Source organism: Streptomyces sp. NPDC002092 (assembly GCF_053593775.1).
The window spans coordinates 574,199-688,112 of record NZ_JBSFDG010000002.1; the positions used below are offsets into that span (position 1 = coordinate 574,199).

The window sequence follows — 113,914 nt, forward strand, 5'->3', positions numbered from 1 at the left end:
GGTGAGGTGCTTGAGGCGCTGCAGGAGCTCACGCGCCTGGCCGTGCACCGGGAGACCGGGGACCGCAGCCGGCTGATGCTGGACATCGGCGGCTACCGTGCAAAGAAGCGCGCCGAGCTTTCCGAGCTGGGTGCGAAGGCGGCCGCCGAGGTCAGGAGCACCGGCGAGCCCGTGAAGATGAAGCCGATGACGCCGTTCGAGCGCAAGGTCGTGCACGACGCCGTCAAGGCCGCGGGCCTGCGCAGCGAGTCCGAGGGCGAGGAGCCGCAGCGCTTCGTCGTTGTGCTCCCGGCCTGATCGGTCCGTACGTTCCTCCGGCCCCGTCTGTAGCGCAGGCGGGGCCGAGCTTTGTCAGCCTGATAGTTCTGGTGGTCTCGGCGCTCGGTGCGCTGATGCGGTACGGAAGGACGGTCCCCGTGACGGAGGCAGTAGAGCTTCCCCCTGCGCCCGAGCAGGCGCGCGCGGTGTTCGGCGATCGCTTCGCGGACGCGGTCCGCTATGCGGAGCTGCTCGCTGAGGCGGGTGTGCAGCGCGGTCTGATCGGCCCGCGCGAGGTGCCTCGTCTGTGGGAGCGGCATCTGCTGAACTGCGCGGTGCTCTCCGAGGTCGTGCCTGAGGGCGTGACGGTCTGCGATGTCGGCTCGGGTGCCGGCCTGCCGGGCATTCCCCTGGCGCTGGTCCGTGAGGACCTGAAGATCACGCTGCTGGAACCGCTGCTGCGGCGTACGAACTTTCTCACCGAGGTCGTTGAGTTGCTCGGGCTGGACCATGTGACGGTCGTCCGCGGCCGTGCCGAGGAGGTCATGGGCAAGGTGCCGTCGGTGCATGTGGTGACGGCGCGGGCCGTGGCTCCGCTGGACCGGCTGGCCACGTGGGGCATTCCGTTGCTGCGGCCGTACGGGGAGATGCTTGCGCTGAAGGGCGACACCGCTGAGGAGGAGCTCAAGAGCGCGGCCACGGCGCTCAGCAAGCTGGGTGCGGTGGAGACGTCCATCCTGCATGTGGGTGAAGGGGTGGTGGACCCTCCGTCCACGGTCGTGCGGGTCGAGGTCGGGGAGAGCCCCGGCGGTGTCCGCTTCGCCGCGAAGAAGGCCAAGGCCGCACGGGCGGGGCGGGCACGTCGGCGCCGCTGATCCGGCCTGACGACGAGACGTACTCCACACAAGCTGCCAAACCTACGCACGCCGGAGTGTCGCGACAGTTCGGCGTCCGCTGCTGTGCATCGTGTTTCACGTGAAACGTCGCTCACTGCTCCACGGCATCATCAGCCGCGGCCGCGCCGCTGCCGAACCCCGCGACCGTAAGCCTCTCGGTTCACTCGGAGAGGCACCCGTATCCGACGACATCAGCTCCCCCGTGAGGGGGGCCGAGTTGTCCACAGAGGTGGATTTCTCCACAGAACAACAGGCCTCACTGGTTCACGACCCCGAAGACATGGGAGGCTCTGTTCATTGCGAGCCTGAAGTCGAGGAGAGTGAATCCTTGCGGTCCGACGCCAACATCGCGGGACCGATGACCGATCCGGTCCCCGGTCCCCGTACCGAGTCGATGGGGGAGGATGTTTCACGTGAAACACCGCCTCCGATGGACGACACTCCGATCGGTCGTGCTGCCCAACTGGCGGTGGAAGCTCTGGGTCGCGCAGGCGAGGGCCTGCCACGGCCCGAGCAGACACGCGTCATGGTGGTCGCCAACCAGAAGGGCGGTGTCGGCAAGACGACGACCACCGTCAATCTTGCCGCCTCCCTGGCCCTGCACGGCGGCCGCGTCCTGGTGATCGACCTCGACCCTCAGGGCAACGCATCCACTGCGCTGGGGATCGACCATCACGCCGAAGTCCCGTCCATCTATGACGTCCTGGTCGAAAGCAAGCCCCTCGCAGAGGTCGTCCAGCCGGTTCCCGATGTCGAGGGTCTCTTCTGTGCCCCCGCCACGATCGATCTCGCCGGTGCGGAGATCGAGCTGGTGTCCCTGGTGGCACGGGAGAGCCGACTGCAGCGAGCCATCCAGGCCTATGAGCAGCCGCTGGACTACATCCTGATTGACTGTCCCCCTTCGCTCGGCCTGTTGACGGTCAACGCGCTGGTGGCCGGTGCGGAGGTCCTCATCCCCATCCAGTGCGAGTACTACGCGCTGGAGGGGCTGGGCCAGCTGTTGCGCAACGTCGACCTGGTGCGGGGGCACCTCAACCCCACGCTGCATGTGTCGACGATCCTGCTCACCATGTACGACGGCCGGACGCGCCTCGCGTCCCAGGTCGCGGACGAGGTGCGCAGCCACTTCGGTGACGAGGTGCTGCGGACGAGCATCCCCCGCTCGGTCCGTATCTCCGAGGCGCCGAGTTATGGGCAGACGGTGCTGACCTACGATCCGGGATCGAGCGGTGCCCTGTCTTATCTTGAGGCGGCACGAGAAATCGCGCTGAAGGGTGTGGGTGTGTCCTACGACGCGCCGCATGCCCATATCGGCGCCCAGAGTGATCGAAGCATGGTGGAGGGGATTCAGTGAGCGAGCGACGGAGGGGTTTGGGCCGTGGTCTCGGCGCGCTGATCCCTGCTGCCCCGACGGAGAAGACGCCGGCTCCGGCCGCGATGGGGGGCGCAGGTTCTGCGTCGCCGTCGGCGGTCCCGGTGCTGACCACTGACCGGGGCGTGGCCGCGGCGAAGGTGACAACGCTGCCGCCTGTTTCACATGAAACGGAGGAGCTGTCGCTGAACGGCGTCGCGGAGGCGCCCGCGTCTCCTGTGGGCGCCCACTTCGCGGAGCTTCCTCTCGATGCGATCACGCCGAACCCGCGCCAGCCGCGTGAGGTCTTCGACGAGGACGCGCTGCAGGAACTCGTCACCTCCATCAAGGAGGTGGGTCTCCTCCAGCCGGTTGTCGTACGGCAATTGGGTCCCGCCCGCTACGAGCTCATCATGGGCGAGCGCCGCTGGCGGGCCTGCCGTGAGGCCGGCCTGGACGCGATCCCGGCGATCGTGCGGGCCACGGAGGACGAGAAGCTCCTCCTGGATGCCCTGCTGGAGAACCTGCACCGGGCCCAGCTGAACCCGTTGGAAGAGGCTGCTGCCTACGACCAGCTTCTGAAGGACTTCAACTGCACGCACGACCAGCTGGCCGACCGGATCGGTCGGTCCCGTCCCCAGGTCTCCAACACGCTGCGGCTGCTGAAGCTCTCGCCGGCGGTTCAGCGCCGGGTGGCTGCCGGGGTCCTGTCCGCCGGTCATGCGCGGGCGCTGCTCTCCGTCGAGGACTCGGAGGAGCAGGACCGGCTGGCTCACCGGATCGTGGCCGAGGGACTGTCCGTGCGAGCCGTCGAGGAGATCGTGACCTTGATGGGGTCGCGGCCGCAGACGGCCCAGCGGTCCAAGGGTCCTCGGGCCGGCGCGCGAGTCTCTCCGGCGCTGACCGACCTCGCGTCCCGTCTCTCGGACCGTTTCGAGACACGCGTGAAGGTCGACCTGGGGCAGAAGAAGGGCAAGATCACCGTCGAGTTCGCCTCCATGGAGGACCTCGAGCGGATCCTCAGCAGCCTTGCTCCCGGCGAGGGACCGGTCCTGCAGAAGAGCCTCCTGGAGGACGATTCCGAGGATCTCGAGGCCTAGACAACTGTGGTCGACGGGCGGTTTCGCTCGCTGGGCCGAAAGAGTGGGCCGTGTCCGGTGTGTACCGGAACACGGCCCGCTCTTTGCTTTCAGGCAGTATCGATGGAATCGCTTCGTGGATACGATGCGTTCGGATATGGCGCATCCACCTGGCAGTACCTCTGAGAGGGAGACAGGGGCCATGCGAACGATGACCCGCACCGAACTGGTGAGCGCAGGTCTCGGACTGGGCGCGGTCGGCGGCTTCGTCGGCAGCCTGCTGAGGGAACGGAGCGCTCTGACAGCCGCCCGCGACGCTGCGGGCGAAGGAAGCGAGGAACAGGCTTCATGGGGCGTCGGCTCGTACCGCTCACGCTGGACAACCTTCAGGACCTTCCCAACCGCTGTCGCGCGTGTGTCTTCTGGGAGTTGGACCCAGTCAGCGGTGAGGCCGCGGTAAAAGCGGGCACGTCCGCCCTGGAGAAGGAGGCGTGGATTTCCGCGGTCCTGCTGGACTGGGGGTCCTGCGGCCGGGTCGTCTACGTCGACGATGTACCGGTGGGCTTCGTCCTGTACGCCCCTTCGGCCTACGTTCCGCGCTCCACGGCCTTCCCCACGAGTCCCGTTTCGTCCGACGCAGTGCAGCTGATGACCGCGTTCATCATGCCGGGCTATCAGGGGCAGGGACTGGGGCGGGTCATAGTCCAGACGGTCGCCAAGGATCTACTGCGGCGGGGCTTCAAGGCAATCGAGGCGTTCGGGGACGCACGGTGGAAGGAGCCCGCGTGCGTCCTGCCGGCCGACCATCTTCTGGCCGTGGGCTTCAAGACGGTCCGCCCTCACCCGACTTACCCGCGTCTGAGGCTGGAGCTGCGGACGACGTTGTCCTGGAAGGAAGACGTGGAGATGGCGCTCGACCGGCTGCTGGGAGCTGTGCAGAAGGAGCCGGTGCTGAGGCCGCTGTGAAGGGCGTCCGGACAAGCGAATGGGCCGACCCTTCCGGGTTGGCCCATTCGTGTTTCACGTGAAACATCCACCGCCGACTCGACGGCTTTGCCGACTACTCGGCGATGAAGTCCTCGAGGTCGCGGACGATCGCGGCCTTCGGCTTCGCACCGACGATGGTCTTGGCGACCTCGCCAGCCTGGTAGACGTTCAGCGTCGGGATGGACATGACGCCGTACTTGGCGGCCGTACCCGGGTTCTCATCGATGTTGAGCTTGACGACCTCGATCTTGTCGCCGTACTCGGCGGCAATCGCCTCGAGGGACGGTGCGATCTGGCGGCACGGTCCGCACCAGGCGGCCCAGAAGTCCACCAGTACGGGCTTGTCGCTCTTGAGGACGTCCTGCTCGAAGGAGTCGTCGGTCACATTCTTCAGGGTGCCGGCCACGGCGGGCTCCTTAACTGGTTGGTGCGTGGGGCGGATGGAGGTCAGACAGAGGTCTTCTCGGGCTCGGCCTGCTCCTCGTCCGCAAGGGCGGCGAGGAAGCGCTCGGCGTCGAGCGCGGCGGAGCAGCCGGTACCGGCGGCGGTGATCGCCTGGCGGTAGGTGTGGTCGACCACGTCACCGGCGGCAAAGACACCGGTCAGGTTGGTGCGGGTGGAAGGAGCGGCGACCTTGAGGTAGCCCTCCTCGTCGAGGTCGAGCTGGCCCTTGAAGAGTTCGGTGCGCGGGTCGTGGCCGATCGCGATGAACAGGCCGGTGACTGCCAGGTCCGAGAGCTCGCCGGTCTTGATGTTGCGCAGCTTCAGACCCGAGAGCTTCTGCTCGCCCTGGACTTCGGCGACTTCGCTGTCCCATACGAACTTGACCTTCGGGTCGGCGAAGGCGCGCTCCTGCATCGCCTTGGAAGCGCGCAGGGTGTCCCGGCGGTGGACGATCGTCACGGACTTGGCGAAGCGGGAGAGGAAGGTCGCCTCCTCCATCGCGGTGTCGCCGCCGCCGATCACGGCGATGTCCTGGTCCTTGAAGAAGAAGCCGTCACAGGTGGCACACCAGGAGACACCGCGGCCGGAGAGGGCGTCCTCGTTCGGCAGGCCGAGCTTGCGGTGCTGGGAGCCGGTGGTGACGATGACGGCCTTTGCCCTGTGCACGGTGCCGGCGGTGTCGGTGACGGTCTTGATCTCCCCGGTCAGGTCGACGGAGACGACGTCGTCCGGGACGAGCTCGGCACCGAAGCGTTCGGCCTGGGCGCGCATGTTGTCCATGAGCTCGGGGCCCATGATGCCGTCCCGGAAGCCGGGGAAGTTCTCCACGTCGGTGGTGTTCATCAGCGCGCCACCGGCGGTGACAGCGCCCTCGAACACGAGCGGCTTCAGCGACGCGCGCGCGGTGTAGAGCGCCGCCGTGTAGCCGGCGGGCCCGGAGCCGATGATGATCACGTTACGGACGTCGCTCACGGCTTGTTTCCTCGTCTCTGGACTGCGTCGTCGGACCGGGGGAGCCTCTCTCGGAGCTCTCACCCCACCCAACGGATCCTAAGGGGCGCGCATTCCCGCTGTGTCCGGGCACACGAAGACGCGACACCGTACGGGATACCACGCATGACGGAGACGAAGCTTGTGCGTTCAGGGACGGGTGTAGGAGTGCGTCAGGAGAACCTTCGCCTTGGCGGCGGACGCATGACTCACACAGCTCGCGTCCACGATGTATGCGGTGACCTTGTTGCCGGCGGAGGCGTCGGACATGACCACGAGCAGGACGTCCGTTCCCTTGTAGGTCCCTTCCTTCGCCGCGAGCGCCGGGTCGGTGCGCCCGATGCCGTTACGGACGCAGTCCGGGACCGTGGGCTCCTTGAAGATCTTGGGCTGGTTGCTCCCGCCCTCCACGCCAAGACTGTGCGGAGCATGGGAGCTGCTGCCCGAACCCTGGCTCTTGAGGAGACCGGTGACCTGGGCCTCCAGCTTGGCCTCCGAGAACGTGTCCGCGGTGGTGGGCTTCTGGCCCTGGGCGGAAGCGGGCGGTTTCCCGTCGTTCAGCGATGTCAGCAGGACCGAACCGAAGCCCAGTGCGGCGACTGTGAAAACGGTGCCCAGGATGGCGATCCTGCGGCGGCCGCCCCGGTTGCGCTGCTTGCGACCCGGCCCGGTGGTGGAGGCACGGGAATGCCCCGCAGGACGGTCTGCCGTTGCCGATGTTTCACGTGAAACACGCGCGCTGTCACCGGCGTCGTCCGCGACACGGGACGCACCGACGACCGCCGGGGCGTCCGTGACAGCGGGGGCCGTCGCGTTGAGCAGTGCCTCGGCCGCGAGAGCGGCATCGATCCGGCCTGCGACATCGGCGGGCATGCGGGTCGGACCCGGCACCGAACCGAGTAGTCCTCGGATCTCCTCCAGCGACACGTAGACGTCCGCGCACAGCTCGCACTCGTCCAGGTGCCGTCGTACGTCGGCAGTCCGGGACGGCGGAAGCAGACCCTCGGTGAGGTCGGAGATTTCGGCGACGTCCGGGTGTCCGGCCATATCCGTCGTGGATGTCACGCTCGCCCACCTCCGCCCTTCACAGCAGCTGAATCGCTTGGCCCTGTATCCGGCCCTCTGTGGCGTGGACCGGCAGTCGGCGGTCCCGCTGCCGGTGGGACGGATGTCCCCTGGGTCCGGTTCCGCCCCTCGCCCTGTTCGTTGGGGCCACCGGCGTTTTCCGGCCGGAGATGGGTGAGGAGCGGCAGAAGTCTGGCTCTGCCTCGGGCGCAGCGGCTCTTCACCGTGCCGGTGGGGACCTCGAGCACGCGGGCGGCTTCGGCGACGGGGTATCCCTGCATGTCCACCAGGACGAGGGCGGCGCGCTGGTCGGGCGGCAAGGTGCCGAGTGCCTCCAGCAGCTGCCGGTGCAGATCATTGCGCTCTGCGGGAGCCGATGCCTCCTCGTGCGGCTCCAGCAGTTGCTCCAGCCGCTCGGTGTCGTCGACCGGGGAGGTCTTGCGTGAGGCGGCCTTGCGGGCGCGGTCGAGGCAGGCGTTCACCGTGATCCGGTGCAGCCACGTCGTGACGGCCGACTGCCCCCGGAAGGTGTGGGCGGCCCGGTAGGCGGACACCAGGGCGTCCTGAACGGCGTCAGCGGCCTCCTCCCGGTCCCCCAGCGTCCGCAGGGCCACGGCCCACAGCCGGTCACGATGACGCCGCACAAGCTCGCCGAAGGCGTCGGGGTCGCCCTCTACATGGCAGGCCAGGAGGTCCTGATCGCTTGCGTCGCCGTATGCGGTGTCATCTGCCATCGGACCCCCTCCCCTGGGATGCGGTGAGCTTTCAGCTGTTGAACTTCACGTCAGTGATGGCCTGCTTGTAACCGGCGGTGCTGTAGTCATCCTGTGGCGCATCCGGCACGTCCGTGATCCACAGCAACACGTACTGGGTCTTCACCTTCTTGGAGGCTCTCACCGTGAGAGAGGTGCCCCTGGTGGTCGCGGTTCCGATCTCCTCCATGCCGTCGACCGATGTCGAAGGGGACAGCGAGTCGGTGGCGTACAAGTGGACCGTCGTGTGGTTGCCGCTGTACCGGAGCCCTATCGTCGCTTCCGAGATCGCCTGGGCCGAGCTCAGCTCGTAGATGATTCCCACGCCGGGCTTGTAGGGCGCGAGCTTGGGCCCGTCGTTGTAGCGCTTGGTCCGCCAGTAGGTCGAGCTACTGCCGTCGTACGTCTTCTTGACGTCCGCGGGTGCCTGGAGGGAACCCTCGACCGAGTACTCCTGGGCGTTTTCGATCGTGATCTGCTTGGTTGGCTTGTGGTTGCCGCTGTTCTTGTCGCCGCCGTCCGTCGTCTGCGTCTTGTTGGTGTCGTCGGACTTGTTGCTGTCCATGAGCGCATCGGCGAGTTGCCAGCTGCCCAGGCCCAGGGCCGCGATCAGGAGAGCCGAGACGGCCCACTTCAGGGCCTTGCCGGTGCGGCTCTGGAGCGGGGCCGGAGGCGTCGGCACCGGCTGGGTGGCGCCGGGGTGCGGTGCGGGGCGGCCATACGTGCCCTGCTGGTACGTGGTGCGCTGATACTCCGGCGGCGCGGTGAACGCGGGCTCCGGCGGGCGGATGCGGGGCATATCGCCGATCGCCTTCACCAGTTCCTCCGGCGTGGTGCACGGGGATTCGTGGCGGGAGGCGGTCGCCCCGTCGTTGGCGAGTGCGCGCATGGCCAGCTCGGACAGGCCGCGGTGGACACCGGCCCGCACCTGGTCGGGTGCGATCAGACCGACGTCCTTGGGCAGCCCCGCCAGACCGTACGCGTCGTTCTCGTACGGCCAGCGCTGGGTGAGCCCCGCGTACAGGAGCGCGCCGACGGACTCCGTGTCGGTGCGCTGCGGGGTGTCCGAACTGATGCCGCGCAGCGCGGCGTTCACGGCGAGGCCGCGGATGCGCCACTGGCCGCTGGAGGTACGCAGCACGGCGTTGGGGTTCAGCCGCAGATGGGCCAGGCCCTCGCGGTGGGCTGCCGCCATCGCGGAGGCGATCTGACTGACCATCTGGTAGGCGTCGTGCGGCTCCAGCGGACCGGAGGCGAGCAGGGTGGTCAGCTCGGCGGCGTCGGGCAGCCACTCGTGGACGACGTAGACGAGGTCGTTCTCCTCGACCGCGTCCAGCACCTGGACAAAGCGAGGGTCACCGAGCAGCGCCGAGGAGCGGGCCGCGGCCAGCACCGAACGTGCCCGTGAATGGTCCGCGGGCAGGATGTGGACGCCGACGGCCCGGCGAAGCTTCTCGTCCACGGCACGCCAACTGCTGAATCCGTCCAGACGGGTGACGCACTCCTCGAGCCGGTACCGTCTGGCGAGCTTGTGGCCGCTGTGCAGCTCGGGTGGTGAGGCCTTCCCGGGACCTTCTGTCCCGCCACTCCCCTGTGCCTCGTCGATCTCCGTGTCCCGCTCCCGGTTCTGGGCCACCCCGTCGGCCGTGGACTGGTCCGCCTCTGCGGTCAGCGGTTGGTCGCCGCTGGTGTCTGCCACGTCGACGGCAGCCGTGCTCCGTTCCGCCACCGTCGTTCCTGCCTCCCCATTCAATGCGCGCCGGCCAACACCCGTGCGCGCTGTCCGACGCCGAAACCAATTGTGCCCACAGTCCGCCGCTATGCACGACACACGGTGGCGGACGATGGTTGTGCGCGTACCCCCGCGTCAGCGCCCCAGACGCCCGCGGACCATGCCGACCAGTGAGTTCAGCTCCTCGATGCGCATCTTCCGGGCGGCCAGGAAGAAGATCCCGAGCAGCACCGCGCCGCCCGCCACCAGGGCCGCGAGGGATCCGACGACGCCCTGGCCGAGCGTGTGGCCGATCTCGTAGCAGGCGGCGCCGCTGAGGGCCGCTGCGGGCACCGAGGCGATGCAGAGCCTGGCGTACGTGCGCAGGACGCGGGCGCCGTCCAGGTCGCCGCCGAGCCGCTTGCGCAGCCGGTTCCAGGCGACGCCGACGCCGATCGCGTAGGCGAGGCCGTACGAGGCGGCCATGCCGGCCACGGCCCAGCGGGGCGGCAGGGCGACGTAACACAGCGCGGAGGCACCTGCGTTGACCGCGGCCACGATGACCGTGTTGTAGAAGGGGGTCCGGGTGTCCTCGTAGGCGTAGAACGCGCGCAGGACGACGTACTGCACGGAGTACGGGATCAGGCCGAGGGCGAACGCCATCAGCATGAAGCCCATGTTGGTGGCCTCGCTGACCCCGGAGGAGCCGAAGATCAGCGTGCACATCGGGATGCCGAGGGCGAGGAAGCCGAAGGCGATCGGCACGATGGCGACGGCCGTGGTGCGCAGGCCCTGGGAGATGTCGTCGCGGACGGCGCCGCTGTCGTCCTCCGCCGCCGAGCGCGAGATGCGCGGCAGCAGTGCGGCCATCAGGGAGACGGTGATGATGGCCTGCGGCAGGCCCCAGATCAGCTGGGCGTTGGCGTAGGCGGCGAAGCCGGTGCCGTCGACGGGTGAGGCCTTGCCGGCCGAGGTGGACAGCTGGGAGACGACGATCGCGCCGGCCTGGTTGGCGAGGACGAACAGGACGGTCCACTTGGCGAGTGTCACGGCCTTGCCGAGGCCGTGGCCCCTCCAGTCGAACCGCAGCCGCAGCCGGAACCCGGTCTCGTGCAGGTACGGGATCATCGCCAGCGCCTGGACGACGAGGCCGAGCAGCACGCCGATGCCGAGGAGCCGCTGGCCCTCCGGCGGGATGGTGGTGACCTTCATCCCGGAGTCGGCCGCTGTGCCGTACACCCACATGAACATGCCGAGCGTCACGATGATGACGATGTTGTTCAGGACCGGCGTCCACATCATGGCGCCGAACTTCCCGCGGGCGTTGAGGATCTGACCCATCACCACATGGACGCCCATGAAGAAGATCGAGGGCAGGAAGTAGCGGACGAAGGTGACGCCCACCTCGTTGGCCGCCGGGTCGCTGGCCACCGAGTCCGACAGCAGGCGGATCAGGAGCGGCGCGCCGAGGACAGCGAGGACAGTGAGGGCACCCAGCGCCACCATGACCAGGGTCAGCAGACGGTTGGCGTAGGCCTCGCCGCCGTCCTCGTCCTCCTTCATGGCCCGCACGAGCTGTGGCACGAACACCGAGTTGAGGCCGCCGCCGACGGTCAGGATGTAGATCATCGTGGGCAGCTGGTAGGCGACCTGGAAGGTGTCACCGAGCAGACCGACACCCAGCGCCGAGACGATCAGTGCGGAGCGGATGAAGCCGGTGAGGCGGGAGACCATCGTGCCCGCGGCCATCACGGCGCTCGACTTGAGCAGGCCCCCGCCCTTCTTCGCCGGGGCCACAGGAGCTGCCGGGGGCACCGGAGCCGCGGGCGGCGTGGTGCCGAGGTTCATGGTCTGGTCGGTCGCGGGCGTGGGCGCCGCCGGAGCCTGGTACTGCGGGGGCGGGGAGGACGCACCCGGCGCGGCCGCCGGGCCGGGCACGGACGGGGGATCCGAAGGGGGGTATCCGCCGTTCTGCTGGTCCCGGAAGAGATGCGCGAAGGCGTCCGGCTCGTGACGCTCCTCGCCCGCCCGGGTGACCAGGTCGTCGACGCCCACATACTGCGTCGTACGGGGATCGTCGCCGTACGGCAGGTACTGGCTCGGGCCGTCCGGCTCCGGCGCCGGTGTCTGGGCCCAGACACGGGAGTCGGGGGCGTACGGGGACTGAGGTGGCTGGGAGTACAGCGGTTGCTGCGGCTGGTAGGTACCCGGGGGCGGCGGGGGATGCGCGGCACGGTCGTAGAGGGCCTCGGCGACCGGGTCCTGCGCGGAGAGGTCCTGTTCCCGGTAGGGGTCCTGGTCGTAGGCGTCCTGGAGGTACATGTCCGCGGGGGGCTGCGGCGGTACCTGGCCGTGCTCGGGCAGCGGGCCCTCGGGGGGGCCCGAGCTGCCCGCGGCCTGGCCGCGGTCACCGTCGTACGGCGCGTTCATGGTTACCCCACCTCATCGTCCCGGGCCCACCGGCCACGACATCCTCAACGGTCCACTCTCTCACCCGTGCCGGACGGGTCGGTGCTTTCCGGTGCGGTGTCCGGTGTCGGGTCACTCGGCTGCTCAGGGTCGTCTGCCCGGGCGTCGGTGCCGGACTCCTCCTTGAGACGGCCTTCGGGGCCGTCGGGGTTCTCCGGCCCCTCGGCGGGTTCGCCGGCCTCGTCGGGACCGCCCTCCTCGGCCTCACGGGCGGCCGCGCGCTTGCGCTGCGTGTACATCCGGAAGCCGGCGAGGACGAGCAGGAGGAAGCCGCCGCCGATGACCAGCATCACGGTGGCCGTGAACTCGGTGACCTTGACGTCGAAGGTGACGGCGTGGCCGTATTCCTGGCCGTCCTCCGTGTACAGCTGGGCGACCACCGTGGCCTGGCCGTTGGCCTTGGCCGTCGTGGTGAACTTCACCGTCTGGCTGTGCCCGCCGGAGACCGTGACTGCCTGCTCCTGGTAGGCATGGCCGCCGATCTGGAGGCGGGTGGGGCTCGTCGAGGTGAGGCGCAGCGTCAGGTGCTGGACACCCTGTACCAGATTGTTCTGGACGGTCACGGGGATGGTGGCGCTGCGTCCGGAGAGCTTGGTGTCGGACTTGTCGATCAGCTTGACCTGGCCGGTCAGATCGGTGAGGTGGCTGTCGACGTCGTTGCGGAAGCTCGCCGCGGCGGCCGCGCTGCCCCGCCAGGACGTGGACATCCCGCGGTTCATGGCGCGCCCGAAGGGGGTCACCACGCGGGATTCGTCGCTGAGGATCACCTTGAAGTTGTCGAGTTCGTCCTGTGTGGTCGCGATCTCCTCGAAGGCCGAGCGCGGCAGCTCCTGCTTGCGCAGCGAGGACGGATACGCGGACGTCGACGGCACCGTCGTCGTGGCACCCGGGTCCGGCTTGGCCTTGGCGGCCGATGTGAGCTTCTGGACCTCGGACCAGTTGCCGTCCTGGAGGGCCGACAGCGCGTCGGCCATGGCCTGGGCCTGGTGGGTCGTGGGCATGCGCTGCGGAGCGACGACGATGCTGCGCTGCTGGTTCGTCTGCAGGTTGAGCGCCAGGCTCTGGGCAAGGAACTGCTGCACGGCGAGGGTGCTGTCAGAGGCCGACGTGAGGTCTCCTTCGAACGCCTCCGACAGGCGGGCGTCCGCGACCACCGCCGTGGTGCCGCCGCCGATCGGGCGTGCTGCGGAGGGGGTGTAGGACAGGCCGCCGGTCTCCTGGAGGCTGTCGCTGCGCGCGATGACCTGGTCGGCGCCGGCGGAGGTGGCGACCTTCACGATCGACGGATCGACGGCGCCGTCCACGGGCCAGGCGAAGTCCGTGGTCGGTTTCACATGAAGGATCGGCTCCACCGTGTTGGCGACGACGTCGGTGGCCTCCTTGAGGTGGCTCAGAGAACCGGTCACGCTCGTGCCGTTGTGGGCGAGTGAGGCGAGGTCCGGGTCGGCGAAGGGGAGCGCGACGACCTCCTTGTCGGCCACCGCCTTCTGCAGCTCGGCGAGCCACTGCTTGGCGACCGCCTGGTGCGTGCCCGCCGTGGTGGTGTTGCCGGCGGCCCGGACCCGATAGCTGCGGGTCATCGCATCGACCGAGGCCAGCAGATCCGGGTCGATCACCCACGTGACGTCGAGGCTCTCGCCCAAGGACAGCATCTCGTCCAGGCGGCCGCCCGGAGAGATCTCCTTGGCGAGATCGTCATTGAGGAAGACCGGTGTCTGCTGCTCGTTCGATCCCGTCTCCGCCGTCATGTGGACGGTGGACACAAGCGGCCACAGAAAGGTCGTCTTCGTCTTGGTGCCGGCCTCGTCGGGCTGCCAGGGCAGGAGGGTCCGCTGGATTCCGAGGACCTGGTCCCACGGCTGTGCGGCAGTCTGGCCGGACAGCGAGACGGCGAACTGGTAGACCCCGTCGTCACCGAGGTTCAGCTTGTCGACCGGCACGGAGATGCTGAAGGGTTCGGCGACGCCCGGAGTGAGCTGGGAGAACTTCTCGACGTACTTGCCGCCGATCTCCGAGCCGGTCGCGCCCTGGAGGCTGCCACTGTCCTGGGCGACGTCCGCCACGGCCGAGCGCGTGTTCAGCTCAGGGCCCACGCGCAGTCCCACATGGGCGCCGGTGACCGCCTGCTTGCCGTTGTTGGTCACGGTGCCTGACACGGTCAGGGTGTCCCCGTCCGTGGGGACCTCGGGGCTGAGGGAGTCGAGGGCGACGGCCACCGAACCCGAACCTGAGGCGTCCTGCGCGGCGGTCTGACCAGCCGCGTTCGCGGAAGCCGCGGCGGGCAGCTGGAGGAGACCGGCCAGCAGAGGCGCTCCTGCGAGCAGTGCTCCGGTGCGCCGCAGCCACCGGCGGGCAGGTGAGGGATTCGTCCCCTGGAAGTCTGCCGCCTCGGCCACGCGCTCGTCCGTCCCTCGTCGTCGTCAGTGGTCGTCGGAATGTGCGTCCACGCATGGTAACGATGCGCGCTGAGGGGAAGTGCCGCGGACTGCCGCACAAGATCGGGAGCCAGGGCCGACCTGTCCTTTATCTGCATGTATAGAGAGAAGCGCGACCTGTACGCCGCAAGAGCAGTGCTTGTGCGCGTATCTCCTGAGGTGTCCGTGGAGGTTTAATGGAGGCGCTTGCGGTCGCCCGGGCCACGTACCCTCTTCTGTTGTGCCGAACGCCAACGAAGCCAATCTCAGCGCCCCGAGCCAGGAGCCGCACCGCGTGCCGAGTGAACCGCTGCGGGTGGATCCTGTCGCCGACGACCTCGCCCGCCGTTTCCAGAAGGCCGGGTTCTCGCTCGCCCTGGTCGGCGGCTCGGTCAGGGACGCGCTGCTGGGCCGGCTCGGCAACGACCTCGACTTCACGACCGACGCCCGCCCCGAGGACGTCCTCAAGATCGTCCGCCCGTGGGCGGATGCAGTGTGGGAGGTGGGCATCGCCTTCGGTACCGTCGGGGCGCAGAAGGACGGCTTCCAGATCGAGGTGACGACCTACAGGTCGGAGGCCTACGACCGGACGTCGCGCAAGCCCGAGGTGTCGTACGGAGACTCCATCGACGAAGACCTCGTCCGGCGCGACTTCACCGTCAACGCGATGGCCCTCGCGCTTCCGGAGAAGAAGTTCATCGACCCGCACGGCGGACGGGACGACCTCGCTGCACGGGTCCTGCGCACCCCCGGGACTCCTGAGGCGTCCTTCTCCGATGATCCGCTGCGGATGATGCGGGCCGCGCGCTTCGCCGCGCAGCTCGACTTCGAAGTGGCCCCTGAGGTCGTGACGGCCATGAAGGAGATGGCCGGCCGCGTCGAGATCGTCTCGGCCGAGCGGGTACGGGACGAGCTGAACAAGCTGATTCTGTCCGCGAACCCGCGCGAGGGCCTGACGCTGCTGGTCGAGACCGGTCTCGCGGACCATGTGCTGCCTGAGCTGCCGGCCCTGCGGCTGGAGCGTGACGAGCACCATCGGCACAAGGACGTCTACGAGCACACGCTGATCGTCCTGGAACAGGCGATCGCGCTGGAGGAGAACGGGCCGGACCTGACTCTCCGCCTGTCCGCGCTGTTGCACGACATCGGCAAGCCGCGCACCCGCCGCTTCGAGCAGGACGGCCGGGTCTCGTTCCACCACCACGAGGTGGTCGGTGCGAAGATGACCAAGAAGCGTATGACGGCTCTCAAGTACTCCAACGAGCTGGTGAAGGACGTCTCGCGTCTGGTCGAACTCCACCTGCGTTTCCATGGCTACGGCACCGGAGAGTGGACGGACTCGGCGGTCCGCCGCTACGTCCGTGACGCGGGTCCTCTCCTCGACCGCCTCCACAAGCTGACCCGCTCGGACTGCACGACGCGGAACAAGCGCAAGGCGGCGGCGCTGTCGCGGGCGTACGACGGTCTGGAGGAGCGCATCGCTCAGCTCCAGGAGCAGGAGGAACTGGACGCGATCCGTCCCGACCTCGACGGCAACCAGATCATGGAGATCCTGGGAATCGGCCCGGGGCCGGCCATCGGCCAGGCGTACAAGTTCCTGCTGGAGCTGCGGCTGGAGAACGGGCCGATGGAGCATGGTGTGGCGGTTGCGGCGCTCATGGAATGGTGGGCTGAGCGCAGCTGAGGCTGTGAAACGGGGTCATGTTTCACGTGAAACATGACCCCGGATGCGCGGTGGGGCGGTGTTTCACGTGAAACACCGCCCCACGCGTATGGGTAAGCCCTTAGTTGGCGGAGTACGGGGTGAGGCAGAGGGTCAAGTCACTCCTGCCGGTCTCCGTGTACTGGGCGTACTTGGTGCGGTCGCAGCCGGAGTCGTCGCTCTTCTTCTGGGCGACCTTGTACTTGGCCTCCGAGCTGCTGCAGTCCACGACCTTCAGGCCCGGGTCGGTGGTGCTCTCCGGGTTGCTGATGCTCATGCAGTCGCCGACCTTGGCGGTGTCGGGGTCGTGACGGCTCGCGAACCAGCCGACTCCCGCGGCTATGAGAGCGGCGATGACGACCCCAACGCGCAGGTACTGCTTGACGCCCCGCTTCGGCCGCTGCGGCGGAACCGGCGCATACGGCATCGCCCCCGGCAGCGGGAACCCGGGCTGACCCGGCTGCTGCGGGTAGCTGCCCTGGGGCGGATACGGCGCGGAGCCCTGCGGCGGGTACGGTGCCTGGTCCTGGGGCTGGCCGTAGGGCTGCTGGCCCTGTGCGAACGGGTTCTGGCCCTGGGGCGGAGTGGTCACTTGTGGGTCCCCCTGAAGAGTTGGTGAGCGGCCGGCATAAGAGCCGCGTAAGACCCCGGTAAGTTATCGGCCGCCACTGACACTTCTGTAACCCGGAGGGACTCTGTGGCCTTGATGTGACACTCACCCGCGCTCAAAGCGGGCCATAGCTCCAGCAACCATCCCATAGACAACGGCGACGGTGACCACGAGTGGGACGGAGCGGCCGTCCGGTGGCAGCATCAGCGCTGCTACAGCTGCGGCGCCGACGAAGGCGACGTTGAACAGGACGTCGTAGACGGAGAAGATCCGGCCCCGGAAGCCGTCGTCCACGCAAGACTGCACGAGCGTGTCTGTCGCGATCTTCGCGCCCTGGGTGGTGAGGCCGAGGACGAACGTGGCGACCAGCATCGGAGCGGCGGAGAAGGGAAGACCGAGGGCAGGCTCCAGGACGGCGGCCGCCGTGGCGCACACCACGATCCAGCGGCCCGGCCCGAGGCGTCCCGCACCCCAGGGCGTCACCACGGCCGCCGCGAAGAAGCCGGCGGCAGAAGTCCCCAACGCCAGCCCCAGCAGACGCAGTCCGTCGTCCGTGGTCGAGGCGAAGGTGTACCGGCACAGCATCAACAGCATGACCAGCAGCGCGCCGTAGCAGAACCGCATCAGGGTCATCGTGACGAGTGCCCAGGCGGCCTCCCGGCGCGGCGGTGCGGCGAGGTGTCGTACACCTGCCGTCAGGCCGCGGGCCGTGCCGGTGAGTGCCGTGGCCAGTCTCGGCCGCACCAACTCGGCTTCCGGACCGAGCAGTTCCGGTGCCAGGCGCAGCGACGCGAGCGCCGCGCACAGGTACAGGAAGGCGCCCAGCAGGACCACGGCGGCGTCGGAGTCCGCCACCACCAGCCGTACGACGAAGGCGAGACCGCCGCCCGCGGTCGCGGCGAGCGTACCCGCGGTCGGGGAAAGGGAGTTGGCCATCACCAGCCGCTCGGCATCGACGACGCGCGGCAGTGCGGCGGACAGCCCCGCGAGGACGAAGCGGTTGACCGCGGTCACGCACAGCGCCGAGGCGTAGAAGAGCCAGTCCGGGGCGTGACTGAGGATCAGGACGGCCGTCGCCGACGCCAGCAGGGCGCGCAGCAGGTTGCCGTAGAGGAAGACCTGGCGGCGGCGCCAGCGGTCCAGGAGGACGCCTGCGAAGGGGCCCACCAGGGAGTACGGGAGCAGCAGGACCGCCATGGCGGAGGCGATCGAGGTGGCCGAGGTCTGTTTCTCCGGCGAGAAGACGACGTAGGCGGCGAGTGCGACCTGGTAGACGCCGTCGGCGCCCTGGGAGAGCAGGCGTATGGCGAGCAGGCGCCGGAAGTTCGCGAAGCGCAGAAGAGCGCGCAGATCACGGACGACGGCCATGGGGCACAGCCTCACATACGGGGAGGATCCCCGGGCGGGCAACCCGGGGACCCTCTATGCCCTGGCAGGAGCAGTTGTGTCAGCGCTTAGCGCTCGACCTCACCCTTGATGAACTTCTCGACGTTCTCGCGGGCCTCGTCGTCGAAGTACTGGACCGGCGGGGACTTCATGAAGTAGCTGGAGGCCGACAGGATCGGGCCGCCGATGCCCCGGTCCTTGGCGATCTTCGCGGCGCGCAGGGCGTCGATGATGACACCCGCGGAGTTCGGGGAGTCCCAGACCTCGAGCTTGTACTCCAGGTTCAGCGGGACGTCACCGAAGGCGCGGCCCTCGAGGCGGACGTAGGCCCACTTGCGGTCGTCCAGCCAGGCGACGTAGTCGGACGGGCCGATGTGGACGTTCTTCTCGCCGAGGTCCCGGTCGGGGATCTGGGAGGTGACGGCCTGCGTCTTGGAGATCTTCTTGGACTCGAGGCGGTCGCGCTCGAGCATGTTCTTGAAGTCCATGTTGCCGCCGACGTTCAGCTGCATCGTGCGGTCCAGGACGACGCCCCGGTCCTCGAACAGCTTCGCCATGACGCGGTGCGTGATGGTGGCGCCGACCTGCGACTTGATGTCGTCACCGACGATCGGGACGCCAGCCTCGGTGAACTTGTCCGCCCACTCCTTGGTGCCGGCGATGAAGACCGGAAGGGCGTTGACGAAGGCGACCTTGGCGTCGATGGCGCACTGGGCGTAGAACTTCGCCGCGTCCTCGGAGCCGACGGGCAGGTAGCAGACGAGGACGTCGACCTGCTTGTCCTTGAGGACCTGGACGACGTCGACGGGATCGGCGTCGGACTCCTCGATGGTTTGGCGGTAGTACTTGCCGAGACCGTCGAGGGTGTGGCCGCGCTGGACGGTGACACCGGAGGTGGGCACATCGCAGATCTTGATGGTGTTGTTCTCGGAGGCGCCGATGGCGTCCGCGAGGTCGAGGCCGACCTTCTTCGCGTCGACGTCGAAGGCGGCGACGAACTCGACGTCACGGACGTGGTAGTCGCCGAACTGGACGTGCATCAGGCCGGGGACCTTGGACGCCGGGTCGGCGTCCTTGTAGTACTCGACTCCCTGAACCAGCGACGCGGCGCAGTTGCCCACACCGACGATGGCTACGCGAACCGAACCCATTCCGGTTGCTCCCTGTGTGTACGAGTGAGGCCCTGACTGGACTCTCACGTGGCGGTGTCGCCGGGCGTATCCGTCCCGGGGGTGTCCCCGGGACGGGGCAGGACGCCCCGCGCTCCAGATGTGTTGTTCTGCTGAGCGGACCCCCCGGAGGCGGGTCCCTTCAGGTCCCGTCCGGCCCGCTCGCTCTCGATGAGCTCGTTCAGCCAGCGCACTTCGCGCTCCACGGACTCCATCCCGTGGCGCTGGAGCTCAAGCGTGTAGTCGTCGAGGCGCTCCCGGGTGCGCGCGAGGGAGGCGCGCATCTTCTCCAGGCGTTCCTCCAGCCGGCTGCGGCGGCCCTCCAGCACGCGCATGCGTACGTCGCGCGACGTCTGCCCGAAGAAGGCGAAACGGGCGGCGAAGTGTTCGTCCTCGTACGCGTCGGGGCCCGTCTGCGAGAGCAGCTCCTCGAAGTGCTCCTTACCTTCCGCCGTCAACCGGTAGACGATCTTGGCGCGACGCCCGGCGAGCGGCGCCGCGAGGGCGTCCTCGGCGGTGTGCCCCGGCTCTTCGATCAACCAGCCGTTGGCGACCAGCGTCTTGAGGCAGGGATAGAGCGTTCCGTAGCTGAACGCACGGAACACACCCAGTGATGTATTGAGTCGTTTCCGCAGCTCATAGCCGTGCATCGGGGACTCGCGGAGCAGGCCGAGTACGGCGAACTCAAGGATCCCGGAACGCCGGCTCATCCGCTCGCCTCCTTGCCGTATCTCGCTCCGATGTATCGACTCGATACATCATGACGATAGAACGGCCTTCCGGATGCGACAAGTGGGGAGACGGTGAACGGGATCACATCACTTATTCATCCGAGGCAAGTTGCCTGATTTGGGGTGAACTCTGGGGCTCAGTGGGTTTTGGCGGTGCGTAGTCTGTGCGGCATGCAAAGCACCGGGAGCCGAGTGACGCCAGGGGGTGTCAAGGCTCCCGGCGCGGTACGGGTGAATGCGGGATCGACCACATCCGTACTTCGGGGGGACCGGAAACCAGCCGCCGTTTCCAGGCGCGCAAAGGTGCGCCTGCCCGAGGAGTAGTCGTTCGATGAGCGAGCACCGTCGCAAACCGCCGCAGCCGCAGGGAGGCGGACGTGCCGCGGCCCGACGCGGCCAGTCCGGCTCGTCCTCCGGCCGCCGCGCGGCACCGCGAGGCGCAACCGGGTCCCCCTCCGATTACGGACTGGGCCAGGGGTCGACTGACGAGGAGCGGTCGTACGGCGGCCGCGCCGAAGCCCGCCGCGCGGCACAGAGAAGTGGAGGCGGCCGTCGCAGAGCGGCCGAGCCCGGCCGCGGAGGTCGACGCGGCGCACCGGGCGGCCCGGACGGGCCCGGGGGCGGAAGGGGGCGCGCGGCTCCCCCCGGCAAGAAGCGGATCATCGACTATCCACGGGCGGGCAAGTACGGTGTCGCGCGCTGGGTGCCGTCGTGGAAGCTGGTGACGGGCCTGTTCATCGGCTTCATCGCCGGCCTGGTGGCAGTGGCGGGCATCGGGTACGCCATGGTGAGCGTCCCGAATGTCGCCGACACTGCGACAGCGCAGAACAACGTCTTCTACTGGTCGGACGGCAGCCAGATGGTCGCCACGGGTGGTGAGACGAACCGCCAGATCGTCAACCTCTCGCAGATCCCCAAGGCGATGCAGTTCGCCGTGGTCTCGCAGGAGAACAAGACCTTCTACACCGACAGCGGCATCGACCCGAAGGGCATCGCCCGCGCCGTGTTCAACATGGCCCGGGGTGGCCAGACGCAGGGTGGCTCCACCATCACCCAGCAGTACGTGAAGAACGCGCGGCTGGACGACCAGTCGCAGACGATCACGCGTAAGTTCAAAGAGATCTTCATCTCGATAAAGGTGGGCGCCACGGTCTCGAAGGACGAGATCATGGCCGGCTACCTGAACTCCGCTTACTACGGGCGCGGCGCCTACGGCATCCAGGCGGCCGCTCGCGCGTACTTCAACAAGGACTCCGTCGACCTGAACCCGGGCGAGTGCGCGTTCCTGGCGGCGATGCTCAAGGGCGCCACCTACTACGACCCGGCGGGCGCGACCTCCATCGATCCGGCGGCCACGCAGGAGGCCAACAGCAAGCGTGCGCTGCGCCAGATGCAGAACACGCTCGACAAGATGGTCCAGTACCACCACCTGGACGCGGCGACCCGGGCGAAATACACCACGCTTCCCGACGTGAAGAACCCACGGTCGAACACCCAGCTCGCCGGCCAGGTCGGCTACCTCGTGGACCTGGCCAAGGCGTATCTGATCAACAACACGAATATCACCGCCAACGACCTGCAGCGGGGCGGCTACTCGATCTACACGACCTTCGACAAGAAGAAGGTCAACGAACTCGAGGCCTCGGTCAAGAACGTTCAGAAGGCCAACATCAAGCCCAAGGAACGCCCCAAGACGGACACACACGTCCAGTTCGGCGGCGCTTCCGTGGATCCGACGACCGGCGCCATCAAGGCCATCTACGGCGGTGAGGACGCGACCAAACACTTCACCAACAACGCCGACGTCACCGGCGCCCAGGTCGGTTCGACGTTCAAGCCGTTCGTGCTGGCGGCGGCGATGAAGTGGGGTGTGCGGGACAAGAGCCTCGGCCCGGAGCAGGCGCAGGACGAACGCACCCAGGTCTCCCCGAAGAGCCTGTACAGCGGTGAGAACAAGCTCAAGATCAAGGAATACGACGGCAACCTCTGGAAGGACCACAAGGGGAATATCTGGCGCCAGAACAACGACGGCAACGAGTCGTACGGCAGCCCACCCAAGTACCAGATCGACTTGCGTGAGGCGATGCGGGAGTCTGTGAACTCCGCTTATGTGCAGCTCGGCATGGATGTCGGGCTGGACAAGGTGAAGGAGGCGGCCATGGACGCCGGCCTCAAGGAGAACAGCCTGGCCGGTACCAGCTATCCGTCGTTCTCGATCGGTATCTCCGACCCGAGTGCGATCCGTATGGCGGGTGCTTACGCCACCTTCGCGGCCAGCGGTCAGCAGCGTGAGCCGTTCTCCGTCACGAAGGTCACGAGCCAGGACGGCACGGTCTACACCCACACGGACAAGCCCAACGACGCGTTCACCGCGAAGGTCGCCGACAACGTCACCGACGTGCTCAAGACCGTGGTCGACAAGGGTACGGGTACCGCCGCCCAACTGCCCGGCCGACAGGTGGCCGGCAAGACGGGTACCACCGACGGCAACAAGTCCGCCTGGTTCGTGGGCTACACCCCGCAGCTGTCCACGTCAATCACGATGTTCCGCTACAACGACGACGAGTCGGAGAAGAACCGCACCTTCCTGGAGATGTACGGAACGGGCGGTCAGAAGAAGATCCACGGTGCCTCGTTCCCGGCCGAAATCTGGCACGACTACATGGCGGAGGCCTTGAATGGGGAGCCGGCGAAGGACTTCCCGACCCCGGAACCCATCGGTGAAGTCATCAACGACGTGCCGAGCACGTCCCCCGTTCCGACGCCCAGCCAGACACTGACCAGCCCGAGTCCCAGCCCGTCCCCCAGCACGACGCTGACCAGCCCGTCGCCCTCGGCGAGCGAGTCGTGCAGGTTCGCCTGGCAGTGCACGAACACCGGAGGTACGGACACCGGCGGCACCGACGGAGGTGTGACCTCGTCGCCGACGGCCACGGACACATCCGGGACCGGAAACAACAGAGGCAACGGCAACGGAGGGCTCTTCGGAGGGCCGGCCGGCTAGTCGTCGTAGCACCCGACACGGGCGTTTCACGTGAAACATGTCGATGTTTCACGTGAAACAGGGGCCGCCGCAGCTGAGTGGTTGCGGCGGCCCTCGGGGTATTCCTAGACGCGTACGGCAGGATGTGCGGCATGGCCAGCGCAGAATCGACGCAAGCGAGCGTGCACGACCAGGACCCGGTGCGGCCGACCAAGGAGGACGAGGTCGCCGCGTCCGGCAGCGAGCTGATCGGCGGCCCCCTCGGGCGGCGTGCCCTGCTCGGGACGTCCTGGTGGACTCCGGTGCGGGTCGTCGCGCTCGTGGCGATCGGCATGTTCGCCCTCGGACTGATCCAGAAGGCGCCCTGCTACAACGGCGCCTGGTTCTTCGGCGCCAGCTCGCAGTACACGAAGGCGTGCTACTCGGATATTCCGCATCTCTATCAGGGACGCGGTTTCGCCGACGGGCTTGTGCCGTACTTCGACAAGCTTTCCGGCGACATGCCATACCTCGAGTACCCCGTGCTGACCGGCGTGTTCATGGAAGTCGCCTCCTGGCTCACGCCGGGCAGCGGCAGCATCCAGGACCAGGAGCAGTGGTACTGGATGGTCAACGCCGGGATGCTGATGGTGTGCGCGGCCGTGATCGCGGTCTGCGTGACCCGTACGCACGCCCGGCGCCCCTGGGACGGTCTGCTGGTCGCCCTGGCGCCCGCCTTCGCGTTGACCGCCACCATCAACTGGGACCTGCTGGCGGTCGCTCTGACGGCCGCGGCGATGCTGATGTGGTCCCGGAGCCGCCCACTCGCGTTCGGCGTCCTCCTGGGGCTTGCCACGGCGGCCAAGCTCTATCCCGTGTTCCTGCTGGGCCCGCTGTTCTTGCTGTGCTGGCGTGCAGGAAAGTGGCGGGACTTCGGCAAGGCCGTGGCAGGAACAGTCGTCGCCTGGTTCGTCGTGAACCTGCCGGTGATGCTCTTCGCCTGGGACGGCTGGTTGCAGTTCTACAAGTTCAGCCACGACCGGGGTGTGGACTTCGGGTCGTTCTGGCTGATCATGGCTCAGAACTCGACCGACCCGCTCAGCACCGACACCGTCAACAACCTGGCCACGGCTCTGGTGGCGCTGTGTTTCGTCGGCCTTGCCGTGCTTACCATGACCGCTCCGCGTCGCCCCCGCTTCGCCCAGCTCGCTTTCCTGATCGTCGCGGCGTTCATCCTCACCAACAAGGTCTACTCCCCGCAGTACGTCCTGTGGCTGGTCCCGCTCGCTGTGCTGGCTCGGCCGAAGTGGCGGGACTTCCTGATCTGGCAGGCGTGCGAGGTCGCGTACTTCCTGGGCATCTGGATGTATCTCGCGTACACGACCAGCGGGGACGCTCACAAGGGGCTGCCGCAGGACGGCTACCACTGGGCCATCGGCGTGCACCTGCTGGGGACGCTCTACCTGTGCGGTGTCATCGTGCGCGACATCCTCATGCCGGAGCGGGATCCGGTGCGCCGGGCCGGGGACGACGACCCGTCAGGGGGTGTGCTCGACGGCGCCGAGGACGTCTTCGCTCTTGGCGCTGCGGCCCATCCGCCGCGGCACGCGGCCCACTTCGACGGGCCGCAGGTGGAGTGGGGCAGCCATGGAGCGGCACCTTCCACGGACGGTTCGCTCTGAGCGAACAGACGTCGGTGAGGGTGGGCGCCCGTGGAGGCCGTCCCGCTCGATGCGCGAAAGGGCCGTACACGGAGGCTCCCGTGTACGGCCCTTTCGGTTGGCTGACGCCTTCGCTCAGCGGTCGACGATGCGGTCGAACTGCGTGGTGGTGTGCCGCAGATGGGCCACCAGCTCCTCGCCGACCTTCGGTTCCGGTGCGTCGGCCGGCACGAAAAGGATGGAGACCTGCATGTGCGGAGGCTCCGCGAACCAGCGCTGCTTGCCGCCCCAGACGAACGGAGAAAGGTTCCGGTTCACGGTGGCGAGACCGGCCCGCGCGACGCCCTTGGCACGCGGCATGACGCCGTGCAGCGCCTTCGGTGCCTCCAGACCCACCCCGTGCGACGTGCCGCCCGCCACGACCACCAGGAAGCCGTCGGAGGCGGCCTTCTGCTGGCGATAGCCGAAACGGTCCCCCTTGCCGACCCGCGTGACATCCAGAACCGCGCCACGGTACTCGGTGGCCTCGTGGTCCCCCAGCCACAGCCGGGTGCCGATGCGGGCGCGGAAGCGCGTCTGCGGGAACTGCTGCTGCAGCCGGTGGAGTTCGTCGGCCTTGAGGTGGCTGACGAACATCGTGTGCAGGGGCAGGCGGGCAGCACGCAGGTGGTCCATCCAGCCGATGACCTCCTCGACGGCGTCGGAGCCGTCCGTGCGGTCCAGCGGCAGATGGATGGCGAAGCCCTCGAGGCGGACGTTCTCAATGGCGGCGTGCAGCTGCGGCAGGTCCTGGGCGCTGATGCCGTGCCGCTTCATCGAGGACATCACCTCGATGACCACACGGGCTCCTACGAGGCCGTACACGCCGTCCACCGACGACACCGAGCGAATGACCCGGTCGGGCAGCGGGACGGGCTCCTCGCCGCGCCGGTACGGCGTCAGCACCAGCAGGTCACCACCGAAGAAGTCCTTGATGCGCGCGGCCTCGTACGTCGTGCCGACGGCGAGGACGTCCGAGCCCAGCCGTGTGGCCTCCTCCGCCAGCCGCTCGTGCCCGAAGCCGTAGCCGTTGCCCTTGCAGACCGGGACGAGCCCCGGGAACTGGTCCTGCACGTGCTTGTGGTGCGCACGCCAGCGCGCGGTGTCGACGTAGAGCGTGAGCGCCATGGCCGGACCTGGAACCTTTCTCGTGGCTGCGGTGTATCAGAGGTATGGAAGCGAACGAAGCTGTCGGACTTGTCGAGGCAATCGAATCAAACGGCCGGGGCCGGTGGGTCTCAGCGGCGCGACATGTAGATGTCGAGCGCCTTGTGGAGCAGCTTGTTGAGCGGGAAGTCCCACTCGCCGAGGTACTCGGCAGCCTGGCCGCCCGTGCCCACCTTGAACTGGATCAGGCCGAAGAGGTGGTCGGTCTCGTCCAGGGAGTCGGAGATGCCGCGCAGGTCGTAGACGGTCGCCCCGAGTGCGTATGCGTCGCGCAGCATCCGCCACTGCATCGCGTTCGAGGGCCGGACCTCACGGCCGATGTTGTCGGAGGCGCCGTAGGAGTACCAGACGTGCCCGCCGACGATCAGCATCGTCGCCGCCGACAGATTCACGCCGTTGTGCCGGGCGAAGTACAGCCGCATGCGGTTGGGGTCCTCGGTGTTGAGAGCCGTCCACATGCGCTGGAAGTACGACAGCGGGCGCGGCCGGAAATGATCACGCACGGCCGTGATCTCGTACAGCCTCTGCCATTCCTCGAGGTCCTGGTAACCGCCCTGGACGACCTCGACGCCGGCCTTCTCGGCCTTCTTGATGTTGCGGCGCCACAGCTGGTTGAAGTTCTTGTGGACCTCTTCCAGGGAGCGGTTGGCCAGCGGCACCTGGAAGACATAGCGGGGCTGTACGTCGCCGAAGCCGGCCCCGCCGTCCTCGCCCTGCTGCCAGCCCATGCGGCGCAGCTTGTCTGCGACCTCGAAGGCGCGCGGCTCGATGAAGTCGGCCTCGATGTCACGCAGCCGCTTCACGTCAGGGCTCTGGATGCCCTGCTTGATCGAGCCCGCCTCCCAGCGCCGGATGATCACCGGCGGGCCCATCTTCACGGAGAAGGCACCCTGCTGCTTGAGGTGCGCGAGCATCGGTTCCAGCCACTCGGTCAGATTCGGTGCGAACCAGTTGATGACCGGGCCTTCGGGCAGATAGGCCAAGTAGCGCTTGATCTTGGGCAGTTGACGGTAGAGGACGAGGCCCGCACCGACCATCTCGCCGGTGCGCTCGTCGAACCAGCCGAGGCTCTCGGAGCGCCACTCCGCCTTGACATCGGCCCAGGCCGGAACCTGCATGTGGCTCGCCGAGGGCAGGCTCTGGATGTACGCCAGATGCTGCTCGCGGCTGATCGTCCTCAGGGTCAGGCTCATTCGGGGCGCTCCTCGGGCTGGTGTGTCCCCATGGGTACAGGGGCTCCGGCTCTCGCGCCGAAGCCTACTGCGCCTTGCGAGCGCCCCGACTGGGCGTACGGAACCTGCGCCCCGGCTTGTTGGCCGCCGGGGCGTTCAGTGGTGCTTTGTGGGGGGTTGGAGAGCCGGTGTCCCTGGCTTCAGCCGATGACCCCGCCGAAGAGGCCGCCATGCGCCATGCCGAGGAAGAAGCCGACCGCCGAGGCCCCGAGACCCAGGATGAGTCCGAAGCGCTCGCGGGTCGTCTCCGAGATCCACTGGCCGTACGCACCGGTGAGGATCCCCACCAGGCCGGCCCAGGAGCTGAGCAGGTGCAGGTTGTGGAAGAAGCCGGTCACGAACGCCGTCACTCCGACAACCAGGGTCACCGCGAGCAGCGTGTCCTGGATGGGGTGGGGCTTTCCGTCCGTGGCGAAAAGGCCTCCGACGGTGTTGGGTCGCAATGCCTGTGCCATGGGGCACCTCCTGCGGAAGACGGCGCATCGTAGCGCCATGCACACCCGATGTGTACAGATTGACGGTCCTCGCGGCCGGATTTCAACCGGAAGCGGGTGTGCAGGTAGTCTGTAGCGTCTGCACCGGTGTCTGCCCAGGCAGAGCCAGGGAACCGTCCAGGCCAGACCGGGGATGTCGCTCGCGACCCCCGATTGTCAGTGGCGGCCGATACCGTTGCGTACGCATCACGACCCTCCTGCCACGGAACGACCGTGGCCGCTGAGTCCAAAGGAGGTGGGTTCCACATGCGTCACTACGAGGTGATGGTCATCCTCGACCCCGATCTGGAGGAGCGCGCTGTCGCCCCCCTGATCGAGAACTTCCTCACCGTCGTCCGTGAGGGCAACGGCAAGGTCGAGAAGGTCGACACCTGGGGCCGTCGTCGTCTCTCGTACGAGATCAAGAAGAAGCCCGAGGGCATCTACTCGGTCATCGACCTGCAGGCCGAGCCTGCGGTCGTCAAGGAGCTCGACCGCCAGATGAACCTGAACGAGTCGGTCCTCCGGACCAAGGTCCTCCGCCCCGAGACCCACTGAGCTCTCCCGCTCAGTTGATCTCGGGATCCGAGTAGCAGCACCACAAAGCAGCCAGCAGCAAACCCGCCGAGAGGTTCCCCCATGGCAGGCGAGACCGTCATCACGGTCGTCGGCAATCTTGTCGACGACCCCGAGCTGCGCTTCACCCCTTCCGGTGCGGCGGTCGCGAAGTTCCGTGTCGCGTCCACCCCCCGCACCTTCGACCGTCAGACGAACGAGTGGAAGGACGGCGAGAGCCTGTTCCTGACCTGCTCGGTCTGGCGTCAGGCGGCGGAGAACGTCGCCGAGTCGCTCCAGCGAGGCATGCGCGTCATCGTGCAGGGCCGGCTGAAGCAGCGGTCCTACGAGGACCGGGAGGGCGTCAAGCGCACGGTCTACGAACTGGACGTCGAGGAAGTCGGCGCCAGCCTGCGCAACGCCACGGCCAAGGTCACCAAGACCGCCGGCCGCGGTGGGCAGGGTCAGGGCGGTTACGGCGGCGGTGGCGGCCAGGGTGGCGGCGGCTGGGGTGGAAACTCCGGCGGCGGCCAGCAGGGCGGCGGAGCTGCTCCTGCCGACGACCCGTGGGCGACCGGCGCTCCCGCCGGTGGCAACCAGGGCGGCGGCGGTGGCGGCGGCTGGGGTGGAAACTCCGGCGGTGGCGGCGGCTACTCGGACGAGCCCCCCTTCTAGGCCTTTGGCCGGAGGGCGGGTCGTACCCAAACTTCTTGATCACACAGGAGAAACACCATGGCGAAGCCGCCTGTGCGCAAGCCTAAGAAGAAGGTCTGCGCTTTCTGCAAGGACAAGGTCACGTACGTGGACTACAAGGACACGAACATGCTGCGGAAGTTCATTTCCGACCGCGGCAAGATCCGTGCCCGCCGCGTGACCGGCAACTGCACGCAGCACCAGCGTGACGTCGCCACGGCCGTCAAGAACAGCCGTGAGATGGCGCTGCTGCCCTACACCTCCACCGCGCGATAAGGGAAGGGTGACCGAAACATGAAGATCATCCTCACCCACGAGGTCTCCGGCCTCGGTGCCGCGGGCGACGTCGTCGACGTCAAGGACGGTTACGCTCGCAACTACCTGATCCCGCGGAAGTTCGCCATCCGCTGGACCAAGGGTGGCGAGAAGGACGTCGAGCAGATCCGTCGTGCTCGCAAGATCCACGAGATCCAGACCATCGAGCAGGCCAACCAGGTGAAGGCCCAGCTCGAGGGCGTCAAGGTCCGTCTGGCCGTTCGCTCCGGCGACGCCGGTCGTCTCTTCGGTTCCGTCACCCCGGCCGACATCGCCTCGGCGATCAAGGCCTCCGGTGGCCCCGAGGTCGACAAGCGCCGCATCGAGCTGGGCGCGCCGATCAAGACGCTGGGCGCTCACGAGACTTCGGTGCGTCTGCACCCGGAGGTTGCCGCCAAGGTCAACATCGAGGTTGTCGCGGCCTGATCGCCGCGCTCGGCTGAACAGCTGAGAGAAGGGGCGGCACCCGTGCAGGGTGCGGCCCCTTCTTCGTGCGCCGGTTCAGCGCGGGACCGCCCGTGTTTCACGTGAAACGCCGGTTTCACGTGAAACACGTCAGCGGGTGGCGCCTGTGACGATCCAACGGCCCGAATGGGTCCGCAGCCAAAGGGTCAGCATGCGCACCGTCATCATCAGCGTCATCGCTGCCCACAGCGCGGTGAGGCCGCCGCCGAGTGCAGGGACCAGCAACGCCAACGGGGCGAAGACAGCAAGGGTGAGCACCATGGCCCAGGCCAGATAGGGGCCGTCGCCGGCTCCCATCAGGACACCGTCCAGAACGAAGACGACGCCGCAGATCGGCTGGGAGAGAGCCACTACGAGCAGGGCGGGCAGCGCGGCGTCCTTCACCACGGCGTCGCTGGTGAACAGCGGCAGAAAGACCGGCCGGGCGACCACCACCAGGACGCCGAGGACGACACCGACCGAGATTCCCCACTGCACCATGCGGCGGCAGGCATCGCGAGCACCCCGGGTGTCCTCGGCGCCCAGATAGCGTCCGATGATGGCCTGACCGGCGATGGCGATGGCATCGAGGGCGAAGGCGAGCAGGCTCCACAGGGACAGGATGATCTGGTGGGCAGCCATGTCGGCGTCGCCGAGTCGGGCGGCGACGGCTGTGGCGATCATCAGGATCGCCCGCAGTGACAGCGTGCGGACCAGGAGGGGAACGCCGGCTTGTGCGGAGGCCCGTATACCCGCTGCGTCGGGACGTAGTGAGGCGCCGTGTCTGCGGGCTCCCCGGACGACCACGGTGAGGTAGACGGCTGCCATGCCGCACTGCGCGATGACGGTTCCCCAGGCGGAGCCGGCGATGCCGAGACCGGCGCCGTATACGAGGCCCGCGTTGAGAGCGCCGTTGGCCACAAAACCGGCGATGGCGACGCGGAGAGGCGTCTTGGTGTCCTGCAGCCCGCGCAGCACACCGGTTGCGGCGAGGACGACGAGCATGGCGGGGATGCCGAGAGACGAGATGCGCAGATAGGTGGTCGCGTAGGGGGCCGCACTGTCCGAGGCGCCGAAGAGTTCCACAAGGGCCGGTGCCGTGGGCAGCACGGCGGCGATGACGGCAGCGCCGAGCAGAAGCGCCAGCCAGATGCCGTCCATGCCTTGCCGGATGGCGGCCTGGAGGTCGCCGGCACCGACTCGTCGGGCGACCGCCGCGGTGGTCGCGTACGCGAGGAAGACGAAGATGCTGACCGCTGTCGTGAGGAGGGCCGAGGCGACGCCCAGGCCGGCGAGCTGTGCCGTTCCAAGGTGGCCGACGATCGCGCTGTCGGCCATGACGAAGAGGGGCTCGGCGACGAGTGCACCGAAGGCCGGGACGGCCAGCGCGATGATCTCTCGATCGTGCTGTCGCCGGGTGACCCTGGGGGTCGCAGGAGCCTGTGTCATGAGCACCAATCTAATCGTCCACAGGTAATAGATGCAAAGCTTTTACACCCCTTACGTCACTTCGGACTGCGTGGACTTTCGTGCGCCGTTCGAAGCGATTTTGGCCCGACTGGGGAAGTTTTTCTTCTGCACAGCCGGTGGATGGGAAAAGTGCAGGTCAAGGCGGTCGTAATGGAAGAGGCTGTTGCTTGTTCACAGGGCTGTCCACCGTGTCGTGCACAGGTTTTGCAGAGTTCTCCACAGCATCCGGGCCGTCGTCCACATGGCCTGTGGATAACCAGATTGGCTGACGGTGCCCGCAGGCCTACCGTGGTCCGGCGCCCGCTCCGTTCGTCGGCAGGGAAAACAGCCCAAAACCGACGTGCACCAACCGGAGTTGGGCCTCTCATTTGTCAGTGCCGTGCCGTAGAACAGAGGGCATGGCTAGGTCCGCCCGGCGGCGGACGGGAGGAGGTGGCTCGGTGAGTATTTCCGAGCCCTTGGACGATCCCTGGGCCGACAGCGGTCCAAGCGATCGCCTGCCTGCCTCCCGCCGACGCGGCGACGGGGGCCGGGGCCGTGACGAGCAGCACGACCGTGGCCGGGACAGCGGCGAATGGGACGGCGGAGGTACGTCCTTCGAGCGAGTCCCGCCCCAGGATCTCGATGCCGAGCAGTCCGTTCTCGGCGGCATGCTCCTGTCCAAGGACGCCATCGCCGACGTCGTGGAGATTCTCAAGGGTCACGACTTCTACAAGCCGGCACACGAGACGATCTTCCAGGCGATTCTCGACGTCTACGCCAAGGGGGAGCCGGCCGACCCCATCACCATCGCTGCCGAACTCACCAAGCGCGGCGAGATCAACAAGGTCGGTGGCGCATCGTATCTGCACACCCTTGTGCAGACCGTGCCGACTGCGGCCAACGCCGAGTACTACGCGGAGATCGTCCACGAGCGTGCGGTCCTGCGTCGTCTGGTGGAGGCAGGCACCCGCATCACCCAGATGGGATACGCGGCCGACGACGACGTCGACGAGATCGTCAACCGCGCCCAGGCCGAGATCTATGCGGTCACCGAGCAGCGCACCAGCGAGGACTACCTCCCGCTCGGCGACATCATGGAAGGCGCTCTCGACGAGATCGAGGCGATCGGCTCCCGCAGTGGCGAGATGACCGGTGTGCCCACGGGCTTCACCGACTTCGACTCGCTGACCAACGGCCTGCACCCCGGCCAGATGATCGTCATCGCCGCCCGTCCCGCGATGGGCAAGTCCACGCTCGCGCTCGACTTCGCCCGGGCCGCGTCGATCAAGCACAACCTTCCGAGCGTCATCTTCTCCCTCGAAATGGGGCGCAACGAGATCGCGATGCGTCTGCTGTCCGCCGAGGCCCGCGTGGCCCTGCACCACATGCGCTCCGGCACGATGACCGACGAGGACTGGACGCGGCTGGCCCGCCGGATGCCGGACGTCTCGGCCGCGCCGCTGTTCATCGACGACTCTCCGAACCTGTCGATGATGGAGATCCGCGCCAAGTGCCGCCGGCTCAAGCAGCGCAATGACATCAGGCTGGTCGTCATCGACTACCTCCAGCTGATGCAGTCCGGTGGCTCCAAGCGTGCCGAGAACCGACAGCAGGAGGTCTCGGACATGTCCCGTAACCTCAAGCTCCTCGCCAAGGAGCTGGAGATCCCGGTCATCGCGCTGTCCCAGCTGAACCGTGGCCCGGAGCAGCGCACGGACAAGAAGCCGATGGTCTCCGACCTGCGTGAGTCCGGCTCCATCGAGCAGGACGCCGACATGGTCATCCTGCTGCACCGCGAGGACGCCTACGAGAAGGAGTCACCGCGTGCGGGCGAGGCCGACCTGATCGTGGCCAAGCACCGCAACGGCCCGACGGCGACGATCACGGTCGCCTTCCAGGGCCACTACTCGCGGTTCGTGGACATGGCGCAGACCTGATCCGACGGATCCCCGGTCCTGGACAAATGAACTCGACGGCCGAGTGTCCCGCGGGATGGACTTGGGCCATGACAACACCTCAGGAAGAGCTGCTCCCCGGTACGCGTCGGGCACTGCTGCACCGGATCGCAGTGGCGCAGGCCGAAGGACGTGCCCCGTCCCTGGTTGCGGCGGTCGTGAGGGACGGGCGGCCCGTGTGGCACGGCGCGCGTACCTCGGTGGACGGGCATGGTCCGGACGAGACCGTGCAGTACCGCATCGGTTCGATCACCAAGACCTTCACCGCGGTTATGGTGCTCCGGTTGCGCGATGAGGGCCTGCTCGATCTCGGTGACCCGCTGGAGAAGCATCTGCCGGGAACAGGTGCGGGGGAGGCCACCATCGCCGACCTCCTCGCCCATACGGGCGGGTTGGCGGCGGAGTCGCCCGCCCCGTGGTGGGAGCGCACGCCTGGATCCCTGCGTCCCGAACTCTCCGACATCCTGGGAGAGCAGCCTCTCCTGCATCCGGTGGGCCGCCGCTTCCATTACTCCAACCCCGGTTACACCGTGCTGGGGGCGCTGGTCGAGAAGCTGCGTGCAGCACCGTGGGAAGAGGTACTTCGGCGTGAAGTGCTCGAACCTCTGGGCCTCGACCGTACGAGTGGTCACCCTCAGGCTCCCCATGCGGGTGGATGGGCCGTGCACCCCTGGGCCGATGTAATGCTGCCCGAACCCGCCGAGGACCTCGGACGGATGGCCCCCGCTGGTCAACTCTGGTCCACCACGGGTGACTTGGCGCGCTTCGCTGCCTTCCTGGCGCAGGGCGACGACCGGGTACTGAGCGCCGAGACCGTGAGGGAGATGCGGACGCCTGCTGCGCCGGCCGAAGCGGCGGATGTCGTGGACGGAGTCACCTACGGGCTGGGGCTGCAGATCCAGCACCGGGACGGCCGACTGCTCGTGGGGCACTCCGGCTCACTGCCGGGGTTTCTGGCGAACCTCACCCTCAGTGTCGAGGACGACGTCGCTGCTGTGGTCCTGGCCAACTGTACGTCCGGCCCGATGCTGTCCACCGTCGGAGCCGATCTCGTGCGGATCGTGGCCGAGGCCGAGCCCCGTATTCCTGAGCCCTGGCGGCCGCTGCCGGAAGTCGACGCGGCGGTGCTGGAGTTGGCGGGGCCGTGGTACTGGGGAACCCATGCGTTCGCCCTGCGGCTGGCGGCCGGGGCTGTCTCACTGGAGCCGCTGTCGGGAAGTGGCCGCCGCTCGCGTTTCAGGGCCAACGGCGACGGTACGTGGACCGGACTGGAGGGCTACTACGCCGGAGAGCTCCTGAAGGCCGTACGGCGCCCGGACGGGACCCTGAGCCATCTGGACCTCGGGTCGTTCGTGTTCACGCGTCAGCCGTACGACGAAGAGGCTTCCGTGCCCGGTGGGGTGGATCCGGACGGCTGGCGGGGGATCCGCTAGGCGAGCGTCCAGCAGACACGCTGTTTCACGTGAAACATGACCCGTCAAGCCACGGCCTCACAGATGGAGCTTGAAGCCCACGTGTGAGGCCGTGAAGCCGAGGCGCTCGTAGAAGCGGTGGGCGTCGCTGCGGGTCTTGTCGGAGGTCAGCTGGACCAACTGGCAGCCCTGTCGCCGGGACTCGTCGATCGCCCACTCGATGAGCTGTGTGCCCAAGCCGCTGCCGCGCTCGTCGGCGTGGATGCGGACTCCCTCGATGATCGATCTGACGGCGCCGCGTCGCGACAGACCGGGGATGACCGTGAGCTGGAGTGTGCCGACGACGCGGCCCTCGCGAACGGCGACCACCAGGTGCTGGTTCTGGTCGGACGCAAGACGTTCCAGCGCGGCCAGGTACGGGGTCAGGTCGTCCGGTGACTCGCGCTGGGCTCCCAGAGGGTCGTCGGCGAGCATCGCGACGATCGCGGTCACGTCGTCCGCCGTAGCGGGCCGTATTTCAAGATCTCCCATGCCCCGCACCTTACGCACCGGCGCCCCCAGGGGTCGGCTCAGCCCGCAGCCACCGTCAGCGGAGCAAATCGTCCGGTCCAGTCGCCGGGCAGCTCCGGGATCCCGTACGTCATGACCGCGTTGAAAGCGACGGACGCCAGCCCCCGCTCCTTCACCCATGCCAGCAGCTCTTCGTGCCGTACGTCGATGTCGGTGCGCAGGGGGCGGTCGGTGTGGGCGGCGAGAGAAGCAATGAGTGCCTTTGCCGTCTCCGTGTCCCTGGCAATCAGCGGGCCCACGACATGGGTCTCCATGTTGGGCCAGGCGGCCGCGTAGCCGATGAGTCGGCCATCCTCCTCGGCGACGCGCAGTCGGTCGGCGAAGGCGGGCAGGCGCGTGATGACGGGTGTGCGGTCGGCGCCGAACACCTCCTCGTCGAGCCGGAGGATCGCAGGGAGGTCCTCGGCGGTGGCCGCACGTGTGACCACCTCGGGCTCGGGCCCACCGGGCATGAAATGCCCGCGGACCATCTCGGCGCGGCCGGTGGCCTTGAAGCCGAGTTCCTCGTAGAGCGGACGGCCGTTCGGAGTCGCGTGAAGCGTCAGCGGGGTGGTACCCATGGCCGAGACGATGTGCCGCATGAGGTGGCGTCCGACGCCTCGGCGGGCATGCCGTTCGGCGACCAGCACCATGCCGATGGCCGCGAGAACGGGGTGGTGCTGCGGCCCGTACTCGGTGACGACGCAGGCGCTGACGAGGCCACCGTTGGGGTCGTCGATGCCGTATCCCTTCCCGGCTGTGAGGAGCAGGCCCCACTTGTGCTCCTCGCGCGGCCACCCCCGGTCTTCGGACAGGTCGGCGCAGGCGGTGAGATCGCGAAGCGTCAGACGACGGACGGCAAGAGGGGGGAGAGAAGGAGTCGGCACGCAGGTCAGGCTGTCCGACGGCTGCCCTCGACGTCCACCTCTTTCCGGTGAGAAGCAAGAGCTTTTGGCCATGTCGCGGGCAAGTGCACAGGGGGCCGACAGCAGTTGGGTGTTTCACGTGAAACACGGGCGAACACCGAGCATCGGGCGGTCTCACTGGAGGAGTCCGCCATGGGCCCCGTTAGCCTCGGGTGCCATGGCAAGACTTCATCTCTTCGATCTCGACGGCACGCTGTTGCAGGGCACTTCGGCGCCCGTGGAGATCTCGCGGCAGCTGGGGCTGGAAGCCGAGACGGTAGCGCTCGATCAGGCGATCTCGGCAGGACTGATAGGCCCGCCGGAATATGCGGCGCAGGTGTACGAGCTTTGGGCGGAACTCACCGAGATGCATGTGTCGGCCGCCTTCGAAAGTGCCCCGTGGCTGGAGCGCATCCGGGAGGTCTGGGAGGAGATCCGGCAGGTGGGCGACTACTGTGCCGTCGTATCGCTCTCGCCCTCCTTCTTCGTGGAGCGGCTCATCGGGTGGGGCGCGCACGCGGCGTTCGGGTCCCGTTTTCCCGCAGTGCCCTTCACCGAGCCCGTCGATCCGTCCGGAGTTCTCACTGCCGCGGCCAAGGTCGAGATTGCCGACCGGCTCTGCGGGGAGTTCGGCGTGGCCCGGGAGGACTGCATCGCCTATGGCGACTCGCTGTCGGACACGGAGCTGTTCGCTGCGGTGCCGGTCTCGGTAGCGGTCAATGCGGACCGTCATCTGTCCGGTCTTGCGACACACTCGTACATGGGAGGGGATCTGTGGGAAGCCTATGAATTGGTCCGTCTCGCCCGGTAATTGAAGGAATTGCTGGTTCGCCCGCGCTCCCATTCGTGGTGGAGGAAGGGGGGACTTGTGATCGGAGCGTTGGCCGGTATGGTCGACTCCGGTTCGCTGCGGGGCAGGACGTACACATCCTGTGCGGACCGAGGGCAGGGCGATGCAGCGTAACGGGACGGAGAGATCGAAGACCCGCATTTGCGGTTATGCGGCCGGAGTGTCCATGCGGGATGGGATGCTGCGGTGAGAGCACTGCGGTCAATGTCACACTCTCGCCTTACTTGTCCGTACAGAACGTGAATCCAGGTTGAATGTGGCCGCATTGGCCGCGGCATGAAACGAGGAAAGCAAGCCGTCTGCGGGGGAAAAGGCACCTTCCGACCGAGGAAGTGCGCAGACCGACCGAAAGATGTTCGAGGCGAGGCACACCATGGACGCTCCGACCACCGCGTCGGCCGACAACGGCACATCCGGCGGCGGGAGCGGCGGCTGGTTCACGCCGCGCAAGCAGCCGGCGGAGGACGCGCCGCAGTCGGCCCCACCCGCCGAACCCGCTCCGGAGGCTGCTGTCCCACAGCCCTCGGCCCCGCAGTCCCCCTCGGCAGAGCCCTCTTCCCCCGAGGGGCTCCCCACCGACCTGCGCGTGCCCACCCAGCGCTCCACCGCGCCCGCAGCGCAGCCGCAGGAGCCCGCCGTTCAATCCGGCATCCAGAGCGCGTCACCGGATGCCCTCCTCATCCGTCGGACCATGGCCGAGGTGGCGCCGATCGCCGACAAGGTCACTTCGTACTTCTACGCGCTGCTCTTCGTCCGGCACCCCGATCTGCGGTCGCTGTTCCCGGCCGCGATGGACACCCAGCGCGACCGGCTGCTCAAGGCGTTGCTGACCGCGGCTGAGCACATCGACAACACCGAGGTCCTCGTCGCATATCTGCAGAACCTCGGCCGTGGCCACCGCAAGTACGGCACCAGGGCCGAGCACTACCCGGCCGTCGGCGAGTGCCTCATCGGCGCGCTGAGCAAGTACGCCTCCGGTGTCTGGGACGCGGAGATGGAGGCGGCCTGGGTGCGGGCGTACACGACCATCTCGCAGGTCATGATCGACGCAGCGGCCGCGGACGAACTGCGTGCCCCGGCCTGGTGGTACGCCGAGATCGTCGCGCACGACCTCAGGACCCCGGACGTTGCGGTGGTCACGGTCCGCCCCGACCAGCCCTATCCGTTCCTCGCCGGGCAGTACACGAGCCTGGAGACGCCGTGGTGGCCGCGGATCTGGCGGCACTACTCCTTCGCCTCGGCACCACGCTCCGACGGTCTGCTGACGTTCCATGTGAAGGCCGTCCCCGCGGGCTGGGTCTCCAATGCGCTGGTACACCGTGCCCGGCCCGGCGACATCATCCGCCTCGGCCCGCCGACCGGTTCGATGACGGTCGACCACACCACCGACAGCGGACTGCTGTGCCTGGGCGGCGGCACCGGCATTGCACCCATCAAGGCACTGGTGGAGGACGTCGCCGAGCACGGCGAACGGCGGACGGTCGAGGTGTTCTACGGCGCCCGCACCGACCACGACCTCTACGACATCGACACGATGCTCAGGCTCCAGCAGTCGCACCCCTGGCTCTCGGTCCGCGCGGTCATCGACCAGCAGGCCCATCTCCAGCTCCCGGACGCCATACGCGAGTACGGGCCGTGGAACGAGTTCGACGCCTATCTCTCGGGCCCGCCCGGAATGATCCGCAGCGGGGTGGACGCACTGAGGAACATCGGTATCCCGTCGGAGCGAATACGGCACGACTCGGTGGAGGAGCTCGTCGCCATCGGAGACTGAGGCCGGCGCCCGGGATCAGCCCAGGTCCGGCGCGTGCATGGCGCGTACGCCCTCGATGTTCCCGTCCAGGTAGTGCCGCAGGGACAGCGGTACGAGATGCACGGAGGCGATCCCGACGCGGGTGAACGGCACCCGCACGATCTCGTACTCACCGGCGGGCTCGTCCACCTCGGGGCCGTGCCGCAGGGATGTGTCCATCGACTCCAGTCGGCACACGAAGAAGTGCTGCACCTTCACACCGGTGGCCCCGGCGTCCTCGCCGATGTGCTCCACGGTGTCGACGAAGCAGGGCACCACGTCGGTGATCTTGGCGCCGAGTTCCTCGTACACCTCTCGGTGCAGGGCGTCGACGACGGTTGTGTCGCCGGGCTCGACGCCGCCACCGGGAGTGACCCAGTAGGGATCGACGCCGGGCTTGGTGCGCTTGATCAGGATCAGGTTGTCGCCGTCCAGCAGAACGGCACGTGCGGTGCGCTTGACCACGGGTCGGACGGTCATGGGAGAAATGTGGCCCGGTTGGTTCCACGTGAAACATCGCGGGATGTCACCGGTCGAGCTCACCCCGTGACTATTGGGAAAGGGCTGGTCAACACCAGTCGGCGGCCGCTCGTAGCAGCCATTCGTGAGCTCGCGCGATATGCGGCATCGCGAGGGTGCCGGTACGGACCACCAGGAAGTACGTGCGCAGCGGCGGCACCGCGGGTTCGTGGAGGGCGACGATCTCACCGCGCTCCAGGGCGTCCCTGCACAGATAGCGGGGCAGTACCGCGAGCCCCGCGCCCGCGACGGCGCAGGCCAGGACCGCACGCAGGTCGGGAACGATGACGGTGCCCGGTGCCGCAGGGCGGGAGTCGAAGACGGAGGCCCAGTAGCGCGAGACGAAGGGCAGCGACTCGTGCACCTCGATCACGGGGACGTCCTCCAGAGCGGGTGCTCCCTTGCGGCGGGGCTTCCCGGGGCCTATTCGCTCGGCCCGCGCCGGGGTGGCGACAAGGACGTGCTCTTCGTCGCAGAGTGGAGTCGCCGTGAGCAGGGCACCGCGTGGGCGGGCCGTACAGATGGCCAGATCGTGATGTCCGGCTGCGAGTCCCTCCAGGGCTTCCTCGGCGTTCCCGAAGGAAGCGCGCAGCGCGAAACCCTGGCCGTCCTCACCGGTCAGCTCCGTGAGTGCGGGCAGCGCCCGTTCCGCCGTGAACTCCGGAGGGCCGGCGAGATGCAGGGTCCGTAAGGAGGACTCGTCATCGAGGCCGGTCTCAGCGATCTCCACCAGGGCGTCGAGATGCGGAGCGGCCTTGTGGGCGAGTTCGTCCCCGATGGTCGTCGGGGTCACTCCGCGCGCCTGCCGCAGGAACAGGGGGCGGCCAAGTTGCCGCTCCAGCGTGCGGATCTGCGAGGTCACGGCGGGTTGCGACAGGCCGAGCAGGGCGGCGGCGCGGGTGAAGGAGCCGGCCCGGTGCACGGTCACGAAAGTGCGCAGCAAGGCCAGATCCATGGTTCGCCCTCCCCAGTTCCCTGCCCTTCTCCCGGCCCTCAGGCAGGGCCCAACTATAAATAAGTCGATAGGTCTCTGTCGCTACTGTGATTGGACACTGACACAGAGTCAACTAGCCTTGGTCGCGCGGTTCTTCGCGCGCGGAACCGAGGACGGTCCGAGCCACGAGGGGGGAGGCTCGGACCGTCCGTTGTGCGTAGCCGGGCATCGACCCGGCGACCGTAAGGCAGTCGTCGGCCCCGTCATTGCGCGGACGCGTCCAGCGCGCGGAGCACATCCGCCACCAGGTCCTCGGGGTCCTCGGCGCCGACCGAGAAGCGAATGAAGCCCTCGGGCACGGCGTCCCCGCCCCAGCGCCCGCGCCGCTCGGCCGTCGACCGCACCCCGCCGAAGCTCGTCGCATCGTCCACGAGCCGCAGGGCATCGAGAAAGCGGTCGGCACGCGCGCGCGTGGGCAGCGTGAAGGAGACCACGCATCCATAGCGTCGCATCTGCTGCGAGGCGATCTTGTGCGAAGGGTCGTCGGGCAGGCCCGGGTAGCGCAGGCCGGTCACCTCGGGCCGCTTCCGCAGCGCCTCGGCGACGGTGAGAGCCGTCGCGCACTGCCGGTCGACACGCAACTGGAGCGTGGCGATCGAACGGTGCGCGAGCCAGGCCTCCATGGGCCCCGGAATCGCCCCGATGATCTTGCGCCAGCGGCGTACGGCGGTCATGGCCTCGGCGTCACGGCCCACGACGTAGCCGAGCAGGACGTCCCCGTGCCCGGTGAGCTGTTTGGTGCCGCTGGCCACGGCGAAGTCCGCACCGAGCTCCAGCGGACGCTGCCCCAGCGGCGTGGCGAGGGTGTTGTCGACGGCGACGAGGGCGCCACGCGCGTGTGCCGCCTCGACGAGCCGCCGGATGTCGCACACGTCCAGCCCGGGGTTCGAGGGCGACTCGATCCACAGCAGCTTCGCGCCGTCGAGGACGTCGAGCTGGGCGTCGCCGCCGGTGGGCGCTGTGCGCACCTCGATGCCGTACGCCTTGAGCTGCTCGCGCACCATGGGCAGCACCTGGTAGCCGTCGCTGGGCAGGACGACCGTGTCCCCCGCCCGCAGTTGAGAGAAGACCACCGCTGAGATGGCGGCCATCCCGGAGGCGAAGGTGAGCGTCTCGACGCCCTCCTGCCCAGGCGCCTCCAGCTCGCCGATGGCCCGCTCCAACAGGCTCCAGGTCGGGTTCTGGTCGCGTCCGTAGGTGTACGGGCCGTCGACGTCACCCGGCAGGTGATAGTGAGCGGCGAACGCCGGTCCGGGCAGGTGCGGCTGGTTCTTGGCCGGCTCGGGCAGCCCGGCCCGCACCGCGCGGGTGCCGTCACCGCGGCCCGTCGACGGACCCGTACCGGAGTCGCTCATACCGCCTCCACCTCCACTTGCCGGCGTACTTCGGCGAGCAGACCCTCGCTCGCCGCCTCCACCATCTCAAGGCACTCCTCGAAGCCGTCCAGGCCCCCGTAGTACGGGTCCGGTACGTCGAGGTCGTCGCCGGCGGCCGGATCGTAGGAGCGGAGCAGCCGCACCTTCGCCGCGTCCTCCGCCGTGCGGGCGAGGCGGCGCAGGGCCTTGAGGTGGCCGGTGTCCAGCGCGATGACGAGGTCCAGGCGGGAGAACCACGACGGCTGGAACTGCCGGGCCGTGTGGCTGCTGTCGTAGCCGTTCTCCTCCAGGACGGAGACGGTCCGCGGGTCGGCGCCGTCGCCCTCGTGCCAGCCGCCGGTGCCGGCGCTGTCGACCTCGACCAGGGCGTCGAGTCCCGCCTCCGCTATGCGGGCCCGGAAGACGGACTCCGCCATCGGCGAGCGGCAGATGTTTCCGGTGCAGACGAAGCAGACGCGATAGCTCATCGCGTGCTCAGTCGTTGTCGGGCAGGACGATGTGCAGCGCCCAGGACACGATGGAGATGATCAGGCCACCCAGGACCGCCGTCCAGAACCCCTCGACGTGGAAACTCAGGTCGAGCTTGTCGGCCAGCCACGAGGTGAGCAGCAGCATCAGTGCGTTGACCACGAGGGTGATCAGGCCCAGCGTCAGGATGAACAGGGGGAAGGTCAGCACCTTCACGATCGGCTTGACCAGGAAGTTCACCAAGCCGAAGATCAGCGCGACGACGATCAGGGTGCCGGCCTTCTTGCCCGTGCTGTCACCGGTCAGGGTGATCTTGTCGAGCAGCCATACGGCGACCGCCAGGGCACCCGCGTTGGCGATCGTCTTGACTACGAAATTCTTCATGTGTCTGATCGTGGCAGACGAGATCGGTCACTAGCACTGGGACGAGGGCGACAAGGGCGATGAAGGCATTCCGGCTGGACGAACTGGAGGCGGAACGAGCCGCCAACGAGGGTGCCTACCTGCAGTTTCTGCGTGAGCGGCACATGTCCGTCGGTCTGTATGCGCTCAATGCCGGCGAACATGATCCACAGAAGCCACACAACCAGGACGAGGTCTACTTCGTCGTGAGCGGCCGTGCCTCGATCACCGTCGGTCTGGAGACCACCGAGGTCGCCCGCGGCAGCGTGGTGTACGTGCCGGCCGGCGTCGCCCACAAGTTCCACCACATCAGCGAGGACCTGCGGGTGCTCGTGGTGTTCTCTCCGCCGGAAAGCTGACCCGCCGTCTCGGGGTTCCCTAGGGGATCAGTCAGGGGAGGACAAGGGATGCGAGGCCCCCGCCGGGGCCCCTGCCGGCCCTAGCATCGAGTGCAGGACATCAATGGGCCCCTGCACAGCAGCCGGGCGGAGAGACAAGGACGAGCGCAATGGGTGAGATCTTCGGCGGACTGCCGTGGTGGGTGAAGTGGATTGCGGTGCCGGTCATCGCCCTCGTCGTCTTCGGCGGGCTGATAGCCAGCGTCGTCGGCTTCGTCATCGGACTGCTGTTCAAGGTGCTGGTCTTCGTGGCACTGGTCGGCGGACTGATCTACGTCGTGCGGAAGTTCACGTCGAACTCTTCGTCGCGCAGCGACTGGTGAGGGCCCTGGGACACCGGTGATCGGTAACAGGAATCACCGGTTCCCTCGCGCGAGGGAAGTTTTCCGGACAGGACGCATCAAGGCGCCACCTGGCCATTAGAGTCCGGAATTCGACGCGGGGGCGACCCCGCGAGCGGCGTACACCCCTCCCGTGTTCCCCACGGCACGGGCAGCCCCCTCGCGCTTCGGGAGTGACCCTTGGCCACGGTAGACACCGCACCCACAGACCCCCACGTACCCCCCACTCCAGCCCCCGGACGCCGCATCAGGCCCCCCGAACAGCCGGGCCCCTCCACGAAGGAGCGCGTGACGGCACCACCCGCATCGTCGCGCCTGACCGCACCACCGGTGCAGCCCTCCCGGGAAACCGCTCCGGCGCAGCCGCAGTCCGCAACCCTCATCGGATCCGTCCAGCGCGCGATGCGCCTGCTGGAATGCGTCGCCGGGCACGAGCACGGAGCCCCCGCCAAACAGCTGGCCCGAGAGACCGGCCTGGCGCTCCCGACGGCGTACCACCTGTTGCGGACCCTCGTCCACGAGGGCTATCTGCGCCGGGACAAGGGCCTGTTCTTCCTCGGCGACGCAGCGGTGCGCCTGAGCAGCAGCGGTGCCCAGCAGAAACGTCGCAGCACGATCGTCGACGCACTCGCCGGCTGGCGGGACGCTATCGGTGTGCCCGTGTACTACGCCGTGTACCGGGAGGGCGAGATCGAGGTCATGTGCGTCTCGGACACCCCGGGCAATCCGGCCGTCGAGGAGTGGGCCGACTTCCGCGAGACCGCGCACGCGCATGCGATCGGCCAGTGCCTGCTGTCCCAGCTGGACGACGCGGCCCGCCGCGACCACCTCGACCGCTACCCCGTGCAGTCCATCACCCCGTACACCGTGCGTGACAACCACACTCTGCTGCGGCGGCTCGAGCGAACACGGCGGATGGAGCCGGTGACGGAGCGGCAGGAGTACGCGCTGGGGACGGTCTGCGCCGCGATTCCGATCACGGTGGGGACGACGGCCGCGACGATGGCCATTTCTCTGCCCTCGCATCAGGCCGACCGGCTGATGTCCGCGACTCGGCAACTGCAGAGCGAAATCGGGAGGCTGATGGGGTCACTCGCGATCTCTATCAGTATCTGAAAACTCACTCCTTGTGATCTGCCGTGTACGTTCAGCAAGATTCCACCTGTGTCAGGGGATCACTCCCAGCCGGTCGGCTTCACATGACGGGGTAGGCGATGCGCGAGTCCGTACAGGCAGAGGTCATGATGAGCTTTCTCGTGTCCGAGGAGCTCTCCTTCCGCATCCCGGTGGAGCTGCGCTACGAGAGCTGTGATCCCTATGCCGTGAGGCTGACCTTCCACCTGCCCGGCGATGCGCCGGTGACCTGGGCGTTCGGTCGTGAGCTGCTCATCGACGGGGTGTGCCGGCCGTGCGGGGAAGGAGATGTGCGCGTCTCACCCGCCGAACCGGACTCCCTGGCCGAGGTCCTGATCCGGCTTCAGGTCGGCCGCGACCAGGCGCTGTTCCGTGCGTCCACGGCGTCGCTCATCGCGTTCCTCGACCGCACCGACAAGCTGGTGCCACTCGGTCAGGAGGGCTCCCTCGCCGACTTCGACGCCCACCTCGACGAGGCACTGGACCGCATCCTTGCGGAGGAGCAGAGCGCGGGCTGAGGCAGGCGGCGGGGTCGGCCGGAACGCTTCTGCGTGGGATGCGGAGGACGCAGTAACGCTTCTCCATGTCTCCATGTCTCCATGTGCACGGCGGCTGGAGTCCGTACCGCCCGACCGTCTGTTCACGCGTGCCCGAGTGGCCCGCGCCTCACCGCTTGCGCCGTCGGCCCCGCCCGGTGCGCGCGGCAGCAGGTGCTGCGCCCGCCGTGCCCGCCGCCTGCTCCGGTCCCGGGCGGTCGGCCGCGACCACCAGTGCCGCGAGCAGCGTCGTGACCGGCACCGAGGCGACGAGGCCGATCGAGCCCACCAGCGTGCGTACGATCTCCTCCGCCACCAGTTCGCTGTTGGCGACCGTCCCCACACTGCTCTGCGCGATGGAGAAGAGCAGCAGCAGGGGCAGCGCGGCGCCCGCGTAGGCGAGGACGAGGGTGTTCACCACGGATGCGATGTGGTCGCGGCCGATGCGGATGCCTGCCCGGTACAGCCCCCGCCAGCCCATCGACGGATTCGCCTCGTGCAACTCCCAGACCGCCGATGTCTGGGTGACCGTCACGTCGTCGAGGACACCGAGCGAACCGATGATGACGCCGGCCAGCAGCAGGCCGCTCATGTCGATCGACGGGTACAGGCCGTGGATCAGACCGGTGTTGTCGTCCGTGTTGCCGGTCAGGGCGGCCCAGCCGATGAACTCGGAGCCGAGCAGGCCGATCAGCACGAGTGAGAGCAGCGTGCCCAGTACCGCCACGGATGTGCGGGCCGACAGGCCATGGCACATGTAGAGCGCGATCAGCATGATGGCGCTCGACCCGATCACCGCCACCAGGAGCGGATTCGAGCCCTGCAGGATCGCGGGCAGGATGAAGAAGGTCAGCACCATGAAGCTGATGGCCAGCGCGATCAGGGCCATCAGGCCGCGCATCCGGCCCACCACCACGACGGCGAGCGCGAAGATGCCGGCCAGCAACGCCATGGGGAAGCGACGGTTCACATCGGCGACCGAGTACTGCAGGTCCTTCGGCGCGGAGGGCTCGTAGGCGGCGACGACCTTCTCGCCCTCGTGCAGTTGCCGTGACTGGTCCGGCTGCACGATCTCGGTGAACGTACGGCCTTTGTCCTTGCCGGTGTCGACGCGGATCGTCGCCTTCTTGCAGGTGCCCTTCGCCTGCTGCTGGGCGGATGAGCCCTCGGCGGTCGAGGTGTCCCCCGTCGGAGCCTCGCCCGAGGCGTTCACCGACTTGCAGCTCACGCTCACGACCTTGGCGACCGTCGCCTGCTGGGTCTGCCGGTCGAAACCCACACCGGTGCGCTGGTGCGGCGGGGCGCCGCCGGGCCACAGGACCACGAGCCCGACTGCCACGGCCGCGGTGAACGGGATGAGGATGGCGGCGATGACCTTGCGCAGGTGCTTGGAGACGGGGGCCGCAGGACCATGGCTGTGCGAGTGACCGTGCCCGCCACCAGAACCATGGCCGTGACCCGGCCCGTGCCCGGCGCCGGCCTCGTGGCCGTGCCCGGCGCCGGCCCCCGACCCGTGGTGGTGACCGGCCCCGGAACCATGTCCGCTGCCGTCTCCGGAGCGGTGTCCGCGGGACGGCTCCGGCGGGGGGTAGGGGGGCTGATGTGTCGTGGTCACCGCCAGATCATCGCAAGAACGACAGGGGCCCTCTGTTCAGCGCGCCCGAATTGACGCTAGCGTGGAGGCACCTTTGCACACGCGGGAGCTCGGAGCACCGGGCTGAGAGGGCGCTGACCTCCGTCCCAGCGATGTTTCACGTGGAACATCACCGAAGTCGAGTGATGTTCCCCACGAAACGTCGACAGACGGAAACCGCTGCGTCGACCGCCGAACCTGTTACCGGGTAATGCCGGCGTAGGGAGTAGGTCTCATGACCAACAAGGACGCACGCACGCCTGCCTCCAGCCAGGACGAACAGCCCATTCAGGGCGAACAGTCCCAGGAGGCCGGGAAGTCCATCGGCTGGCACAAGGCGTATGTCGAGGGCTCACGCCCCGATCTGCGGGTGCCGGTACGTCAGGTGCATCTCACCAACGGGCAGTCGGTCACGCTGTACGACACGTCGGGCCCGTACACCGATCCGCTCGTCGATACCGATGTGCGCAGGGGGCTCGCCCCGCTGCGAGAGAACTGGATCATCGCGCGCGGTGACACCGAGGAGTACGCGGGCCGTCCCGCCCGTCCCGAGGACGACGGGATCAAGCACACCTCTCCACGAGGCGGTCTGCGCAACCTCGATGCGGTCTTCCCGGGCCGGCCGCGCCAGCCGCGCCGCAGTCGCGACGGCAAGGCGGTCACGCAGCTCGCGTATGCCCGCCGCGGGGAGATCACGCCGGAGATGGAGTATGTGGCCATCCGGGAGAACGTCTCGCCCGAAGTGGTCCGCCAGGAGATCGAGGCGGGCCGCGCGGTACTGCCGGCCAACGTCAATCACCCGGAGATCGAGCCGATGATCATCGGCAAGCGGTTCCTGGTGAAGGTCAACGCCAACATCGGCAACTCCGCGGTGACGTCCTCCATCGAGGAGGAGGTCGAGAAGATGACCTGGGCGACCCGCTGGGGCGCCGACACGGTCATGGACCTGTCCACCGGCCGCAACATCCACACCACGCGTGAATGGGTGCTGCGCAACTCCCCCGTCCCCATCGGCACGGTGCCGCTCTATCAGGCCCTGGAGAAGGTGGACGGCCGCGCCGAGGAGCTCACCTGGGAGATCTACAAGGACACCGTCATCGAGCAGGCCGAGCAGGGCGTGGACTACATGACGGTCCACGCGGGCGTCCGTCTGCCGTACGTCCCTCTCACCGCGAACCGCAAGACCGGCATCGTCTCGCGCGGCGGCTCCATCATGGCCGCGTGGTGCCTCGCGCACCACAAGGAGTCGTTCCTGTACGAGAACTTCGAGGAACTCTGCGAGATCCTGGCCGCCTACGACGTCACGTACTCGCTGGGCGACGGCCTCAGGCCGGGGTCGATCGCGGACGCCAACGACGAGGCGCAGTTCGCGGAGTTGCGCACGCTCGGGGAACTCAACCGGATCGCCAAGCGTTTCAACGTACAGACCATGATCGAGGGCCCGGGACACGTCCCGATGCACAAGATCAAGGAGAACATCGACCTTCAGCAGGAGATCTGCGATGAAGCTCCGTTCTATACGCTCGGCCCGCTGACCACGGACGTCGCGCCGGCGTACGACCACATCACCTCCGGCATAGGTGCCGCGATGATCGCCTGGTGGGGCACGGCCATGCTCTGCTACGTCACGCCCAAGGAACACCTGGGCCTGCCCAACCGTGACGACGTCAAGACCGGTGTCATCACCTACAAGATCGCCGCCCATGCAGCCGACCTCGCCAAGGGGCATCCCGGGGCGCAGGAATGGGACGACGCGCTCTCCGACGCCCGCTTCGAGTTCCGCTGGGAGGACCAGTTCAACCTCGCCCTGGATCCCGACACGGCACGGGAGTTCCACGACGAGACCCTCCCGGCGGAGCCGGCCAAGACGGCCCACTTCTGCTCGATGTGCGGGCCGAAGTTCTGCTCGATGAAGATCTCCCAGGACATCCGCCGCGAACACGGCGGGAGCCGGGCGGAGATCGAGCAGGGCATGGCCGAGAAGTCGAAGGAGTTCGCGGCCGCGGGCAACAGGGTGTACCTGCCGATCGCGGACTGACGTAGTCCGGGGTGATTGGCCCCTCAGACAGGGAAGACGGTCCCGCTCCTCGGCGTGAGTCGCCGTGGGGCGGAGCCGTCGGCGGGATCGGTGTTCGGCTTGCGCTCCCCCTGCGGGCCCTGGCGGGCCTTTCTGGTGCGGGGGGCGCAAGCCGACGGTTACTCCGGCTGGTGTTCCGGGCCTCCGAAGTCCGGGCTGGTGTAGTCCGGGCTGGTGAAGCTCGGGCGCGCGCCGGGGGTCGAGCCGTCGTCCGGGCTGCTGAAGCCCGGCCGGTCGTAGCCGAGGTGCGGCATGCGGCTGGTCGACGTCGGCGGAGTCGCGGTGTGCAGCGCCGCGGCGGTGCCGGGGTCGGCGAGTGCCTCCCTGAGGAACGGCATGATGCCGCGCTCCAGGAGTGCTTCGCGCCAGGCTTCCCTGGCCAGGGCCACTTCCTCGCTCAGTTCGCCGTATGGCCCGGACTCGAGCGAGGGCTGGTTGCGCAGGGCGGTGAGCAGCAGCCCGACAGCGGCGACGAGGATCGCGGCCGCGGTCATGGCACCGAACACCCAGCCGGCGGTGATCATGGTCTTACCGAACACCTGTTTGGGTTCCAGTGACTTGATGATATAGCCGACGAGCAGGAAGATCACCGCAGCTGTTCCGGCGAGGACGGGGGTGAGGACGGCGGCGACGGCGACGGCGCCCGCGCCGGCCGGCTCGGCGGCCTCGCCGAAGGTGGTGGCGAGCCCCACCGCCGCCGCGCCCGGCTCCGCAGAGCCGGATTCCCGGGTGGACGGTGGGGTGGACGGCGCCGGCTGGCGCAGTTCCTCGCGAACCTTCACGTAGTGCTGGTACTCGGCCGCCGCTGCCACCGTGATGAGTGCGGTGGCGTTGAGCGCCATCGTGCGCAGCTGTTCGGGGTTGAGCCGCTTGCCGACAGCGGCCAGTTCCGGGCGGTTTGGGGCGGAGCGCAGCGCCTCATCGAGGACCCGCTCGTACTCCTGGCGGTCCTCGCTCAGCAGGTGCTGCGGAACGCTGTTCATGTGCATCCCCCGATGCTCCGTAGGGCTTGGGGCTCGCATGCCAACGAGCCGTCGGGCAGAAACGGAGGGGAGCCTGCTACGGATAAGCCGATGGTAGAGCGGCGACGGCACACGGTGACAGGGGGTTTGAAGAAATTGGACCCTGGCCTGCGCCGTTTATCGCAATTCCTTCACGACGGTCGCCTGCCCTGTGAACGTTCAGATATCCAAGGGAAGTTGCTGGACCAGCAGCTTTCCGGCCATGGTCACTCCGCCGTCCATCGCGATGGCGAGTCCCTCGGCGTAGACGTGCGGTCCTTCGACCACGGGCCCTGCGCTGTCCTCGCCCTCCTCGGAGCCGACCTCGCCCAGCAGATACGGAATGGGGCTGTGACCGTGAACGATCCGCGTGCCGCCGTACGTATCCAGCAGGGAGCGTACGGCGTCTGCACCGCCCTCGTCGCGGAAGGAGAACCGCTTGGTGAACTTGCGGAACAGATCCCAGCATTCGTCGGCGTCGTTGCGCGTGAGCGTTTCGCGGACGGTGTCGTTGACCGCCTCGATCGAGTCGCCGTAGTCGAGGTAGGCGGTGGTGTCCGAGTGGACGAGCAGATAGCCGTCGACCTCCTCGACGGCGTCGAGGCGGGCCATCCACTGGAGGTGATGGTCCTGGAGGCGGTCCATGTCGGTCTTCTGGCCGCCGTTGAGCAGCCAGGCCGCCTGAAAGGTCGCGGTGCCCGCACCGGAGTTTACGGGGGTGTCGCCGAACCGCTTGGCGCCCAGCAGCAGCAGCTCGTGGTTGCCCATGAGCGCCTTGCAGTAGCCGCCGGCGGCGGCCGCCTCCGCGGACAGCCGCATCACGAGGTCGATGACGCCGATGCCGTCCGGGCCGCGGTCGGTGAAGTCGCCGAGGAACCACAGCCGGGAGGTGCCCGCGCACCAGTTGCCCGCGGCGTCGACGAGGCCCTGCTCCTGGAGGGCGGCCAGCAACTCGTCGAGGTAGCCGTGCACATCACCGACGACGTACAGCGGGCCCGCGCCGTCCGTCTGCTGCGGGATGGGGAGGGACGCGGGGTCGACGGGCACCTGAAGCGTGTCACCGCGGTTGATGACCGGCAGGTCGCGCTGTGTCGGGGTGTACCCCTCCGGGTGGTCGCCCGGCTCCTCGACGGGTCTGGCGACATCGCCGGGGTATGTGCTGTGGCCGTACGGACCGGTCTCGTGGACATACGCCGGTACCCGGAAGTCGCGCAACGTCGCCGTCCGCTCCGTCTCGGGTCCCTGACCGGCCCCCTGAGTCATCAGACCCCTCCACCATCGCGCCGCATCTGCACCGCTTCGGACTGCCTGGTCGCAGCGGCCCGCGGTGTCGTGGGCCCATCATAGGAATGCCGATCGCGCCATGTGATGACCCAGGGGTGGTGAATCGGAGGAAGAGTCCAGTTCACCGCGGCTTTCGCCCCGATTGGGCAGGGCTTCGACCGCCTGCTGACGGCCTTGGTTCTACTCCTCTTCGGGCGAGCGCGGCGCGCTGACGGTCGTACGCGGCGGACGTCGCTGGGACGAGGTACGCACGATCAGCTCCGTCGGTATCACCTGCTCGACCGGTTGGTCCGATTCGACCCCCTCGATCGCGTCGATGAGGAGCTGCACCACGGCCGTGCCGATGCGGCGCGGCTTCAGTGAGAGTGTGGTGATGGGCGGTTCGGTGTTGGCGTACACGGTGGATTCGCTGCAGCAGACCAGAAGCAGGTCGTCCGGCACCCGCAGGCCGTAGCGGCGGGCCGCGGCGAGCAGGTCGGTGCCGTTCGGGTCGAACAGGCCGTAGACGGCGTCGGGCCGGTCAGGGCGGGCGAGCAGCCGGTCGGCGGCGACGGCGCCCGCGCACGGGTCGTGCGCCGGGTAGGCCTCGTACACCGGGTCCTGCCCGACGCGTTCGCACCAGCGCAGATACGCCGTGGTCGACAGGTGGGTGTACGTGTCGGTCGAGGTTCCCGTCAGCAGTCCGATGCGGCGTGCGCCGGCGTCGGCCAGGTGGTCGAGGATGCCGAGTACGGCGGCTTCGTGGTCATTGTCGACCCAGGCGGTGACCGGGAGCGAGCCGGCGGGGCGGCCGTCGGAGACGACGGGCAGGCCCTGCCGCACCAGTTCGCTGACCACCGGGTCCTGGTCGGAGGGGTCGATGACGACCGTGCCGTCGAGCGCGACGTTCGACCACACGTCGTGGCGGGAGGTCGCGGGCAGGATGACCAGGGCGTAACCGCGGGCGAGCGCGGCCGAGGTGGCGGCGCGCGCCATCTCGGCGAAGTAGGCGAACTCGGTGAAGGTGAAAGGTTCATCCCCGTACGTCGTCACGGTCAGGCCGATGAGGCCCGACTTGCCGGTACGGAGGGTTCGGGCCGCTGCCGACGGGCGATAACCCAGCCGGTCGGCGACCTCTCGGACATGACGCCGGGTGGCGTCCGGGAGCCGGCCCTTGCCGTTGAGGGCGTCGGAGACGGTCGTGATGGAGACTCCGGCGGCGGCGGCGACGTCTCTGATGCCCGCCCGGCCCGGCCGGCTGCCTCGGCGTGAGGTTTCCGCGCGGCTCACCTGGTGCTTCCCTGCTGCTGTCATGGCGAGCCGATAGTAGGGCTCATGGAGTGGGGTAGGGCGGACGCATATGCACGCGTTGACAGGCACGTTTCTGCAAGGTCATATACCGTCAACTACCTTTGAAACAAAGTCAGTTGAACGATCCAATGGAACTACGTGACTTGTCGGCGCGCATGGGCCTGCCAAGTCCCCGATGTTTCGAAGAGGTCTCAACTCACCTTGATGGGCGATGCGCGCCAGGGCGCGAGCCACCGGCGCATAGATATATGTGGCCGCGCCCCCCGGTTCGTCTGCCTACGGGTGGTGATGCCCCTGATGTGCATGTGACGGATGAGGTCTGTCCTCAGCTGTACGCAGCGGCGCCGAATCCTCATAAGGTGAGCAGTATTGGAAGCCGGTGGTCATGAGGAGGACTGCGGTGAGCGAGACGAGCCCCAAGCTGCGCCCCGAGCTGGAGGGTATCCCCACCTACAAGCCGGGCAAGCCTGCCGCGGCCGGCGGTCCGGTGGCTTACAAGCTGTCCTCCAACGAGAACCCGTATCCGCCGCTGCCCGGTGTGATGGAGACGGTGACGGCCGCGGTCTCGTCCTTCAACCGCTACCCCGACATGGCCTGTACCGGCCTGATGGGCGAGCTGTCGGACCGCTTCGGTGTCCCGCTCTCCCACCTGGCCACCGGCACGGGTTCGGTCGGTGTCGCCCAGCAGCTGATCCAGGCGACCAGCGGCCCCGGTGACGAGGTCATCTACGCCTGGCGGTCTTTCGAGGCGTACCCGATCATCACGCAGATCAGCGGCGCGACCTCGGTGCAGGTGCCGTTGACGCCGGGCGATGTGCACGACCTGGACGCGATGGCGGACGCGATCACCGAGCGGACGCGCCTCGTCTTCGTCTGCAACCCCAACAACCCGACCGGCACGGTGGTACGGCGTGCCGAACTGGAGCGGTTCCTGGACCGGGTGCCCGGCGACGTCCTGGTCGTACTGGATGAGGCCTACCGCGAGTTCATCCGCGACGCCGAGGTGCCGGACGGCGTGGAGCTGTACCGCGAGCGGCCGAACGTCTGCGTGCTGCGCACGTTCTCCAAGGCGTACGGTCTCGCGGGCCTGCGCGTCGGCTTCGCGATCGCCCATGAGCCGGTGGCGGCGGCGCTGCGCAAGACGGCGGTGCCGTTCGGCGTGAGCCAGCTTGCGCAGGAGGCTGCCATCGCCTCGCTCCGCGCCGAGGACGAACTGCTCGGCCGGGTCGGCTCGCTGGTCTGTGAGCGCAACCGCGTGGTCGACGGGCTGCGCGCCCAGGGCTGGACCGTGCCCGAGACCCAGGCCAACTTCGTGTGGCTGCGACTGGGGGAGAGCACGGTCGCGTTCGCGGCGGCGTGCGAGCAGCACGGCGTGGTGGTCCGGCCGTTCCCGGGCGAGGGTGTGCGGGTGACGGTCGGGGAGACCGAGGCGAACGACATCTTCCTGAAGGTGGCGGAAGGGTTCCGCAAGGAGCTGTGAGGCGGCGTTACTCGTCTACGAGTTCCACGCGCACCGGGTCGCCGTCTCGGACCGTGGCGAGGAGTGCGGGGTCGCCGTCGAGGCGGCCCAGGACGTTGCACGGGCTCGCGAGGCGGCACTCGGCGCCTCGCGAGATCGGGGTGGGCCCGTAGGGGAGTGCAAGGGCGTCGCCGTCGGTCCAGAAGGCGACCGTGCCCGGGTCCACGACCTGCCTGGCCGATGTTTCACGTGGAACCGAGACGCCCGTGTCGAAGTAGACCTCCTCGCCCCAGGTACGGGCGGTGGAGGTGAGCGGCAGTGCCTTGGTGAGGGCCTGCGCGGTCGGGGTGTCGTCGAGGGTTGCGGTGAGGTGGCCGGCGGGCCACGAGATCCGTATCTGCACGACAGGCAATTCAACAAGATGTTGAAGTTGCTGCCAAGGGGTTGACGTGACGCAGAAGACAGGACCCCCCTGCTGATCGGCGAAAACGGGTGCGTCATAATTGCTTGTGAATGTGAACGCTTTCACAAGCGGTAAGGAGCGGCGACGTGGACCTGGCTTTGGCGCCGGAGACCCTGGCGCGATGGCAGTTCGGCATCACGACCGTCTACCACTTCCTGTTCGTCCCCCTGACGATCTCGCTGGCCGCTCTCACGGCCGGCCTGCAGACCGCCTGGGTGCGCACGGAGAAGGAGAAGTACCTCAGGGCGACCAAGTTCTGGGGCAAGCTTTTCCTGATCAACATCGCGATGGGTGTGGTCACCGGCATCGTGCAGGAGTTCCAGTTCGGCATGAACTGGTCCGACTACTCGCGCTTCGTCGGTGACGTCTTCGGCGCCCCGCTGGCCTTCGAGGCCCTGATCGCGTTCTTCTTCGAGTCGACCTTCATCGGCCTGTGGATCTTCGGCTGGGACAAGCTGCCCAAGCGCATCCATCTGGCCTGCATCTGGATGGTCTCGATCGGCACGATCCTGTCGGCGTACTTCATCCTCGCGGCCAACTCCTGGATGCAGCACCCCGTGGGCTACCGGATCAACAAGGCGAAGGGGCGTGCCGAGCTCACCGACTTCTGGCACGTGCTCACCCAGAACACCGCGCTGGCCCAGGCGTTCCACACGCTCTCCGCGTCCTTCCTGACCGGTGGCGCGTTCATGGTCGGCATCGCCGCCTTCCATCTGTTCCGCAAGAAGCACGTCCGGGTGATGAAGACCTCGCTGCGGCTGGGTCTGGTCACCGTCGTCATCGCCGGTCTGCTCACCGCGATCAGCGGTGACACCCTCGGCAAGGTCATGTTCAAGCAGCAGCCGATGAAGATGGCCGCCGCCGAGGCGCTGTGGGACGGCCAGAACTCCGCGCCGTTCTCGATCTTCGCGTACGGCGACGTCAGCAAGGGCCACAACAGCGTCGAGCTGTCGGTCCCCGGCCTGTTGTCGTTCCTCGCCGACGACAACTTCCACTCGTACGTCCCCGGCATCAACGACACCAACAAGGCCGAGCAGAAGAAGTACGGTCCCGGTGACTACCGGCCCATCATCCCGGTCACTTTCTGGGCGTTCCGCTGGATGATCGGCTTCGGTATGGCGTCCTTCGCCATCGGCCTGGCCGGACTCTGGCTGACCCGCAAGAAGTTCATGCTGCCGCAGCATCTGAGGGTCGGTGACGACGAGGTGCCGCATCTGGTCCTCTTCAGGAACAAGGCGCTCAGCCCCAAGCTCAGCAGGCTGTACTGGCTGGTGGCGATCTGGACCCTGGGCTTCCCGCTGATCGCCAACTCCTGGGGCTGGATCTTCACCGAGATGGGCCGCCAGCCGTGGGTCGTCTACGGCGTCCTGCAGACCCGGCACGCGGTCTCCCCCGGCGTCTCCCAGGCCGAGGTCCTCACCTCGATGATCGTCTTCACCACGCTCTACGCCATCCTCGCCGTCATCGAGGTCAAGCTGCTGGTGAAGTACGTCCAGGCGGGACCGCCCGAGCTCACCGAGGCCGACCTCAACCCGCCCACGAAGATCGGCGGCGACACCCGTGACGCCGACAAGCCGATGGCCTTCTCGTACTAGGCCGAGGGAGATCGAGTCATGGAACTTCACGACGTCTGGTTCGTCCTGATCGCCGTCCTGTGGACCGGCTACTTCTTCCTGGAGGGCTTCGACTTCGGGGTCGGCATCCTCACCAAGCTGCTGGCGCGGAACCGGCCCGAGAAGCGGGTGCTGATCAACACGATCGGTCCCGTGTGGGACGGCAACGAGGTCTGGCTCCTCTCGGCCGGCGGTGCGACCTTCGCCGCCTTCCCCGACTGGTATGCCACGCTCTTCTCCGGCTTCTACCTGCCGCTGCTGATCATCCTCGTCAGCCTGATCGTGCGCGGTGTCGCCTTCGAGTACCGGGCGAAGCGGCCCGAGGAGAACTGGCAGCGCAACTGGGAGACCGCGATCTTCTGGACCTCGCTGATCCCGGCGTTCCTGTGGGGCGTCGCCTTCGGCAACATCGTGCACGGCGTGAAGATCGACAAGAACTTCGAGTACGTCGGCACCTTCTGGGACCTGCTCAACCCGTACGCGCTCCTCGGCGGGCTCGTGACCCTCACGCTGTTCACCTTCCACGGGGCCGTGTTCACGGCGCTGAAGACGGTCGGGGACATCCGTGAGCGGGCACGGAAGCTGGCGACGGTGGTCGGTCTCGTCACCGCCGTGGTGGCGCTGATCTTCCTGCTGTGGACGCAGGTCGACAGCGGTGACGGCAAGAGCCTGGTCGCGCTCGTCGTGGCCGTGGCCGCGCTCGTCGCCGCCCTGGTGGCGAACCAGGCCGGGCGCGAAGGCTGGTCGTTCGCGCTGTCCGGAGTCACGATCGTGGCCGCCGTGGCGATGCTCTTTCTGTCGCTCTTCCCGAACGTCATGCCGTCGTCGCTCAATGGGGACTGGAGCCTCACGGTCACCAACGCCTCGTCGAGCCCCTACACCCTGAAGATCATGACCTGGTGCGCGGCGATCGCCACGCCGATCGTCCTGCTCTACCAGGGGTGGACCTACTGGGTGTTCCGCAAGCGGATCGGTACGCAGCACATCGCTGACGCCGTGCACTGAGTCCGAGGTGGGGCATGTTTCACGTGAAACGTGCCCCTTGAGGAAGAGGGTGTGTTTCACGTGAAACCGATCGACCCGCGGCTGCTCCGCTACGCCCGTGCCACCCGCCTCTTCATGGTGGCGGTCGTCGGCCTGGGCGTCGTCGGTGCGGCGCTGGTCATCGCTCAGGCGATGCTCATCGCCGAGGTGGTGGTGGGTGCCTTCCAGCACGGGATGTCGGTCGGTGACCTCGGTACTCCCCTGTTGCTGCTGGCGGCCGTCGCCGGTGGCCGTGCGCTGGTCTCGTGGCTCACCGAGCTCGCGGCGCACCGGGCGAGCGCAGCGGTGAAGTCGGAGCTGCGGGGCCGGCTGCTGGAGCGTGCTGTCGAGCTGGGGCCGGGATGGCTGAGCGGGCAGCGGACCGGGTCGCTCGTTGCCCTCGCCACCCGTGGGGTCGACGCCCTCGACGAGTATTTCTCGCGTTATCTGCCGCAGCTGGGGCTCGCGGTGGTCGTGCCGGTGGCGGTGCTGGCCCGGATCGTCACCGAGGACTGGGTCTCGGCGGTGATCATCGTGGGGACCTTGCCGCTCATCCCGGTCTTCATGATCCTTATCGGCTGGGCCACCCAGTCCCGGATGAACCGTCAGTGGCTGCTGCTGTCCCGGCTGTCCGGACACTTCCTGGATGTCGTCGCGGGGCTGCCGACGCTGAAGGTGTTCGGGCGGGCCAAGGCGCAGGCCGAGTCGATCAAGCGCATCACCGGCGAGTACCGGCAGGCGACCATGCGGACGCTGCGGATCGCCTTCATCTCGTCCTTTGCGCTGGAGCTGCTCTCCACGCTGTCGGTCGCCCTGGTCGCGGTGACGATCGGTATGCGGCTCGTGCACGGCGAGATGGACCTGTACATCGGCCTCGTCATCCTCGTCCTCGCGCCCGAGGCCTATCTGCCCTTGCGGCAGGTCGGGGCGCAGTACCACGCGGCGGCGGAGGGACTCGCGGCCGCCGAGGAGATCTTCGCGGTCCTGGAGACGCCCGTTCCGGCATCGGGCACGGCAGCCGTGCCGGGGGGCGGTATTGCCTTCGAGGGTGTGACGGTCCGGTATCCCGAGAGGTCCGAGGATGCCGTGGTGGATGTGTCCTTCGCCGTCGAGCCCGGCGAGAGCGTCGCGCTCGTCGGGCCGAGCGGGGCGGGCAAGTCGACGCTGCTGAACGTACTGCTGGGGTTCGTGCGGCCGGCCGAGGGGCGGGTGCGGGTCGGGGGAGCCGATCTGGCCGAGGCCGATCTCGAGCAGTGGCGGTCGAGGATCGCCTGGGTGCCGCAGCGGCCGCATCTGTTCGCCGGGACGATCGCCGAGAACGTACGGCTGGCCCGGCCCGACGCCGACGACACCGCCGTACGCAAAGCGTTGGGCGATGCCGGGGCACTGGGGTTCGTGGACGCGCTGCCCGGGGGCTCACAGACCGTGCTCGGGGAGGACGGGGCCGGGTTGTCCGCCGGGCAGCGGCAGCGCCTCGCGCTGGCCCGCGCCTTCCTCGCGGACCGGCCCGTACTGCTGCTCGACGAGCCGACCGCAGCCCTCGACGGGGCCACCGAGGCCGAGGTCGTGGAGGCGGTACGGCGGCTGGCGGTGGGGCGGACGGTGCTGCTGGTGGTGCACCGGCCGGCGCTGCTCAAGGTGGCGGACCGGGTGGTACGGCTGGGGGCGGCGGACGCGGCAGCGCCTATGGAGCGGTCTGTATCCCCCGCCCCTTCCGCGCAGTCCGCAGCCGTGACGTCCGAGGTTCGACCCGTGGCGGCCGCTCCAACGGAGACCGGGGCAAGCGGTCTCACGGCGGGCACGCACGCCGTCCTCGCCCGCGTCCGGGCCATGTCCGGCCCCCGGCGCGGTCGTCTCGCCCTTGCCCTGCTGCTCGGCAGCCTTGCGCTCGGCAGTGCCGTCGGGCTCATGGCCACCTCCGGGTGGCTGATCTCACGGGCCGCGCAGCAGCCGCCCGTGCTGTATCTGATGGTGGCCGTGACCGCGACACGGGCCTTCGGTATCGGACGGGCCGTCTTCCGGTACGCCGAGCGGCTCGTGTCGCACGACGCGGTGCTGCGAATGCTCGCCGACACGAGGGTCGCCGTCTACCGGCGGCTGGAGCGACTGGCGCCCGCCGGGCTGCGCCGCACCCGCCGGGGCGACCTGCTCTCGCGGCTCGTCGCCGACGTGGACGCCCTGCAGGACTACTGGCTGCGCTGGTTGTTGCCCGCCGGGTCCGCGGCGATCGTGTCCGCCGCCTCCGTCGGTTTCACCACCTGGCTGCTGCCCCAGGCCGGCCTCGCACTCGCCGTCGGGCTGGTGGCGGCCGGGGTAGGGGTCCCGCTGGTCACCGGTGCCGTGGCGCGCCGCGCCGAACGCAGGCTGGCCCCCGCCCGAGGGGTGCTCGCAACCCGCGTGACCGATCTGCTCACCGGCACCGCGGAGCTGGCCGTCGCCGGCGCCCTGCCGGCTCGTACCGCCGAGGCACGGCGCGCCGACGGCACGCTCACCCGGATCGCCTCGCGCGCCGCCACCGCCACCGCGCTCGGCGACGGACTCACCGCGCTGCTCTCCGGCCTGACGGTCGCCGCCACCGCCCTCGTGGGCGCCCAGGCGGTCGTCGACGGGCGGCTGGGCGGCGTGGCGATGGCCGTCGTCGTCCTCACCCCGCTGGCCGCCTTCGAGGCGGTCCTCGGGCTGCCGCTCGCCGTGCAGTACCGGCAACGGGTGCGCAGAAGCGCGGAGCGCGTGTACGAGGTCCTGGATGCGCCCGAGCCGGTACGGGAGCCGGAGCAGCCCCGGCAGGCCCCCACCTCCCCCTTCCCGGTCGTCCTGAAGGGCCTGACCGCCCGGTACGAAGGGCAGGACCGGGATGCGCTCGGCGGCCTCGACCTCACCCTCCACCAGGGGCGTCGGATCGCCGTGGTCGGACCGTCCGGCTCCGGCAAGACGACGCTGGCGCAGGTGCTGCTGCGCTTCCTGGACCCGGACGCGGGCTCGTACACGCTGGCCGGCGTGGACGCCCAGGCGCTCGACGGCGACGACGTACGACGGCTCGTCGGGCTGTGTGCCCAGGACGCGCACCTCTTCGACAGCTCGGTACGCGAGAACCTGCTGCTGGCTAAGAAGGGCGCCGGCGAGGGCGACCTGCACGACGCGCTGGCCCGGGCCCGGCTGCTGGACTGGGCCGACAGCCTGCCCGACGGGCTCGACACACTGGTCGGCGAACACGGGGCCCGGCTGTCGGGCGGACAGCGGCAGCGCCTCGCGCTGGCCCGCGCACTCCTCGCCGACTTCCCGGTTCTCGTGCTCGACGAACCCGCCGAACACCTGGACCTGCCGACGGCCGACGCCCTCACCGCGGACCTGCTGGCCGCCACCGAGGGCCGCACGACGCTGCTCATCACGCACCGGCTGGCCGGCCTGGAGGCGGTCGACGAGGTCGTCGTACTGGACGACGGACGGGTGGTGCAGCGCGGGACGTATGCCGAACTGGCCGCCGTAGCAGGGCCGTTGCGGGCGATGCTGCAGCGGGAGGCGGAGACGGAGCTGCTGGCCGGAGCGACGTCGTAGCACGAGCCCAGCGTTCATGGTGCGACAGACGCCGTACGGACCGCGTCGCGGGGCGTCCGTACTGAGCCATCCGGGGTGCTGCTTCCCCCAGGCGTAGGACTTGAACATGACCGGTCCCCGTCGGTCGGGTCACGATCGCTGACATGCGTTCATTCCACCCCCATCCGCTGCTCCTTCCGGCCCTGTTGTGTGCGCTCGTCATGCTCGTGGGCCGGCCCACGGAGGCGATGGGCGTGGGCGACGGGGACGAGCTCGGCAGCGGCATCAGCGCCCAGGTCGAGCAGCTCTACGAGGACGCGGCGTTGGCCACGCAGCAGTACGAAGCGGGTCGCCAGGAGGCCGACGTGCGGCGGGCGCAGGCCGAGCAGGCCCAGGCGCTGCTGGACGGTGAACGGCAGCAGATCGCCCGCCTGCACGAGGACCTCGGCCGGATGGCGCGCGCCGAGTACCGCACCGGCGGCGGTCTCCCGGTGGCCGCACAGCTGATCCTCGCGGACAGCCCCGACGCTCTGATGCGCAGTCAGCACATCCTGGCGCAGGCAAATCTGGCCCTGGCCGGGTCGGTCGCCAGGAGCCGCCGGGCCGAGGCACGCTTCGCCGCCGACGAGGCGAAGGCCAAGGCGGCATGGCAGGCGCTGGAGCAACAGAACATCGAGCTCGCCGCCGTGAAGGACACCATCGAACGGAAACTCGAGGAGGCGCGTGGGCAGTTGCAGGGGCAGGCGGCGGCTTCCGTCGCGGCAGGCAGCTGCCCCGGCTCCGTCCGGCTCCATCAGCCGGCAGCCAAGTTCACGAAGCCATGGGTCGCGCCCGTGGAGACGTACGTACTGTCCGCCGGCTTCGGCAGCGGTGGCGACCGGTGGGTGAACCGGCACACCGGGCAGGACTTCGCGGTACCGATCGGCACGCCGGTGCGGGCGGTCGGCGCGGGACGCGTGGTGAGCGTGTCGTGCGGAGGCGCCTTCGGCATCGAGATCGTGATCCAGCACCCTGGCGGCTACTACACGCAGTACGCCCATCTCGCCGCCGTCGCAGTCGACCAGGGCGAACGGGTGGACACCGGGCAGTGGATCGGCCAGTCGGGCACCACCGGCAACTCCACCGGCCCGCACCTGCACTTCGAGGTGCGTGTCACCCCGGAGATGGGCTCCGCGGTGGACCCGGTGCCATGGCTAGCGGCACGAGGCGTCCGCCTCACATGACCAGTACGGGCAGGGCTAACCCCGCTCTGCCAGCATCCGCTCGATGACAAGCGCCACCCCGTCGTCGTTGTTGGCGACTGTGCGGCCCGAGGCCGCGGCGATGACGTCCGGATGCGCGTTGCCCATCGCATAGGACTGGCCCGCCCAGGTGAGCATCTCCACATCGTTCGGCATGTCCCCGAAGGCCACGACCTCCTCGTGCGAGATGCCGCGCTCCGCGCAGCACAGGGCGAGCGTGCTCGCCTTGGAAACGCCGGGGCCGCTGATCTCCAGCAGGGCGCTGGGACTTGAGCGGGTGACGTTCGCCCGGTCGCCGATGGCGAGACGGGCCGTGGTGAGGAAACCGTCCGGATCGAGGGACGGGTGATAGGCAAGGATCTTCAGCACCGGCTCGGCGGCACCGGGCCCGTCCGGCGCCAGCAGGTCCTCGGCCGGCATGAGGTTGTCCGGGATCTCCATGTGCAGCTTCGGATAGTCCGGCTCCTGGTGGAAGCCGTATGTCTGCTCCACCGCGTACACCGTGCCCGGCGCCGCGTCGCGCAGCAGCCGTACGGCGTCCAGCGCGTTGTCCCGGGCCAGCTCCCGCACCTTCACGAAGCGGTGGGCGCCCGGGCCGCCGTGCAGGTCGACCACGGCCGCGCCGTTGCCGCAGATCGCCAGGCCGTGGCCGTGGACATGATCGCTGACGACGTCCATCCAGCGGGCCGGGCGGCCGGTGACGAAGAAGACCTCGATGCCCGCGTCCTCGGCGGCGGCGAGGGCGGCGACCGTGCGCGGGGACACCGACTTGTCGTCCCGCAGGAGGGTGCCGTCGAGATCGGTGGCTATGAGCCGCGGCGCTGCGGCGGCGGCCGGGGTCTCGGGCTGTCGAGTCGCTGAGGTCACTCGCCCATTCTCCCGCATATGCCTGCACGGCCGTGCGGGAGCCCGCACATGTGGGTGGTTACCGTCCTCATCAGTGCCGTCCCAGGCCGATCAGCCGAGCTGCGCCGGGGCCTCCATGGCTATCTGCTCGAAGACCTTCTCGTCGGCGGCGAAGTCCGAGTCGGGTATGGGCCAGTGGAGCACGATCTCGGTGAAGCCCAGCTCTCCGTGGCGGCCCGCGAAGTCCACGAACGCGTCGAGCGACTCCAGCGGCCGGCCGCGGTCCGGGGTGAAACCGGTGAGCAGGATCTTGTCCAGTGCGGTCACGTCCCGGCCGATCTCGGCGCAGGCGTCGGCCAGCTTCTCGGCCTGACCGCGAATGGCTTGAATTGACTGTTCAGACGTGCCGTTCTCGAACAGCCTGGGGTCGCCCGTGGTCACCCATGCCTGCCCGTACCGCGCGGCGAGCCTCAGCCCGCGGGGGCCGGTCGCCGCCACCGCGAAGGGCAGCCGGGGCCGCTGGACACAGCCCGGTATGTTGCGCGCCTCGTGCGCCGAGTAGAAGTCGCCCTCGTAGGACAGCCCCTCCTTGCCGTCCTCGGTCAGCAGCGAGTCCAGGAGCTGGACGAACTCGGCGAACCGGTCCGCGCGCTCCCGCGGGGTCCAGGGCTCCCGCCCCAGCACCGTGGCGTCGAAGCCGTTGCCACCCGCGCCGACGCCGAGGGTGAGCCGGCCCGAGGAGAAGTCGTCGAGGGAGATCAGCTCCTTCGCGAACGGAACCGGGTGGCGGAAGTTCGGCGAGGTCACCAGGGTGCCCAGCCGCATCCGCTCGGTGACGGCCGCCGCCGCGGTCAGGGTCGGTACGGCACCGAACCACGGGCCGTCCCGGAAGCTGCGCCAGGACAGGTGGTCGTAGGTGTAGGCGGTGTGGAAGCCGAGCTGCTCCGCGCGCTGCCATGCCGAACGGCCGCCCTCGTGCCAGCGGCGGTACGGGAGGATCACAGTGCTCAGACGCAGACTCATGTCCCCGAGACTAAGCGGCTCCACTGACAACGGACGAAACGGTCACCGTGCGCGGTCGCACGGCCACGCGACGAGGCCGGCGGGGGCCGGGCGCCAGCGCGTCGCTGCGCGTCAGTGCGTCTGCGGGAAGCGCAGGTACCGAGGCGGCACGGCCTTGGTGAGCCACACCCCGTTCTCGCTGACATGGAAGACGTGCCCGTCGCGGTGCATCGCGGCGGCGTCCACGGACAGCACGACGGGTCGGCCGCGGCGGGCGCCGACACGGGTGGCGGTCTCCCGGTCCGGCGAGAGGTGCACGTCGTGCCGGTTCATGGGCCGCAGCCCCTCGGCGCGGATCGCGTCCAGGTTGCCGGCCACGGTCCCGTGGTAGAGGTACGGCGGCGGGGTGGCCGGGGCGAGCCCGAGGTCGATCTCGATGCTGTGGCCCTGACTGGCGCGGATCCGGGTGCCCTCGACGGCAAAGCGTTTCTTGTCGTTGACGGCGACGACGTGGTCCAGCTCCTCGCGGGTGAAGCGGAAACCGTGCGCGGCGGCCGCGGAGATCAGTACGTCGATCTCGACCCAGCCTGCCTCGTCGAGCGTCAGCCCGATCCGTTCTGGCTGGTGGCGCAGGTGTTTCGAGAGGTACTTCGGCACCTTTACGGTGCGTCTTTCATCCATGCGTCTTTCGTCCATCCGTTCAGCATGACGGGAGAGACGGGGATCACGCAGAATATTTTGGCGGGTAGGTTTGATCCACAACCAACTAGTGTTATCCACAGGCCAGTTGGCCGTTCTGTGGACAACTTCCCCTACATGTCAGCGCCGTTCGTCAAGATCACCTGGGGGCACCTCCCTTGACGTGAGCGCACCCAAAGCCCGTGCGTGCACCTCCCGTTCAGCCGCCAGGCGCACGAACTCCGCCGCCCCCTCCGACCCAACCAGCGCCTCCACCGCCCGCATTGTCTCCGCGGGCAACGGCACGAAGCGTGGGGCAGGGCGGTCCGGTGCGGGGTCCCCGGCGCCGAGCTGCTGCCGCAGCTGTCGTACCGCCAACAACCGCATCGCCCGCGCGAGTTCCGCATCCACGGTCTGCTGCGCGAGGGGCCGCAGTCGCCGTACGAGCGAGGCGGCTTCCGCTGCGTCCGCGTCCGTCGGGCGGTGCGGTCCGCCGAGGTAGCGGGCGAAGACATGCTCAGTGGTGAACTCCAGGAAACGGGCGGCGATGTGCTCGACCTGGCCCCTCAACTCCCGCAGATGGCCCGAGATCGCAGCCAGCGGGACACCGGCGGCATGCAACTCGACGGCCACGGCGAGCTCTTGGGGGCTCGGTACGAGGAAGGAGCCCTCGTCGCCGGGAACCGGCTCCAGCACGCCCAGCTCCACGGCGTCGGCGACCGCTGCGTCGTCAGGGTCGCCGCCGAAGCGCTCGTCCAGTTCGGCACGCGAGATCCGTACCGCCTCCTCGTCGGTCCACGGGCCGTCGACCTCGGCCACCAGCCCGAGCACCCCGCCCAGGCCGCGGCCCGCGTCCCAGGCCTCCAAAAGCTCCTTGATGGAGGCCAGGGTGTAGCCGCGGTCCAAGAGGTCGGCGATCTGGCGCAGGCGGGCGAGATGCGCGTCCGAGTAGAGGTTGGCGCGGCCGCGGCGCTCGGGACGGGGGAGGAGGCCGCGGTCCTGGTAGGCGCGGATGGTGCGGACGGTGGCGCCGCTGTGGTGCGCCAGGTCCTCTATCCGGTACGGCGACTGCATGCCGAGTGCCTCCGTCCGCCGGCGTTTTCGAGCAACTTCCCTTTCACAGCGGTGGTTCCATGCGTGCGATCGCCCGCAACGCGCGCGGGGTGAACCGGGACATGAAGTGCGCGCCCCGGGCCTCCGGAGTGACCGGCACGACCGCCTCGTTGCGCACGACCGCCCGCAGGATCGCGTCGGCGACCTTCTCCGGCGGGTAGTTGCGCAGGCCGTACAGCCGGGCCGCCTTCTTCTGGCGCCGCTTCTCCTCCTCGGCGTCCACGCCGGTGAACCGTGCCGTCGAGGTGATGCCGGTGTTGACGAAGCCCGGGCAGATCGCGCTCACGCCGATTCCCTGGCCCGCCAGTTCCGCGCGCAGGCACTCGCTGAGCATCAGCACGGCCGCCTTGGAGGTGCTGTAGGCGGGCAGCGACCTGGACGGCTGGTACGCGGCCGCCGACGCGGTGTTGACGATGTGGCCGCCCTGTCCGCGCTCGGCCATCTGCTTGCCGAAGAGCCGGCAGCCGTGGATCACACCCCACAGGTTGACGTCGAGGACCTTCTTCCAGTCCTCCGGGCTGGTGTCGAAGAAGGATCCGGACAGGCCGATCCCGGCGTTGTTCACGAGGACGTCCACCACCCCGTACTCGGTGGCGACCTTCTCGGCGAGCTTCTCCATGGCGTGTTCGTCGGAGACGTCGGCCGTCTCCGCCCAGGCCTCGGGGGCGCCGACCAGACGGGACAGCTCGGCGGTGCGGGCGGCGGCCTCGGCGTCCCGGTCGACGGCCACCACACGTGCTCCGGCCTCCGCGAAGGCGAACGCCGTGGCCCGCCCGATGCCGCTGCCCGCGCCGGTGACCAGGACGAGCTGCCCGCCGAAGCGCTCGGCGTACCTGCCGGGCGCCGCCACCTTGGTCTTTCCGCCCTCGGTGGCCGTCACGAACTCGGTGATCCAGGCGGCGAGTTGGTCGGGGCGGGTGCGGGGTATCCAGTGCTTGGCGGGGAGTGTGCGGCGGGTCAACTGCGGGACCCACAGCTCCAGTTCGTCGTAGAGCTTCTCCGACAGGAAGGCGTCCCCCAGGGGTGTGATGAGCTGCACGGGCGCGTGCGCGTAGGCGTCCGGGCGGGGCCTGCGCAGTCTGGCGCGGACGTTGTCCCGGTACAGCCAGGCGCCGTGCGCCGCGTCGGTGGGGAGTGAGGAGGTCGGGTAGTCGCCACCGGGTACCTTCTCGACGCGCTCCAGGATGCGCGGCCAGCGCTTGCCGAGAGGGCCGCGCCAGGCGAGTTCGGGCAGTACGGGCGTGTGCAGCAGGTACACGTACCAGGACTTGGCGCCCTGGCCGAGGAGCTGGCCGACACGGCGCGGGGTGGGCTTCTTGAGGCGTTTGCTGATCCAGTGCCCGAAGTGGTCGAGGGACGGGCCGGACATCGAGGTGAAGGAAGCGATGCGTCCCTCGGTGCGCTGGACGGTGACGAACTCCCAGGACTGCACCGAGCCCCAGTCGTGCCCGACCACGTGCACCGGCTGGTGCGGGCTGACGGTGTCGATCACTGCCAGGAAGTCGTCCGTGAGCTTCTCCAGGGTGAAGCCGCGGCGCAGCGGCTGCGGTGCCGTCGAACGGCCGTGTCCGCGGACGTCGTAGAGGACGACATGGAAGCGCTCGGCGAGCCGCGGGGCTACCTCGGACCACACTTCCTTGCTGTCGGGGTATCCGTGCACGAGGACCACCGTCGGCTGCCCGGAGTCGCCGAGCTCCGCCACGCACAGCTCCACGCCGCCGGTCACCACCCGGCGCTCCCGCGCGCCCTTCAGCACCGACTCGGAAAAGCCCGTCACTTGTCCTCCGCCCAGCGCCGCACGTGCGGCAGATCGTCGTCCAGCCAGAAGGCGCTCTGCTCGGGGTCCTTGGAGTCGGTGACGACCAGGATCTCCTCGAACTTCGCGCCCGTACCCCGGAAGCCGAGATGGGGTTCGACCGCCCACAGGCCCGGCTGCGGAGGGTGGTCGGAGAAGCGGTAGGGCGACCACAGCGGGGACCAGCCGTCGCGGTGGCCGTGCAGCGCGTCGGAGGCGAGCCCCTTCAGGGACTGTGTGCCGAACCCGAACAGATGCGGTGACCAGCGGCGCTGCTTCACGCGGTCGACCTTGTGCGCGATCACGCCGAAGGGGTAGGCGCGGTGCCGGTTGGCATAGCCCTGGCGGACCATGAGGCGGTCCACGTCCTCGTAGATCGCCCGTAGCGGGCGCCGCTCGCGGACCTCGCGCAGGATCAGTTCGCGGTGCGCCTGAAGGTCGGCCATGAGCTTGTCCTGCACGGGGTTGATCCCGAGGGAGCCCGAATAGCCGATGTCGGCCGTGCAACCGTCGTACACGGGGGCCATGTCCAGGATGAACGGCATCCCGGGCTCGAGCCGCCGGTCGGTCGGGAAGAACTGCAGCGGGATGCGGAAGTTCACGAACGCCGTGCGGTCCCCGAACCAGGCGAAGGGCAGATGGAACCAGTCCCGCACGCCCCGCTCGCGCAGCCAGGCGCGCTGCATGCGGGCCGCCTCCCGCTCCGTGACTCCCGGCTGCAGCTGTGCGGCGACCGCCTCCGCGCACTCGTAGGCGAGGCGTTGCACCTGCCTGAACCCCCGCAGCCGCGCGGAGAGTTCGTCTGTCACTGCCGTCGTCATGCCACCGCCCACCTCGTCCACACCGACTGCGGTACGTGCCCGTAACTTGACACTGGTGAATGTGACAGTTGTTAGAGGCTGCGTCAATAGGGAAGGTCCGGGCTGTGGATAACTCTGCGTAGCCCTCAGGTAGGGGGATCCCCTACGGACCCGTACGCCTGGAGGCTGATGCCAGGACAGCTCTGCGGTCTGACGACCGGCGTGGTCGGCGTCACTATCGTCTAAGCCGTGACTGTGATCGCGACCGAAAGCCTGAGCAAGCGGTTCCCCCGGGTGACCGCGCTTGACCGGCTCTCCGTCGACGTCGGGCCCGGGGTGACCGGACTCGTCGGAGCGAACGGAGCCGGCAAGTCCACACTGATCAAGATCCTCCTGGGTCTGTCCCCCGCCTCCGAGGGCCGCGCCGAAGTGCTCGGGCTCGACGTCGCGACCAAGGGTGGCGACATCCGTGAGCGGGTCGGCTACATGCCGGAGCACGACTGCCTGCCGCCGGACGTATCGGCCACCGAGTTCGTCGTCCACATGGCGCGCATGTCCGGCCTGCCGCCCACGGCCGCGCGCGAGCGCACCGCGGACACGCTGCGCCATGTCGGTCTGTACGAGGAGCGCTACCGCCCCATCGGCGGCTACTCGACCGGTATGAAGCAGCGCGTCAAGCTCGCGCAGGCGCTGGTCCACGACCCTCAGCTGGTCTTCCTGGACGAGCCGACCAACGGCCTCGACCCGGTCGGCCGCGACGAGATGCTCGGCCTGATCCGCCGTATCCACACCGACTTCGGCATCTCGGTCCTGGTCACCTCACATCTGCTGGGCGAGCTCGAGCGCACCTGTGACCACGTGGTGATCATCGACGGCGGCAAGCTCCTGCGCTCCAGCTCCACCACGGACTTCACGCAGACCACGACCACCCTCGCGATCGAGGTCACCGACAGCGACGAACACCCGGACGGCACGCGCGCGGTGCGCGAAGCGCTGCACGCGCGCGGGGTGGACGTCGCCGACGGCAGCGACGGCCTGCCGGGTGCCGGCCACATCCTGCTGCTCACGGCGCAGGGCGATCAGACGTACGACCTCGTACGCGACGTGGTCGCGGATCTCGGCCTCGGCCTGGTGCGCATGGAGCAGCGCAGGCACCACATCTCGGAGGTCTTCAAGAGCGAGGAAGAGCAGCGGAAGGAGGCGGTCGGCCATGGCAGTTGAGCACCCCTCGGCGGCTGCGCCGGGTGACCAGACCCGCATCCACAACATCGGCTACCGCAGCTACGACGGCCCCCGCCTCGGCCGCTCCTACGCCACCCGCTCCCTGTACTCGCAGTCCCTGCGCGGCGCCTACGGCCTCGGCCGTTCGATCAAGTCCAAGGTGCTGCCGATGCTGCTGTTCGCGGTGATGTGCGTGCCGGCGGCCATCATGGTGGCCGTCGCCGTCGCCACCAAGGCGCACGCACTGCCCGTCCAGTACACGCGCTACGCGATCATCATGCAGTCCGTCATCTGCCTGTACGTCGCCTCGCAGGCACCCCAGTCCGTCTCGCGCGACCTGCGCTTCAAGACCGTACCGCTGTACTTCTCGCGGCCGATCGAGACCGCCGACTACGTGCGCGCGAAGTACGCGGCGCTGGCATCGGCGATGTTCATCCTGACCACGGCCCCGCTGATCGTGCTCTATGTGGGCGCGCTGCTGGCCAAACTTGACTTCGCCGACCAGACCAAGGGATTCGCCGAAGGACTCGTATCCGTGGCACTGCTCTCACTGCTCTTCGCCGGCATCGGCCTGGTCATCGCATCGGTCACCCCGCGCCGCGGCTTCGGCATCGCGGCCGTGATCGCCGTGCTGATCGTCTCCTACGGCGCCGTCTCGACGCTCCAGGCGATCGCCTACAACCAGGGCAGCACGAGCGCCATCCCCTGGATCGGTCTCTTCTCGCCGGTCACGCTCATCGACGGCGTGCAGTCCGCCTTCCTCGGCGCGACCCCGGCCCTCCCGGGAGGCCACGGCCCCTCGACGGGGCAGGGCGTGGTGTACGTCCTGCTCACCCTGGGCCTGATCGCCGCCAGCTACGGCCTGCTGATGCGCCGCTACAAGAAGGTGGGACTGTGACCACGCTCCAGATCGACCACGTCTCCCGCTGGTTCGGCAACGTGGTCGCCGTCAACGACATCACCATGACGATCGGCCCCGGCGTCACGGGCCTGCTCGGCCCGAACGGCGCCGGAAAGTCCACCCTCATCAACATGATGGCCGGCTTCCTGGCCCCCTCCACCGGCACCGTCACCCTCGACGGGCAGCAGGTCTGGCGCAACGAGGCGATCTACAAGCACATCGGCATCGTCCCCGAACGCGAGGCGATGTACGACTTCCTCACCGGACGCGAGTTCGTCGTCGCCAACGCCGAGTTGCACGGCCTGGGCGCCAAGGCCGCCCAGAAGGCGCTGGCCACAGTCGAGATGGAGTACGCGCAGGACCGCAAGATCTCCACGTACTCCAAGGGCATGCGCCAGCGCGTGAAGATGGCGAGCGCCCTGGTCCACGACCCTTCGCTGCTCCTGCTGGACGAGCCCTTCAACGGCATGGACCCACGCCAGCGCATGCAGCTCATGGATCTGCTGCGGCGCATGGGAAACGAGGGCCGCACGGTGCTGTTCTCGTCGCACATCCTCGAAGAGGTCGAGCAACTCGCCTGGCACATCGAGGTCGTCGTCGCCGGTCGCCACGCGGCCAGCGGCGACTTCCGCAAGATCCGCCGTCTGATGACCGACCGCCCGCACCGCTACCTGGTGCGTTCCAGCGACGACCGCGCGCTTGCGGCCGCACTGATCGCCGACCCGTCGACATCGGGCATCGAAGTCGACCTCGCCGAGGGCGCGTTGCGCATCCAGGCCGTCGACTTCGGCCGTTTCACGACGCTGCTGCCCAGGGTCGCCCGCGACCACGGCATCCGGCTGCTCACGGTCTCGCCCTCCGACGAGTCCCTCGAGTCCGTCTTCTCGTACCTGGTCGCGGCGTAGGAGGCCGAAAGATGTACGACCCCACAGTCGCCCGGCTCACCTACCGGGCCCTGCTCGGCCGTCGCCGGGCCCTCATCCTGGGCGCACTGCCCCTGCTGCTGATCGCGATCTCCGTCGTCGTACGCGCCCTCACCGGCGCCGACGACCAGACAGCCTCCGACCTGCTGGGCAAGCTTGCGCTCGCCACGATGGTGCCGATCATCGGCGTCATCGCCGGCACGGGCGCGATCGGACCGGAGATCGACGACGGCTCGGTGGTGTACCTGCTGTCCAAGCCGCTGAAGCGGCCGACGATCATCTTCACCAAGCTGATCGTGGCGATCGCGGTGACGATGGTGTTCTCCGCACTGCCCACCCTCATCGCCGGCTTCATCCTCAACGGCAACGGGCAGCAGATCGCCGTCGCCTACACGGTCGCCGCGCTGGTCTCCTCCATCGCCTACGCGGCGCTGTTCCTGCTGCTGGGCACGGTGTCCCGGCACGCGGTGGTCTTCGGACTGGTGTACGCGCTCGTCTGGGAGGCCCTGTTCGGCTCCCTGGTGCCCGGTGCGCGCACGCTGAGCGTCCAGCAGTGGTCGCTGGCGGTCGCCCACAAGGTCGCCGGCGGCGACCTGGTCACCTCCGACGTCGGCCTGACCACGGCCACGGTGTTCCTGGTCGCGGTGACCGTCCTCGCCACCTGGTACGCCGGGCAGAAGCTGCGCACGCTGAAGCTCGCCGGTGAGGAGTGACAAGTCCTGACCTTGACGGGGACTTCACCTCTGTCCGGACAGACTGGGCACATGGGGACGTACGACTGACGCACCTGGGGACGTACGACTGAGAGGAACGGGAATGGCAGACGACTGGGACGAACTGGTCCTGGACGAGGACTTCATACGGGGCGCCGAGACCTCCGAGCCGTCTGCCCGTGCCCGCATGCTCGCCGCCCGCTGGCGCAACGAGGAGCCCGAGCCACAGCCCTGGCGCTCCGACGAGCCGCCCGCGGGCTGGTTCTTCAGCAAGGCGCGCCGGCGCAGGTGGCGGCGGCGCTGATCCCCGTACGCCCGTTGCCCGGTCGTTTTATTCGGTGGCGTCCAACTCGTCCGACAGGCACAGTGGTTGTGTCCACACCGCCGGACGCCCGCACTTTCGGATGCTGCTCCGGCGCCACGTTCTGGGAGAGGAGCCGGGCGATGTCCATGCACGACAGTTCGTCCAGCTCCCGACAGGGCAGCCCGCGGCGGGTTCCGGTGTAGTTACCCCACCGTCGAACCCGCTCCGCACGGGGAGCTGCCCGGGGCGGCCGCTTCGAGCACGCGATGTCGCTCTCGCGTGGGCCGCCCACCCGGAGGATTGGCCGAGTGGTAAGGCACTGGCTTGCTAAGCCAAGGTCGGGGGTCACACCCCGCGCACGTTCGATCCGTGCATCCTCCGCAAGAAGCCGAAGAACTAGCCCAGCAATTGCTCCAGCACCACCGCGACCCCGTCCTCCTCGTTGGAGGACGTCACCTCGTCCGCCACCGCCCTGAGTTCCTCGTGGGCGTTGGCCATCGCCACGCCCCGCGCCGCCCAGGCGAACATCGGGATGTCGTTGGGCATGTCGCCGAAGGCGATCGTGTCCGCCGCCTTGATGCCCAGGCGGCGGGCCGCCAGCGACAGGCCCGTCGCCTTGGACAGACCCAGCGGCAGCAGCTCCACGATGCCCTCGCCCGCCATGGCGACCGTGACGAAGCCGCCCGCGGCCTCGCGCGCCGCCTCGGCGAGCTCGTCGTCGGACAGCTCCGGGTGCTGTATGTAGATCTTGTTCAGCGGGGCCGACCAGAGGTCGGACGCATCCGCGAACGGAGTCACGGGAAGTTCGCCGGTGAGCGCGTACCCCGGCCCCACCAGCACATCGCCGTCCAGCCCGTCGCGGCTCGCCGCCAGGTGCAGCGGGCCGACCTCCGCCTCGATCTTCGCCAGGGCCACGCCCGCCAGCTGCCGGTCCAGGGTCACCGACGTCAGCAGACGGTGCGCCCCGGCGTCGTACACCTGCGCACCCTGACCGCAGACCGCGAGGCCCTCGTAGCCGAGGTCGTCGAGGATGTGCCGGGTCCAGGGGACCGCGCGGCCGGTGACGACGATGTGCGCGGCGCCCGCAGCGGTGGCCGAGGCGAGCGCGTCACGGGTGCGCTGCGAGACCGACTCGTCGGAGCGCAGAAGCGTTCCGTCGAGGTCGGTCGCGATGAGTCTGTACGGGAACCCGGGGGGCGCGGACGCGTCGCTCACTTGGCGACCGGCTCCAGGACCTCCCGGCCGCCCAGGAACGGGCGCAGCACCGGCGGTACGTACACCGAGCCGTCGGCCTGCTGGTGGTTCTCCAGGATCGCCACGATCGTGCGCGGTACGGCGCACAGCGTGCCGTTGAGCGTCGCGAGCGGCTTGACCTGCTTGCCGTCACGCACGCGGATCGACAGGCGGCGGGACTGGAACTCGGTGCAGTCCGAGGTCGAGGTCAGCTCGCGGTACTTGCCCTGCGTGGGGATCCACGCCTCGCAGTCGAACTTGCGGGCCGCCGAAGAGCCCAGGTCGGCCGAGGCGACGTCGATGACGCGGAACGGCAGCTCCAGCGAGGTCAGCCACTGCTTCTCCCACTGCAGCAGACGCTGGTGCTCGGCCTCCGAGTCCTCCGGGGCGACGTACGAGAACATCTCGACCTTGTCGAACTGGTGGACGCGGAAGATGCCCCGGGTGTCCTTGCCGTGCGAGCCGGCCTCACGGCGGAAGCAGGGCGAGAAGCCCGCGTAACGCAGGGGCAGACGGTCGGCGTCGAGGATCTCGTCCATGTGGTACGCGGCGAGGGGGACCTCGGAGGTGCCGACCAGGTAGAGGTCGTCCTTGTCGAGGTGGTAGACGTCCTGGGCCGCCTGGCCGAGGAAGCCCGTGCCCGCCATCGACTGGGGGCGGACCAGGGCGGGCGTCAGCATCGGCGTGAAGCCGGCCGCGGTGGCCTGCGCGATCGCCGCGTTGACCAGGGCGAGCTCGAGCAGGGCGCCGACACCCGTCAGGAAGTAGAAGCGCGAGCCGGAGACCTTCGCGCCGCGCTCCACGTCGATCGCACCGAGGAGCGTGCCGAGCTCCAGGTGGTCCTTGGGCTCGAAGCCCTCGGCGCCGAAGTCGCGGATCGTGCCGTGCGTCTCGAGGGTGACGAAGTCCTCCTCGCCGCCGACGGGCACGTCGGGGTGGACGAGGTTGCCGAGCCGGAGGAGCAGCTCCTGCGTCTCGGTGTCGGCGGCGTCGCGCTCGGCGTCGGCGGCCTTGACGTCGGCAGCGAGCTGGCTCGCCTTCTTCAGCAGCTCCGCCTTCTCGTCCGCGGAGGCCTTGGGGATGAGCTTGCCGAGCTGCTTCTGCTCGGCGCGCAGCTCGTCGAAGCGGACGCCGGACGACCTGCGCCGCTCGTCGGCAGACAGGAGAGCGTCGACGAGCGCGACGTCCTCTCCACGGGCGCGCTGGGACGCGCGCACACGGTCGGGGTCCTCACGGAGCAGGCGAAGGTCAATCACGCGGCCAAGGCTACCGGTGCCGGGATACGGCCCACGACTCACCATTCCCAACAGTCGCCAATTGCGGCTTACGTTCAGTTATGAGCGAATTGCCCACAGTGTCAACAAAAGGCGTCTCACTCCCTGGAACGGGCCAGCCGGTTGGCGCCCGGTTGACCCGATTCCCTTGTGAGGAGCGGGACTTGGGGTTTGGTTGTCCACAGCGATCCACACCCCCGAAGAGAGTTATCCACAGGCTGTGCGGGGGGTCTGTGGATTTCGGAATTGATCACTCCGAAACCGGTGGGTCACGCCGAGGAATCGTGCCTCAGACCCCGATTTACCACCACTTTCGAGTGGAAAGCGGTCGCCCCAAAGGATTGCCTAAAGGAAACAGGTGGACGAACGGTGACATGCGAGCTGATGGACACGAGAGGGCTCCGCAGGCGGATTTGTCGACAGAGTCATGGTTCCGTGTCGACTTGTCCCCAGGTCGAGAACCTTGCCTGTGGATAACTTCTGTGGACAACGAAAATGTGCAGGTAGGACCGGCCGGCCAGACCGGCTAGAAGCGGCCGTCCTGGCAGCGCGCGACCCAGTCCGACGCTGCGAGGAACTCCTCGTCCGAGGTCCCCTGACGCGGTGCGCGCACGTCCGCGACGCCGATGTCCGCACGCGGGTACGAGCCCAGGAAGCGCACTTCCAGGCAGATCCGCTTGAGTCCCATCAGGGCCTCGGCCACCCGGCGGTCGGAGATATGGCCCTCGGCGTCGATGCAGAAGCAGTAGTTGCCGATGCCGGCACCGGTGGGCCGGGACTGCAGCAGCATCAGGTTGATGCCACGGGTGGCGAACTCGCCCAGCAGATCACGCAGACCACCGGGATGGTCGTCGCGCTGCCACAGGACGACGGACGTCTTGTCGGCGCCGGTGGGGGCCGCCGGCCGGGCGGGCCGGCCGACCAGCACGAACCGGGTCTGCGCGTTCTCGGCGTCATGGATCCCGGTCTCCAGCGCCTCCAGTCCGTACCGGGCGGCCGCGAACTCGCCCGCGAAGGCGGCGTCGTACTGGCCCTCCTGGACCAGGCGGGCGGCGTCCGCGTTCGAGGCGGCGGACTCCCAGTGGGCGTCCGGGAGGTTGTTCTTCAGCCAGTTGCGCACCTGGGGCTGGGCGGCCGGGTGGGCGGAGACCGTCTTGATGCCGGAGAGCTTCGTACCCGGCCTGACCAGCAGCGCGAAGGTGATCGACAGCAGCACCTCGCGGTAGATCATCAGCGGGGCGCCCGCGACCAACTCGTCGAGGGTGGTGGTGATGCCGCCCTCGACGGAGTTCTCGATCGGCACGAAGGCGGCCTCGGCCTCGCCTGCGCGGACCGCGTCCAGCGCGGACTGGACGGACACGTACGGGATCAGTTCCCGGGTGGCCGCTTCGGGAAGGGTGCGCAGGGCGACTTCGGTGAAGGTGCCCTCGGGGCCGAGATACGCGTAGCTCGCTGGCATGACCTCACCCTAATGGGCCTTACACACGCGCGGCTCATCCCTCGAGCAGTCGCTGCCCCACGTACTCGCCCTGTGCCGCTCCGCCCGGTACCGCGAACAATCCGCTCGCCTCGTGCCGGATGTACTTCGACAGGGCGTCGCCGCGGTCGAGCTTGCGCTGGATGGTGACGAATCCGCGCAGCGGGTCGGCCTGCCAGCACACGAAGAGGAGCCCGGCGTCGGGGACGCCGTCCGCGTCGAACCCGTCGTGGTACGAGAACGGGCGGCGCAGGATGGCCGCCCCGCCGTTCTGGTCGGGGCGGGAGATACGGGCGTGGGCGTTGCCGGGGACGACGTAATTGCCCTGCGCGTCGGTCTTCTCCAGGTCCATCGCGGTCGTCTCGGTGCCCCCGGACAGGGGGGCACCGTCGGACTTGCGGCGGCCGATGACGTTCTCCTGGTCCGTGAGGGAGAGCTTCTCCCAGTCGTCGAGGAGCATGCGGATGCGGCGTACGACAGCGTAGGAGCCGTTCGCCATCCAGGCGGGGTCGTTGGAGCCCGAGGAAGGCACGAAGATCCGCTTGTCGAAGTCGGACTCGGTCGGCTTGGGATTGCGGGTGCCGTCCAGCTGGCCCATGAGGTTGCGGGCCGTCATCGGGTGGGCGGTTGCGCCCGGAGTGCGGTTGAAGCCGTTCATCTGCCAGCGGATACGGGCCGCGCTGCCCGCGTCCTTCTGGATCGCACGCAGGGCGTGGAAGGCGACCAGGGCGTCGTCGGCGCCGATCTGCACCCACAGGTCGCCGTTGCTGCGGGCCTTGTCGAGCTGATCGGAGGAGAAGTCGGGCAGAGGGTCGAGGGAGACCGGGCGCTGCTTCTCCAGGCCGGTGCGGGAGAAGAAGCTGTGGCCGAAGCCGAAGGTGATCGTCAGGGACGACGGGCCCGCGTCCCGTGCGACATCTGTGTCGTCGCTCGCCGCAGCCTCGCCCGCCATCAGCCGCTCGGCCGTCGCCGACCAGCGACGCAGCAGTGCGGCAGCCTCCTTGCGGCCCGCGCCCGCCGTCAGGTCGAAGGCGACGAGATGGCCGCGGGCCTGGAGGCCCTCGGTGATGCCGGGCTGGTGTTTCACGTGAAACATCACCCGATTGGAGCCGATTGAGCTGAGCGGGGTGGCCTCGGAGGGTGCGGCGGCATACCCCACGGCTCCGCCGGCCGCGCCGAGCACGAGCCCGGTGGCGCCGGCGGTGCCGAGCAGCTTCCGTCGCGAAATGCCGTCTCCGGAGAGCACCTTTTCGGAAACGCTCTCCTTCGGAGCCGCGTGGGGAGCTGCGTCGGGAGTGCGGGCCTCCCGAATGGACTTGTCAGCCATGGTGCGATTCAGCCGATCTGCGCGTTCTTGGAGACGGTCACCTGGTCGATGTCGGAGGTGCGCACGGTCACAGCGACCTTCCAGTCGCCGGCCATGGGGATCTGCACGCTGCTTGTCGCCCAGTGTCCGGTGGCGATGTGGTCGGGGTTGACGGGCAGCGGTCCGATCTTCTTGGCCTCCAGGGTGAAGGCGACCTTCACCTCGGGGATGTCGAAGGCGCGTCCGTTGGGCCGCTGGACGTAGACGTGCATGTCGTTGCCGCCCACGCGTGCGGGGTCGAGGTCCACGGACACCACGCCCTTGCCGTCCGTGCCGCCCGTGTCGAACGGCATGGTCAGGGTCAGCGCGCCGGACGACGAGTCCGCCGTCGACGAGGAGGACGAGGAGGCCGAGGTGGCGGCCTTGGCCTGCTGTTCCGTGCGTCCGGGCTCGGTCTGCGTCAGCACGGTGGTGACCGCGAGCAGGACCACGGCGACGCCCGCCTCGGCGAGTACGGAGCGCCGTAGGCCGAACCGGTCGGGGTCGGCGTCGCGCTGCCGCTTCTGCCGTGCGGTGGCCATGGCGGCCTTCTGGCGGGCGAGTTGGGCGGCGCGCTCGGAGTCGGCGGGGGCTTCGGAGTCACCGGAGGCGCGGGCCTCGTCGGCGCTCTCGGGCTCGTCGGGCTCCTCGGAGTCGGTCGTGGACGCGGTGCCAGCCTCGGCTGTGGAGCCACGAGCAGCCCTCGGCCCCGTGCCGGCCGAGGCGTCGGCGGACGTCGTCGCCGTCTTCGCCGAGCCTGCTCCGGCCCGGGCGGCGGCCGGTTCCTTCACGCTCAGGTCGTCGCCCTCCGACGGCGTGTCCTCCACCGCCTCCTCGCGTGGCTGCACGACGGCGGTGTCCGCCAGTCGTGCCGTCCACCGCCGGGAGATCCCCGCGATGCCGACGAGCAGCGCCACGAGCCCGATCTTGACGAGCAGCAGCTGTCCGTACGTCGTGTCGGTGAACGCCGACCAGGAGCCGAGCTGGCGCCAGGACTGGTAGATGCCGGTCGCGACGAGGGCGAGGACGCTGCCGAAGGCGACTCGGGAGAAGCGGCGTACCGCCGCGGCCTCGATCGGGGTGTCCGACCGGTACAGCGCTACGAGGAGCGCGCACAGGCCGCCGAGCCATGCGGCCACGGCCAGCAGATGGACGACGTCGACGGGCATCGCGACGCCCGGCTGGAGCCCGGTGGAGGCGTGCTCCGCCATCGCCCAGCTCGCCGCGAGCCCGGCTGCCACCACGGATCCGCCGATCGCGAGCCCGAACGTCAGGTCCCGCTTCTCCTCGTCCTCCCGCTTGTCGTAGGCGCCGAAGAGCACGGCGATGAACAGGGCCGCCGCGGCGAGCAGCAGCAGCCGGGAGATCAGCGCCGCGCCCGACTTGGTCTGCAGCACCTGCCCGAGCAGGCTCAGGTCGAAGATGGCGCCGACCTTGCCGGAGCTGGTGTAGGAGCCGCGCAGGAGCAGCAGCAGGAGGGTGGCCGAGGTGAGCGCGAGCCACCCGGAGACGACGAACCGCTGCAGCGCCCGTACGCCCGAGCCGCGCCGCCAGCAGGCGAGGACGAAGGCGGCGCCGCCGACCATGACGATGAAGCCGGCGTACGACGCATACCGGCCGAAGCCGTACAGCCAACCGACGATCCCGCCGCCCACCGTCCGGTCGGTGACCGAGACGGTGGTGGTGGAGGGGGCGCCGATGGAGAAGGTGAAGGCGCCGGCGACGGGGTGGCTGTCCGCGGACACGACCTGCCAGGACACCGTGTAGGTGCCGTCCGGCAGGCCGCTGTGCAGCGGCACGGCGTAGGACGTGCCGCTCACGTTGGACGGTTTGCCGGTGTCGACGCGCTTGCCCTTGGGGTCGAGGACGCGCAGTGAGTCCTCGGAGGTGGCGACCTTCTCGGAGAAGGTGAGCGTGACCTGGCTGGGTGCCTTGTCGACCACCACCCCCTGGGCGGGGTCGCTGCCGGTCAGCGCGGCGTGCGCGGAGGCCGGCCCGGCAGCGGCGAAGAGCATGCCGAGGACGGCCAGGAACAGCAGCGCCAGAGTCCGCACGCGGCGGGGGGTGATGGTCCGGGTCACAGTGGTCCCTCCCTCAGTGGCCGGTCGCGGGGTTGTACGTGGCCGACTTGACCGGCATCTCAACCTTGATCGGGCCGGACTTGGCGAAGTGCAGTTCGAGGGTCACTTTCTCGCCCTGCTTCGGCTTGTGCTTCAGGTTCTCGAACATCAGGTGGTTGCCGCTGCTCTTGAACACGAGTTGACCGTGAGCGGGGACATCCAGGGACTTGACCTCCTCCATGGACTGCCCGACCGTCTCGTGGACGGTCACGCTGCCCGCGGCGTCACTGGTGACGGAGGTCAGTGCGTCCTTGGTGCCGCCCTTGTTGGCGATGGTGAGGAAGCCCGCGGCCATGTCGGAGACGGGCTGGGGCATGTAGGAGGAGCTGACGGACAGGTCGGCCTTGGCGTCGCCGGAGCCGCCGCAGCCCGCCAGCGCCAGTGCTCCCGCCAGCACCGCGGCGGGGGCGACGAGGTGCCTCACGGGTTCTCCCCCTTGATGATCTTGGGGAGGTCCTTGGTGTAGTCGCCGACCTGGGCGTCCTCGCCGTAGAGGACGTAGCCGCCGTCGGTCTTCGGCGAGAACGCGATGACCTGGGTGCCGTGCACCGAGACGGTCTTGCCGGTCTTCTTGTCCTTGTGGGTCGGCTCGATGGAGATGCCGAGGGTGCGGGCGCCGGCCTGGATGGTGGCGAAGTCGCCGGTCAGACCCACGAACTGGGGGTCGATGCCCTTGAGCCACTTGCCGAGTTCGGCCGGGGTGTCGCGCTGGGGGTCGGTGGTGACGAACACGACCCGCAGCTTGTCCTGTTCGGCCTTCGGCAGCTGCTTCTTGGCGACGGCGATGTTGCTCATCGTCAGCGGGCAGATGTCGGGGCAGTGGGTGTAGCCGAAGTAGATCAGCGTCGGCCGGCCCGCGGTCTCCTTGCGGAAGTCGTACTTCTTGCCCGTGGTGTCGGTGAGGACGAGGTCCGGCTTCTCGAACGGCTTGTCGAGAACGGTCGCGGCCTTCTGCGAGGTCTCCTCGGAGACCACGGCGACGGGTGAGTTGCTGTCGTCGCCGCTGCCGCAGGCGGAGAGGGTCAGGGTGGCGGCGGCGAGCAGCGCGGCCGCGGCGAACGTCTTCTTGCGCATAGAAAAATGTCCCAGATGTGAGAGCTCCGGTGTGCACCGGGGGCCGTACGGCCCCCGGTGCACCACACGGAAGAACGGGCCTCAGGCGTCGCTGCGACGACGTCCGGCGAGCACGCCGTACGCCACGCCGAGCGCGCCGACGACGATGCCCACGACGGCGAGCACGCGCGCGGTGATGTCGCTGCCGTCGGAGGCGGAGGTGCCGGCGGCCGTGTTCTCGGTGGTCTTGGTCTCGTCGGAGGCGTCCTTGGCGGTCGAGCCGTGCGAGTGGCCGTCCTCGGAGGCGGCGGACAGGGTGAGCACGGGGGCCGGGTTCTCGGGCTCCTGCCCGCCGTCCTTCTGCACCTCGATCCAGCGCACGACCTCGTTGTTCGAGTACGTCTGCAGGGCCTTGAAGGTCAGTGCGTCGGCGTCCTCGGGCAGCGCGCCGACGGAGACCGGGAACTTCTCGAAGTAGCCGGGTTCGATGCCCTTGCCGTCGGCGGTCCAGGTGATCTTGGAGACGGCCTCGCTGATCTTCTTGCCGTGCACCTCGAGCGGCTTGGCGAGCTTGGACTTGGTGACCTTGATGTTCCAGCCGTTGATCGGCTCCGGCAGGGCGGAGGCCAGCGGATGGTCGGTCGGGAAGGCCACCTCGAGCTTGGTGGTCGAGGCGTCGTCGCGCTCGTTGGGGACCTTGAAGTCGACGACCGCGTAACCGCCCTTGGCGGCCGTGCCCTCGGGCTGCACGGTGACGTGCGCGAACGCGGGCGCGGACAGGACGACGACGGCACAGGCGGCGAGGGCGCCGGTGGCTGCGAGACGGGAAGCCTTCATGAACGGATGCACTCCACTTCGGGTTTCGAGTGAGTTCCGGTGGTCGGAGAACGCGTGCGCATGGGTGCCGAAAAATGCGGGCACGCGCGTGTGCCGCACGACGGCGGCCCCGGTCCCACGGATGTGGAGTGGCGGTCGCGTCGCGTCAGGCGGCGAGGACGAGGGCCGCGGCCGGCGGGCCGCGCCTGATCACCGTGTGCTGGAGTGCGGTGGTACGGGGCTTCGGCGGCGCGAGCAGCGCGGTGCGCGGCGGTCGCGGGCCCGCCTCGGGCGCGGCCGGGAGCCCGGCACACAGGGCGCGCACCAGCGCGAGCGCCGCGCGCAGGGACCGTACGAATGCGCCTTCGGCCATCGAGTGGGCCGAGAGTTCCATGAGCCGCAGCAGGGCCAGGTCGCCGCGGCGCAGCAGCCAGCCGGCGGCGATCGCCGCGAGGATGTGGCCGAGAAGCATCGGCAGGGACGGCAGCAGCGAGGCCGGGGAGGTGGCGGCGGACAGGGCGTCCGCCGGATGGTGCATGGAGCTCATGTCCATGCTCATGGCGGTGTCCGGGGAGATCCGGGCGTCGGCGAGGAGCCTGCGGGCCTGGGCGGGGCTGATCGCCGCAGCCGTCGTCCCGCACACGAGCCGCGCCGCCCGCTCCACCAGCGAGGCGTCGGAGGTCGAGGTCATGGAGGACATCGACATCGCGCCCGAGGAGACCGTCTGCTGGCCCAGCCCGAACAGCGTGTGCAGCAGGGTCTGTCCGGCCGCGAGCAATGCCGCGATCCCGGTCAGCGAGCGGACCCGCCCGGCGAGCGGTACCGCCACCAGGGCGGCCCCCAGGAAGCCCGCGCCCAGCGTCCACAGCGGAACCGTGGCGCAGGAGGCGAGGGTGTGACCGCCCGCGGCCAGCACGACGCAGACCGCGGCGAACACCGCGGCCCGCAGTATCCGGAGATCGTTTCCGGAGCGCACCGTGCGCTGGTGGGGGGCAGTCATGGCGTGCTCATCATCGCACTGGGCCCCTGGCCGCCATACGGCAGGTCCGCAAGGTTCCCTACCGACCGGAAGATCACTTTCTGCTACGACCGGCACGCACATACACCGATTCCGTTTCGGACGCATCGCCCATATGGGCGGCATCACGTCAACTCCGTGCTTACGCACGGCTGCGCGCGGCAATAAGAAACGGTATGTCGAGCCGCGGCCGGGAGGCTGGAGCATGAGCATCTGGTGGTCACTCCACTTGCGGCGTGAAGCCGCGAGCGTTCCGCTCGCCCGACGCCTCCTGCTCGGCACGATGGAGACGGCGGGCGTCGACCCGGACGTCTCCTACGACCTCTCCGTCGCCCTCACCGAGGCCTGCGCGAACGCCGTCGAGCACGGCGGTGACGCGGTGCACGGCGCCTCGTCGGAGGCGTACCGGGTCACCGCCTACCTCGACGGCGAGAAGTGCCGTATCGAAGTCACCGACTCGGGCCCGGGGTTCGCCTTCTCCGCGACCCCTCGCCCCGCCCGCCCCGAGGCCGAGCACGGCCGGGGGCTCGGGCTGATCAGGGAGCTGGCCGACCACGTCCACATCGGCCACAAGCCGGGGCGTGCGGGCACGGTGGTGAGCTTCGACAAGATCCTCAAGTGGCGGGACGACTCACCGCTGATGGCGGTGTGAGGGGCTCTCGGCTTCCTCGGCATTCACAGTCGGTTCTTGTCGGCGCCTACTCCGGTTCCCTGCGCTGCTCGGCCAGGGCGCTTGCGCCCGGACTCGCGGCGACGGCCGCCGCCCACCGCATCGGCGAGCCCACCCCGCAGCCGCACGCGGAGCGGTCGCCGGGCGTGTACGGCCGGTGTGAGGGGGCCTCAGGGCCTCTCCGGCGCCTCGGCGTACGCCTGCTCGGGGTTTCCTCGGCGCCCCCTGTTACTGGGCGCGCTGCCGGTCGGCACGCGCGCACCGCCCGTATGACCCGGAGGCTCTCTCAGGCCCCCTCCAGGACCTTGCCCAGGACCTCCAGCGCCTCCGGATACGCGCGCTCCCGAGGCGTCCCGTACCCGACCACGAGACCTTGCGGCCGCCCCTCGCCGGGTGTGTGCCAGTGGTCTCCCAGGTGCCCGACGGCGAGCCCCTCCGCCTCGGCCCGCTTCAGCGCCGCCTCCTCGTCGGCGACCTCCACGAGCGCGTGCAGCCCGGCGGCGATCCCGCGCACGTCGTGCTTTCCGCCGAGCCGGTCCAGGAGCTGGTCCCTGCGTCTGCGGTATCTGAGCCGGCACGCGCGCACATGCCGGTCGTAGGCATGGCTGTCGATGAGTTCGGCGAGCGCCAACTGGCCGATGGACTCGGTGTGGTGGTCGCTGTGCAGCTTGGCGTCGGCGACCGCGTCGACCAGGTGCGGCGGCAGCACCATCCAGCCGAGCCGCAGCGCGGGCCCGAGCGTCTTGGAGGCGGTGCCCAGATAGACGACCCGCCCCGGCGCCATCCCCTGGAGCGCGCCCACGGGCTGCCGGTCGTAGCGGAACTCCCCGTCGTAGTCGTCCTCGACGATCAGCCCGCCACGCGCGCGTGCCCAGTCCGTGAGCGCCCGCCGCCGCTCGGGGTGCAGCGTCACACCGGTCGGGTACTGATGCGCAGGCGTGACGACGACAGCCTTGAGGTCCCCCAACTCCTGTGCGCACAGGCCTCGTTCGTCCACCGGCACCGGCACCACACGTCCCCCGTTGCGCCGCACCACCTCCCGGTGGAACGGCAGCCCCGGGTCCTCCATGGCGATCTCCGCACCGTCCAGCACACGTGTGAGCAGCGCCAGCCCCTGTACATACCCGGAGGTGATCACGATCCGCTCGGGCGGCGCGATGACGCCCCGGGCCCGTCCCAGATAGCCCGACAGCGCGGTCCGCAGCTCGATGCGGCCGCGTGGGTCCCCGTAGTCGTACGCCAGCAGCGGCGCCGTGGCGATGGCCCGCCGCAGCGCCCGCAGCCAGGCCGCCGCCGGAAACGCCCCGACGTCGGGACTGCCGGGCCGCAGATCGAAACGCGGGGTACGTGCGCGTGCGGCCGCCTCCGGCGCATCCGCGTCCAGCGAGGGCAACGAGGCGACCTGGGTTCCTGACCCCTGCCGGGCCGTCAGATACCCCTCGGCGACCAGCTGGTCGTAGGCGGCCTTGGCGGTCCCCCGCGAGACACCGAGCTCGGTGGCGAGCCGCCGGGTGGCCGGCAGCCGCGTCCCGGGCGCGAGCCGCCCGTCCCGCACGGCGTCCCTGAGCGCCCGCTCTAGCCCGACCCGCCGCCCGTCACCGGAATCGGGCTCGAGATGCAGGTCGACTCCGACGCCGGACCAGAAGTCGTCCACGACGACGCTCCCCCCAGGTTTGGTGATTCCAGGCACGTCAATGGCCGGGCACCTCCCTGGTACCCGGCCATCCGTCTCGTATCAGCTCTTGAGCGAGGCCATCCACGCCTCGACCTCGTCGGACCGGCGCGGCAGCCCGTCCGACAGGTTCCGGTTGCCGTCGGCCGTCACCAGGATGTCGTCCTCGATCCGGACCCCGATCCCCCGGTACTCCTCCGGCACCGTCAGGTCGTCGGCCTGGAAGTACAGCCCCGGCTCGACCGTGAGCACCATCCCGGGCTCCAGCGTCCCGTCGACGTACGACTCCACGCGCGCGGCAGCGCAGTCGTGCACGTCCATGCCGAGCATGTGCCCGGTGCCGTGCAGCGTCCACCGTCGCTGCAGCCCGAGCTCCAGCACCCGCTCCACCGGCCCTTCGACGAGCCCCCACTCGACGAGCCGCTCGGCGAGCACCCGCTGCGCGGCGTCGTGGAAGTCGCGGTACTTGCCGCCCGGCTGCACCGCCGCGATACCGGCTTCCTGGGCGTCGTACACGGCGTCGTAGATCTTCTTCTGGATCTCGGTGAAGCGCCCGTTGATCGGCAGGGTGCGCGTGACGTCGGCCGTGTAGTACGTGTGCGTCTCGACGCCCGCGTCCAGGAGCAGCAGGTCGCCCGAGCGCACCGGCCCGTCGTTGCGCACCCAGTGCAGCGTGCAGGCGTGCGGTCCGGCGGCGGCGATCGTGCCGTAGCCGACGTCGTTGCCCTCCACGCGTGCGCGGAGGAAGAACGTGCCCTCGATGTACCGCTCGGAGGTCGCCTCCGCCTTGTCCAGAACGCGTACGACGTCCTCGAAGCCGCGCACGGTCGAGTCGACGGCCTTCTGCAGCTCGCCGATCTCGAACTCGTCCTTGACCAGCCGCGCCTCGGAGAGGAAGACCCGCAGCTCCTCGTCGCGCTCGGCGGTGACCTTGTCGGTGAGCGCGGCCTCGATCCCGGCGTCGTACCCGCGCACGACCCGCACGGGACCGGTGGCCTCACGCAGCGCATCGGCCAGTTCCCGCACGTCGGAGGCGGGGATGCCGTACAGCTTCGCCGCCTCGGCGAGGGAGTGCCGGCGGCCGACCCACAGCTCGCCCTGGCCGGAGAGCCAGAACTCGCCGTTCTCCCGGTCGGAGCGGGGCAGGAGGTAGATCGTCTCCTGGTGACCGTCCGCGGTCGGCTCCAGGACCAGCACGCCGTCCTCGGTCTGGTTGCCGGTGAGGTACGCGTACTCGACGGACGCGCGGAAGGCGTACTCCGTGTCGTTCGAACGGGTCTTCAGGTTGCCCGCCGGGATCACCAGACGCTCGCCCGGGAACCGCGCCGACAGTGCGGCGCGCCGCGCGGCGGTCTCGGCGGCCTGGGCGATCGGCTCCAGGTCGTGCAGCTCCGTGTCGGCCCAGCCGGACTTCATGTTCTCGGCCAGCTCGTCGGACACGCCCGGGTACAGGCCGTTCTTCCGCTGCTTGATCGGCTCTTCGGTCTCTTCCTCCGGGCCCGCTGCGTCAGCAGCAAATGTCTCAGCCGGGGTGAGCTCGTCGGCCACGGTCATCCTCCTCGATACGGCACTGGACCGCCTCCATCGTACGGTCGTACGGAAGGAAGCCCAGGCCCGGAAGACCCCTGCCGACCGCTACTCGAAGCGGGCCGCCAGCAGCACCACGTCCTCATCGCTCTCCGCCGCGTCCAGCCCGTCCGGCAGCACCGTGCGCAGCACATGGTCGGCGATCGCGTCCGGGTCGTGCCGCAGCGCCCTGGGGACGCCGGCCGCCGCCGCGTGCAGCCGGGCGAAGGCGCGGTCGGTGGGGTCGCCGGTGCGGTGCAGCAGACCGTCGGTGTAGAGCAGCACCGTCTCGCCGCGCTCCGCCTGGAACTCCATGCTCGGCGCCTCCCAGCAGGCGAGCATGCCGAGCGGCGCGGACACGGACGTCTCCACGTACTCGGTGCGCCGCTCGCCGATCAGCAGCGGCGGGCTGTGCCCGGCACCGGCCAGCGTGATCTTGCGCAGGGAGGGCTCGCAGTAGGCGAACAGGGCGGTCGCGGAGCGGGCGGGCTCGGTGAGGCGGAGCAGCAGTTCCAGGTCGGACAGGACCGCCACCGGGTCCTCGCCCTCCATCACGGCGTACGCGCGCAGGGACGCCCGCAGCCGCCCCATCGCGGCGACCGCGCTCGGCCCGGAACCGGTGACCGAGCCGACCGCGAGACCCAGCGCGGCATCCGGCAGCGGCAGTGCGTCGAACCAGTCGCCGCCGCCGCGCGGACCGGTGCGGTGGCGGGCGGCGAGCTGGACGCCGGCCACCCGGGGGAGCCGGGACGGCAGCAGCTCCTCGGCCATCGTCGTCATGCACGCGCGTGTGCGTTCCACCTCCACCAGCCGGGCCAGGTGCTCGCCGGCGTAGCGGGCGTAGAGCCCGACGAGGTGGCGCTGCCGCTCGAGCGGTTCGGCGGGCTCGTCGTAGAGCCAGACGGCGGCGCCCAGACGGCCCGAGCGCTCGCCGGCCAGGGGAAGGGCGTAGCAGGCGGCATAGCCGAGACGGGCGGCGACCTCGCGATGCCGGGGGTCGAGCCCGTCCTCGGCGAACAGGTCCGGCTGGGCGATCTCGGCGTCCCCGCCCGGCAGTCCCTCGAGGATGCGGCCGTACGACATGGCACTGCGCGGCACCGTCTCGATGTGCCCGAGGTCGGCGCGGGCGAGGCCGAGGCCGATGGTGGTGTCCGGTCCGAGGCCGTCGACCGGTTCCAGTACGACGAGACCGCGCCGGGCGCCGACGAGGGCGGCTCCGGCGCGCAGCAGTTCCGTCAGGGCGTCCGCGACCGAGTCCGTGCGGTTCAGGCGTTCGGTGAGCTCATGGAGGGTGGTGAGGTCCGAGACCCAGCCGGCCAGCCGGTCGGTGAGCAGCGCCCCCGGGGGGTTGGGCGGCGGGACCGGAGAGGTACCCGGGGCTGCGGGCGCGGGTGCGGCAGTGTGTGCGGGCGACGGAACCGTTGAATCGATTCCGGCCACTTTCGGAGGGTGAGGGGCGTTCATGGCGTCCGGCTTCCCGACCGGTGCGTATTGCTCAAAAGCATCGCAAACCCCCATGTCATTCTGCGCCGCTAGCAGTGTCTCCACATGTACACGCACTCGTAAGGGGATGTCCAGCATTGTCCTGCTGGGATTCCTGGTGTCCATGGGCACCGAGTGATCCCCTTGTCTAAAAGCAAATTTGGCTTAAAACTGACTCGGGTAACGGGGTATTGCGGTCGACTGGGCTTGCTCGACGGAGCGTCACAGCGGTCGTGATGGGTACGTACTCGGAGAAGGCCAGGGGTGGTGGAGCGCCACCCGGAACCTGGTGACCGACTCCGGGCGTCTTAGCCACCGACGACCGAGCCCCATCCTCCCGTGGCGGAGGCGAAGAGAAATACGCGCGACAGCAAAACGCCAGACTTCGCCACCCCCACGCCACGCCCATGCTTTTGATGGATGCAGCATGGACGAGGCTGCCGCGGATGCAGTCAACGTTCGGCCCATAGGGGTTCCCCTTGCCCGGGGCAGGGGTGTGATGCGCCAACAGGTACGCACAGTGAAGTGATCGACACATGGTGTGATGTGGCCCCCACGGTGTTGCCAGCGGTGCAACGGAAAGGAACGAGCGCTCATGCGCGAGATCCTCGGAAGGCGACGCAGGCTCCTGTCCAAGCGCAGCGACGGAAGGCCTGAGTTGATCAGCGCGGCCCTGACCTTCGCGACGGAATGGCAGTGGCCCGTACTCCCGGGCGTGGCGGCGAACCCGCAGGCGCGTTCCCGCTGCGGCTGCCCCGACGCGGAGTGCACGGTGCCCGGCGCGCATCCCTTCGACCCCGGGCTGCTCGCGGCCACCACCGACGCCCGCATGGTGCGCTGGTGGTGGAGCAACCGGCCGGCCGCACCCGTCGTCCTGGCCACCGGCGGCAAGGCACCCTGCGCGGTGAGCATGCCGGCCCTCGCCGCCTCGCAGGCCCTGACCGCACTCGACCGCATGGGCATGCGCCTCGGTCCGGTCGTCGCCTCGCCGAGCCGCTGGGCGATCCTGGTGAAGCCGTACAGCATGGAGCAGTTGGGCGAGCTCCTCTACGCCAAGGACTTCGTCCCCGGCTCGCTCCGCTTCCACGGCGAGGGCGGCTATGTGGCCCTGCCCCCGTCCGAGACCGGCGAGGGCGAGATCCGCTGGGAGCGCGCGCCGCTGCCCGGCTCCGCCTCCCCCTGGGTCCCCGACGTCGAGGCCGTGGTGGACGCGGCCGTCGAGGCCCTCACTCGTACGGGTGTGAGCGCGCCCGAGTTGTAGGGGTGTCCGGCGCGCGCGGGACGGCACGCGCCCGCGTGCTCGTTATCTTCCGCACATGCTGCATGATCCTGGGGGACACCCCCCAGACCCCCGAATCCGTCTGCTCGCCATGGCGGGCGTAGTGGTGTGCGCAGTCGTGCTGCCGCTGGCCGTGGCCTCCGCGGGACCGGCGGGCGACGAGGGGCACACCGTGGTGCGTGCCCCCGCGCGCGCATCCGTACGTGCCTCCCCGCGTCCCCAGGACGCCAAGGCGCCCTCCGCCGCCCCCGCCCCTTCCCCCCTGCTCGATCTCGGCCTGGACACAGCCGTCCGCTGCGGCCCCGAACTCACCTCCCCCGAAGGCGTCGAGGCGCAGACCTGTGTGCTCACGCAGGGCGAGGACACCTGGGCGCGCACCTACTACCGCAATGTGACCGGCAAGGCCCTGGACTCCGCACTGAGTCTCATGGGGCCCGGGGGCCGCACCGTGCAGCTGAGCTGTGCCGTGGGCGCCGAGGACGAGCCGGGGATGTGCGAGACACCCCGGCAGCACACCCGGGGCGCGCTGGACGGCTACACGGCGGTCGCGGAGTTCGCGGGGCGGGCCGGGCACGGTCCGCTGCTGCTGCGCTCCGGGAGCAACTCCGGGAAAACCAGCGGGAGTTGACGGGCGCCCGCATTCCGTAAAGGAACCGCGCGCATGAAAAGACCCGGTTGCTGGCGACGGGGGATGCACCAGCAACCGGGCTACTGGAACGGTAACAAGAGATCCGCGGTTCGCAAATTCGATCCGGGCTTTCCAGTCACGTATTTGCTTGTTTCCAGCGGGACTTGTGAGCGGAGGCACCGGTTCCGGAAGATCGGGTCCCGCTGACTGGTCGGTCAGCCGGACCCGGTCTCGTCGCTCTTCGTCAACTCAGCGTGACCTGGCGGTTGGTGAGGCCGCCGCGTGCGCGGCGCTCGTCGGCCGTCAGCGGAGCGTCCGAATCGAGGGCCGTCGCGAGGCGTTCGGCGAACTCGGCCGCCGGCTTCTCGATGTCGTCCGCGCCGACCCCGCTCGGCAGGTCCCAGACCGGGACGGTGAGCCCGTGAGCGCGGAAGGAACCCACGAGGCGGGTGCCTTCACCCAGGTTCGACCGGCCCGCCGCGTGCAGCCGCGCGAGGGCGTCCAGAAGCTGCTCCTCCGGGTACGGCATGACCCAGCGCAGGTGGTTCTTGTCAGGCGTCTCGCACCAGTACGCGGCGTCCACCCCGGTGAGCTTCGCGGTCGGGATGGCTGCGGCGTTCGCCCGCTCCAGGGAGGCGGCCACCTCCGGCGTGGCGTTCTCGGAGTCCGGGACCCAGAACTCGAAGCCGCTGTGCACAACTGGCTCGAACACGCCTTCGGGATCGAGCAGATCCTGCAGCCGCGGACCGTCGGCCGGAGCGCGCCGGCCCTCGACCGGCGTGCCGGGCTCGACGGTCAGCGCGCGCTGGAGGGTGTCGGCGAGGTCGCGGCTGATGTCGCCGGACGCCGTGTCGTTCTGCAGCCCCAGCAGCACCGAGCCGTCGTCGCGGCGCAGGGCCGGCCAGGCCATCGGCAGCACCGTCGCCAGCGTGAGGGACGGGACGCCCTCGGGCAGGCCGCCCTTCAGGGGCAGCTCCACCGTGGCGGCCGGCACCAGCTCACGCAGCGCCACCCAGTCGCACTCGCCCGGAAGTCCCTCGAAGGGACGGTGTACGAGCTCGGTCACGGCGTGCGCGGCGGCCCGTCCGTGACAGGCCTTGTAGCGGCGGCCACTGCCGCACGGGCAGGGTTCGCGCGCGCCGACGACCGGGACCTCACCCTCCGTGATCTGCGGGCGCTTGGCCTTCGTCTGGGGTCGCTTCTTGGCCATCGTGGGTGTCTCCCGGTTACGGCTCGTCTGGTACGGCGGGAGCCTAGCCGTTCACGCCGTGCGCCACGGGGACCTGTGGACAGCCAGGTGTTCAGTCCAGGTCGTCGAACGCGTCCGCGAAGTCCAGGCCCGGCATCGCCGGGATCCTCGACACCGTCGGTGCGGTGACGCGCGTAGCGAAGTCGTCGCGTCGCAGCCGGGCGTCCGGGTCGTGGACGTCCTTGTGCACGACCACCCACACGGTGACCTCGCCGCGGGCGTCGTCCCGTACGCCCCAGTCGTCGGCCAGCGCGGTGATGATGTTCAGTCCGCGGCCGCCGTGCGCGGTGACCGAGGGCGTGGCCGGAGCCGGGCGGGTGGGCCCGCCACCGTCCGTCACCTCCACCATGAGCCGACCGCTGGGGTCCACCCGCCATGCGGCCCGGACGTCGCCGTCCCCGGCCAGGGCGTCGCCCAGTGGCCGGCCGTGCTTGCACGCATTGCTCAAGAGTTCGGAAAGAATGAGTACGGCATCGTCGATCACGGTGTCCGGCACGCCGCCCGAGCGCAGTTGCTCGCGCATACGGTGTCGCGCCTTCCCCACGCCCGCAGGGCCATGGGGTACGGCCATGCTCGACGACGTGGGCACCTCCTGTGCCACCACCAACGCCACCCCCGAGACCTCCTTTGCCCCACGCCACGGTGTGGATGCCCCATTGGCCTGTACCGGAAACCGGCCAATCCACGTTCAGTGACGCATTCGCAACGATCAAATACGGAGCGAATGCGCCGGGGCACTCCCTGTAGTCGTGTGGCTGGATTTCGACTGTGGCCGAGTCTGGAGGATGGTGCCCGAGTGCCTGGTGGGTCAAGGGTTCTTCACAGGTCTTTACCGGTGATGAACGGTGACGAAAAGTGACGAACCGCAGTCACGGACCGTGGTGACCAACAGCGAGGAGCGCCGCTCAGCGGCCGAGCTGACGCAGAACCGCACGTGGGCGGTTGGTGATGATGGCGTCGATGCCCAGGTCGACGCAGAGATCCACGTCCTGGGGCTCGTTCACCGTCCACACGTGCACCTGGTGGCCGGCCGCCTTCAGGCGCTCGATGTACGCGGGGTGATTGCGCACGATCCGGATCGAGGGGCCCGCGATCCGGACACCCGCCGGCAGCCGTCCGTCGCGCAGCCGGGGTGAGAGGAACTGCAGCAGATAGACCGTCGGCAGGGTCGGTGAGGCGGCACGCACGCGATGCAGCGAGCGCGCCGAGAAGCTCATCACGCGCACGGGCGACTCGGCGGCCGACGCCGGGGCGTCAAGGCCGAACCGTTTCAGCAGCACCAGCAGCCGCTCCTCCACCTGTCCGGCCCAGCGCGTCGGGTGCTTGGTCTCGATCGCCAGCTCCACCCGCCGCCCCGCGTCGGCGACCAGCTCCAGCAGCCGCTCCAGGGTCAGTACGGAGGTGTCCTCCCGGTCCTCGGGCCGGAACTCCCAGTCGGGCTCCTCGTCGCGCGTGCGCCACAGCTCCCGGGTCTTGCGCGAGCCGAAGTCCAGGGCGGCGAGCTCCGCGAGCTCCAGCGCCGAGACCGCCCCGCGACCGTTGGACGTGCGGTTGACGCGACGGTCGTGGACGCAGACGAGATGGCCGTCCGCCGTCAGGCGCACATCGCACTCGAGGGCGTCCGCGCCGTCCTCGATCGCCTTCTTGTATGCGGCCAGGGTGTGCTCGGGGGCCTCCTCGGAGGCTCCGCGGTGGGCGACGACTTGAATCCGGTGCCGGCGTGCGTGGGTCACCGCGTCATGGTGCCACCGCAGGGGGGTAGTCGTGCGATCGGAGGAGCATAGATTGCGCCCCTTTTGCCTGTCATGGCCTATATAAAGAATGGCCCCGGACCCACAGGCACCGCTTATGGTGCCCTGACGGCTCATGGGAAAAGCTGACGGCATACAAAAGAACATGCACAGCTGCATCGCGCCGGGCCGTCGAGAACGTGAACGAGCGTGACCGAGTGCGACCGAGTGCGACCGAGAACAACAGCCGTGGACCGAGGAGAGAAGCTGTGAGCACCGAGAACGAGGGCACCGCGGTACCCCCGGCCCCGTCCGCACCCCCCGTGCCGGTGGACGCTCCCACTCCCTCGGCACCCGCCGCCCCCGAAGGGAGCGACCAGACGGCCCCGCTTCCGCCCGTACCTCCGAGCGCCCCCGGCGCGCAGGAGCACACGCAGGAGCAGCAGCCGGCGCCCGCGGGCCCGGCTCCGGACGCCTCCTGGCCGCCCCCGGCAATGCCCTCGTACGCCGAGGGCGGCGCCGGCGGTGCGGGCTCCGGCTGGGGCTCCTCGTACCAGCAGCAGCCCGCACCGAAGTCCGGCCGCGGCGGTCTCGTGGCCGCGATCCTGGTGGCCGCGCTGGTCGCCGGCGGCCTGGGCGGCGGCCTCGGTTACACGCTGGCCAAGAACAACGACGACAACACCGGTTCCACCACGGTCTCCGCCTCCACCAGCGGCGGCGCCGTCAAGCGGGACGCGGGCACGGTCGCGGGCGTGGCCGCCAGGGCGCTGCCGAGCACGGTCACCATCGAGGCCGAGTCCACCAGCGGCGAGGGCGGCACCGGCACCGGTTTCGTCTTCGACACCCAGGGCCACATCGTCACCAACAACCACGTGGTCGCGGACGCGGTCGACGGCGGCAAGCTCACGGCGACCTTCCCGAACGGCAAGAAGTACGACGCCGAGGTCGTCGGCCACGCGCAGGGCTACGACGTGGCGGTCATCAAGCTCAAGAACGCCCCGTCGGACCTCAAGCCCCTGCCCCTGGGCGACTCCGACAAGGTGGCCGTGGGCGACTCGACGATCGCCATCGGCGCCCCCTTCGGTCTGTCCAACACGGTCACGACGGGCATCATCAGTGCGAAGAACCGCCCGGTGGCCTCCAGCGACGGCTCCGGCAGCAGCAGTGCGTCGTACATGAGCGCCCTGCAGACGGACGCCTCGATAAACCCGGGCAACTCCGGCGGGCCGCTGCTGGACGCGGCGGGCAATGTCATAGGCATCAACTCCGCGATCCAGTCCACCGGCAGCGGCGGCCTCGGCGGCTCCAGCCAGTCCGGCTCGATCGGCCTGGGCTTCGCCATCCCGATCAACCAGGCCAAGTACGTCGCCCAGCAGCTGATCAAGACCGGCAAGCCGGTCTACGCGAAGATCGGCGCGTCCGTCTCCCTGGAGGACTCCTCCAGCGGCGCGAAGATCACCGAGCAGGGCGCCGGCGGCTCCGCGGCGGTCGAGTCCGGCGGACCCGCCGACAAGGCGGGCCTCAAGCCCGGTGACGTGATCACCAAGCTCGACGACCGCGTCATCGACTCCGGCCCCACCCTGATCGGCGAGATCTGGACGCACAAGCCCGGCGACCAGGTCACGATCACCTACCAACGCGACGGCAAGTCCCACACGGTCCAGCTCACCCTGGGCGCGCGGCAGGGCGACAGCTGACCTCGCGGTTCGGACCCCGGCGCGGGCCACGGCCCGCACGACACACTCAGGGCCGGTACGCTGTACCCGCTCCGCCCCTGGTGGGCGGCAGCGGGGTGGGTTGCCCGAGCGGCCTAAGGGAACGGTCTTGAAAACCGTCGTGGCGCGAGTCACCGTGGGTTCAAATCCCACACCCACCGCTGGTTGTTGAGCCTTGGTGCCGGAACCGCTTCCGGCACCAAGGCCCTCTTGCTTCACGTGGCAACAACACGCTTCCGCATCTCAGCCTGGGTTCTCCTGCCGACGTTCTTCCTCTCAGCGTGCACGTCAGGGCCCGGCGCCGAACCGGTGCACGCGAACGCGGCTTTTCCGAGCCGAACCACCACGACCGCGGCACAGCAGGAGAAGAAGCTCGGTGCAGTAGCCCGGTCGGCCCTGCAAGCCACCGCGACCGGCTCGACGGTGGCCTCCGGTCTGGAACGGGTGCCGGACGGACTGCACACTGATCCGGGCCTTTCCGCGGGCACCGCCTACCGTCTGACCGTGGTCTGTGCCGGCACCGGAACCGCCGCCATCGAGTTCGCACCGGCAGGCGCGGTGGCCAGGAAGCCGTTTTCCTGCGACGGGACGCCGGTCCTGGAACGCTTCACCGCGAAGAATGAGCAGCACGTCGACATCAACGGCGGCCGGGGCGCCACGGGGATGATTGCCTGGCGGATCGAAAGGGTGTGAGCCGGACCGGCCGGCTACAGCTCGCAGTCCCGCGCCAGCCCCTCCCAGTCCACCCCGCGCAGCGAACTCTCCGCATCGCATTCGCACGGCACCCGGGCGGTCGGCTGGAACCAGATGACCGTCAGGGCCGAGTGGTACAGGACCGGGTCGTGGGACGGGTCCAGTGCCGAGGACCGGAAGGAGCCGACGCAGGCGACGGACGGCAGGACCTCCACGGGGCCGAAGGCGCCCGCGTACTGGTCCGGGTATGCGCGCGGGGGCGGGACGAGGTGGACCGGGGTGGCGGGGGACGTGCGTGCGGCGGTGCTCAGCAGGCCCTCGATCACCATGTCGTTGACCGGCTTGCAGGGGTAGCCCGGGCAGTCCTCGGGCATGCCTGCGTACGTCGACGACAGCCGTAGCGCGGCGAGGTCGACGCGGCGGCCGGAGGAGAGGACCACGCGGGCCAGCGACATGGTCCGCGCTCTGGTGCGGTGGTGCATGGACGTCCTCTGCTCATGTGCTCCAGGTTTCGCCCGGCCTCACGGCCGGTGCCCCGTCATCCGCGCCGCCGAAGCGATCGTCGCCCGTGCCTCGCGTTCCGACAGACCGGTGTTGAGTGCCGCGTCCAGTAAGGGGGCGACCAGGGCCGGCCCGATGCCGTTCTCGTATGCGCGGCAGGCGGCCCAGAACAGACGGGTGTTGCGCTGTCCCTCGTGCGCGGCGAGGACGAACTGGACGAGGCCCTGGCCGTGGTCGCCGGCCGAGGGGTGCGTCGAGGGGTGGACCGGGCGCGGCGGCGGCAGCAGGAGACGCAGGAGGGCCGGCGGGCAGGCGGCGGGCGCGAGATGGGCCGTGCCGGGTGCCGCCGTGTAGACGCCGTGGTCGGTGCGGGAGCCGGGGCCGACGAGGTAGCCGCCGGCGCCGCGGATGTCGATGCCGGGGGCGAGCCGGCCGGCGGAGTTGGGGACGGCGGCGTCGGGCGGGCCGCTCAGCCAGAGGTGGCGGCCGCCGCTGGGGGTGAGGACGACGACCGTCTCGGGGATCGTGAAGAGGTGGCGCAGGGCGAGTTCGCGCAGGGCCGCCGAGGAGTCCGTATTGGATTTGGTGTCGAGGTCGACGCCGATCAGATGGTGGGGCGGAAGGCCGCAGGCGATGCCGTAGCCGGTCGCCCAGGGGGCCGCGGCGAACAGTTCGCGGATGCGTGCCGGGTCGGTCGAGGCGTCGTACACCCCGTGTCCGAGGCGGCCGCACTCGCCGTGGCAGGGCCGGGGGTCGGGGTCGTCGCGGTGGGGGGAGCGCAGGGCCGGGAGTTTCGTCCGGGACAGGGGGATGACGGCCAGTCCGCGTTCGGCGGCTGACAGGGCGTGTGCGAGGGCCAGCGTCGTGGCCTGCCGGTCGGTGGTGGCCATGCCTCTATTTTCGTACACGCGTTCGAAAAAAGGAAGAGGGGCTGGGTTCGACGCGCCGGGGTGCGGAGGTTGGCCGGAAAAGTGCCGGACCACTGCACCCCTTGCGGCGCTTGGGATGGAGACGCCCGGACTGTCCTGACCTGGGCGTTGAAAGTGGCGATAGGGGTTTATCGATATGTCGTAGCACTTGAGGAGGAATAGCGCGTTCCGGGGTGGTTCGCCGGGGATTCGGTGGGCAACTCTGATCTTGCGACGTCGTGCACAGCGCCGGGGCGGTCGGCCAACTGCCTTGGTAACAGCCGTACTTCACGTTGGTGTTCTGGAGGAACAACATGGCAAGCATCCGTACCGCCCGCGTCATCGCCGCAGTCTCCGCCCTTCCGCTGGCCGCCGCGCTGTTCGCCGGCGTCGCGGCGGCGGACAACGGCGCCATCGCGGACAACGGATCGAACGCGGGTGTCGCAAGCGCCGTCGGCAGCGGTGTCGGCGACGACAACAACGGCAACTCCTCGACCACACAGCAGAACGCGGTCGGCTCCGGCGCCTCGAACCAGAGCAACACCGCCCAGGTCAAGGGATCAGCGTTCACGGCCGTCAACCAGGGGAACAGGAACGTGGCCATCAACTTCACCGAACTGTGGTGAGCGGGCGCCCCTGACCCGCAAGGTCAGGGTGTGCGCTGGGGTGCAAGGGCGTCTGCGCGGCGGTACTCCGGTGCCGCCGCGCAGGCGTTTTCCCGTGCGGGCCGACGACCTTGACACTGCTCTTCATCTGACGGACAGTCAGAAACTCTGGCGGGCAACGACGGAACCCGCTCGACGGCTGCGGTGTACCAGAAGTGTCGGTGCGATGCGCGATGCAGGAGACGGCGAGGGGGCGACGATGGGCGAGGACGAGCTGGGGGCACGGCTGAAGGCCTTCGAGGGGCGGCGCGCCGCCGTGTCGGGCAGAGGCAGGGATCCCGTCAACGCACCCATGATCCGGCACTGGTGCGAGGCGATGGGGGACACCAATCCGGCCTATGCGGGCCCCGACGCCATAGCTCCTCCCACCATGCTCCAGGCCTGGACCATGGGCGGCCTCTCCGGCCACGAGGGCCGCACGGGAGACTACGACGAACTGCTCGCCCTGCTCGACGAGGCGGGCTGCACCTCGGTCGTCGCCACCGACTGCGAGCAGGAGTACCTGCGACCCCTGCGCCCCGGGGACGAGATCGCCTTCGACACGGTGATCGAGTCGGTGTCCGAGCAGAAGACGACGAAGCTGGGCAAGGGGTACTTCGTCACGACACGGACGGACGTCCGGGTGGGCCACGCCCTCATGGGCACGCACCGCTTCCGCATCCTCAAGTACGCCCCCGTACGCCGGAAAAAGCCCGAGCAGCCGGCCCGGCGCCCGCGCCCCGTCGTCAACCGTGACAACGCCGGCTTCTGGGAAGGAGTCGAGCGCCACCGGCTGCTCATCCAGCGCTGCACCGACTGCGCGACCCTCCGCTTCCCCTGGCTGCCGGGCTGCAACAAGTGCGGCGGCCCCGACTGGGACACGGTCGAGGCGAGCGGCGAGGGCACGGTGTACTCGTACGTCGTCATGCACCACCCGCCCTTCCCGGCCTTCTCCCCGCCCTACGCGGTCGCCCTCATCGAACTCGCCGAGGGCGTACGGATGATCAGCGACGTGGTCGGAGTGCCGTACGACAAGGTGCGCATCGGGATGCCCGTGCGGCTCGAATTCCAGGTGTACGACGAGGAGTTGGTGCTGCCGGTGTTCCGCGCCCGGGAGGAGGAGGCCGTATGAGGGCCGGTGAGAAGCTGCCGCCGCTGGAGATCCCGATCACCCGCACTCTGATCGTGGCCGGCGCCATCGCCTCCCGCGACTACCAGGACGTGCACCACGACGCCGAGCTGGCCCACAAGAAGGGCTCCCCGGACATCTTCATGAACATCCTGACGACGAACGGCCTGGTCGGCCGCTACATCACCGACCACTTCGGCCCGACGGCCGTGCTGCGCACAGTGGCCATACGGCTGGGAGCGCCCAACTACCCGGGGGACACGATGGTGTTGACGGGCACGGTGGAGAAGGTCGTCGAGCAGGCCGACGGCGACACGGCGACGGTCCGGGTGGTGGGGGAGAACGGCATCGGCAGCCATGTCACGGGCACGGTGACGGTCACCGTCCCCGCGCAGACCCCCGGAGGTGCCGGATGAGCGTCCGCACCCGGGACGGCCTCGGCGGGCGGGCCGCGATCGCCGGCATCGGCGCCACGGAGTTCTCCAAGGACTCGGGGCGCAGCGAGCTGCGGCTGGCCGTGGAGGCGGTGCGGGCCGCGCTGGACGACGCCGGGCTGACCCCGGGGGACGTGGACGGACTGGTCACGTTCACGATGGACACCAGCCCGGAGATCACCGTGGCCCAGGCCTGCGGGATCGGCGAACTGTCCTTCTTCTCCCGGATCCACTACGGCGGCGGCGCGGCCTGCGCGACCGTCCAGCAGGCGGCGCTCGCGGTGGCGACGGGCATCGCGGAGGTCGTGGTCTGCTACCGCGCGTTCAACGAGAGGTCGGGTCGCCGCTTCGGCTCCGGGGTGCAGCACCGGGAGCCGTCCGCGGAGGGCGCGGCACTGGGCTGGTCCCTGCCGTTCGGGCTGCTGACCCCGGCGTCCTGGGTGGCGATGACCGCGCAGCGGTATCTGCACACCCACGGGCTGACCCCGGAGGCGTTCGGGCAGGTGGCGGTGGTCGACCGCAAGTACGCGGCGACGAACCCGGCGGCGTACTTCCACGGCCGTCCGATCACCCTCGCCGATCACGCGGCCTCGCGCTGGATCGTCGAGCCGCTCAGGCTCCTGGACTGCTGCCAGGAGACCGACGGCGGCCAGGCGATCGTCGTCACCTCGGTGGAGCGGGCCCGCGATCTGCCCCATCCGCCGGCCGTGATAGCGGCGGCGGCCCAGGGTGCGGGCCGCGCGCAGGAGCAGATGACGAGCTTCTACCGCGACGACCTGACCGGCCTGCCGGAGATGGGCGTGGTCGCCCGGCAGCTGTGGCGCACCTCCGGGCTGACGCCGGCCGACATGGACGTGGCGATCCTGTACGACCACTTCACGCCGTTCGTGCTGATGCAGCTGGAGGAGTTCGGGTTCTGCGGGAAAGGGGAGGCGGCGGAGTTCGTGGCCGGGGAGTCGTTGCCGATCAATACGCACGGAGGGCAGCTCGGGGAGGCCTACCTCCATGGGATGAACGGGATAGCCGAGGGGGTGCGCCAGCTGCGCGGGACGGCCGTGAACCGAATACCGGGGGCGGGACGGGTCCTGGTCACCGCAGGCACCGGCGTGCCCACATCCGGCCTGGTCCTGACCGCGGACGGCTGAGCGGCCGGGTCCGGGAGCGCGGGTGGCGGGGCGACCCCCAGGGGTCATCCCGCAGTATCCCGGGGCCGCTCGTCCACCTACAGGAGGTGCAGCTACCTCCACCCCTACAACCTGAGGGGGACTCGGCTTCGGGACCTGCGGCCGATGAGCCGGAGGCACCCCCGCTCATAGCGTGGAGCCATGACCACACCCGTCTGCACCAGCGCGTCGACCGCTGCCGAACCGGCGGCGCTGACCCTCCCGTATCCGTCGTTCGCGTCGTACGTGAGGGCCCGGCAGCCGGTGCTGCTGCGTACCGCCCGGTCGCTGACCGCGAACCCGAGCGACGCGGAGGACCTGCTGCAGACCGCGCTGACCAAGACGTATGTCGCCTGGGAGCGGATCGAGGACCACCGTGCGCTCGACGGCTATGTGCGGCGGGCGCTGCTGAACACGCGCACCTCGCAGTGGCGCAAGCGCAGGGTCGACGAGTTCGTGTGCGAGGAGCTGCCCGAGCCGGAGCCCGTGCCCGGCGGTGACGACCCGGCCGAGCGTCAGGCACTGCACGACGCGATGTGGCGGGCGATCATGAAGCTGCCCGCCCGGCAGCGGGCGATGGTCGTCCTCAGGTATTACGAGGACCTCAGCGAGGTCCAGACCGCCGAGGTGCTGGGCGTGTCGGTGGGTACGGTGAAGTCGGCGGTGTCGCGTGCGCTGGGCAAGCTGCGCGAGGATCCTGAGCTGGGGCTTGTGCGGTAATGCGGCTACCTGGTGCCCCGGCGAGGGGTGACCTGGTGGCTATTGGGGGCCGACGTGACGCGATCGATCATCGGCACCTAGTGACATACCGCGCGGTATGTGCGCAGAATCAGCGCAACCCTTACCGCCGCGTAGGCAATGTCGCCACGGGAGGACACCGTGCTGAGCACGATGCAGGACGTACCGCTGCTGATCTCGAGGATCCTGACCCACGGGTCGACGGTCCACGGGACATCGCAGGTGACCACCTGGACCGGGGAGGGCGAGCCGCACCGCCGCTCCTTCGCCGAGATCGGAGCCCGCGCGGCCCAGCTCGCGCATGCGCTGCGCGAGGAGCTGGGGGTCGCGGACGCCGACCGGGTGGCGACCCTCGCCTGGAACAACGCCGAGCATGTCGAGGCCTACTTCGCGATCCCCTCCATGGGCGCGGTGCTGCACACGCTCAACCTCCGCCTTCCGGCCGAGCAGCTGGTGTGGATCGTCAACCACGCGGCCGACAAGGTCGTCATCGTCAACGGCTCGCTGCTGCCGCTGCTCGCCCCGCTGCTGCCGAAGCTGCCCACGATCGAGCACATCGTCGTCACCGGCCCCGGTGACCGCTCCCTCCTCGAGGGCGCGCGCCCCCAGGTGCACGAGTACGAGGACCTGATCGCGGACCGGCCGACGACCTACGACTGGCCCCAGCTGGACGAACGCCAGGCCGCCGCCATGTGCTACACCTCCGGCACCACGGGCGACCCCAAGGGCGTGGTGTACAGCCACCGTTCGATCTATCTGCACTCCATGCAGGTCAACATGACCCAGTCGATGGGACTGACCGACCAGGACACCTCGCTCGTCGTGGTCCCCCAGTTCCACGTCAACGCCTGGGGCCTGCCGCACGCCACCTTCATGACCGGCGTCAACCTGCTGATGCCGGACCGTTTCCTGCAGCCGGCGCCGCTCGCCGAGATGATCGAGTCCGAGCGCCCGACCCATGCCGCGGCCGTCCCCACCATCTGGCAGGGCCTGCTCGCCGAGCTGACCGCCAAGCCGCGCGACGTCTCCTCCCTCACCCAGGTGACCATCGGCGGCTCGGCCTGTCCGCCCTCCCTCATGGAGGCCTTCGACAAGCTGGGCATGCGGGTCTGTCACGCCTGGGGCATGACCGAGACGTCCCCGCTCGGCACGGTCGCCCGCCCGCCGGCCCATGCGGTCGGCACCGAGGAGGAGTTCGCGTACCGCCTGACGCAGGGCCGTTTCCCGGCCGGCGTCGAGGCCCGCCTCAGCGGCCCCGGCGGTGAGCGCCTCCCCTGGGACGGCGAGTCCGCCGGCGAGCTGGAGGTCCGCGGCAACTGGATCGCGGGCGCCTACTACAACGGCCCCGACGCCGAACCCCTGCGCCCGGCCGACAAGTTCAGCGAGGACGGCTGGCTGAAGACGGGGGACGTCGGCACGATCTCCCCCGAGGGCTTCCTCACCCTCACCGACCGCGCCAAGGACGTCATCAAGTCCGGCGGCGAGTGGATCTCCTCCGTCGACCTCGAGAACGCCCTGATGTCCCACCCGGACGTCGCCGAGGCGGCCGTGGTCGCCGTTCCCGACGAGAAGTGGGGCGAACGCCCGCTGGCCACGGTCGTGTTGAAGGAGGGCGCCACGGCCGACTTCGAGACCCTGCGCGCCTTCCTCGCCGACGAGGGGCACATCGCCAGGTGGCAGCTCCCGGAGCGCTGGACGATCATCGAGGCGGTGCCGAAGACGAGCGTGGGCAAGTTCGACAAGAAGGTGCTGCGCAGGCAGTACGCGGAGGGGGCACTGGACGTGACCAAGCTCTGAGCGAAGGCCCCCGGCACCGCTTACCGGGGCCGGGGGCCAGAGCTGTCACCGCCGTATGGGGGGCGTCCACCGGCCGCCGTACGGCGCCCTTCATCACGGCGGCGTCCACCGCCCGCCGTACGCGGGGCGTCATCGCCGTACGGCGGTGGTCCCCCACCCCAGCACCAGCCACAGCCCCGCCACCGCGCACACCCCGCCCCAGCCCCAGTGGCCGAAGGCGAGGCCGGCCAGGGCCGAGGCGGTGGCGCCGCCGGCGAAGCCTGCGACGACGTAGGCGCTGTTGGCGGTGGCCGGGGCCGAGGTGGTGGTGAGGGCGAGGGTCTGGTTGGCGACGTGGGAGGCGACGAGGGCCGCGTGAACGGCGATCGCGGCCACGAACAGGGCGGCGATCATGTGCCCGCCCAGCCAGAACAGCGGCACGGACACGGCGGCGAGCAGATACGCCGACCGTACGACCTTGGCGGCGCCGAAGCGGTCGACCAGTCCGCCGGCCAGGGGCGCCACCGCGCTCGCGGTGAGCCCGAAGAGGCCGAACAGACCGGCGGCCGCGGTGGACAGGCCGTAGGACTCGCCGGTCAGCAGCAGGGCGAGCGAGGTCCACAGGGCGCTCCAGGCGCCGTACATCCCCGCCTGGCGTATGCACGCCCGCCACAGGTCCGGCGAGTGGCGCACGACGGACGGCATGGCGGCGAGGCCCGAGAAGAGCGAACCCTGGCGGCGGGGCGTCTCCGCGGGGAGGACACGCGCGGTCGCGAGCCCCAGTACGGCGGTCAGCGCCGCCGCGCCCACGAAGGCCGTCCGCCAGCCGAAGGCCTGACCGACCAGGCCGCCGAGCACACGAGCGGCCACGATGCCGGCGAACAGACCGGAGATGACGGCGGCGACATGCCGGGCGCGGCGGTCGGCGGGGGCGCGTGCGGCGACCAGCGGGACGAGGAGCTGGGGGACCACCGTGGCCGCGGAGGCGACCAGCACGGCGGCCGCGAGCGCGGTCGTCCCGGCCGCCGTGGCACCAGTGACCAGGGCCGCGGCGGTGACCAGGGACAGGACGGCGACCAGACGGCGCCGGTTCACGCTGTCGCCGAGCGGGGCGAAGAAGAGCAGGCCGGCCGCGTAGCCGAACTGCGCGACGGAGGCGATCCAGGCGACCGCGGAGGGGGTCGAGCCGAAGTCGTGGGCGATGAGGGGGAGCAGGGGCGCCGCGAGATAGATGTTGGCGGCCGTGACGGCGGTGCACAGGGCGATGAGGGGCAGGAGCAGGCGTGATGCGCCCGCCGGCGCCGGAGCGGCGGTCCGGACCGGTTGTGCTGCGGTGGTGGACTGCATAGCGGACGGACTCCTTCGAGTTCTTCGGCTCTTCGGCTCTTCGGTTCTTTTGGTTCTCAGGTTCTTCGAGTCAGCTCCAACAACTAACTGGTTGGTTGGAAGGAAGAACACCGTGCACCTCCCGCCGATTCCCTGTCAACCAAATAGTTGGTTACCGACCTCGGAGCGGTACCCTGCCCCCATGGCAGTCAGAGACCCCGAGGCCACCAGGGCCCGGATCTTCGAGGCGGCGGTCGCCGAGTTCGCCGCCCACGGCATCGCCGGGGCCCGCATCGACCGCATCGCCGCCGCGGCCAAGGCCAACAAGCAGCTGATCTACGCCTACTTCGGCAACAAGGCAGCGCTGTTCACCCAGGTCCTGGGGAAGGTCATGCTCGACCTGGCCGCGGCCGTCCCCGTCGACCCGGACGACATCGAGGGCTGGATCGACCGCCTGATGGACTACCACGAGGCCCACCCCGAGGTGCTGCGCCTGCTCTTCTGGGAGGGCCTGGAGTACGGCACCACCGACCTGCCGGACGAGGCCGAACGCCAGGAGCACTACCGCCGCAAGGTGGCGACCCTGGAGGACGGCCAGGCCCGCGGCGTCATCACGGCCGCCATCCCGCCCCGCGACCTGCTCCTCCTGCTGACCGCGCTGGCCAACTGGGCCGTCGTCGTCCCGCAGATGCGCCGCATCCTCGCGGGCACCGACGACACCGACCGCGACCGCCTGCGCACCTCGATCAAGGAGGCGGCACGCAGGCTCGTCGCGAAGTAGCGAAGCAGCCCTGACCGGGGCCTAGTTGGTCCCGATCCGCGACAGCAGATCGACGATCCGGCTCTGCACCTCGCTGCTGGTGGACCGCTCGGCGAGGAACAGGACGGTCTCGCCGGAGGCCAGCCGCGGCAGGTCGGCCTGATCGACGGCGGCGGTGTAGACGACGAGTGGGGTGCGGTTGAGCTGCCCGTTCGCCCGCAGCCAGTCGATGATCCCGGCCTGGCGCCGGTGCACCTGCATCAGGTCCATCACCACCAGGTTGGGCCGCAGCTGCCCCGCCAGCGTCACCGCGTCCGCATCGCTCGCGGCCCGCGCCACCTGCATCCCGCGCCGCTCCAGCGTCGCGGTCAGCGCCAGCGCGATCTCCGCGTGCTCCTCGATCAGCAGCACCCGAGGCGGATGCTGCTCGCTGTCCCGCGGCGCGAGCGCCTTCAGGAGCACGGCGGGGTCGGCGCCGTACGCCGCCTCGCGCGTCGCCTGCCCGAGCCCCGCGGTCACCATGATCGGCACCTCGGACGCCACCGCCGCCTGCCGCAGCGACTGCAGCGCGGTCCGCGTGATCGGCCCGGTCAGCGGGTCCACGAACAGCGCGGCGGGGAAGGCGGCGATCTGCGCGTCGACCTCCTCGCGCGACTGCACGATCACCGGCCGGTAGCCGCGGTCGCTGAGCGCCTGCTGGGTCGTCACGTCCGGCGCGGGCCACACCAGCAGCCGCCGCGGGTTGTCGAGCGGCTCCGGCGGCAGCTCGTCGTCCATCGGCACCGGGCGCGGGGTGTCCGCGATCTCCACGGCCCCACCGGGACCGTCCAGCGGCTCCGGCCCCTCGGCCGCGTTCTCGTCCGGCGCCCCTATGGCATAGGACCGCCCGGTGCCCTCGGTCATCTGCGCCAGCCGCGACTGCCCGGCCATCGAAGGCTGGGGCTGTGCCGGTACGGGCGTCTGTTCGGCCGCCGGGTGCGGACGGGCCGCCTGCTCCGGGCCCGCGGCGGGCTCGGTCCGGTTGCCCAGCTTGCGACGCCGACCGGAACCGCTCGGGTTGTGCGGCGCGGGCGTGGACGACGGCTGCTGCACCTGCGCGGCCTGCCGCGTGAACGGCACCCCCTGGCCCAGCGTCCGCACGCTGATCGCCTGGCCCTGCGTGGAGTTCGGGTCGACGGGGGCGGCCGGCGCGGCGGCTGCTTCGGCGGGAAGCGGCTGGGCCGGGCGGGCCGGTGCCGCGGGGGCCTCCGGGGGCTGCGGAGTGCCGGGGGCCGGGGTGGACTGACCGGGGGCCGCCTCCACGGGCGCTGCGGGAAGCGGCTGAGCGGTGGCGGCCGGTGCGGTCTGGCCGGTGCCGTTCTGCCCGGCGGCCGCCTGATCGGGAACGGGCGCGGCCTGCTGCACCGGCGCCCCCTGCCCTGCGGTCTGCCCGCCGGCCTCCTGCGCTCCGGGCTGCGCCACGGCACGGCGACGGCGACCCGTCGGCGCGCTCGTGGGGTGCGGCTGCGGCGGAGTGTGGTCGCCGGACTGGTCGTGCGGAACGGCATCGTGACGACCGTCGTCGACCAGGCCGTCACCGGAAGCATCCTGGCCGCCCTGCGCGGGAACCTGCGGCTGCGCGGGGACCTGCGGCTGAACAGGGACCTGCGACTGCCCGGGGACCTGCGGCTGAACAGGGGCCTGCGGCTGAACAGGAACCTGAACCGGCGCCTGCCCCTGCGCAGGTACGGCTGCCTGCCCAGGCACCGGCGCCTGCCCCTGCGTACCCGCGGCGGGAACCCGGTCCGCCTCCGCCGGCGGCAGGGCGAACACCGAACGCGGGGCCGCCTCCTGCGCGGCGGCGCGGTCGTTCGCGGCGGCCAGGGCGCGACGGCGGCGCCCGGTCGGCTCGCCGTTCTCGGCATTCAGTGCGGCTACGGCCTGCCCGGCCTGGACCGGCTGCTCGGCCGACGCGGGGCCCGCGGGCAGCGCCGCGGGCAGGGCGGGCTGCGCGCCGCCGTCCCGTCGCGCACGCCGGCCGCCGGGCGCGGGCACGCCCTGCGGCGGAACCGTCCCGCCCAGCCCCGTACCGACGGCCGCGGTCCCGGCGCCGTGCTCGCCGGCCATCACGACGGCACCCTCGGCGACACCGTCACCGGCGTCGGCCGGCCGCCCACGCCGCCGCCCGGTACCACCGGAAAGCTCCAGCGCTGCCGAGGCCGCGGCGGCCGCCGACTCCTCCACCGCCCGCCTGCGACGCCGCCCGGTGGGCACACCGCCCTCCGCGTCACCGGCCTCCGCCGGCCCCTCGCTCTCCAGGAACGCGTCGACGGAGGACCGCCGGCCATGCCGCCGCCCGCCACCGTAGGTCTGGTCGGAAGCGACACCCTCGTCGGACTCGGCACCCGGAACCTCGACCGGACCGTCGGCCGCAACGGCCCCGGCCCCGCCCCCGATGGGCACCTCCAGCACATACGCGCTGCCGCTCATCCCGGGCACTTCGTGCGTCTGCAGCACACCGCCATGAGCCCGCACGATCCCGCGCACGATCGGCTCGTGCACCGGGTCTCCCCCGGCATACGGCCCGCGCACCTCGATCCGTACGACCTCACCGCGCTGCGCGGCGGCCACGACGACCGTGTTGTCCATGTAACCGCCCGCCGACACGGGCGCGTTGCCGGTCGCGTCGACACCGGCGACGTCCGCGACCAGATGGGCGAGCGCACTCGCGAGGCGCTGCGGGTCGACCTCGGCCTCGATGGGCGGCGCGTGCACGGCGAACTGCACCCGGCCGGGCCCGATCAGCTCGACGGCCCCGTCGACACCGGCGGCGACCACCGCGTCGAGCATGACCTTCGTACGAGTGATCTGCTCGCTCCCGGCGTCGAGCAGCTGATAGCCGAGGACGTTGTCGATGAGCGTGGTGATCCGCGAGTAACCGGCCGACAGGTGGTGCAGCACCTGGTTGGCCTCCGGCCACAGCTGGCCGGCGTCGTCGGCGGCGAGGGCGGCCAGCTCGCGCCGCAGTTCGTCCAGCGGTCCGCGCAGCGACCGGCCCAGCAGGGTCAGCAACTGCTCGTGCCGCCCGGCAAGGGCCTCGAAACGGTCCTTCTCCCGCTCGCCGAGTGCGGCATACCGCTCCTCGCCCGCCGCGAGCTCCTCGTCGTGCTGTTCCTGCAGCGCTTCGACCTCGGTGACGTGCTTCTGACGCAGAGCGGTGAGCTCGGAGGCGTGCTCCTCCTCGATCCGTTCCAATTCCTGCGCGTGCCGCTTCTCGACGGCGGCCTTCTCCTCGGCGAGCGCGTCGTACGGCCGCCGGTCGGCGAAGGTCATCACGGCACCGACGAGCTGGTCCCCGTCGCGCACCGGTGCGGTGGTCAGATCGACGGAGACCTTGTCCCCGCCCTTGGAGAACAGCACCTGCCCGCGCACCCGGTGCTTGCGCCCGGAGCGCAGGGTGTCGGCGAGCGCGGACTCCTCGTACGGGAAGGGGGAGCCGTCGGCTCGCGAGTGCAGCACGAGGGCGTGCAGCTCCTTGCCGCCGAGATCACTGGCCCGGTAACCCAGTATCTGAGCGGCGGCCGGATTGACGAGGACGATGCGCCCGTCCGTGTCGGTCCCGACCACACCCTCGGACGCGGCCCGCAGGATCATCTCGGTCTGCCGCTGCGAACGCGCCAGCTCGGCCTCGGTGTCCACGGTCCCGGTCAGGTCGCGCACGACGAGCATCAGCAGCTCGTCGCTGCTGTAGCCGTAACCGTCGTAGGCCTGCTGTCCGTTCTCGAGGTTGGCGCTGGTGACCTCGACGGGGAACTCCACCCCGTCGGTCCGCCGCGCGATCATCCGGGTGGGCTTGGTCCGGCCGGCGGGGTCCATGTGATCGGGCCGCCGCATGGACCCCGGGATCAGCTTGGAGTCGAACTGCGGCAGCAGATCGAGGAGCCCCCGACCCACCAGTGCGGTCCCGGGCGCTTCAAAGGCCTCGAGCGCGATCGTGTTCGCGTTGACGACGGTCCCATTGGCGTTGACCAGCACCAACGCATCGGGAAGCGCGTCGAGTATGGCTGCGAGGCGAGCAGCGCCTCGGGATGGCCTGCTGCTCACGAGACGCTTCCTCCCTGTTACCGCACCTTGCCGACCGCTCGGGCCATCTTGCCAACCGGCCCGCGACGTGTCACGCGAGGGAGTCTAAGGGCAGTGGTTGCGCTCGCGACGCCGGATGAGAGGGAGGTCGCACGACGAGTTGAAGTAGAACGTGTGCCCGCATCCTCTGGCCTGCGCAGGGCTTCGCGAGACCTTCGCCAGACCCTTACGGAGTTCTGGGTTTCCCGGGCAAAAACCCCGTGCGAGTCCCTACGTGCCAACGTCCCTACGGCTGCCCCTGGGGCCGCAGATCGGGCAGCAACGGCACGAGCCGGTCCCAGCGCCCGATCTGGCATCCGTCGCTGCGGTCGTACGAAGCGTCGACGGGCCGCCCGGCCCACCTCCCGGTGACATGCGCGGTGGCGGGCCCGCCGTACTGCATGGTGCAGACGCTGCCCTCGGGGACGGGCGCGAAGGTGTCCCTGCCCCACCGGGCGACACGATCGAGCATCTCGCACGCACCGCTGACATCGGGATGGTCGCCGCTTGCGGGATGGCAGTACAGCTCGTACGTCCCGTCCGTACCGTCGCCCGCGTGCCGGACGGTGACGGTGAGGTGGTCGCCGACCCGGTCCTCGTCCTGCACGGGCGGCGGTGCGAGGCCGGGGCGGCCGACGTCGGCGTGGGCGACGGCGGGCACGACGGAGGCGGCGGCGGTGGCGGCGACGACGAGAATCCGAGCGAACATGCCCTGACTAACGCCCCACCGTCCCGGTCGGCACGGAACCCTCGGCACGGACGCGTCGGCACGGACCGGAAGGGCTTTGCTCTGCGGCCTGCCTGCCTAGTACCGTGGGAGTCGATTGGTGACAGCACGCTCGACTGTGTCATCATCTGCACGCACCACTCGCGCTCGCGCGGGCGGCTGTGCTGGAGGCGTCGCCTAGTCCGGTCTATGGCGCCGCACTGCTAATGCGGTTTGGGCCTTAAAGCCCATCGAGGGTTCAAATCCCTCCGCCTCCGCGCAAGATCACCGAAGCCCCGGTCCGAGCGACCGGGGCTTCGTCGTTCCCAGAACTGCCCGCAGAGGCGTTTCCGCAGGTCACAAGGGGTGTGGCAAACGGATTTCACATGGCGGCGGCAGTCATGTAATGTTCTTCCTGTCGCCGCGAGCGGGCCGAAAGGACCAGGACCGGCGGGAAAACAAAACAAGCACTCGTAGCTTAACGGATAGAGCATCTGACTACGGATCAGAAGGTTGCAGGTTCGAATCCTGCCGAGTGCACACAGGTCAAAGCCCCCTCGGGATCATTCTGGAGGGGGCTTTTTCGTGCCGTACAGCAGCGAAGTACAGCAACGGCTGATGTCAGCGGTTGATGTCGTCAGCCGTCAGTCCGTGATCCGCCCATCGCTTCGGACAGCTTGCCGAGTGCGGCGCGTACCTCCTCCTCGCTCGCTTCCGCGTAGACCTCCATCGTCATGGCGATCTGCGAGTGCCGGAGGATGCGCTGTGCCACCTTCGGGTGGACCTTCAGGGCGACCAGGAGCGAGCTGCAGGTGTGCCGGGTGTTCCGGAGCGGGATGACCCGGAGACCGGCACGGCGGGCGCGCAGGGCGAACATGCGGGTGAGGTTGCCGGGTTCGATCGGCGTCCCGTACTTCGTGGTGAAGACCAGGCCGCGGCTGTCCTGCCAGAGCTCCCCAGCCGCCTTCCGATCCCCGTCCTGCTGAGCGCGGCGCATGCGGAGCGCCTTGAGGCAGAACTCCGGGAGGGGAAGGAAGTCGTCGGACTCTTCGGTCTTCGTCTCTCGGTGCAGGATCTGACGGCCTGCCCGCTGAATCTGGTGATCCACGTACAGCTCCCCCGTCTCGAAGTCGATCGACTTCCACGTGAGGCCGAGGACTTCACCACGGCGGAGCCCGAGGCAGAGCACCAGAACCCAGGCCCCGAACAGCGGATCTTCCCGAGCCAGGGAATCGGCGAGGAAGCGGCCCGCTTCGACGACGGACCAGGGCTTGATCCGGCGCCGACGAGGCTTCGGGACCTTGACGAGCGAGGCCACGTTCTTGCTGATCTCCTCCTCGGTCACGGCGTGGGTGAGCGCGGCTCGCAGGGCGTCGCGCGCCGCCTGGACGACGCGCCGGGACGGGTACGCCTCACAGCACTCCCCGACGGCACAGCAACGCTGCCGTTCCTTGGACCGCTTGGCGTCCTTGCCCTGCGCGCAGCACTGGCAGATGCCAGCCAACTTGGTCAGCCACTCGCGCACGTCCCGGACGGTCAGCTTGTCGAGTCGCTTCGTGCCCAGATGCGGAGTGATGTAGAGCCGTACCGAGCCCTCGTACGAGACGTACGACAGCGGGGCGAGGTTGGGCTTCACAATCGAGTCGAGCCAGTAGGAGAGGAACGCCGCCACCGTGCGGTGACGAGTCTGTACCGGACCTTTGGTGGCTTCGTTGTGGAGCTTGATCCACTTCTCGTGGGTCTCGTCGCGTGTCTTGCCGTAGACGTACTTCCGCTTGCGGTCGCCCTCTGGGGTGGTGACCCAGACGTAGGCTGCGAAGCCGCTCTTGTACGGGTAGATGGACCCCTCCCCGTTGGCTCGCTTCCCGCTCATGCCGCCCATCCCTCGTCATCGGCCGCGCAGCGGTTCACGTATTCGTCGACCCAAGCGGGGAGGATGCGCCGGTTGCGGCCGACCTTCACAGAACGGATCTCGCCGCTAAGGACGAGCGCCTTTGTCTTGGAGAGGCCGAAGCCGAGCATCTCGGCGACCTCGGCCGTCGTGTGCCACTTGCGCTGGATCGTCACCGTGGTCACTTGGTCGGTTCTCCTTCCGTTCCGGGGGCGGGTTCGAGGGATGCAGCAAGCCAGGCTTCGGCGGAGGACAGGCCGGTTCCGGCGAAGACCCAGTGCGCTAGGACGTACGTCGTCTCGGGCTCGCGGTCGTTGGCTGTGGCCGCTGCGGCCTGTGCGCGGCGCCATTCGGCGCGGGCGTCTCGGAGGGCGCCGAGGGTGGTGGAGTAGCGGCGGGACTTGGTGGAGAAGTGGCCGCGGAAGCCGAGCATGTGGGCCCAGGCGCGCAGGCGGAGGTGTTCGAGGCTCTTGCGTGCGCCGAGGTCCCAGGCCGTTCGGATCAGGCGGCGTGCGTGGTTGCTGATGTCGAGTTGGGCGAGTTCGGCGGCGAATTTCAGGGGGCGGTCGAGAGCTCCTGTGGCGGTTTCGGCGCCCTTGGTGGCGTACTTGGCGATGTACGCGGCGACGGCGCGCTCGGTCAGTTCTTGGCCGTCGTTGAAGTCGGCGGATCGGATGGTGCGGACGTCGAGTTGACGGCCGAAGACGAAGGAGTGCGTACGGCCGTCGATGACCGGGCCGTCCACGCGGACCTTGCGTGCAGCCGCTCGTATGGCATCGGTGAGCAGTGCGGCGGTGGCCCAGGGAGGAGGCGGGGTGTCGCCGCCAGTGGGGCCGTCGATGCGGATGACCGCGTGGAAGTGGACGGCGCCGCGCTTCTGGTACTCGGCGACCTTGGCGAACGACACGCGTGCGTGGTCACGGAAACGGCGCTGCGAGAGCCCCGCGCGCTTGGCGACCTCCCGGCGCAGATAGGTCGAGAAGCGTCGCCACAGTGCACCGGCATGGGCGTTCCAGAGCACGGCCGCTTCGTAGTCGTACGTGTCAGGGTCGAGCGGGGTGCCAAGCGTCTCGTCCTCCTGGCCGTGGTGGACGCCGCAGCGGCAAGTACGTCCGCTGGAAGGACGGTTGTGGACCGGGCCGAAGCTCGGTGCGGTGAAGGTGGCGAAGACGCGCGGGTGAGTGGCGACGTGCTCCGGGATGCCCTTGCCGCCGTGCAGGCCCGAGGCGATCAGGTGGAAGGTGTCGCGGCGGTAGACCTCCGCGCAGGCCGGGCAGCGGGTGGTACGGCGGTTGTTGCAGCGGACGAGGAGTTGGCCGGCCGGGAGCTCGGTCGAGTCGAGGCGATGGAGGACGGCGCCGACCTCACCGGTCGTGGTGTCGACGTCGTACTCGGTGCGGTGGCCGTCGAGGCGGATCGGATGCGTGCAGCCGCCGAGGGTGGAGAGCTGGCGGAGGATACCCGGGAGCGTGCCCTGGGCGGCCAGGTTCGCGACTTCCGGGAGTGGGGCCGGAGTGGTGCGGGTGAAGATGGCGGTTCTCCTTCTGGCTGGCTCGGTCGGGAGGAACAGGCCCCGGGGCGGCGAGATGCTTGGTCGTGTGCCGCCGCCCCGGTGGCCGAGGCGGGGCTCAGCGCCGGTTGTGGTCGCGCAGCATCGAGCGCAGGACGACGGCCGCGACAGCGACGGAGATGGCCGTGACGGCGACGGCGGCCAGGAGCGCGGTGAGGACGACTCCGCCGACGAGCACGACCGCGACGGTGTTCTTGTCGATCGAGACCGACGGGAGCGAGCGCGGTATGGGCGCCGGGTCGGTCGGGGCGTGGGTGTGCGCGGGCGGCGGGGTCGGGTTGTCGGGGTACTTGGGAAGGAACACGGCGAACCCTTTCTCATCTACTCGTCTAGTTATGTGTGCCGTTTATGACGTCCACGCCGGAGCGCGTGCCGGACTCGATGGCGGGCGCCATGAAGGTGTGGGACAGCCAGAAGCCGAAGAGGGCGATCAGGACGACGACCCAGGTACGGACGCCGAGGAACTTGACCGCTCCCCAGGCGAAGAGGCCGAGGACGAACACGAGCGGGAGGCTGACGGTCACGGTCTTCCGGGTCCTTTCAGCGCACGGGGCAGCGGTGGGTGCGGGCGGCCAGTTCGGCGGCGGCGCGGCTGTCGTAGTCGGCGGAGAAGCCGCAGCGTGGTGCAGTGCAGGCGGCGGTGTGCTTCTCGCGGCCCCGGTTGTCGTACGACGTTGCGACCTGGACAGGGCCGATGCGGGTGACGTTGCGGAAGCGGCGGTTGGCGGTCATGCGGCGGCCCTCCCTTCAGAGTTGGGCGGCGATGGCTTCGGCCATGGGGGCCGGGACGCCGAGGCGGGCGCGGAGGGTGGGGGTGTCGATCGGGGCTCCGGTGCGGGTGTGGTGCTCGGCGGCGACCTTGCGCGCGTGCTCGACCAGGGCGGCCGGGACCGGTACGGCTGGACGCTCGGGTGCCTCGATGGCGGGGTAGGCAGGTGATTCGGGGGCGGGTTCGGGCGCGTGCTCCTGGTCCCCGGTCACCTCGACGTCGTGGTCGGTGGCGTTGTCCGGTGGGGTGGGAGAGGAGTGGGCGAGGAGGGTGCCGCCGAGGAAGGCGACGGCGGGCCAGCCCGCGACGAGGATGCGCAGCCAGGCCGGCACGTGGGTCATGTCGAGCAGTCCGGCAGTGGCGACGTTGGCGCCGAGGGAAGCGGTCAGGGCGATGACGAACCAGCACCAGGAGGACGCTTTGCCGCCCCCTGTGCGCAGTCGACGCCAGGCGGCGACGAGCAGCAGGTCAACACTGATCGGATAGGCCCACGCTTTCCAACCCGCCTGTCCGGCCGCCACAGCGATGTCGTGCAGGTGGGCGAAGGACAACGCGGCGGCAATGAGCGCCTGGACGAGCACCGCGTCGACACGGGCCAGTTGGGCGCGCATGAGGGGCTCCTTTTCGGGTTCAGGCATGGGAGGGGTAGGGACGTGGCGTGAGGCGGTCACGCCGACCGGGGTGAGGGTGGTGGCTCAGTCGGTCACCGGGCGTGGCTTGACGACCGGGGCCGGGGCCTCGACCGGTCGTACGGGTACGTCGGGCCGGAAGGGCTTGAGCGCGGGCAGGTCGGGAACCAGGTGCGCCGACTCTCGGCAGATCTCGGCGGCGTCGCCGAGGGAGAGATAGGGAGTACGGATGCGGGACCAGCCGCCGGAGGTGTCACCGGCCACGGCCAGGCCGGGCAGTTCAGGTGCGATGGCGCA

Annotated in this window: 104 protein-coding genes and 4 tRNA genes (2 of these 108 cut by a window edge); 47 read left to right on the top strand and 61 right to left on the bottom strand. The window is 69.4% G+C overall.

Annotated elements, in window-relative coordinates; translation table 11 throughout:
• From ACWCRD_RS06740 to ACWCRD_RS06760, 5 genes are all read left to right on the top strand, one after another.
• Positions 1–297: the 3' portion of a R3H domain-containing nucleic acid-binding protein gene (locus ACWCRD_RS06740; RefSeq protein WP_266957587.1), read on the top strand. It extends 216 nt beyond the left edge of the window; 297 of the gene's 513 nt are visible here — the last part of the coding sequence; its start codon lies beyond the left edge, outside the window; its stop codon occupies positions 295–297.
• 119 nt (positions 298–416) lie between these two features.
• On the top strand, positions 417–1,133 hold the full coding sequence (gene rsmG / locus ACWCRD_RS06745; protein ID WP_115913407.1) for a 16S rRNA (guanine(527)-N(7))-methyltransferase RsmG: 717 nt from the start codon (positions 417–419) through the stop codon (positions 1,131–1,133).
• Between the two features lie 301 nt (positions 1,134–1,434).
• Positions 1,435–2,508, top strand: coding sequence for a ParA family protein (locus ACWCRD_RS06750; RefSeq protein ID WP_450964953.1), 1,074 nt, complete (start codon positions 1,435–1,437; stop codon positions 2,506–2,508).
• Entirely contained in the window at positions 2,505–3,605 is a 1,101-nt protein-coding gene (locus ACWCRD_RS06755) for a ParB/RepB/Spo0J family partition protein (RefSeq protein WP_450964851.1), read from the top strand. The genes ACWCRD_RS06750 and ACWCRD_RS06755 overlap by 4 nt, the downstream gene beginning before the upstream one ends.
• 327 nt (positions 3,606–3,932) lie before the next feature.
• Positions 3,933–4,550, top strand: a complete 618-nt coding sequence (locus tag ACWCRD_RS06760) for a GNAT family N-acetyltransferase (protein ID WP_450964852.1) — start codon at positions 3,933–3,935, stop codon at positions 4,548–4,550.
• A gap of 94 nt (positions 4,551–4,644) precedes the next feature.
• Here the strand turns inward: ACWCRD_RS06760 and trxA are convergent, their stop codons facing one another.
• The 7 genes from trxA to ACWCRD_RS06795 form a co-directional block, all read right to left on the bottom strand.
• Positions 4,645–4,977 (bottom strand): thioredoxin, encoded by a 333-nt coding sequence (gene trxA / locus ACWCRD_RS06765; protein WP_275779071.1) that lies wholly within the window; start codon positions 4,975–4,977, stop codon positions 4,645–4,647.
• 41 nt (positions 4,978–5,018) lie between these two features.
• Entirely contained in the window at positions 5,019–5,987 is a 969-nt protein-coding gene (gene trxB, locus ACWCRD_RS06770) for a thioredoxin-disulfide reductase (RefSeq protein WP_344403188.1), read from the bottom strand.
• Positions 5,988–6,155: 168 nt separating this feature from the next.
• Positions 6,156–7,070, bottom strand: coding sequence for an anti-sigma factor family protein (locus tag ACWCRD_RS06775; protein WP_450964853.1), 915 nt, complete (start codon positions 7,068–7,070; stop codon positions 6,156–6,158).
• Positions 7,067–7,804, bottom strand: coding sequence for an RNA polymerase sigma factor SigM (sigM, locus tag ACWCRD_RS06780; protein WP_450964854.1), 738 nt, complete (start codon positions 7,802–7,804; stop codon positions 7,067–7,069). The genes ACWCRD_RS06775 and sigM overlap by 4 nt, the downstream gene beginning before the upstream one ends.
• Positions 7,805–7,835: 31 nt before the next feature.
• Entirely contained in the window at positions 7,836–9,551 is a 1,716-nt protein-coding gene (locus tag ACWCRD_RS06785; protein WP_450964855.1) for a serine/threonine protein kinase, read from the bottom strand.
• A gap of 138 nt (positions 9,552–9,689) precedes the next feature.
• Positions 9,690–11,963 (bottom strand): murein biosynthesis integral membrane protein MurJ, encoded by a 2,274-nt coding sequence (gene murJ / locus ACWCRD_RS06790; protein ID WP_450964856.1) that lies wholly within the window; start codon positions 11,961–11,963, stop codon positions 9,690–9,692.
• A 44-nt stretch (positions 11,964–12,007) separates the two neighbouring features.
• Positions 12,008–14,398, bottom strand: a complete 2,391-nt coding sequence (locus ACWCRD_RS06795; RefSeq protein WP_450964857.1) for a DUF6049 family protein — start codon at positions 14,396–14,398, stop codon at positions 12,008–12,010.
• Positions 14,399–14,657: 259 nt separating this feature from the next.
• Between ACWCRD_RS06795 and ACWCRD_RS06800 the strand changes: the two genes are divergently transcribed.
• Entirely contained in the window at positions 14,658–16,100 is a 1,443-nt protein-coding gene (locus ACWCRD_RS06800; protein WP_450964858.1) for a CCA tRNA nucleotidyltransferase, read from the top strand.
• 100 nt (positions 16,101–16,200) lie between these two features.
• Here ACWCRD_RS06800 and ACWCRD_RS06805 read toward each other — a convergent pair whose 3' ends face one another.
• The 4 genes from ACWCRD_RS06805 to ACWCRD_RS06820 all read right to left on the bottom strand — a co-directional run bounded on the left by ACWCRD_RS06805 (position 16,201) and on the right by ACWCRD_RS06820 (position 19,993).
• Positions 16,201–16,710 (bottom strand): LppU/SCO3897 family protein, encoded by a 510-nt coding sequence (locus ACWCRD_RS06805; protein ID WP_450964859.1) that lies wholly within the window; start codon positions 16,708–16,710, stop codon positions 16,201–16,203.
• A gap of 123 nt (positions 16,711–16,833) precedes the next feature.
• Positions 16,834–18,096: an MFS transporter gene (locus tag ACWCRD_RS06810; RefSeq protein ID WP_450964860.1), complete on the bottom strand. Its 1,263-nt coding sequence runs from the start codon at positions 18,094–18,096 to the stop codon at positions 16,834–16,836.
• Between the two features lie 86 nt (positions 18,097–18,182).
• A complete protein-coding gene (locus ACWCRD_RS06815; protein ID WP_450964861.1) occupies positions 18,183–19,265 on the bottom strand; it encodes an inositol-3-phosphate synthase in 1,083 nt (360 codons plus the stop codon).
• A 44-nt stretch (positions 19,266–19,309) separates the two neighbouring features.
• Entirely contained in the window at positions 19,310–19,993 is a 684-nt protein-coding gene (locus ACWCRD_RS06820) for a helix-turn-helix transcriptional regulator (protein WP_450964862.1), read from the bottom strand.
• A gap of 352 nt (positions 19,994–20,345) precedes the next feature.
• Here ACWCRD_RS06820 and ACWCRD_RS06825 point away from each other — a divergent pair, with 352 nt between their 5' ends.
• Both ACWCRD_RS06825 and ACWCRD_RS06830 read left to right on the top strand, forming a co-directional pair.
• Positions 20,346–23,018 carry a transglycosylase domain-containing protein gene (locus tag ACWCRD_RS06825; protein WP_450964863.1) on the top strand — a complete coding sequence of 891 codons (2,673 nt, stop codon included), beginning with the start codon at positions 20,346–20,348 and terminating at the stop codon, positions 23,016–23,018.
• Between the two features lie 131 nt (positions 23,019–23,149).
• Positions 23,150–24,658 (top strand): glycosyltransferase family 87 protein, encoded by a 1,509-nt coding sequence (locus ACWCRD_RS06830; protein WP_450964864.1) that lies wholly within the window; start codon positions 23,150–23,152, stop codon positions 24,656–24,658.
• Positions 24,659–24,772: 114 nt separating this feature from the next.
• Here ACWCRD_RS06830 and ACWCRD_RS06835 read toward each other — a convergent pair whose 3' ends face one another.
• From ACWCRD_RS06835 to ACWCRD_RS06845, 3 genes are all read right to left on the bottom strand, one after another.
• Entirely contained in the window at positions 24,773–25,804 is a 1,032-nt protein-coding gene (locus ACWCRD_RS06835) for an alanine racemase (protein WP_450964865.1), read from the bottom strand.
• Between the two features lie 110 nt (positions 25,805–25,914).
• Complete coding sequence (gene femX / locus ACWCRD_RS06840) at positions 25,915–27,036, bottom strand: peptidoglycan bridge formation glycyltransferase FemX (RefSeq protein ID WP_115907084.1); 1,122 nt, start codon at positions 27,034–27,036, stop codon at positions 25,915–25,917.
• 179 nt (positions 27,037–27,215) lie between these two features.
• Positions 27,216–27,530 (bottom strand): hypothetical protein, encoded by a 315-nt coding sequence (locus tag ACWCRD_RS06845; RefSeq protein ID WP_365834099.1) that lies wholly within the window; start codon positions 27,528–27,530, stop codon positions 27,216–27,218.
• Between the two features lie 285 nt (positions 27,531–27,815).
• Here ACWCRD_RS06845 and rpsF point away from each other — a divergent pair, with 285 nt between their 5' ends.
• The 4 genes from rpsF (at position 27,816) to rplI (ending at position 29,537) form a co-directional block, all read left to right on the top strand.
• Positions 27,816–28,106 (top strand): 30S ribosomal protein S6, encoded by a 291-nt coding sequence (gene rpsF, locus ACWCRD_RS06850; RefSeq protein WP_115907086.1) that lies wholly within the window; start codon positions 27,816–27,818, stop codon positions 28,104–28,106.
• An 81-nt stretch (positions 28,107–28,187) separates the two neighbouring features.
• Positions 28,188–28,778 (top strand): single-stranded DNA-binding protein, encoded by a 591-nt coding sequence (locus ACWCRD_RS06855; protein ID WP_450964866.1) that lies wholly within the window; start codon positions 28,188–28,190, stop codon positions 28,776–28,778.
• Positions 28,779–28,835: 57 nt separating this feature from the next.
• The gene (gene rpsR / locus ACWCRD_RS06860; RefSeq protein WP_003949403.1) at positions 28,836–29,072 is read left to right on the top strand and encodes a 30S ribosomal protein S18; all 237 of its coding nucleotides are present in this window, start codon (positions 28,836–28,838) and stop codon (positions 29,070–29,072) included.
• A gap of 18 nt (positions 29,073–29,090) precedes the next feature.
• Entirely contained in the window at positions 29,091–29,537 is a 447-nt protein-coding gene (rplI, locus tag ACWCRD_RS06865) for a 50S ribosomal protein L9 (protein ID WP_030938854.1), read from the top strand.
• A 129-nt stretch (positions 29,538–29,666) separates the two neighbouring features.
• Here rplI and ACWCRD_RS06870 read toward each other — a convergent pair whose 3' ends face one another.
• Entirely contained in the window at positions 29,667–31,004 is a 1,338-nt protein-coding gene (locus ACWCRD_RS06870) for an MATE family efflux transporter (protein WP_450964867.1), read from the bottom strand.
• A gap of 461 nt (positions 31,005–31,465) precedes the next feature.
• Here ACWCRD_RS06870 and dnaB point away from each other — a divergent pair, with 461 nt between their 5' ends.
• Positions 31,466–32,944 carry a replicative DNA helicase gene (gene dnaB, locus ACWCRD_RS06875; RefSeq protein WP_351473008.1) on the top strand — a complete coding sequence of 493 codons (1,479 nt, stop codon included), beginning with the start codon at positions 31,466–31,468 and terminating at the stop codon, positions 32,942–32,944.
• Between the two features lie 68 nt (positions 32,945–33,012).
• Entirely contained in the window at positions 33,013–34,395 is a 1,383-nt protein-coding gene (locus ACWCRD_RS06880; protein WP_450964868.1) for a serine hydrolase domain-containing protein, read from the top strand.
• Between the two features lie 57 nt (positions 34,396–34,452).
• On the opposite strand, the gene ACWCRD_RS06885 is transcribed toward ACWCRD_RS06880, so the two are convergent.
• Both ACWCRD_RS06885 and ACWCRD_RS06890 read right to left on the bottom strand, forming a co-directional pair.
• Complete coding sequence (locus ACWCRD_RS06885) at positions 34,453–34,905, bottom strand: GNAT family N-acetyltransferase (protein ID WP_450964869.1); 453 nt, start codon at positions 34,903–34,905, stop codon at positions 34,453–34,455.
• A 38-nt stretch (positions 34,906–34,943) separates the two neighbouring features.
• Entirely contained in the window at positions 34,944–35,810 is an 867-nt protein-coding gene (locus ACWCRD_RS06890) for a GNAT family N-acetyltransferase (protein ID WP_450964870.1), read from the bottom strand.
• 196 nt (positions 35,811–36,006) lie between these two features.
• Here ACWCRD_RS06890 and ACWCRD_RS06895 point away from each other — a divergent pair, with 196 nt between their 5' ends.
• Positions 36,007–36,639: an HAD family hydrolase gene (locus ACWCRD_RS06895; RefSeq protein ID WP_450964871.1), complete on the top strand. Its 633-nt coding sequence runs from the start codon at positions 36,007–36,009 to the stop codon at positions 36,637–36,639.
• Positions 36,640–37,051: 412 nt separating this feature from the next.
• Positions 37,052–38,452, top strand: coding sequence for a globin domain-containing protein (locus ACWCRD_RS06900; protein ID WP_450964872.1), 1,401 nt, complete (start codon positions 37,052–37,054; stop codon positions 38,450–38,452).
• 15 nt (positions 38,453–38,467) lie between these two features.
• Here the strand turns inward: ACWCRD_RS06900 and ACWCRD_RS06905 are convergent, their stop codons facing one another.
• The 5 genes from ACWCRD_RS06905 to ACWCRD_RS06925 form a co-directional block, all read right to left on the bottom strand.
• Positions 38,468–38,950, bottom strand: a complete 483-nt coding sequence (locus ACWCRD_RS06905) for an NUDIX domain-containing protein (RefSeq protein ID WP_030938830.1) — start codon at positions 38,948–38,950, stop codon at positions 38,468–38,470.
• 88 nt (positions 38,951–39,038) lie between these two features.
• A complete protein-coding gene (locus ACWCRD_RS06910) occupies positions 39,039–39,944 on the bottom strand; it encodes a LysR family transcriptional regulator (protein WP_450964873.1) in 906 nt (301 codons plus the stop codon).
• Positions 39,945–40,186: 242 nt separating this feature from the next.
• On the bottom strand, positions 40,187–41,338 hold the full coding sequence (locus ACWCRD_RS06915) for a cystathionine gamma-lyase (protein WP_450964874.1): 1,152 nt from the start codon (positions 41,336–41,338) through the stop codon (positions 40,187–40,189).
• Complete coding sequence (locus ACWCRD_RS06920; protein ID WP_450964875.1) at positions 41,335–41,826, bottom strand: low molecular weight protein-tyrosine-phosphatase; 492 nt, start codon at positions 41,824–41,826, stop codon at positions 41,335–41,337. The genes ACWCRD_RS06915 and ACWCRD_RS06920 overlap by 4 nt, the downstream gene beginning before the upstream one ends.
• Before the next feature lie 7 nt (positions 41,827–41,833).
• Positions 41,834–42,211 carry a phage holin family protein gene (locus ACWCRD_RS06925; protein ID WP_450964876.1) on the bottom strand — a complete coding sequence of 126 codons (378 nt, stop codon included), beginning with the start codon at positions 42,209–42,211 and terminating at the stop codon, positions 41,834–41,836.
• A gap of 59 nt (positions 42,212–42,270) precedes the next feature.
• Here ACWCRD_RS06925 and ACWCRD_RS06930 point away from each other — a divergent pair, with 59 nt between their 5' ends.
• The 4 genes from ACWCRD_RS06930 (at position 42,271) to ACWCRD_RS06945 (ending at position 44,620) form a co-directional block, all read left to right on the top strand.
• Complete coding sequence (locus ACWCRD_RS06930; protein WP_099930040.1) at positions 42,271–42,588, top strand: cupin domain-containing protein; 318 nt, start codon at positions 42,271–42,273, stop codon at positions 42,586–42,588.
• 149 nt (positions 42,589–42,737) lie between these two features.
• Positions 42,738–42,950: a DUF5326 family protein gene (locus tag ACWCRD_RS06935; protein ID WP_450964877.1), complete on the top strand. Its 213-nt coding sequence runs from the start codon at positions 42,738–42,740 to the stop codon at positions 42,948–42,950.
• Between the two features lie 333 nt (positions 42,951–43,283).
• Positions 43,284–44,084 carry an IclR family transcriptional regulator gene (locus ACWCRD_RS06940; RefSeq protein ID WP_450964954.1) on the top strand — a complete coding sequence of 267 codons (801 nt, stop codon included), beginning with the start codon at positions 43,284–43,286 and terminating at the stop codon, positions 44,082–44,084.
• Positions 44,085–44,182: 98 nt separating this feature from the next.
• A complete protein-coding gene (locus tag ACWCRD_RS06945) occupies positions 44,183–44,620 on the top strand; it encodes an SsgA family sporulation/cell division regulator (RefSeq protein WP_266957524.1) in 438 nt (145 codons plus the stop codon).
• Positions 44,621–44,768: 148 nt separating this feature from the next.
• Here ACWCRD_RS06945 and ACWCRD_RS06950 read toward each other — a convergent pair whose 3' ends face one another.
• Positions 44,769–46,253, bottom strand: a complete 1,485-nt coding sequence (locus ACWCRD_RS06950; RefSeq protein ID WP_450964878.1) for a YibE/F family protein — start codon at positions 46,251–46,253, stop codon at positions 44,769–44,771.
• Positions 46,254–46,506: 253 nt separating this feature from the next.
• Between ACWCRD_RS06950 and thiC the strand changes: the two genes are divergently transcribed.
• The gene (gene thiC / locus ACWCRD_RS06955; protein WP_450964879.1) at positions 46,507–48,309 is read left to right on the top strand and encodes a phosphomethylpyrimidine synthase ThiC; all 1,803 of its coding nucleotides are present in this window, start codon (positions 46,507–46,509) and stop codon (positions 48,307–48,309) included.
• 158 nt (positions 48,310–48,467) lie between these two features.
• Here thiC and ACWCRD_RS06960 read toward each other — a convergent pair whose 3' ends face one another.
• From ACWCRD_RS06960 to ACWCRD_RS06970, 3 genes are all read right to left on the bottom strand, one after another.
• Positions 48,468–49,337: a hypothetical protein gene (locus tag ACWCRD_RS06960; RefSeq protein WP_450964880.1), complete on the bottom strand. Its 870-nt coding sequence runs from the start codon at positions 49,335–49,337 to the stop codon at positions 48,468–48,470.
• A gap of 192 nt (positions 49,338–49,529) precedes the next feature.
• Positions 49,530–50,612, bottom strand: coding sequence for a metallophosphoesterase (locus ACWCRD_RS06965; RefSeq protein ID WP_450964881.1), 1,083 nt, complete (start codon positions 50,610–50,612; stop codon positions 49,530–49,532).
• A gap of 201 nt (positions 50,613–50,813) precedes the next feature.
• Positions 50,814–51,926 carry a LacI family DNA-binding transcriptional regulator gene (locus ACWCRD_RS06970; protein WP_030938801.1) on the bottom strand — a complete coding sequence of 371 codons (1,113 nt, stop codon included), beginning with the start codon at positions 51,924–51,926 and terminating at the stop codon, positions 50,814–50,816.
• A gap of 397 nt (positions 51,927–52,323) precedes the next feature.
• Between ACWCRD_RS06970 and hisC the strand changes: the two genes are divergently transcribed.
• Complete coding sequence (gene hisC / locus ACWCRD_RS06975; RefSeq protein ID WP_450964882.1) at positions 52,324–53,403, top strand: histidinol-phosphate transaminase; 1,080 nt, start codon at positions 52,324–52,326, stop codon at positions 53,401–53,403.
• A 7-nt stretch (positions 53,404–53,410) separates the two neighbouring features.
• Here hisC and ACWCRD_RS06980 read toward each other — a convergent pair whose 3' ends face one another.
• Positions 53,411–53,785: a cyclophilin-like fold protein gene (locus tag ACWCRD_RS06980; RefSeq protein WP_450964883.1), complete on the bottom strand. Its 375-nt coding sequence runs from the start codon at positions 53,783–53,785 to the stop codon at positions 53,411–53,413.
• 146 nt (positions 53,786–53,931) lie between these two features.
• Here ACWCRD_RS06980 and ACWCRD_RS06985 point away from each other — a divergent pair, with 146 nt between their 5' ends.
• The 4 genes from ACWCRD_RS06985 to ACWCRD_RS07000 all read left to right on the top strand — a co-directional run bounded on the left by ACWCRD_RS06985 (position 53,932) and on the right by ACWCRD_RS07000 (position 61,238).
• Positions 53,932–55,440 (top strand): cytochrome ubiquinol oxidase subunit I, encoded by a 1,509-nt coding sequence (locus ACWCRD_RS06985; protein WP_450964884.1) that lies wholly within the window; start codon positions 53,932–53,934, stop codon positions 55,438–55,440.
• 18 nt (positions 55,441–55,458) lie between these two features.
• Positions 55,459–56,463, top strand: a complete 1,005-nt coding sequence (gene cydB, locus ACWCRD_RS06990; protein WP_450964885.1) for a cytochrome d ubiquinol oxidase subunit II — start codon at positions 55,459–55,461, stop codon at positions 56,461–56,463.
• A gap of 60 nt (positions 56,464–56,523) precedes the next feature.
• Entirely contained in the window at positions 56,524–60,036 is a 3,513-nt protein-coding gene (cydD, locus tag ACWCRD_RS06995) for a thiol reductant ABC exporter subunit CydD (protein ID WP_450964886.1), read from the top strand.
• A 143-nt stretch (positions 60,037–60,179) separates the two neighbouring features.
• Entirely contained in the window at positions 60,180–61,238 is a 1,059-nt protein-coding gene (locus tag ACWCRD_RS07000; RefSeq protein WP_450964887.1) for a peptidoglycan DD-metalloendopeptidase family protein, read from the top strand.
• A 15-nt stretch (positions 61,239–61,253) separates the two neighbouring features.
• Here the strand turns inward: ACWCRD_RS07000 and ACWCRD_RS07005 are convergent, their stop codons facing one another.
• From ACWCRD_RS07005 to ACWCRD_RS07030, 6 genes are all read right to left on the bottom strand, one after another.
• Complete coding sequence (locus ACWCRD_RS07005) at positions 61,254–62,141, bottom strand: HAD hydrolase family protein (protein ID WP_344403237.1); 888 nt, start codon at positions 62,139–62,141, stop codon at positions 61,254–61,256.
• 72 nt (positions 62,142–62,213) lie between these two features.
• Complete coding sequence (locus ACWCRD_RS07010) at positions 62,214–63,125, bottom strand: LLM class flavin-dependent oxidoreductase (protein WP_450964888.1); 912 nt, start codon at positions 63,123–63,125, stop codon at positions 62,214–62,216.
• Between the two features lie 111 nt (positions 63,126–63,236).
• The gene (locus ACWCRD_RS07015; protein ID WP_450964889.1) at positions 63,237–63,785 is read right to left on the bottom strand and encodes an RNA 2'-phosphotransferase; all 549 of its coding nucleotides are present in this window, start codon (positions 63,783–63,785) and stop codon (positions 63,237–63,239) included.
• A gap of 138 nt (positions 63,786–63,923) precedes the next feature.
• Positions 63,924–64,856 (bottom strand): MerR family transcriptional regulator, encoded by a 933-nt coding sequence (locus ACWCRD_RS07020; RefSeq protein ID WP_450964890.1) that lies wholly within the window; start codon positions 64,854–64,856, stop codon positions 63,924–63,926.
• A gap of 43 nt (positions 64,857–64,899) precedes the next feature.
• Positions 64,900–66,672, bottom strand: coding sequence for an SDR family oxidoreductase (locus ACWCRD_RS07025; protein ID WP_450964891.1), 1,773 nt, complete (start codon positions 66,670–66,672; stop codon positions 64,900–64,902).
• Positions 66,669–67,511: a M24 family metallopeptidase gene (locus ACWCRD_RS07030; RefSeq protein ID WP_450964892.1), complete on the bottom strand. Its 843-nt coding sequence runs from the start codon at positions 67,509–67,511 to the stop codon at positions 66,669–66,671. The genes ACWCRD_RS07025 and ACWCRD_RS07030 overlap by 4 nt, the downstream gene beginning before the upstream one ends.
• 234 nt (positions 67,512–67,745) lie before the next feature.
• On the opposite strand from ACWCRD_RS07030, the gene ACWCRD_RS07035 reads away from it, so the two are divergent.
• From ACWCRD_RS07035 to ACWCRD_RS07060, 6 genes are all read left to right on the top strand, one after another.
• Positions 67,746–68,711 (top strand): ABC transporter ATP-binding protein, encoded by a 966-nt coding sequence (locus ACWCRD_RS07035; protein ID WP_450964955.1) that lies wholly within the window; start codon positions 67,746–67,748, stop codon positions 68,709–68,711.
• Positions 68,701–69,609 carry an ABC transporter permease gene (locus ACWCRD_RS07040; RefSeq protein WP_450964893.1) on the top strand — a complete coding sequence of 303 codons (909 nt, stop codon included), beginning with the start codon at positions 68,701–68,703 and terminating at the stop codon, positions 69,607–69,609. Before ACWCRD_RS07035 ends, ACWCRD_RS07040 begins: the two co-directional genes overlap by 11 nt.
• On the top strand, positions 69,606–70,517 hold the full coding sequence (locus ACWCRD_RS07045) for an ABC transporter ATP-binding protein (protein WP_450964894.1): 912 nt from the start codon (positions 69,606–69,608) through the stop codon (positions 70,515–70,517). The genes ACWCRD_RS07040 and ACWCRD_RS07045 overlap by 4 nt, the downstream gene beginning before the upstream one ends.
• Before the next feature lie 11 nt (positions 70,518–70,528).
• Positions 70,529–71,248 (top strand): ABC transporter permease subunit, encoded by a 720-nt coding sequence (locus tag ACWCRD_RS07050; RefSeq protein ID WP_389072941.1) that lies wholly within the window; start codon positions 70,529–70,531, stop codon positions 71,246–71,248.
• 103 nt (positions 71,249–71,351) lie between these two features.
• Positions 71,352–71,552, top strand: a complete 201-nt coding sequence (locus tag ACWCRD_RS07055) for an SGM_3592 family protein (RefSeq protein ID WP_450964895.1) — start codon at positions 71,352–71,354, stop codon at positions 71,550–71,552.
• Positions 71,553–71,846: 294 nt separating this feature from the next.
• Positions 71,847–71,933 (top strand) — tRNA-Ser (locus ACWCRD_RS07060).
• Positions 71,934–71,948: 15 nt separating this feature from the next.
• On the opposite strand, the gene ACWCRD_RS07065 is transcribed toward ACWCRD_RS07060, so the two are convergent.
• From ACWCRD_RS07065 to ACWCRD_RS07105, 9 genes are all read right to left on the bottom strand, one after another.
• Positions 71,949–72,767: an HAD family hydrolase gene (locus ACWCRD_RS07065; protein WP_450964896.1), complete on the bottom strand. Its 819-nt coding sequence runs from the start codon at positions 72,765–72,767 to the stop codon at positions 71,949–71,951.
• The gene (gene serS / locus ACWCRD_RS07070; protein ID WP_123966182.1) at positions 72,764–74,041 is read right to left on the bottom strand and encodes a serine--tRNA ligase; all 1,278 of its coding nucleotides are present in this window, start codon (positions 74,039–74,041) and stop codon (positions 72,764–72,766) included. The genes ACWCRD_RS07065 and serS overlap by 4 nt, the downstream gene beginning before the upstream one ends.
• 544 nt (positions 74,042–74,585) lie before the next feature.
• Positions 74,586–75,518 (bottom strand): prephenate dehydratase, encoded by a 933-nt coding sequence (gene pheA / locus ACWCRD_RS07075; RefSeq protein WP_450964897.1) that lies wholly within the window; start codon positions 75,516–75,518, stop codon positions 74,586–74,588.
• A gap of 34 nt (positions 75,519–75,552) precedes the next feature.
• The gene (efeB, locus tag ACWCRD_RS07080; RefSeq protein ID WP_450964898.1) at positions 75,553–76,863 is read right to left on the bottom strand and encodes an iron uptake transporter deferrochelatase/peroxidase subunit; all 1,311 of its coding nucleotides are present in this window, start codon (positions 76,861–76,863) and stop codon (positions 75,553–75,555) included.
• Between the two features lie 8 nt (positions 76,864–76,871).
• Complete coding sequence (locus tag ACWCRD_RS07085) at positions 76,872–78,962, bottom strand: copper resistance protein CopC (protein ID WP_450964899.1); 2,091 nt, start codon at positions 78,960–78,962, stop codon at positions 76,872–76,874.
• 13 nt (positions 78,963–78,975) lie between these two features.
• Complete coding sequence (locus ACWCRD_RS07090) at positions 78,976–79,425, bottom strand: copper chaperone PCu(A)C (RefSeq protein WP_450964900.1); 450 nt, start codon at positions 79,423–79,425, stop codon at positions 78,976–78,978.
• The gene (locus tag ACWCRD_RS07095; RefSeq protein ID WP_450964901.1) at positions 79,422–80,075 is read right to left on the bottom strand and encodes an SCO family protein; all 654 of its coding nucleotides are present in this window, start codon (positions 80,073–80,075) and stop codon (positions 79,422–79,424) included. Before ACWCRD_RS07095 ends, ACWCRD_RS07090 begins: the two co-directional genes overlap by 4 nt.
• A gap of 81 nt (positions 80,076–80,156) precedes the next feature.
• Positions 80,157–80,891: a YcnI family copper-binding membrane protein gene (locus tag ACWCRD_RS07100; RefSeq protein ID WP_450964902.1), complete on the bottom strand. Its 735-nt coding sequence runs from the start codon at positions 80,889–80,891 to the stop codon at positions 80,157–80,159.
• Positions 80,892–81,036: 145 nt separating this feature from the next.
• On the bottom strand, positions 81,037–81,870 hold the full coding sequence (locus ACWCRD_RS07105) for a hypothetical protein (RefSeq protein WP_450964903.1): 834 nt from the start codon (positions 81,868–81,870) through the stop codon (positions 81,037–81,039).
• 223 nt (positions 81,871–82,093) lie between these two features.
• Between ACWCRD_RS07105 and ACWCRD_RS07110 the strand changes: the two genes are divergently transcribed.
• On the top strand, positions 82,094–82,540 hold the full coding sequence (locus tag ACWCRD_RS07110) for an ATP-binding protein (RefSeq protein WP_450964904.1): 447 nt from the start codon (positions 82,094–82,096) through the stop codon (positions 82,538–82,540).
• A gap of 304 nt (positions 82,541–82,844) precedes the next feature.
• Here the strand turns inward: ACWCRD_RS07110 and pdxR are convergent, their stop codons facing one another.
• The 3 genes from pdxR to ACWCRD_RS07125 form a co-directional block, all read right to left on the bottom strand.
• Complete coding sequence (gene pdxR, locus ACWCRD_RS07115) at positions 82,845–84,212, bottom strand: MocR-like pyridoxine biosynthesis transcription factor PdxR (protein ID WP_450964905.1); 1,368 nt, start codon at positions 84,210–84,212, stop codon at positions 82,845–82,847.
• 81 nt (positions 84,213–84,293) lie between these two features.
• The gene (locus ACWCRD_RS07120; RefSeq protein ID WP_450964906.1) at positions 84,294–85,784 is read right to left on the bottom strand and encodes an aminopeptidase P family protein; all 1,491 of its coding nucleotides are present in this window, start codon (positions 85,782–85,784) and stop codon (positions 84,294–84,296) included.
• Between the two features lie 81 nt (positions 85,785–85,865).
• Positions 85,866–87,377, bottom strand: coding sequence for a PP2C family protein-serine/threonine phosphatase (locus tag ACWCRD_RS07125; RefSeq protein ID WP_450964956.1), 1,512 nt, complete (start codon positions 87,375–87,377; stop codon positions 85,866–85,868).
• A gap of 496 nt (positions 87,378–87,873) precedes the next feature.
• Between ACWCRD_RS07125 and ACWCRD_RS07130 the strand changes: the two genes are divergently transcribed.
• Positions 87,874–88,539: a bifunctional DNA primase/polymerase gene (locus tag ACWCRD_RS07130; protein ID WP_450964907.1), complete on the top strand. Its 666-nt coding sequence runs from the start codon at positions 87,874–87,876 to the stop codon at positions 88,537–88,539.
• Between the two features lie 55 nt (positions 88,540–88,594).
• Positions 88,595–89,185, top strand: coding sequence for a hypothetical protein (locus tag ACWCRD_RS07135; protein WP_450964908.1), 591 nt, complete (start codon positions 88,595–88,597; stop codon positions 89,183–89,185).
• Between the two features lie 244 nt (positions 89,186–89,429).
• Here the strand turns inward: ACWCRD_RS07135 and ACWCRD_RS07140 are convergent, their stop codons facing one another.
• The 3 genes from ACWCRD_RS07140 to ACWCRD_RS07150 all read right to left on the bottom strand — a co-directional run bounded on the left by ACWCRD_RS07140 (position 89,430) and on the right by ACWCRD_RS07150 (position 92,167).
• Positions 89,430–90,395, bottom strand: coding sequence for a DUF5926 family protein (locus ACWCRD_RS07140; protein ID WP_450964909.1), 966 nt, complete (start codon positions 90,393–90,395; stop codon positions 89,430–89,432).
• A gap of 91 nt (positions 90,396–90,486) precedes the next feature.
• Positions 90,487–91,047 (bottom strand): ATP-binding protein, encoded by a 561-nt coding sequence (locus ACWCRD_RS07145; RefSeq protein ID WP_450964910.1) that lies wholly within the window; start codon positions 91,045–91,047, stop codon positions 90,487–90,489.
• Between the two features lie 292 nt (positions 91,048–91,339).
• On the bottom strand, positions 91,340–92,167 hold the full coding sequence (locus tag ACWCRD_RS07150) for a glycerophosphodiester phosphodiesterase (protein ID WP_450964911.1): 828 nt from the start codon (positions 92,165–92,167) through the stop codon (positions 91,340–91,342).
• 266 nt (positions 92,168–92,433) lie between these two features.
• Here ACWCRD_RS07150 and ACWCRD_RS07155 point away from each other — a divergent pair, with 266 nt between their 5' ends.
• From ACWCRD_RS07155 to ACWCRD_RS07165, 3 genes are all read left to right on the top strand, one after another.
• Positions 92,434–93,861 carry a S1C family serine protease gene (locus tag ACWCRD_RS07155; RefSeq protein ID WP_450964912.1) on the top strand — a complete coding sequence of 476 codons (1,428 nt, stop codon included), beginning with the start codon at positions 92,434–92,436 and terminating at the stop codon, positions 93,859–93,861.
• Between the two features lie 94 nt (positions 93,862–93,955).
• A tRNA-Ser gene (locus ACWCRD_RS07160) sits at positions 93,956–94,040 on the top strand.
• A 7-nt stretch (positions 94,041–94,047) separates the two neighbouring features.
• Entirely contained in the window at positions 94,048–94,572 is a 525-nt protein-coding gene (locus tag ACWCRD_RS07165) for a hypothetical protein (RefSeq protein WP_450964913.1), read from the top strand.
• 14 nt (positions 94,573–94,586) lie between these two features.
• Here the strand turns inward: ACWCRD_RS07165 and ACWCRD_RS07170 are convergent, their stop codons facing one another.
• The gene (locus ACWCRD_RS07170) at positions 94,587–95,054 is read right to left on the bottom strand and encodes a hypothetical protein (protein WP_450964914.1); all 468 of its coding nucleotides are present in this window, start codon (positions 95,052–95,054) and stop codon (positions 94,587–94,589) included.
• Between the two features lie 39 nt (positions 95,055–95,093).
• Positions 95,094–95,963 (bottom strand): bifunctional DNA primase/polymerase, encoded by an 870-nt coding sequence (locus tag ACWCRD_RS07175; RefSeq protein WP_450964915.1) that lies wholly within the window; start codon positions 95,961–95,963, stop codon positions 95,094–95,096.
• 332 nt (positions 95,964–96,295) lie between these two features.
• Between ACWCRD_RS07175 and ACWCRD_RS07180 the strand changes: the two genes are divergently transcribed.
• From ACWCRD_RS07180 to ACWCRD_RS07205, 6 genes are all read left to right on the top strand, one after another.
• The gene (locus ACWCRD_RS07180) at positions 96,296–96,607 is read left to right on the top strand and encodes a hypothetical protein (protein ID WP_450964916.1); all 312 of its coding nucleotides are present in this window, start codon (positions 96,296–96,298) and stop codon (positions 96,605–96,607) included.
• 238 nt (positions 96,608–96,845) lie between these two features.
• Positions 96,846–97,757 carry a bifunctional MaoC family dehydratase N-terminal/OB-fold nucleic acid binding domain-containing protein gene (locus tag ACWCRD_RS07185; RefSeq protein ID WP_450964957.1) on the top strand — a complete coding sequence of 304 codons (912 nt, stop codon included), beginning with the start codon at positions 96,846–96,848 and terminating at the stop codon, positions 97,755–97,757.
• Positions 97,754–98,170, top strand: a complete 417-nt coding sequence (locus ACWCRD_RS07190; protein ID WP_450964917.1) for a MaoC family dehydratase — start codon at positions 97,754–97,756, stop codon at positions 98,168–98,170. Before ACWCRD_RS07185 ends, ACWCRD_RS07190 begins: the two co-directional genes overlap by 4 nt.
• Positions 98,167–99,333: a lipid-transfer protein gene (locus ACWCRD_RS07195; RefSeq protein WP_450964918.1), complete on the top strand. Its 1,167-nt coding sequence runs from the start codon at positions 98,167–98,169 to the stop codon at positions 99,331–99,333. The genes ACWCRD_RS07190 and ACWCRD_RS07195 overlap by 4 nt, the downstream gene beginning before the upstream one ends.
• Positions 99,334–99,513: 180 nt before the next feature.
• Positions 99,514–100,071: a SigE family RNA polymerase sigma factor gene (locus ACWCRD_RS07200; RefSeq protein WP_450964919.1), complete on the top strand. Its 558-nt coding sequence runs from the start codon at positions 99,514–99,516 to the stop codon at positions 100,069–100,071.
• A gap of 138 nt (positions 100,072–100,209) precedes the next feature.
• Positions 100,210–101,886, top strand: coding sequence for a long-chain fatty acid--CoA ligase (locus tag ACWCRD_RS07205; protein WP_450964920.1), 1,677 nt, complete (start codon positions 100,210–100,212; stop codon positions 101,884–101,886).
• A gap of 129 nt (positions 101,887–102,015) precedes the next feature.
• On the opposite strand, the gene ACWCRD_RS07210 is transcribed toward ACWCRD_RS07205, so the two are convergent.
• Positions 102,016–103,212, bottom strand: a complete 1,197-nt coding sequence (locus tag ACWCRD_RS07210; protein ID WP_450964921.1) for an MFS transporter — start codon at positions 103,210–103,212, stop codon at positions 102,016–102,018.
• Positions 103,213–103,393: 181 nt separating this feature from the next.
• Here ACWCRD_RS07210 and ACWCRD_RS07215 point away from each other — a divergent pair, with 181 nt between their 5' ends.
• Entirely contained in the window at positions 103,394–103,972 is a 579-nt protein-coding gene (locus tag ACWCRD_RS07215) for a TetR family transcriptional regulator (RefSeq protein ID WP_450964922.1), read from the top strand.
• A 21-nt stretch (positions 103,973–103,993) separates the two neighbouring features.
• Here ACWCRD_RS07215 and ACWCRD_RS07220 read toward each other — a convergent pair whose 3' ends face one another.
• Both ACWCRD_RS07220 and ACWCRD_RS07225 read right to left on the bottom strand, forming a co-directional pair.
• Positions 103,994–108,034, bottom strand: coding sequence for a PAS domain-containing protein (locus ACWCRD_RS07220; RefSeq protein WP_450964923.1), 4,041 nt, complete (start codon positions 108,032–108,034; stop codon positions 103,994–103,996).
• A 265-nt stretch (positions 108,035–108,299) separates the two neighbouring features.
• Positions 108,300–108,761: an SSI family serine proteinase inhibitor gene (locus ACWCRD_RS07225; protein WP_450964924.1), complete on the bottom strand. Its 462-nt coding sequence runs from the start codon at positions 108,759–108,761 to the stop codon at positions 108,300–108,302.
• A gap of 184 nt (positions 108,762–108,945) precedes the next feature.
• On the opposite strand from ACWCRD_RS07225, the gene ACWCRD_RS07230 reads away from it, so the two are divergent.
• Both ACWCRD_RS07230 and ACWCRD_RS07235 read left to right on the top strand, forming a co-directional pair.
• Positions 108,946–109,036, top strand: a tRNA-Ser gene (locus tag ACWCRD_RS07230).
• A gap of 189 nt (positions 109,037–109,225) precedes the next feature.
• Positions 109,226–109,298: transfer RNA gene (locus ACWCRD_RS07235), tRNA-Arg, on the top strand.
• 97 nt (positions 109,299–109,395) lie between these two features.
• Here ACWCRD_RS07235 and ACWCRD_RS07240 read toward each other — a convergent pair.
• The 8 genes from ACWCRD_RS07240 to ACWCRD_RS07275 all read right to left on the bottom strand — a co-directional run.
• On the bottom strand, positions 109,396–110,640 hold the full coding sequence (locus ACWCRD_RS07240; RefSeq protein ID WP_450964925.1) for a site-specific integrase: 1,245 nt from the start codon (positions 110,638–110,640) through the stop codon (positions 109,396–109,398).
• On the bottom strand, positions 110,628–110,834 hold the full coding sequence (locus tag ACWCRD_RS07245; protein WP_365840627.1) for a helix-turn-helix domain-containing protein: 207 nt from the start codon (positions 110,832–110,834) through the stop codon (positions 110,628–110,630). Before ACWCRD_RS07245 ends, ACWCRD_RS07240 begins: the two co-directional genes overlap by 13 nt.
• Positions 110,831–112,135 (bottom strand): replication initiator, encoded by a 1,305-nt coding sequence (locus tag ACWCRD_RS07250; RefSeq protein ID WP_450964958.1) that lies wholly within the window; start codon positions 112,133–112,135, stop codon positions 110,831–110,833. The genes ACWCRD_RS07245 and ACWCRD_RS07250 overlap by 4 nt, the downstream gene beginning before the upstream one ends.
• A gap of 142 nt (positions 112,136–112,277) precedes the next feature.
• Entirely contained in the window at positions 112,278–112,523 is a 246-nt protein-coding gene (locus ACWCRD_RS07255; protein ID WP_450964959.1) for a SpdD protein, read from the bottom strand.
• A 25-nt stretch (positions 112,524–112,548) separates the two neighbouring features.
• Positions 112,549–112,743 (bottom strand): hypothetical protein, encoded by a 195-nt coding sequence (locus ACWCRD_RS07260; protein WP_450964926.1) that lies wholly within the window; start codon positions 112,741–112,743, stop codon positions 112,549–112,551.
• Positions 112,744–112,759: 16 nt separating this feature from the next.
• Positions 112,760–112,951, bottom strand: a complete 192-nt coding sequence (locus ACWCRD_RS07265) for a mobile element transfer protein (RefSeq protein ID WP_450964927.1) — start codon at positions 112,949–112,951, stop codon at positions 112,760–112,762.
• Between the two features lie 15 nt (positions 112,952–112,966).
• Positions 112,967–113,599, bottom strand: coding sequence for a DUF2637 domain-containing protein (locus tag ACWCRD_RS07270; protein WP_450964928.1), 633 nt, complete (start codon positions 113,597–113,599; stop codon positions 112,967–112,969).
• A gap of 84 nt (positions 113,600–113,683) precedes the next feature.
• On the bottom strand, positions 113,684–113,914 hold the end of the coding sequence (locus tag ACWCRD_RS07275; RefSeq protein WP_450964929.1) for an FtsK/SpoIIIE domain-containing protein. It continues 1,146 nt past the right edge of the window; 231 of the gene's 1,377 nt are visible here — the last part of the coding sequence; its start codon lies off the right edge, out of view — the gene reads right to left on this strand; its stop codon occupies positions 113,684–113,686.

Coding starts and splice junctions, on each gene's coding strand:
- ACWCRD_RS06750 (WP_450964953.1), top strand. CDS start 1,435: ATGGGAGGCTCTGTTCATTGCGAGCCTGAAGTCGAGGAGAGTGAATCC.
- ACWCRD_RS06760 (WP_450964852.1), top strand. CDS start 3,933: ATGGGGCGTCGGCTCGTACCGCTCACGCTGGACAACCTTCAGGACCTT.
- sigM (WP_450964854.1), bottom strand. CDS start 7,804: ATGGCAGATGACACCGCATACGGCGACGCAAGCGATCAGGACCTCCTG.
- murJ (WP_450964856.1), bottom strand. CDS start 11,963: ATGAACGCGCCGTACGACGGTGACCGCGGCCAGGCCGCGGGCAGCTCG.
- ACWCRD_RS06810 (WP_450964860.1), bottom strand. CDS start 18,096: ATGGCCGTCGTCCGTGATCTGCGCGCTCTTCTGCGCTTCGCGAACTTC.
- ACWCRD_RS06815 (WP_450964861.1), bottom strand. CDS start 19,265: ATGGGTTCGGTTCGCGTAGCCATCGTCGGTGTGGGCAACTGCGCCGCG.
- ACWCRD_RS06820 (WP_450964862.1), bottom strand. CDS start 19,993: ATGAGCCGGCGTTCCGGGATCCTTGAGTTCGCCGTACTCGGCCTGCTC.
- ACWCRD_RS06825 (WP_450964863.1), top strand. CDS start 20,346: ATGAGCGAGCACCGTCGCAAACCGCCGCAGCCGCAGGGAGGCGGACGT.
- ACWCRD_RS06830 (WP_450964864.1), top strand. CDS start 23,150: ATGGCCAGCGCAGAATCGACGCAAGCGAGCGTGCACGACCAGGACCCG.
- ACWCRD_RS06835 (WP_450964865.1), bottom strand. CDS start 25,804: ATGGCGCTCACGCTCTACGTCGACACCGCGCGCTGGCGTGCGCACCAC.
- femX (WP_115907084.1), bottom strand. CDS start 27,036: ATGAGCCTGACCCTGAGGACGATCAGCCGCGAGCAGCATCTGGCGTAC.
- ACWCRD_RS06845 (WP_365834099.1), bottom strand. CDS start 27,530: ATGGCACAGGCATTGCGACCCAACACCGTCGGAGGCCTTTTCGCCACG.
- rpsF (WP_115907086.1), top strand. CDS start 27,816: ATGCGTCACTACGAGGTGATGGTCATCCTCGACCCCGATCTGGAGGAG.
- ACWCRD_RS06855 (WP_450964866.1), top strand. CDS start 28,188: ATGGCAGGCGAGACCGTCATCACGGTCGTCGGCAATCTTGTCGACGAC.
- rpsR (WP_003949403.1), top strand. CDS start 28,836: ATGGCGAAGCCGCCTGTGCGCAAGCCTAAGAAGAAGGTCTGCGCTTTC.
- rplI (WP_030938854.1), top strand. CDS start 29,091: ATGAAGATCATCCTCACCCACGAGGTCTCCGGCCTCGGTGCCGCGGGC.
- ACWCRD_RS06870 (WP_450964867.1), bottom strand. CDS start 31,004: ATGACACAGGCTCCTGCGACCCCCAGGGTCACCCGGCGACAGCACGAT.
- ACWCRD_RS06880 (WP_450964868.1), top strand. CDS start 33,013: ATGACAACACCTCAGGAAGAGCTGCTCCCCGGTACGCGTCGGGCACTG.
- ACWCRD_RS06885 (WP_450964869.1), bottom strand. CDS start 34,905: ATGGGAGATCTTGAAATACGGCCCGCTACGGCGGACGACGTGACCGCG.
- ACWCRD_RS06895 (WP_450964871.1), top strand. CDS start 36,007: ATGGCAAGACTTCATCTCTTCGATCTCGACGGCACGCTGTTGCAGGGC.
- ACWCRD_RS06900 (WP_450964872.1), top strand. CDS start 37,052: ATGGACGCTCCGACCACCGCGTCGGCCGACAACGGCACATCCGGCGGC.
- ACWCRD_RS06905 (WP_030938830.1), bottom strand. CDS start 38,950: ATGACCGTCCGACCCGTGGTCAAGCGCACCGCACGTGCCGTTCTGCTG.
- ACWCRD_RS06910 (WP_450964873.1), bottom strand. CDS start 39,944: ATGGATCTGGCCTTGCTGCGCACTTTCGTGACCGTGCACCGGGCCGGC.
- ACWCRD_RS06915 (WP_450964874.1), bottom strand. CDS start 41,338: ATGAGCGACTCCGGTACGGGTCCGTCGACGGGCCGCGGTGACGGCACC.
- ACWCRD_RS06920 (WP_450964875.1), bottom strand. CDS start 41,826: ATGAGCTATCGCGTCTGCTTCGTCTGCACCGGAAACATCTGCCGCTCG.
- ACWCRD_RS06925 (WP_450964876.1), bottom strand. CDS start 42,211: ATGAAGAATTTCGTAGTCAAGACGATCGCCAACGCGGGTGCCCTGGCG.
- ACWCRD_RS06930 (WP_099930040.1), top strand. CDS start 42,271: ATGAAGGCATTCCGGCTGGACGAACTGGAGGCGGAACGAGCCGCCAAC.
- ACWCRD_RS06935 (WP_450964877.1), top strand. CDS start 42,738: ATGGGTGAGATCTTCGGCGGACTGCCGTGGTGGGTGAAGTGGATTGCG.
- ACWCRD_RS06945 (WP_266957524.1), top strand. CDS start 44,183: ATGCGCGAGTCCGTACAGGCAGAGGTCATGATGAGCTTTCTCGTGTCC.
- thiC (WP_450964879.1), top strand. CDS start 46,507: ATGACCAACAAGGACGCACGCACGCCTGCCTCCAGCCAGGACGAACAG.
- ACWCRD_RS06960 (WP_450964880.1), bottom strand. CDS start 49,337: ATGCACATGAACAGCGTTCCGCAGCACCTGCTGAGCGAGGACCGCCAG.
- ACWCRD_RS06965 (WP_450964881.1), bottom strand. CDS start 50,612: ATGACTCAGGGGGCCGGTCAGGGACCCGAGACGGAGCGGACGGCGACG.
- ACWCRD_RS06970 (WP_030938801.1), bottom strand. CDS start 51,926: ATGACAGCAGCAGGGAAGCACCAGGTGAGCCGCGCGGAAACCTCACGC.
- cydB (WP_450964885.1), top strand. CDS start 55,459: ATGGAACTTCACGACGTCTGGTTCGTCCTGATCGCCGTCCTGTGGACC.
- ACWCRD_RS07000 (WP_450964887.1), top strand. CDS start 60,180: ATGCGTTCATTCCACCCCCATCCGCTGCTCCTTCCGGCCCTGTTGTGT.
- ACWCRD_RS07005 (WP_344403237.1), bottom strand. CDS start 62,141: ATGCGGGAGAATGGGCGAGTGACCTCAGCGACTCGACAGCCCGAGACC.
- ACWCRD_RS07010 (WP_450964888.1), bottom strand. CDS start 63,125: ATGAGTCTGCGTCTGAGCACTGTGATCCTCCCGTACCGCCGCTGGCAC.
- ACWCRD_RS07015 (WP_450964889.1), bottom strand. CDS start 63,785: ATGGATGAAAGACGCACCGTAAAGGTGCCGAAGTACCTCTCGAAACAC.
- ACWCRD_RS07020 (WP_450964890.1), bottom strand. CDS start 64,856: ATGCAGTCGCCGTACCGGATAGAGGACCTGGCGCACCACAGCGGCGCC.
- ACWCRD_RS07030 (WP_450964892.1), bottom strand. CDS start 67,511: ATGACGACGGCAGTGACAGACGAACTCTCCGCGCGGCTGCGGGGGTTC.
- ACWCRD_RS07040 (WP_450964893.1), top strand. CDS start 68,701: ATGGCAGTTGAGCACCCCTCGGCGGCTGCGCCGGGTGACCAGACCCGC.
- ACWCRD_RS07050 (WP_389072941.1), top strand. CDS start 70,529: ATGTACGACCCCACAGTCGCCCGGCTCACCTACCGGGCCCTGCTCGGC.
- ACWCRD_RS07055 (WP_450964895.1), top strand. CDS start 71,352: ATGGCAGACGACTGGGACGAACTGGTCCTGGACGAGGACTTCATACGG.
- pheA (WP_450964897.1), bottom strand. CDS start 75,518: ATGCCAGCGAGCTACGCGTATCTCGGCCCCGAGGGCACCTTCACCGAA.
- efeB (WP_450964898.1), bottom strand. CDS start 76,863: ATGGCTGACAAGTCCATTCGGGAGGCCCGCACTCCCGACGCAGCTCCC.
- ACWCRD_RS07095 (WP_450964901.1), bottom strand. CDS start 80,075: ATGCGCAAGAAGACGTTCGCCGCGGCCGCGCTGCTCGCCGCCGCCACC.
- ACWCRD_RS07100 (WP_450964902.1), bottom strand. CDS start 80,891: ATGAAGGCTTCCCGTCTCGCAGCCACCGGCGCCCTCGCCGCCTGTGCC.
- ACWCRD_RS07105 (WP_450964903.1), bottom strand. CDS start 81,870: ATGACTGCCCCCCACCAGCGCACGGTGCGCTCCGGAAACGATCTCCGG.
- ACWCRD_RS07110 (WP_450964904.1), top strand. CDS start 82,094: ATGAGCATCTGGTGGTCACTCCACTTGCGGCGTGAAGCCGCGAGCGTT.
- ACWCRD_RS07120 (WP_450964906.1), bottom strand. CDS start 85,784: ATGACCGTGGCCGACGAGCTCACCCCGGCTGAGACATTTGCTGCTGAC.
- ACWCRD_RS07125 (WP_450964956.1), bottom strand. CDS start 87,377: ATGCTGGACATCCCCTTACGAGTGCGTGTACATGTGGAGACACTGCTA.
- ACWCRD_RS07130 (WP_450964907.1), top strand. CDS start 87,874: ATGCGCGAGATCCTCGGAAGGCGACGCAGGCTCCTGTCCAAGCGCAGC.
- ACWCRD_RS07135 (WP_450964908.1), top strand. CDS start 88,595: ATGCTGCATGATCCTGGGGGACACCCCCCAGACCCCCGAATCCGTCTG.
- ACWCRD_RS07140 (WP_450964909.1), bottom strand. CDS start 90,395: ATGGCCAAGAAGCGACCCCAGACGAAGGCCAAGCGCCCGCAGATCACG.
- ACWCRD_RS07170 (WP_450964914.1), bottom strand. CDS start 95,054: ATGCACCACCGCACCAGAGCGCGGACCATGTCGCTGGCCCGCGTGGTC.
- ACWCRD_RS07175 (WP_450964915.1), bottom strand. CDS start 95,963: ATGGCCACCACCGACCGGCAGGCCACGACGCTGGCCCTCGCACACGCC.
- ACWCRD_RS07180 (WP_450964916.1), top strand. CDS start 96,296: ATGGCAAGCATCCGTACCGCCCGCGTCATCGCCGCAGTCTCCGCCCTT.
- ACWCRD_RS07185 (WP_450964957.1), top strand. CDS start 96,846: ATGGGCGAGGACGAGCTGGGGGCACGGCTGAAGGCCTTCGAGGGGCGG.
- ACWCRD_RS07190 (WP_450964917.1), top strand. CDS start 97,754: ATGAGGGCCGGTGAGAAGCTGCCGCCGCTGGAGATCCCGATCACCCGC.
- ACWCRD_RS07195 (WP_450964918.1), top strand. CDS start 98,167: ATGAGCGTCCGCACCCGGGACGGCCTCGGCGGGCGGGCCGCGATCGCC.
- ACWCRD_RS07200 (WP_450964919.1), top strand. CDS start 99,514: ATGACCACACCCGTCTGCACCAGCGCGTCGACCGCTGCCGAACCGGCG.
- ACWCRD_RS07205 (WP_450964920.1), top strand. CDS start 100,210: ATGTCGCCACGGGAGGACACCGTGCTGAGCACGATGCAGGACGTACCG.
- ACWCRD_RS07210 (WP_450964921.1), bottom strand. CDS start 103,212: ATGCAGTCCACCACCGCAGCACAACCGGTCCGGACCGCCGCTCCGGCG.
- ACWCRD_RS07215 (WP_450964922.1), top strand. CDS start 103,394: ATGGCAGTCAGAGACCCCGAGGCCACCAGGGCCCGGATCTTCGAGGCG.
- ACWCRD_RS07225 (WP_450964924.1), bottom strand. CDS start 108,761: ATGTTCGCTCGGATTCTCGTCGTCGCCGCCACCGCCGCCGCCTCCGTC.
- ACWCRD_RS07240 (WP_450964925.1), bottom strand. CDS start 110,640: ATGGGCGGCATGAGCGGGAAGCGAGCCAACGGGGAGGGGTCCATCTAC.
- ACWCRD_RS07265 (WP_450964927.1), bottom strand. CDS start 112,951: ATGACCGCCAACCGCCGCTTCCGCAACGTCACCCGCATCGGCCCTGTC.
- ACWCRD_RS07270 (WP_450964928.1), bottom strand. CDS start 113,599: ATGCGCGCCCAACTGGCCCGTGTCGACGCGGTGCTCGTCCAGGCGCTC.